Origin of the sequence: Pontimicrobium aquaticum (genome assembly GCF_005047595.1) — a bacterium.
GTDB classification, from domain to species: Bacteria; Bacteroidota; Bacteroidia; order Flavobacteriales; family Flavobacteriaceae; genus Pontimicrobium; species Pontimicrobium aquaticum.
In genome coordinates this window covers 1-115,343 of sequence record NZ_SUPL01000007.1, presented here as the reverse complement: position 1 = coordinate 115,343, position 115,343 = coordinate 1, and the positions used below count along the sequence as shown (strand labels likewise).

Sequence of the window (115,343 nt, the reverse complement as noted above, 5' to 3'; positions counted from 1 at the left end):
AAACTTAACAACTCTAATTACTTCGACAGCATCATCCCCTAACCAAAGATGCATTAGTATTTCTGATGAAAAAAACATAACTAAAGACAATGTAAAACCTATCGTAACAAATACCAATCTTACTTTTGGCAAGTAAGATTTGTTTCTATTTAAAAAAGGAAATAATACATTAGACATGATGGTTATAACTACTTTAAAAGCACCAAGAACTTTGGCACCAATTTCCATAACACTTACAAAGCTAGGAATACCGTAAACTCCCACAAGAAAAATAGATGTATTGTGATAGATAGTCGGTGAAACCATTGTTAAAAAAGCACTCCACGCTTCAATAATCGTTGCTTTAATGTCTTGTACTTTTGAAAACCTAAATTTTATTCCAAACGTTTTTCTAATGATTATTTGAGCAATAATGCCAGCAAATAAAAATCCAACCGAGTGGTATAACGATATATATATGTAATCTGATTCATGTTTTATTAGTAAAAAACAGAGTATGGCAAACGTAGATTTAGAAATCACACTTATTATAGTCATAAATTTCATGCGCTCTACACCTAAAAAAAACCACATTGGAAATAACAACTCTCCAACCAATAGAATAAAAAAGAAGCAGTATATGATATAATGATCGTAAATCCTTGGCACAAATAAAACAAGTGATAATAAAAATATGGTAACTAAAACAAAGAAGACAATTTGTGCTGAAAAAACATCATTATAAACTTTAGATAGTTTTTGTTTGTCGTCTCTTAATAATGCAATAGACCTCACAGCAGAAAGATCAAACCCAAACTGTATGATGTTTTGTAAGTAAAAAATTAATGCGTAGGCAAAGGCATAATACCCATAATTATTTAAACCTACTACATCAATTAAATAGGTAATTACTATTAATGGTATAACTGCATCAATAGCTTTAAATAAAAAATACGATACAAAATTCTCTAAAATAGGTAAATGTTTTTTAAAGTTCAAAATTGTAATTTAGGATGCCTAAATGTAAAGGATTTTTTTTCTAAAATTCTAATTGCAAATTTTTTTCTGTATCAAAAAATCCAAATGCAATTTATAAACGTATTTACCTTTAAATGTTTTTACGAACAATAAACCGATGAAATAACCTATAAAATCTATAAAATTCATTATATTGTAAGAGTAATACTTCAATTTAAATGTGTTTTATCGATTAACTTAGCTGATGTATATTAATCAGTTAATATTTTAATATGTTTATCTCGTATGCCCCAAATTATTAAATGATGAAATACATTAATTCTTCCTTAGGATTGACTTTAGTAATGCTTTGTTTTTGCTGTTTTTCTTTATCAGTAAACGCACAAGATTACGATTTGGACACTTCTTTAAATAATTACACTCCAATTCCACAAGCTAATAAACCTAGTTATTTGCAAACCATTACAGACCCTGTTTTTGGTACAAAAATCACAAGAATTACTGGTGATGTAGGCTCACCAATTCCAAATATTAGTGGAGAATCATGGAAAAATATTGCTAGACATGGTTATTCAAACAGACAACCATGGAATGCCGATGAGTCTATAATTTATCTAGGGAAACACAAATCTTCTAGTGGTGGTTGGGGACCATCATTATTTTTAGATGGGGAAACTTATGAGGTTATTAAAGAAGCAAATACAGCCTCTGCCAATGAACAACGATGGCATCCTACCAATCCGGATCTTATGTTATTACTTAGAGATAGTGGCATTTATACTTGGAGCTATTCAACAGGTAATGTAAATCAATTAATGAGTTTATCAGGATATTCAAACCTATCAACAGGGCATACAGGGAATTATACAAACGATGGTTCAATGATATCAGTGTTTGCAAATAGAAATTCCGACGGTAAACAAGTTGTTTTTGCTATAGATTTTGCGAATAATGTAAAATATCCAGATATCGATTTTTCAGGAATTGATATTGATTGGTTATCAATTTCTCCCTTAGGAAACTACACCATGGTAAATGGTGATTATGGTAATGGTAGTGACCGAACCAAGGTTTACGATTTACAAGGTAATCAGGTAGGGCCTTATTGGAGTGAATATGGAAGACCAAGTCACTTTGATGTAGCAGTTGATGAAAATGGGATAGAATATGCTGTTGGTAACTCTAAATCAAGACCAGATGAGGGTAGAATTATAAAAAGAAGACTTTCTGATGGTGTTGTAACAGTATTATCGCAAGGAGGTTACGGAAGCCATGGGTCTGCTAGATCAATAAATAGATTGGGTTGGGTATTTACATCTCAGTCGTCATCAAGCAATTGGGGACCATATTATGATGAATTAGTTGCAGCAAAATTAGATGGCACACGAGTTGAACGAATTGCAAGCATTAGAAGTAACCTTGAAACCTATGATAATGAGACGCAAGCTTGCCCTTCGCCTTCTGGTAGTCGAGTTATTTATGCTTCCGACTGGGGAAATGGCACATATCCTATTCAAGGCTATATAGTAGATTTTAGAGATAAATTATCAGGAGGTGGGTCAACTAGTGTTAATGCAGGAACAGATAAAAATATATGTATTGGAGATACAGTTACATTAACAGCTTCGGGATCCCAAAGTTATGAGTGGAGTACAGGTGATACCACTGCTAGTATTACAGTTACACCAGATGTAACAACAACTTATACAGTAACAGGAACCGATGCTAATGGAGATACAACAACAGATAATGTTGTTGTAACGGTTAATGCAATTCCAGTAGCCAATGCTGGGGAAGATATTGAAATATGTCAAGGCGAAGAAATTACACTAACGGCTTCAGGTGGCGATACGTATTTATGGAGTAATGGTGAAACCACACCAAGTATCACCATAACACCAGATATTACAACTAATTATTCAGTCATAGTAACACAGAATAACTGTTCCAGTACCGACGAGGTCACTGTAGCAGTAAAGCCCAGGCAAACGATAAACGCTGGTAATGACGTGGACATCTATCTTGGCGAAAGCACTACACTAACAGTTGTAGCTGTTGGCGATATATCGTGGAGCACTGGCGAAACCACTTCTAGTATTACGGTAAGTCCAACCTACACAACCACATATTATGTTGAAGCTACTGAGGCAAATGGTTGTACTGCTTATGACGAGGTTAAAGTAACGGTTATTGGCACCGTAGAACCTAATGCTGGAGCAGATCAATATATTTGCAATGGAGAATCTGCAACATTAACTGCAAGTGGAGGTGAATCATACTTATGGAGCACTGGTGAAACTACGGCAACAATAGTTGTAAACCCAAATGCGACTACTACTTACAATGTTGAAGTAACAAATGCTATTTCCAGTGGAACAGATGAAGTTACTGTATATGTAAACGAGATACCAAATGTAGATGCTGGAAATGACCAAACTATAGATATTGGGCAATATGTAACATTATCGGCTACAGGAGCAGATACTTACCTGTGGAGTAATGGTGCAACACAACCTAATATTGCGGTAAGTCCACAGCAAACAACAGACTATTATGTAACTGGTTTTAAAAATAACTGTTCAGATGTTGCACAGGTTAGAGTAACAGTAAACAATACTAATGCAGTAAATGCTAATGCTGGTAAAGATCAAATAATTTGTAATGGAGATACTATAACATTAACCGCAAGTGGAGGAGATGAATACTTGTGGAGTACTGGTGAAACTACTAGAATAATTAATGTATCTCCATCCGAAGATACTATATATACTGTAATGGTTTCTAATCAATATAGCTCAGATAGTGATGACGTTTTAGTTGAAGTAATAGCATGTGAAAACGACGATATAAATTCTAATCCAAACTATCTTTACGAAATCTACCCAAACCCTACAACTAACGGAAAATTAAAAATACATTTAGGAGGATTGAGTAACAACTCTAACATTTTTATTCATGATGCCATAGGTAAATTAATTTATTATGAAACAATTAGTGATAATAATGGATTAATTTTTCAAAAAGAAATAGATATATCAAGGTTTAATACTGGACTTTATTTTGTAACGCTTGAAGAACTAGAAAAAAGCACTACCAAAAAAATTATCTTTAATTAATAAAAGCATTTTATTAGGTAGAGAAACACTCAACAAAGTATATTTTGTTGGGTGTTTTAATTAACGATGATACTTTTTAAAATTGCTAGACTATCACAATTTTCGACAGTTAATTGTATTTCAGTTTGTTTAAAGTCTTTTTCAATCACATAAATCTTACAAGAGTCTAATTTAGTATTGCTTAAAGAAAAGTTGACATTCCCTTTTTTTAGGGTGCTACTAATTAATGCCGTATCTACTTTTTTATTTTCAATGTATTGAAGTGATGCTTCGGAGTATTGTAATGGCTTAATATTGATGTTTTTTATAACTCTAGCATTTGGACCATAGCTACACGATATTTTTTTACCACTTAAAAAAAATGCTAATAGTATAAGTCCAATCGAAAAACCACCTAAGTAGTATCCAACACGTTGAATAAGTTTCATTTATTTTTGCGCTTAAAAAATTAATAGATTGGCATCACTATAATCTAAGTCAAACCAATCTGCTACAGATTTGTTAGTTAAAATTCCGTGGTAAAAATACAATCCATTTTTTAAACCACGATCAAATCGAAGCGCATTTTCTAAACCTCCATTTTCCGCAATTTCTAAAAGGTAAGGCGTAAACATGTTACTAATTGATACTGATGCAGTTCTAGAATATCTTGCTGGAATATTTGGTACACAATAGTGTATTACATCATGCTTAACAAAAGTTGGTTTATTATGTGTGGTAATTTCGCTAGTTTCAAAACAACCTCCCATATCTATACTTACATCTATAATTACAGACCCTGTTTTCATGTTTTGTACCATATCATCACTAACTAATACTGGTGCTCTATTTTTACCTCTAACAGCACCAATAGCCACATCACAACGTTTAAGTGCTTTAAGTAAATTTTTTGGTTGCATGGTTGAGGTGTACAAAGAGCATCCCAAATTACTTTGAAGCATTCGTAACTTAGAAATAGAGCTATCAAACACCTTAACATTTGCACCTAAACCTAAGGCAGATTTTATAGCAAACTCACCAACAGTTCCTGCACCTATAATAACAATCTGGATAGGAGGGACACCACTTATATTACCAAATAGCAAACCATTACCATTGTTTACATTAGATAGTAGTTCTGAGGCTATTAATACCGAAGCAGTTCCTGCAATCTCACTTAACTGTCTTACAGCTGGATATGCACCATCTTCATCTCTAATAAATTCAAAACCAATAGCAGTTACACGCTTTGCAGCTAATGCTTCAAAATAAGCTTTGTTTTGCGTTTTTAATTGCAACGCAGAAATTAAAATGGTTTGCGGATTAATGAGCTTAATCTCATCAAGCGATGGCGGTTCCACTTTTAATAAAATAGGGCAAGAAAATACTTTAGAAGTATCTTTAGTTATTTCGGCACCAGCTTCGCTATAATCTTTGTCTTTAAAGTTAGCACCAACACCAGCTCCAGATTCCAACAATACACGATGTCCATTATTAATAAGTGCAGATACAGCATCAGGTGTTAAGCATACGCGCTTTTCTTGAAGCGACGTTTCTTTGGGAATACCAATAAATAAGTTGCCTTTATGTTTTAAAACTTCTAGGGTTTCTTCCTGCGGAAGCAATTGCTCTTTAGTAAAAGGAGAGAGAGATTTACTCATAGTTTGGTTATTGAAAAACCAAATTACAAATAAATTTTAAAATTCTAATTTATAGTTTGTTTAATATTAAAAATAATCCGATAACTTTCCCCAAAAGCCTTTACCACCTACTTTAAATTCTTCTTCTAACTCTTCAAGAGATTTATCGGCACTATTTATTTTATTAAACATTTTTGCTTTTATTAAATAAATAGAAGGAATTATAATTGCCATGACTGGTAATAAGTATAAAATTAAATCTTTATCAATAGCCTCTAAGTCACTGTTTATGATTTCAATAATCTGGTATATGTACATAGCTATAGGCACTATTAATGAATGATACCACCAATGTTTATTTGTAAAAAACCATATAATTAAAAGCATTAGAGGTACAAGCTTTCCCATTAAAGTCCAAGCACTTACCGCCGCACTTTCGTACCACCCACTTTCATATGTGAACAAAAAAGTGTCCCAAATTTTAGTATCTGGAACACTTTGATATAAATTAAAAATTAAGGGCGTAGCAGCAATTAATGTAGCTACAATACTACCTCCTAATATGGACTTTTTAAAAACTCGCTTATCCGTTCTTCGGAAGCTTGATGTCCTTTTTGTCGATTTTTGTTGTGAATTGCTCATTTAAGTCTAATAAATTAGTTGCTTGCGCTGTAAACAATACACCACCGAAAATAGCTATTGCTATTAAATACTTTTTTGTTTTCATAATTCAAGGGATTTAATTAATTAATCACTACAAAGATAGATTATAAGACTTCTTAAAAGTGTTAACAAAATGTTAAAACCCTTTATTTATGCGGCTTTCAAGCTACGGAAAAACCGTAATTTGTTGATTTTTGTTTGGGGTGCAAAGCCAGTTTTTTTACAATTTTTTTTTAATTTATTTATTATTTCTTTCCAAAAACACCTAATTCTAATGTTCGGGAACCGTCATTATTCATTTTTATGTAAGAAATATCTGCTTCATTTGGCAAAATTCCTTCTATTTTTTCAGGCCATTCTATAAAATTCCAATGTCCTGAGTAAAAATAATCTTCAATACCTATATCTAATACCTCAGTTTCATCATTAATTCTATAAAAGTCAAAATGATACACAATATCATCATTAACCTTATATTCATTTACTATTGAAAATGTTGGACTAGAAGTTTCGTCAGTACCTCCAAGTGCTTTTACCAAAGCACTAATAAGTGTGGTCTTTCCAACTCCCATGTCTCCATAAAATAAAATGGTTTTATGCTTAGCGTTTGCTAACAACTCTTTAGCCACATTATCAATAGATTGAATGTCAAATATCGTTTTCAACTGCAAAATTTTTGTGCAATTATAGTGCTAATATAATAAAAATACAACATAAAACAGTATTTCATCGATGTTTTTTACTTTTTATGGATTTTTTAACGTGGATTTAATACTGCAAAAGGTATGATTACTTCTTCTAACGATACACCTCCATGTTGATACGTATTACGATAATAACTCACGTAATGGTTGTAATTATTAGGATATGCAAAAAAGAAATCACCTTTTGCAAAAATAAAGGAACTGCTCATTGTTAAGCTAGGTAAGTGAATATCTTTTGGATTAGTGACAGCATAAACTTCTTTGTCTTCATAGGTAAGACTACGACCTGTTTTATATCGTAAGTTTAAACTGGTATCCCTATCGCCAATAACTTTTGATGGGTTTTTAACATTAATAGTGCCATGATCTGTAGTGATTATTAATTTAAAGCCCATTTGTTGTGCTTGCTGAATAATTTCAAGAAGCGGGGAGTTTTTAAACCAGCTAACGGTTAATGACCTATAAGCTTTATCGTTTGATGCTAATTCCTTAACAACTTCCATTTCGGTTTTTGAGTGCGAAAGCATATCAACAAAATTGTAAACCACAACAGTTAAGTCATTATCTTTTTTAGATTTAAAATTTTCAACTAATTTTTTCCCTGCTTTTAAACTTGAAATTTTTGAATATTCACATTTTAGATGAGTTAGCCCTAAACGTTTTAACTGTGCTTGTAAAAACTCATTTTCAAACATGTTTTTGCCACCTTCGTCAGTATCGTTCTTCCAGTAATTAGGATGTAAACGTTCCATGTCGCTTGGCATTAATCCAGAAAAAATAGCATTTCTTGCATATTGCGTGGCTGTTGGTAGAATACTATAATAAGGTTTTTCGTATTCCTTTTTATAATAGTTTTGTATAATAGGCTCAAAAGCTTTCCATTGGTCGAAACGTAAATTATCTATTACAATAAACAATGTAGGCTGTTCTTTGCTTAGCTCTGGAACTACTTTTTCTCTAAAAAGTGTGTGCGACATGGTTGGAGCTCCACTGTTACCAAACCAATTTTGATAGTTTTTATCAATGAATTTTCCAAATTGTGTGTTTGCTTCACTTTTTTGTGACTCTAAAATTTCAAACATGGCTGGATCATCAATGTTCTCTAGTTCCATTTCCCAATAAATAAGCTTTTGATATAGGTTGGTCCATTCTTCAAAAGTATTGACCATAGATAAATCCATAGCAATCTTCCTAAACTCTTGTTGGTAATTTGAAGTCGTTTTTTCTGAAACTAATCGCGTGTGGTCTAAATTCTTTTTTAAGCTTAGTAGTATTTGATTAGGGTTTACAGGTTTAATCAGGTAATCTGCAATTTTACTTCCAATGGCTTCTTCCATAATATATTCCTCTTCACTTTTGGTAATCATTACTACAGGAATGTTAGCACGTTTTTCTTTTATTTCAGATAAGGTTTCTAACCCTGTAAGTCCTGGCATGTTTTCATCCAAAAAAACAATATCAAAATTTTGACTGTCAATTATTTCGATAGCTTCAGTTCCGCTTTGGCAAGTCGTTACATTGTAATTTTTCTTTTCTAAGAATAGTATATGTGGTTTAAGTAAATCTATTTCATCATCAACCCAAAGGATGTTTATGTTGCTCATATAATTATATTTGTATAACTTTTAAAAAAACAAGTTTGAACACAAAGAACAAACTCAAAATATTTAACGACCCAATTTACGGATTTATTACTATTCCTAATTCTTTAATTTTCGATTTAATTGAGCATAAATATTTCCAGCGCTTACGTCGAATTACACAAATGGGGTTATCGTATTTAGTATATCCTGGAGCGCATCACACACGTTTTCATCACGCTTTAGGAAGCATGTACTTAATGCAAAAAGCCATTAGAATACTTCGTTTTAAAGGAGTTACAATTTCTGAAGAAGAAGAAAATGCACTTTTAGTAGCCATTCTTTTGCATGATATTGGTCATGGGCCATTTAGCCATGCTATGGAGCATAGTATTGTAAATGGCATTTCTCATGAAGAAATTTCGGTACTTTTTATGGAAAAACTAAATGAAGAATTTAACGGAAGTTTAACGCTTGCTATTAAAATTTTTAAAGGCGATTATCATAGAAAGTTCTTGTATCAGCTAGTTTCTAGTCAGTTAGATATGGATAGAGCCGATTATTTAAAACGCGATAGCTTTTACACTGGAGTGGCTGAAGGTAATGTAAATAGCGAACGTTTAATAACCATGTTAAATGTAGTTGACGAAGAACTGGTTATTGAAGAAAAAGGCATTTACAGTATCGAAAAGTTTTTAACTGCACGCCGATTAATGTATTGGCAAGTCTATTTACATAAAACGGGATTGGCGGCTGAACAATTACTAATTAGAACCTTAAAAAGAGCTAATGAACTAATTAAATCAGGACATAATTTAACTGCCAGCAAACCTTTAATGTATTTTTTAAATAACGATATTACAAAAGATTTATTTACCGATGAAAGCTTAGAAATATTCTCTAAGCTAGATGATTATGATATTATTTCAGCTTTAAAAGAATGGCAAAATCATGAGGATTTTGTACTTAGTAACTTAAGCGAAATGATTGTAAATAGAGAGTTACTAAGCATTAAAATAAAAAACAAGCCAGTAAAAACCAATAAGCTTAATAAACATATAGAGAGTCTGAAAAACACTTATAATATTAGTACTAATGAAGCAGAATATTTTGTGTTTGGAGGAGAAATTTCTAACCAAGCTTATCAACGCAAATCCCAGCAAATAAATATTCTTTATAAAACAGGAAAAGTGGTTGAAGTTGCTAAGGCATCAGACTATTTAAACCTAAAAGCTTTAGCCAAACCAGTAACTAAGTATTATATATGTTACCCAAAGAGCAAACTTTAGTACATTTTTTATACTTTTGCGACAATTAAAACTAATTTCTTGACCTAATTTAAAAAGTACTTAATTAGTTAAACACAATAAACAAATTCGCGTGAAATTTACCGCATCACAAATAGCAGGGATTTTAGAAGGAGATGTTGTTGGAAATCCTGACATTGAAGTTTCTAAACTTGCAAAAATTGAAGAAGGTTCTGATGGAACTTTAACGTTTTTAGCTAACCCTAAATACACACAATTTATTTACGAGACTAAAGCCTCTATAACTATTGTTAATAAAGATTTTGAGCCAGAAGCCAAAATAACTACCACTTTAATAAAGGTTGATGATGCTTACAAAGCATTTTCAAAGTTATTAGAGTATTACAATCAAGTAAAAATGAATAAATCTGGAATTGAACAACCAACGTTTATTTCAGAAACAGCCAAATATGGTGATAATCTTTATCTAGGTGCTTTTTCTTACCTAGGAGACAATGTGTCAATTGGTAATAACGTAAAGATTTTTCCTGGTTGCTATATTGGTGATAATGTAACCATTGGAGATAATGTAGTTTTATTTTCTGGTGCAAAAATATATTCAGAAACAGTTATTGGTAGCCATTGTATTATAAATTCAGGCGTAATTATTGGTGCTGATGGCTTTGGCTTTGCACCAAATGAAAAAGGCGAATATAACAAAGTACCACAAACAGGTAATGTTATTTTAGAAGACTATGTAGATGTTGGTGCAGCTACCACAATTGATAGAGCAACTTTGGGATCAACAGTGATTAGGCGAGGAGTAAAACTTGATAATCAAATACAAATAGCTCACAATGTTGAGATAGGTAAAAATACCGTTATAGCAGCCCAAACAGGAATTGCAGGATCTACAAAAATAGGCGAAAATTGCCAAATAGGAGGTCAGGTAGGAATTGTTGGCCATATTACTATAGGTAATAATGTTAAGGTTCAAGCTCAATCTGGTATAACAAGAAATGTTAAAGACAATGAAGTGCTTCAAGGTTCACCTGCATTAACATATGGTGATTATAACAAATCTTACGTACACTTTAAAAATCTTCCAAAAATTGTTAAAGGATTAAACGAAATAGAAAAGAAATTAAATGACAGTAATTAGTACAGAAATTAAGCAAAAGACTATCTCTAAAGAAGTTTCGCTTACTGGAGTTGGATTACATACTGGTAAAAATGTTACATTAACCTTTAAACCAGCCGAAGCTAATAATGGCTATACTTTTAAACGAATAGATTTAGAAGGTAGTCCAATAATACAAGCAGATGCCAACTTTGTTACAAATACGCAGCGAGGTACATGTTTAGAAAAGAATGGTGTTACTATTCAAACCTGTGAACATGTTTTAGCTGCATTAGTTGGTTTACAAATTGATAATGTAATTATTGAATTAGATGCTTCTGAACCTCCAATAATGGATGGTTCTTCAAAGTTTTTTGTAGAGGCCTTAGAATCTGCCGAAAAAGTAGAGCAAAATGCTTTTATAGAAGAGTATGTGGTTAAAGAAGTTGTTTCATATATAGATGAAGAATCTGGTAGCGAAATTACAGTAATTCCTGCTGATACTTATCAAGTTACCACAATGGTCGATTTTGGAACTAAAGTTCTTGGCACACAAAATGCAACGCTAACTAATATTTCAAAATTTAAAAATGAAATTTCAGACTCCAGGACATTTAGTTTTTTACATGAATTAGAAATGCTTCTAGAAAATGGATTAATTAAAGGTGGAGATTTAAACAATGCCATTGTATATGTAGATAAAGAGTTATCTCCAGAAACAATGGAACGTCTTAAAAAAGCATTTAAAAAAGATAATATATCAGTAAAACCAAATGGTATTCTTGACAACTTAACGTTGCATCACCCAAATGAAGCAGCAAGGCATAAATTACTAGATGTTATTGGAGATTTAGCTCTCATTGGAACAAAAATTAGAGGTAAAGTTATAGCTAACAAACCAGGACATTTTGTAAACACGCAGTTTGCAAAAAAAATGGCAAAAATAATTAAGATTGAAAAACGAAATAACGTTCCTAATATTGATTTAAACCAAGAGCCGTTAATGGATATTAATCAAATTATGAACATGCTACCGCATAGGCAACCGTTTTTATTGCTAGATAAGGTCTTTGAATTATCAAAATCACACGTTATTGGCACAAAAAATGTCACAATGAACGAAGGTTTCTTTGCTGGTCATTTTCCAGGAGCACCAGTAATGCCAGGAGTTTTAATTGTTGAAGCTATGGCACAAACAGGTGGTATTTTAGTATTGAGTACAGTGCCAGATCCAGAAAACTATTTAACGTTCTTTATGAAAATGGATAATGTTAAGTTTAAACAAAAAGTAGTACCTGGAGACACCCTTATTTTTAAATGCTCTTTAATATCACCAATTAGAAGAGGTATTTGTCATATGCAAGGTTACGCATATGCAAATGGAAAACTATGTGCAGAAGCTGAATTAATGGCTCAAATAACCAAAGTTAAATAATTATGAATCAACCACTTGCTTACGTTCACCCAGGAGCAAAAATTGCTAAAAATGTTGTTATTGAGCCATTTACAACCATCCACAATAATGTCGTTATTGGAGAGGGAACTTGGATTGGTTCAAATGTTACCATAATGGAAGGTGCTCGAATTGGAAAAAATTGCAGTATTTTTCCTGGTGCTGTTATTTCTGCTGTTCCTCAAGACTTAAAATATGACGATGAAGATACTACGGTTGAAATTGGAGATAACGTGACTATTAGAGAATGTGTTACTATAAATCGTGGTACAACCGATAAAATGAAAACAGTTATTGGTAATAATTGCCTTATTATGGCATATTGCCATATTGCTCACGATTGTGTTGTTGGAAATAATTGTATTTTTTCAAATAATAGCACTTTAGCTGGTCATATAACCGTTGGAGATTATGTTGTTTTAGCTGGCATGACAGCTGTTCACCAGTTTTGCTCTATTGGTAATCATGCCTTTGTAACAGGAGGTTCTTTGGTTAGAAAAGACGTACCACCATTTGTAAAAGCCGCACGTGAGCCATTATCTTATGTTGGCATAAACTCTGTAGGGTTGCGTCGTAGAGGCTTCTCTTCTGAAAAAATTAGAGAAATACAAAACATATATCGTTTGCTATATCAGCAAAACTACAACAATACTCAAGCTTCAGAAATTATTGAAGCAGAAATGGAGGCTACTCCAGAACGTGATGAAATCCTTCAATTTATTAAGAATTCGCATCGTGGAATAATGAAAGGATATTTTAAATCAAATTAAAATTATTTAGAGTAAGCAAATCAACAATTAAACGAATTAACAACTAAACATTAATATGGCAAGTACTTCAGATATTAGAAACGGATTATGCATTAGATATAATCACGACATATATAAAATTATAGAATTTTTACACGTAAAACCTGGAAAAGGACCTGCCTTTGTGCGTACCAAATTAAAAAGTGTTACAACAGGAAAAGTAATTGATAATACCTTTTCAGCAGGACATAAAATTGACGATGTAAGAGTTGAAACTCATAAATTTCAATTCCTATATCATGATGGCGAATTTTATCATTTCATGAATGAGGCAGATTATACGCAAATTCGTTTATTGGAAGCAGCTTTAGATAGACCAGATTTAATGAAAGAAGGTGAAGTGGTAACAATTTTAATAAATACTGAAGACAACATGCCTTTATCTGTAGAAATGCCTGCAAGTGTTGTTTTAGAAGTTACTCATACGGAACCAGGTGTTAAAGGAAATACAGCTACCAACGCTACTAAACCAGCAACAGTTGAAACTGGTGCAGAAGTAAATGTACCGCTCTTTATTAATGAAGGTGATAAAATTAAAATTGAAACAGCAAAAGGAACTTATAAAGAACGTGTTAAAGAATAAAACTCAGCTAGTCAGTCACGGTCTGAGTAGACAGACTGTAAACTGTTACTGAAAACTGCAAACTGTGCAATGAAATTTCCTAAAGCATATACTCTAAAAGAAATAGCATCAATTATTGATAGTAAATATGTTGGCGATGAAGATTTTCCAGTTTTTGGCATGAATGAAATTCACGTGGTCACTCCAGGTGATATTGTTTTTGTTGATCATCCTAAATACTACGATAAAGCATTACAATCAGCAGCTACCATAGTCTTAATTAATAAAGATGTAGCTTGTCCAGAAGGAAAAGCCCTTTTAGTTTCTGAAGATCCTTTTAGAGATTTTAATAAATTAACGCAGTATTTTAAGCCTTTTCAATCTTCTAATAGTGCTATTTCAAATACAGCTGTAATAGGCAAAAATACTACTATTCAACCTAATTGTTTTATTGGTAATAATGTAGTCATTGGCGATAATTGCACTATTCATCCTAATGTCAGTATTTACGATGATACAATTATTGGAAACAATGTTACAATCCATTCTGCAACAGTTTTAGGAGCCAATGCCTTTTATTATAAAAAACGACCTGATGGCTACGATAGATTGTTGTCTGGTGGTAGAGTAGTTATTGAAGACTTTGTCGATATAGGTGCAGCTTGCACTATAGACAGAGGCGTGACAGCCGATACAAGAATTGGTAAAGGATCTAAACTTGATAATCAAATACAAATAGGGCATGATACAATTATTGGCGAAAATTGCTTGATAGCATCCCAAACTGGTATTGCTGGTTGCGTTGTCGTAGAAGACAATGTAATAATTTGGGGGCAAGTTGGAGTAAAAAGTGGTATAACAATAGCAAAAGGTACTGAGCTTTATGCACAATCTGGACTAGGACATTCCACAGATGAAAACAAGGCGTATTTTGGTTCTCCTGCATCAGAAGCTAGAGAAAAATTTAAGGAAATGGCTTATGTTAGAAAAATTCCTGAGATTCTAGAAAAACTTAAAAACAAAAAAGTTTAGACAGATTTTTATTTTCACGAAAATTAAAGACCAAAACACTTTAAAAATTAGTTTCAAAAAATTACTTTTGCCACGTCTTAGTTAAATTAAAAAACAAAACACAAATGAGCGTTTTAGTAAATAAAGATTCAAAAATTATTGTTCAAGGATTTACAGGAAGTGAAGGTACATTTCATGCTTCACAAATGATTGAATATGGAACCAATGTTGTTGGAGGAGTAACTCCAGGAAAAGGTGGTCAAACTCATCTTGACAAACCTGTTTTTAACACTGTTGAAGAAGCTGTAAAACAAGTTGGAGCCGATACAACTATAATTTTTGTACCACCTGCGTTTGCAGCCGATGCAATTATGGAAGCTGCCGATGCTGGAATAAAAGTAATTATTACAATAACTGAAGGTATTCCTGTAGCTGATATGATTAAAGCTGCAGATTATATAAAAGATAGAAATTGTCGTTTGGTTGGTCCTAATTGCCCTGGTGTAATTACACCAGAAGAAGCTAAAGTAGGAATCATGCCTGGGTTTGTATTTAAAAAAGGAAATGTTGGTATTGTTTCTAAATCAGGAACATTAACTTATGAAGCGGCTGACCAAGTTGTTAAACAAGGTCTTGGAATTACGACAGCTATTGGTATTGGAGGAGATCCAATTATTGGAACGACTACTAAAGAAGCTGTTGAAATGCTAATTAATGACCCAGAGACAAAAGCAGTAGTAATGATAGGCGAAATAGGCGGACAACTTGAAGCTGATGCTGCCAATTGGTATAAAGCTAGTGGAAGTAAAAAACCAGTTGTTGGTTTTATAGCTGGTGAAACTGCGCCTGCAGGTCGTACTATGGGGCACGCTGGTGCAATTGTTGGTGGAAGTGATGATACTGCTCAAGCAAAAAAGAAAATTATGAGAGCATGTGGAATTCACGTAGTGGATTCGCCTGCCGAAATTGGAAAAAAAGTTGCCGAAGTAATGGCTTAATAAAACTATTTAAGATAAAAAAAGCGAAGTCCATAACAGACTTCGCTTTTTTTATTGAAGATTATTAAATAATCTAATCGTCAGACAATTCAATATAATCTTTAATCTTATTTTTTAATTGTTCTGCTAGTGCATTATTTCCATCGTTATCGCTAGGACTAATTTCTATAATACCATTAGCATTTCCATCTGCAGCCTGAGATAGATCCACTCCAGTAATACTATTAAATACATTTGTTAAATCAAAATTAATAGTTAAATCCGTTCCGTTGTTATTAATAGTAAGATCGTATTCTGGGTTATCAAAATCTATTTCCACCTCGTCTTCAAAATCATGCCAGTACTCAAAAGGCGTTGCATCAATGGTTCCCTTAATTAAAATAGACTTGTTAAACAAATCACTATTAGCATCCGTACTTTTATCAAACTTAAATTCAATTTCTTCATACACACCATTAGGTAGATTAACAGAAACTATTGAAAACTGATTTGACATAAGATCTAATTCAAAAGGTCCAGTTAGCTCAATTTCATCTTCATAATCAAAATACCCATCATCATCCCAAAGTTCATCGTCATTATCATCATCATGATCACTTTCAATATCCAATTCCAACTCAAACTCTTTAATATTTAATAGAAAATCGGTAATAACAATATCAGAATTACCACCAGTAGTCCTAGATGCACTACCAGAAGATCCTGGAATATTTGCTGTACTTGAGCTAACATTTAATGTTAATTGACCATGACCATTCATATCATCCTCATCTTTTGTACAGCTAAGAGTAAGAAGGATAACAAACAGTAATAAAATACTAAAGTTTTTGTAAGTAAGTTTTAAATTTTTCATAGAATTTGTAGATTTAAATTTATTTATAATACATATGATTTATTATATAACAAGAAACTATAAAATACTCCTACCTTTTTATTCATCTTTTTTCTACTTTATTTTTATTCAAAAGGTTAATTTTTGATAATTATTACTCAAATACCTTATATTTGATTTTAATCTAACACTACTTTCAAAAAGATTTAAAAACATGAAATTATTACAAGGAAAAACTGCCATTATAACTGGAGCCAGTAGAGGAATAGGAAAAGGAATTGCTCAAGTGTTTGCAGCACAAGGAGCTAATGTAGCTTTTACATACAGCTCTTCTGTTGAAGCTGCTCAAGAATTAGAAAAAGAATTAAACACTTTAGGTATTAAAGCAAAAGGATATAAAAGTAATGCTGCTAGTTTTTCTGAAGCTCAAGAGCTAGCTGATGAGGTACTTAAAGAGTTTGGAAGTATTGATGTGTTGGTTAACAACGCTGGAATTACAAAAGATAATTTATTAATGAGAATGGGAGAGGAAGATTTTGATAAAGTTATTGAAGTAAACCTTAAATCTGTATTTAATATGACCAAAGCTGTACAGCGTACTATGCTAAAACAGCGCAAAGGGTCAATTATTAACATGAGTTCTGTAGTTGGTGTTAAAGGAAATGCAGGACAAACTAATTATGCTGCATCTAAAGCAGGAATTATTGGGTTTTCAAAGTCTGTAGCTTTAGAACTAGGATCTAGAAATATTAGAAGTAACGTTATTGCACCTGGGTTTATTGAAACAGAAATGACAGCTAAATTAGATGAAGACACCGTTAAAGGGTGGCGAGCTGCTATTCCTCTAAAGCGAGGAGGAACACCTGAAGACATTGCTAATGCATGCGTGTTTTTAGCAAGTGATTTATCGGCTTATGTAACTGGACAAACACTAAATGTTGATGGTGGAATGCTCACTTAAGCTAATACCCAAAAATATGAAAAGCCTATTCTTTATTATTGCTCTATTTTTTGTATCTATAGAGGTTACTTCTCAAAGTAGCTGGCTAGACTTTAAATCGGTTGAATTTGCTTTTAGAGCTGAATTCCCTAAGGAGCCTACAAAATCAGTTCAAAACGTACCAACTGCTGTAGGAGATATTGATATGCATATGTTTATGCTTCAATCTACAAGCAATGATGATAACAATGTTATTTATTCAGTTATTAGATCAGATTATCCAGAGGAACAATTTGAGGATGCTGATGATGAATATAATAACACGGTTTTAGATGGTGCTGTTAATGGAGCAGTTACAAATGTTAAAGGCGAACTAGTTTTTGATAATAAAATTACGTTTAATGGATATCCTGGGAGGAGTATTAAAATAAATATCGATCAAGCTTATATTTACATGAATGCTTATTTAATTGAGAATACCATATATATAACTCAGGTGATATGCATGAAACAAAAAGATAAAAATGAAGATATCAATCGCTTTTTAGATTCATTTGATATTATAAAAGTAAAAGGTGACTAGTGTCAGGAAGCACACTTATATATATAATTTTAGCTGGAATAACAGCGCTTTTATTAGCGCTGTTTCAGTATATATATAAATCTAAAAAGCGAAAATTAAATCCAATATTTTCATTTTTACGATTTATTACAATTTTTAGTGTTCTATTATTACTTATCAATCCAAAATTCGAAAAACTAACACTGTATAATGAAAAACCCAATCTTGTTGTGGTTGTTGATGATTCAAAATCTATAATACATTTAGACCAAGACGAGAAAACTAACGAATTATTACAATCACTATCCAATAATCAAGATTTAAGTAATAAGTTTAATTTAGATTTTTACACTTTTGGGTCAGAGTTTAAAAAACTTGACTCGTTGTCGTTTAATCAAACACAAACAAACTATACTTCCGTATTTAGTAGTTTACAGCAAATCTATAAAGAGTCTAGTTCGCCAATAATTTTGATTACAGATGGAAATCAAACTTTTGGAAGAGATTTTGAGTTTTCAGCAAAGCAGTACAAACAGCCTGTGTTCTCTGTTATTTTGGGTGATACCATAACTTATTCCGATTTAAAAATCCAGCAACTTAACGTTAATAAATATGCTTATTTAAAAAACAAGTTTCCTGTTGAAGTGATTGCGGTTTATAATGGAAACACACCTGTTAGTTCGCAATTAACAATTAAAAGAAATAATGCTACTGTATATTCAACAAATTTGCAGTTTTCAAAAATTAATAATTCACATACACTAAATATTACTTTACCTTCCGATAAAGTTGGCATTAACAGTTATACAGTATCTCTTTCTCCTTTAGCCACCGAAAAAAACACAGTTAATAACTCAAAGCCTTTTGCTCTCGAAGTAATTGATCAAAAAACAAACGTTGCCATAGTAACTAGCATATCACATCCTGATATTGGAACTTTAAAAAAGTCTATTGAAAGTAACGAGCAGCGTAGTGCATACGTAATGTCTCCATTAGAGTATATTAATGACAAAGACAATTACCAAATGGTAGTTTTGTATCAACCAAATAGTGTATTTAAACCTGTTTTTGAATCGTTAGATAGTGATGGTAAAAACCGCTTTATAATTGGAGGTATTAATACCGATTGGAACTTTTTAAATAGTATTCAAGATGTTTTTAAGCAAAGTATAACGAATCAAGAAGAAAGCTTTCAAGCAATCTATAATCAAAATTTTGCAACCTTCTTAAAAGGTGATTTAAATTTTGATAATTTACCACCTTTAGAATCTGAATTTGGTAGTGTTGCCTTTAACATTCCAGCAGAAACATTATTGTTCAAGAGCATAAATAATAATTTAGTTAATGAAGCTTTATTGGCTACTTACGAAAATGTTGGCCAACGAGGAGTCGTACTCTTTGGAGAAGGCATTTGGCGTTGGCGATCTCAAAGTTTTTTAGATACAAATTCGTTTAATCAATTTGACGACTTTATTGGAAAAATTGTGCAGTATGTAGCCTCAAACAAACGCAGAAATAGACTAACAGTTAATTATGAATCATTCTATAATGGAAGTGACAACATTAAAATTACAGCCCAATTTTTTAATAAAAATTACGAATTTGATGCAGCTGCTACTTTAGAAATTGTGGTAAAAAATCTTGAAACTAATAATGTTACTACAATTCCTTTCGTACTACAACAAAATAGTTATCAAGTAAATTTAAATAATTTTCCTCCTAACGATTACAATTTTACAGTACGTGCTAACAATGGAGAAGTTACTCTTTCTGGACACACCAAGATTTTAGATTATAATGTTGAAGAACAGTTTTTAAACGCCAATACAATTAAGCTTCAACGAATTGCACAAAACAGCAGTGGTAAAAGTTATTTTATTGCAAATACTTCAGAAATTGTAAATGATTTAATTACAGATTCCAGATTTGCCACTATCCAAAAAAGCAATAAAAATGTTGTACCTTTGATAGACTTTAAAATCCTCTTAGTGCTTATAATTTTAAGCCTAACGATAGAGTGGTTTTTAAGAAAATATAACGGACTTATTTAATAATATTAACAACAAAATAACATGGAAAAATTACCAAAGATTGGATTACCAATCATTATAGGGCTTATAATAGTAATCATTCTTTTAGCAAAATCTGCAGTAACCATAGAATCCGGTGAGGCTGGAGTACTTTTTAAAACCTTTGGAGAAGGAGTAGTGGTTGATGAACCACCAATGGGAGAAGGGTTTCATATTGTTGCTCCTTGGAATAAAGTTTTTGTTTATGAGGTTAGACAACAAGAAGTTTTAGAAAAAATGAATGTGCTATCGTCTAACGGATTAGATATAAAACTGGAAGCTTCAGTGTGGTTCCAACCAGATATCACAAACTTGGGGAAATTGCATCAAGAAAAAAGTGAAATGTACAAAGAACGTGTATTGCTACCAGCAATTCGTTCGGCAGCCAGAAGTGTTGTAGGGCGATATACACCTGAGCAATTATATTCTAGTAAGCGTGACGCCATTCAACAAGAAATTTTTGAAGAAACAAAAAATATTGTTGAAGACCAATACGTGCAATTAAACGAAGTGTTAGTCCGAGATGTAACCTTGCCACCAACTATAAAAGATGCTATCGAACGTAAATTAAAGCAGGAGCAAGAGAGTTTGGAATATGAATTTAGATTAATTACAGCCGATAAAGAAGCACAAAAACAAATTATTGAGGCACAAGGTAAAGCAGATGCAAACCGTATTTTAAGTGCATCACTTACAGATAAAATTCTTCAAGACAAAGGAATTGAAGCAACTATTAAATTGGCAGAATCACCTAACAGCAAAGTGATTGTGATTGGCTCAGGTGATAGTGGAATGCCAATTATTTTAGGAAATCAATAAGGTTTGTAAAAAAATAATGAAGATAACTTGGAATTCTAATATTTTATTCTGAATCTTTGTTGAGACAAAAAACAAAATGAATTTTATTCAATTACATCATCATCATTTTCATACTTGCACTCAAGCGAGCTGAAAATGTATTGAATAAAACCAAAATATTTTTAAACCGTTTGAGTAAATCAAACGGTTTTTTATTTCAATCACATTGAAATTCTACCAAAAAGATTTACTCAAACACATAAAAAAACAAAAATGAGTAAATTAAAAATTGCTGTTCAAAAATCAGGAAGACTTAACGAAGACTCTATGAGGCTTCTAAAAGACATTGGTATTTCTATTGATAATGGAAAAGACCAACTTAAGGCTTCAGCTAACAATTTCCCTTTAGAAGTCTTTTACTTGCGTAATGGTGATATACCACAATACTTAAGAGATGGTGTGGTAGATGCAGCCATTATAGGTAAAAATGTATTAATTGAAAAAGGAAATGATATACAATTTGTTGAAAAGCTAGGCTTTTCTAAATGTCGCGTTAGTATTGCTCTTCCTAAATCTGATAAATACAATAGCATAGAGGACTTAGAAGACAAGCGCATTGCGACGTCTTACCCAAATACAGTGAACCAATTCCTCAAGAAAAATAATGTAAAAGCAGATTTGCATATTATTAATGGCTCAGTTGAAATTGCTCCAAATATTGGACTTGCTGATGCCATTGTGGATATTGTGTCAAGTGGAAGCACACTCTTTAAAAACAATTTGGTTGAGAAAGAAGTCATCTTAAATTCTGAAGCTGTTTTAGCAGTATCTCCCTTAATTTCTGCTGAAAACCAAGAGATTTTAAATAAAATTCAGTTCAGAATTCAATCGGTTTTAAAAGGTAGAGCATCAAAATATGTATTGTTAAATGCTCCTAATGATAAATTAGATGACATCATTAAAGTGTTGCCAGGAATGAAAAGTCCAACGGTTTTGCCATTAGCCGAAAAAGGATGGAGCTCAGTGCACACAGTCATAAATAAAAATCAATTCTGGGAAATTATTGATGAGCTAAAGTTAAAAGGCGCTCAAGGCATATTAGTTTGTCCAATCGAAAAAATGGTGCTATAACACGATAATTGTCACACTGAGCGTAGTCGAAGTGTCTAAAAACCTAAAAATGAAAACAATAGTAAACCCGAAAAAAGAAGATTGGTCAGCATTACTTCAAAGACCAACTCAATCTATTGAAGATATTGAGAATACAGTCAATCAAATATTTCAAGATGTGCAGCAACATGGAGATTTTGCAGTTGCTAAATACACTTCAATATTTGATGGCGTTGAACTTGATGATTGTATTGTTTCAGAAGAAGAAATAAATAAGGCATCAAATAGTGTTTCAATAGAATTAAAAAATGCTATAAAAAAAGCAAAGCTAAATATAGAAACGTTTCATAAAGCTCAAAAAACAGCTAAAGTAGAAATTGAAACAGCAAGAGGTGTTTTATGCTGGCAAGAAAAGAGACCTATTGAAAAAATTGGTTTGTATATACCTGGAGGTACAGCACCTTTATTTTCAACAGTTTTGATGCTTGCTGTTCCAGCTCAAATTGCTGGATGTAAAGAAATTATTTTATGTTCACCACCAAATAAAGAGGGTGCGATTGCTAAAGAAATTTTATATACAGCACAGTTATGTGGTGTAACAAAAATTGTGAAAGCTGGAGGTATTCAAGCGATTGCTGGATTAACCTTTGGAACAGATGCTATTCCTAAGGTATATAAAATATTCGGGCCAGGAAATCAGTTTGTTACTGTTGCTAAACAGCTGTCAACCAAATATGGTGTAGCCATAGATATGCCTGCTGGACCTAGCGAATTGTTGGTTGTTGCAGATGATTCTGCTAACGCTACTTATGTAGCTTCTGATTTGTTAAGTCAAGCTGAACATGGTACAGATAGTCAAGTTATTTTGGTTTCTGATTCAAAAAATCTCATTAAAAAAGTTGAAGATGAAATTGAAAATCAACTTCAATATCTTCCAAGAAAAGATATTGCACAAAAAGCATTGCAAAATTCAAAGGCATTCTTAATCGAAAATGTCGAGGAAGCTTTAGAGTTAATTAATGATTATGGTCCAGAACATTTAATTATTTCAACAATGAACAATACTTTTTTTGTAGATAACATCATAAATGCTGGTTCAGTATTTATTGGAAATTATACACCTGAAAGTGCTGGCGATTACGCTTCAGGAACCAATCATACCTTACCAACTAATGGGTTTTCAAAAGCATATTCGGGTGTGAATTTGGATAGTTTCACAAAGAGTATAACATTTCAAAAAATTAATAAAGAAGGATTATTAAACATAGGAGAAACTATTGAGTTAATGGCAGAAGCTGAAGGCTTACAAGCACATAAAAATGCCGTTTCAATCAGATTAAAAGATTTAAAGAAATGAATATTCAAGATTTCATAAGAGATAATATTAAAGCATTAAAGCCTTATTCTTCAGCAAGAGATGACTATAAAGATGCAACTACAAATATGGTGTTTCTTGATGCTAATGAAAACCCTTTTAATAATGGTGTTAATCGTTATCCTGATCCACAACAAAGCAGCCTAAAAACCATTTTAGCAAAACAAAAAGGGGTATCAAAAGAAAATATTTTGCTTGGGAATGGAAGTGACGAAGTTTTAGACTTAATTTTCAGAGCATTTTGTGAACCAAATAGAGACAATGTAATCACATTACCACCAACCTATGGCATGTATGAAGTGTTAGCTAATGTTAATGCAATAGACATTATTAAAGTAAATTTATCAGAAATATTTCAACCTAAGGTTGATGAAGTTCTAAGTTCTGCAAATCAGAATTCAAAGATTCTATTTTTATGTTCGCCTAACAATCCAAGTGGTAATAATTTTAATCCAAAAGATGTTGAAACATTACTAAATAAATTCAACGGTATTGTCGTAATTGATGAAGCTTATATAGATTTCTCTGAGCAAAGAAGTTGGTTAAACAGGTTAGAAGAATTTCCAAATCTAATTGTGACTCAAACCTTATCAAAAGCTTATGGAATGGCAGGAATACGATTGGGTATATGCTATGCCTCCAAAGAAATTGTTTCAATTTTAAATAAAATAAAACCTCCATATAACGTTAACGAATTAACTCAACAAAGAGCTTTAAAACGGTTATCCAAACCTAGTGAAGTTGAAACAGAAATAAAGACAATTTTAGAACAACGCAACTTTATTAATTCAGAATTAAAAACCATACCATTTATTGAGCAAATTTATCCATCAGATGCTAATTTTGTATTGGTAAAAGTTGATGATGCCACAAAAAGATATAACGAATTAATAAATAAGGGAATAGTCGTTAGAAACAGAACCAATCAACCAGGTTGCGAAAATTGTCTACGATTTACCATTGGTTCTCAAATAGAAAATAAAAAACTAATTGAAGCTTTAAAGACAATATAATTATGAAACGAGTACTATTTATAGACAGAGACGGAACTTTAATAAAAGAGCCAGCTGATGAACAAATTGATTCTTTTGATAAACTTATTTTCTATCCAAAAGTGTTTCAATACATGAGTAAAATATGCAAGGAATTGGATTTTGAAATCGTGATGATTACTAATCAAGATGGTTTAGGTACAGAAGTTTACCCAGAAAACATCTTTTGGCCAGTTCATAATTTTGTTATAGATACATTTAAAAGCGAAGGTGTGGTTTTTGAAGAACAATTTATTGATAAAACGTTTGCAAAAGACAATGAGCCAACAAGAAAACCAAATACTGGTTTGTTGACCAAATACTTTTCAGAGGATTATGATTTAGAAAATTCTTTTGTGATAGGAGACCGTTTAACAGATATCGAATTGGCAAAAAATCTAAATGCAAAAGGGATTTATATTAATGATAATACAAATCTTGGTACCAATGAAATAACAGTCAAACGTGAAGAGTTGGATAGCTTTATAGCTCTTGAAACCAATGATTGGGAAGACATCTATAAATTCTTAAAAGCTAAAGAACGAACAGGAACTATTACACGAAATACTAATGAAACCAAAATAGAGATCTCGCTAAATCTTGATGGCACTGGAAAAAGCAACATTGATACAGGAATTGCCTTTTTTGATCATATGTTAGATCAAATTGCACGTCATGGGCAAATGGATTTAGATATAAATGTTGATGGCGATTTAGAAATTGACGAACACCACACCATTGAAGACACTGCCATTGCTTTAGGTGAATTGTTTAATCAGGTTTTAGGCGATAAATTAGGTATTGAACGTTACGGATTTTGCTTACCAATGGACGATTGTTTAGCGCAAGTAGCTATTGATTTTGGTGGACGTAACTGGTTGGTTTGGGAAACAGAATTTAAACGTGAAATGATAGGAAAAATGCCAACTGAAATGTTTATGCATTTCTTTAAATCGTTTACAGATGGAGCCAAATGTAATTTAAACATTAAAGCTGAAGGCACCAATGAACACCATAAAATAGAAGCCATTTTTAAAGCGTTTGCAAAAGCAATTAAAATGGCAGTCAAACGTGATTTAGAGAAAATGATTTTGCCATCAACCAAAGGTATGCTATAATGAAAATTGCAATAATAGATTATGGAGCAGGTAATATTAAAAGCATTCAATTTGCTTTTAAGCGTTTGGGTTATGAGGCCTTATTAACGAATAATGCAGACATCATAAAACAAGCTGACAAAGTTATTTTTCCAGGAGTAGGAGAAGCTGGTCATGCTATAAAAATGCTTAAAGCATCTGGATTGGATCAACTAATACCAACGTTAAAGCAACCTGTGCTTGGCATCTGTTTGGGTATGCAACTCATGTGTCAACATACAGAAGAAAGTAATACTAAAGGTTTAGGCATTTTTAATGTTGATGTTAAAAAGTTTACCCATGCTGTTAAAGTGCCTCAAATGGGCTGGAATACCATTTCAAATTTAAAATCCAGTTTGTTTAAAGATATTTTAGAGGGTGAGTATATGTATTTGGTGCATAGTTATTATGCTGAACAATGTGAGGAAGCTATTGCTACAACGCACTATGAAGTTGATTATGCTTCGGCATTGCAAAAAGACAACTTTTATGGTGTTCAATTTCACCCAGAGAAAAGCAGTAGTGCAGGAGAACAATTATTAAAAAATTTTATTAAAATGTAAAAACTTGGTTTGTCATTCCTGCAAAGGCAGGAATCCACATCAATAAATTATTAATTAAAAAAGATTCCTGCCTTCGCAGGAAATAGATATGAGAATAATACCAGCAATAGATATCATAGAAGGAAAGTGTGTAAGGCTTACCAAAGGAGATTATAACACAAAAAAAGTGTATAATGAAAATCCTTTAGAAGTTGCAAAGCTATTTGAAGATTCAGGAATTGAGTTTTTGCACGTAGTTGACTTAGATGGTGCTAAAGCGAGTCATATAGTTAACTATAAAGTTTTAGAGCAAGTAACAACTAAAACAAATTTAAAGGTAGATTTTGGAGGAGGCTTAAAGTCAAATGAAGACTTGAAAATTGCTTTTGAATCTGGTGCAAATCAAATAACTGGAGGTAGTATTGCAGTTAAGAACCCTGAAGTGTTTAATTCTTGGATTGAAACTTATGGTTCTGATAAAATAATTCTTGGTGCAGATTGCAATAATGAAAAAATTGCAATTTCTGGTTGGCAAGAAGAAAGTAGTTTAGAGGTTATTCCATTTATAAAAAACTATCAATCTAAGGGCATCAAATATGTGATTTGTACAGATATTTCTAAAGATGGCATGCTTGAAGGGCCTTCGTTTAGTTTATATAGAAGAATTTTGAATGAATGTAATGTCATTTCGACAGAGCAAAGCGACGAGAAATTTCGTTATAAGGAAAAAGACCTTTCGACTACGCTCAAGGTGACAAACAAAATTAAACTCATAGCTTCTGGAGGCATTTCAACTTATAATGAATTACCAAAGCTCAAAGAATTGGGTTGCGAAGGCGTCATTATAGGGAAAGCAATCTATGAAAACCGAATCAGTTTAAAACAATTAGAACAATTTATATTAAGCAACTAACATGCTAGCAAAACGTATCATACCATGTCTGGATATTAAAAACGGAAGAACTGTTAAAGGTGTCAATTTCGTAAATTTAATTGATGCAGGTGACCCTGTTGAATTAGCTAAACAATATGCCATAGAAGGTGCAGACGAACTTGTGTTTTTAGACATCTCAGCGACACTTGAAGGAAGAGCAACAACTCTAGAAATGGTTTTGCGAGTTGCTGAGCAGGTAAATATTCCTTTTACAGTTGGAGGTGGTATTTCATCTGTTGAAGATGTTGATGCATTATTAAAACATGGTGCAGACAAAATATCGATTAACTCGTCAGCAGTTAAACATCCTGATTTAATTAATGAGTTATCAAATAAATTTGGATCTCAGTGTATTGTTGTAGCTATTGATGCCAAACAAATTGACAATGATTGGTTTGTTCATTTAGCTGGAGGAACTATTCCTACTGAAATTCGATTATTTGATTGGGCTAAGGAAGTGGAGCAACGTGGCGCTGGAGAGATTCTATTTACATCTATGAATCATGATGGTACCAAAAATGGTTTTGCTAATGAGGCTTTATCAAAGTTATCGAACACAGTTAATATTCCTATTATAGCCTCTGGAGGTGCAGGGACGAAGCAACATTTTGTGGATGTCTTTACTGAGGGTAAAACTGATGCTGCCTTGGCAGCAAGTGTGTTTCATTTTGGTGAGATCCCAATTAAAGAACTAAAAGAAGAATTAAGAAATAATAATATAGAAGTAAGACTATGAAAAAACTATTTTTAGATGATATAAGAACTATAGAAATGGTTTATGATAAATCCCAAGAGTCGGAGTTTGATATTGTAAGAACTTATGATGCTTTCATTAATTATATTAAGAAAAATGGTCTGCCAGAATTCATAAGTTTTGATAATGATTTGGGTTTAGATAATAGAGGAGAGATCGCACCTGATGGTTATGCTGCTGCTAAATGGTTGGTATATGAATCAGGATTAGATTTAAGAAACTTACAATTTAAAGTACATTCAGCAAATCCAGTCGCTGCAGAACAAATAAGAGGATTATTAAATAACTATATAAGTTATATAAATAAAAAAGATAATGGAAATAAAATATAATTCAGAAGGACTCATTCCAGCAATCATCCAAGATGCAGAAACCAAAACGGTACTTATGCTTGGTTATATGAATGCTGAAGCATTAGAGCAAACAATAGACTCAAAAAGAGTCACTTTTTTTAGTAGAAGCAAGCAACGATTATGGATGAAAGGTGAAGAAAGTGGTAATTTTTTAGATCTTATATCCATAAAAAACGACTGTGACAATGATACACTTTTAATAAAAGTGAATCCTCAAGGACCAACATGTCATAAAGGAACTGATACCTGTTGGAATGAAGCAAACAAACAAAATTTTGGTTTCATCTCTAAATTAGAAAACACGATTGAAGACCGAATAAAAAATGCTGATTCTAAAAAATCATATGTTGCTTCGTTATTTGAGAAAGGAATTAATAAAGTGGCTCAAAAAGTAGGAGAGGAGGCAGTAGAAGTGGTTATTGAAGCTAAGGATAATAATGATAATCTGTTTTTAAATGAAAGCGCCGATTTACTATTTCACTATTTGATCTTACTGCAAGCAAAAGGTTTTACTTTAAAAGATATAGTGAAAGTTCTTGAAGAAAGACACAAAAGTTAAACATGCTTAAACACGCTATGCGTGCCACCAAACAAAAAATAGTTTTTCTATCTCACCAGAAGGGTGTTTTACCCAAACCATAGGTGAAAATTCACGTGTAAAATAGGTGTTTATTTTATGCCTAAAAGTATTAAAGTTAGCCCAGTTTACATTTGGGTGCGGTACTATCAGCCAATCTTTTTTTGTTGGTATGTAAAATTTACAAGTTGAAAACTGTTCTATTTCGTATTTATAGATATAAAATCCGCTAATACAATTTTGATTTAAAGTTTCCAGTTGCATTTCTTTTTTTACATATGGAATAAATAATTGAGCTTTAAAATATACTTGTTGTTCAATTTCTGATACATTTAAATCCAGGGTTTTTAAATACGATTCGCATTCTTTAGAGTAGAGCAGCGGTAACTGTTTATGCCTCAATTTGCTTAGTTTTTCTACTAAAGCATCTTTTCTATTGGGCCCTATAAAATGCTCTATTTCAGTATTGCCAACTAACACATCGTACAAATAAAACTTATAAACAACCTCTAAATGTATTGGCTTTTTATCTTTAACAAGTAAGCAATCTATTTCGCCTAATGTTACATTATCTCTTTTAATTTGTATGTTTTCTGCAAGCATTTGTGTAGTTTTTTCATGCTGCAATTGAAAAGAAACAAAGCGCTCAATATATTTTCCTAGACGTAATTTTGTATCAATTTGCGAATTTATTGGTAAAGATTTTTGGGTAATACTAAACTGATGTAAATCATAAACAGCACTATTACCCCACAAACTAGGTGTTTGCAAAAATCCATCAAAATGTCGTTGAATTTGTTTTGTAGTTAGTGTCATTTGTTAATTCGAAAATACAAATCTATTTCCTAATTCTTTTGTACATTCAATTTTTAAAGACTCAATTTTTTCAAATGTTTATAAAGAAGTATTTCTATCTCATAAAATTCCAGTATTTAGGCTATCGGTTTCATGGTTGGCAAAAGCAACCTAAGGTAAAAACCATTCATTTAATGATTGATAGAACGTTTAAGTACATTCTTGAAGACAGCTATTTTAAAACATTGGCTGCTGGACGTACCGATGCTATGGTGTCTGCTAATGAAGCTGCTTTTGAATTGTTTCTGCATCATAAAATTGAAGATGAAACTGAGTTTTTAAACTTGTTCAACAAGAACTTGCCTCAAGATATTAGGGCTTTATCAATACAACAAGTCACTGAAGATTTTAATATTATTCAAAGCTCTAAAACAAAGGAGTATATATACCTATTCACTTATGGAGAAAAATGCCATCCGTTTTGTGCCTCAATAATGACAACCATTTTAGACAATTTAGATATTGAACTTATGAAAAAGGGAGCAACATTATTTCAAGGTAAACATAATTTTAAAACCTACTGCTATAAGGCTACAAATGAAGGTATATATAATAGAACTTTAGAAGTTTGTGAACTTACAGAAAACACGTTATATACTGCCAATTTTTTTCCTGATAAAACATATACTTTAAGAGTTGTAGGTAAAGGTTTTGGAAGAAATCAAATACGATTAATGATGGGTGCGCTTATTAAACTTGGTCGAGGCGAAATAACGTTGAACTATATTGAAAAAAGCTTATTATCCGAAAGTAATGAAGTAATGGATTATATTGCTCCAGCTTCAGGATTAATACTCAATAAAATCAAATTTGAAGAGTAGTTTGCTTTTTGTATTTTAAACAAAAAAAATTGAAATGAACGAAACAATTCCAAGAGAAGTCTTCTCTTTTTTTAAACGATTAGATAAGAATAATAATCGTGATTGGTTTAATGATAATAAGCCTGAATTTAAAGAGCTAGAGAAAGAAGTAAAACAATTCTATAATCAATTATATGAGCGTTTAAATACGCATGACGAAGTTGATAAACTAAAAATGTTTCGCATTTATCGAGATGTTCGTTTTTCAAAAGACAAAACACCATACAAAACGCACTTTGGTGGTAGTTTTCACCGTAAAAAGCCTGAGTTAAGAGGTGGTTATTATTTACACATACAGCCCAATAATGAAAGTTTTATTGCTACAGGTTTTTGGCAACCTAATAAAGACGACTTATTTAGAATAAGAAAAGAGTTTGAAATGGATGCTAGAGAAATGAGAGCTATCATGAGTAATAAGAAATTCAAATTAGTCTGGGGAGATTTGGTTGGCGACGAGCTAAAAACGGCTCCAAAAGGTTTTGACAAGGAGCATGAAAACATCGACTTAATAAGAAAGAAAATGTACATTTTCACTAGAAAATTTACCGATAAAGAAGTCACCTCAAAAAATTTTCTAAATACTGTTGATGATTCTTTTAAAACTATAAGACCTTTCTTTGATTATATGAGCGATGTGCTTACCACAAACCTAAATGGCGAATCGCTAATTTAAACTGCAGTAAGCGTTCTAGAATCAGAAATAACTTGAACATTATCAATTAAACGTTCTTTTACAATATTCATCATTCGTTTATTAAGAGCTGATGAGTTTTGAATGTATAACTTGTACTCTTCAACAGTAAACATGCCAATAACCATACCTTTAAGACTGTTTCTAAACTTCATGTCTTTATGAATAGTATTACTAATGTAATCAATACGTTTTTCAATAGATAAATCATAAAACACATTTTTGTGTTTTACAATGTAGTTCTTAAAAACTTCAATAAATAAATCATTTTGAAGCTTGATAATTGGACGCAATACTAGGTTTTGAAAACGCTCTTCGGTTGACATTTCGTCATTGATAGTTGTAGTCATAAAATCAGGACGAATACGTTTTAGGTCAAGATCTCTATCAATCATAAGGCAAAGGTTTTGAATAAAAATAAAAAATCTATAAGTCTATATCATGTCATTCATGTATTCGTTGTTAACCATCTTATTAACATTCATAAATTGAGACGTCGATTTCTTATATTTGAAAAAACTAAGAATATGAAATTTGGAAGTGTAGATAACCCTGAAAATATCGATTTTACATTACCTCCAGACCATCCAGATACTAAGCACGTATTGAATAAATTTAAAGAAAACTCAGAGTTTAGCTTGTACGTTGGATGCGCCAAATGGAATAAAGCAGATTTAAAAGGATTTTATCCAAGAGGCACAAAAGATGAATTAGAATATTACTCAACACAGTTCAACTCCATTGAATTAAATGCAACTTTTTATAGGATTTTTCCAGCAGATACGTTTGCAAAATGGTACAGTAAAACACCCAAGAATTTTAAGTTTTTTCCTAAATTAAATCAAGAAATAAGCCATTGGAAACGATTGAACGACGATGTAAAACCAGTTGTAGAAAACTATTTATACAATGCATCCAACCTTAAAGAAAAGCTTGGAACTATCTTCTTGCAAATGCATAATAATTTTGCTCCTAAAGATTTTGATAGAGTAGTAGATTTCGTTGAGAATTGGCCAAAAGAAATTCCACTAGCTATTGAGTTTAGGCATACTAATTGGTATAATGATAAAGCGGTTGCTGGAGAACTATATCAACTATTAGAAGCAAACAACATTTCAAATGTGATTGTAGATACTGCTGGACGACGCGATTTAATGCACATGCGTTTAACAAACAACAACGCTTTTATACGTTATGTTGGTGCTAATCACCAAAGTGATTATAATAGGTTAGATGATTGGATAGAACGTATTGCAGATTGGAAAGAACAGGGAGTAGGTGAAGTTGACTTTTTTGTGCATCAAAACATTGAAAAAGCATCTCCTTTATTGTCTGCTCATTTTATTAAAAATGCCAATAAAGCTTTAGGAACAAATCTTATTATTCCAAGAATGGGAAAAGATACAGAGACATTATTCTAACTTTATTAACCCATTGTACATTTTGACTCATTAAACATTATTTTATGTCAGTTCGAGTGATTTTCGATAGAAAATTGTATAGAGAACACTTCTTTTGAAACAAAAATTTGATTCTCGATACTAATTTCACTTATTCTCAATCGTGAAATTCACTCGAATTGATAAGTTTTAATCAAAATGTACAATGGGTTTTATTATATTTTTTATCATTAAAATTCAAGTATCTTAATAGAATCTTTATCTTTGAAATTAAATACATACGATTCTAATTACTATGCAAAAACAACTTATTGAATGCGTTCCAAATATTAGCGAAGGACGTGATTTAGATAAAATACATACCATAGCCAATACCGTTGAAACTGTTGAAGGCGTGAAGCTTTTAGACGTTGATCCTGGAGCAGCCACAAACAGAACTGTGATTACGTTTGTTGGAGAACCCGAACAGGTTATTAAAGCTGCCTTTATACTTATTAAAAAAGCATCTGAACTTATTGATATGAGTAAGCATAGTGGTGAGCATCCTCGTTTTGGTGCGACAGATGTATGTCCTTTAGTACCTATTTCTGGGATTACCTTAGAGGAAACCGCTAAGTATGCTCAAAAATTAGGAAAACGCGTAGGAGAGGAGTTAGATATTCCTGTATATTTATACGAAAATGCAGCGCAAGAATCTAAACGTGTAAATTTGGCAAATTGTAGAGCTGGAGAATATGAAGGCTTGCCAAAAAAGTTATCTGACCCAAATTGGAAACCAGATTTTGGGCCAGCAGAATTTAATGATAAAGTAGCTTCAACTGGTGCTACGGCTATTTCTGCTAGAGATTTCTTGGTAGCCTATAATGTCAATTTAAATACAACATCTACACGTCGTGCTAATGCCGTTGCATTTGACATTCGTGAGGCTGGACGTGTAAAACGTGAAGGCAATCCAATTACTGGTAAAAAGGTGCTAGACGAAAACGGTGAACCAGTTCGTGTTCCTGGAAAGCTAAAAGCTGTAAAAGGCATAGGTTGGTTTATAGAAGAATATGGTATTGCGCAAATCTCTTATAACCTTACCAATATTAGTATTACCTCAATGCACAAAGCTTTTGATGAAACTTGCAAAGCAGCCGATGAACGAGGTTTGCGTGTCACAGGTTCAGAGTTAATAGGGTTGATTCCTTTAAAAGCGATGTTGGATGCTGGTGATTATTTTTTAAGAAAGCAAAATCGTTCATTAGGTATTTCTGAGGCTGAAAAGATTAAAATTGCTGTAAAATCTTTAGGATTAGACGACTTAAAACCTTTCAATCCTGAAGAAAAAATCATAGAATATGTGCTTAAAAGCAAAGCAGAGAAGAAGTTAATCGACTTTGATTTATCTTCTTTTGCTGAAGAAACAGCCAGTGAATCGATGGCACCAGGAGGTGGTTCTATTTCTGCCTATGTTGGAACTCTAGGCGTATCATTAGGAACAATGGTGGCAAACTTATCGGCTCATAAGCCTGGTTGGGACGACCGTTGGGAAGAGTTTTCGGTTTGGGCAGAAAAAGGGCAAGCATACAAAAATAAATTATTGGCTTTAGTAGATGAAGACACCAATGCCTTTAACGAAATTATTGACGGTTTTAGGATGCCAAAGGGCACTGATGAAGAAAAGAAAGCTAGAAGAGAAGCGATTGAGTCTGCTACAATTTATGCAACCGAAGTGCCTTTATTAGTTATGGAAACTGCTTGTGATTCTATGGAAGTCATGATGGCTATGGCAAAAAATGGTTTACAAAATTCACTATCTGATGCAGGTGTAGGAGCCTTATGTGCAAGAACCGCAGTTTATGGTGCCTATTTTAATGTTCGTATAAATGCTAAAGATATCAAGAACAGAGATACTGCTGAAAAACTCTTGAACAAGGCAAAATCAATATTTAACAAAACGTTAGCAACAGAGAATGAGATGATTGCTTTAATTGATAAAAAGATATGATGAGATTTCATTCACGTAAATGGGTAAAGCCAGAAGATTTAAATCCAAATGGCACGTTGTTTGGTGGTCGCTTATTAGAGTGGATCGATGAAGAAGCTGCTTTATATACTATTATTCAATTGGAAAACTCAAGAATTGTCACTAAATATATATCCGAAATAAACTTTATGAGTTCAGCAAAAGAAGGTGATATTGTTGAATTAGGAATGGAAGTTACAAAATTTGGAAAGTCATCATTAACCCTTAAATGTGAAGCCAGAAATAAAATGACTCGTGAAACTATTTTAACGGTCGATAATATTATTATGGTCAACCTAAATGAGCATGGGAAGCCAACACCTCATGGCAAAACAGAAGTGGAATTTGTAAAAGATAGGTTGAAGTAATCACTAATCATTTCATTTGAAAAGAATATTTATAGTTTTAATTAGTTTAATTGGAAGTGTAGCTTTTGGGCAAGAAAATAATATTGAACACATTAGCCTAATAGCAAATACAATCAAATCCGACTCAACACTTCTATTATTGAAATTTAATTCAACTAATAAGGTTGAAATTGGCATTAATGATGAAGGAGCCTTGAAAGTGTGGAAAAATAAAGAATCAATTTCCAAAATTGTTGAAGAAATTATTTTATCTCAAGGACGATTAACAAAAACCATTTATTTGCATAAGGGTGTACCAATAAAAATAATTGAAAAAGAAGATAGCTTCGGATTTGAAAATGGCAAATTGAATTATAAAAAATTCAAAGAAGAGTTTAGAGCTACTGTGTATATATTTGATTGGGAAAATGATGTAAGTAAAATCGAAAAAACTGGACAAAGAATATTTAGTGAAGGTTCTTGTTCAACTTTTGACTATGAGCCAATAGTTGAAAAAGCAAAAAAATTAGCAATAAAAGATTAAGTAAAAATTTAGAATTTTCTAATTTGATTCCAAAACACCTGTACTTAGTTCATAAACTTCTAAATCAAAATAAGGTACTGCAGCAATTACGTGGTCGAAAATATCAGCCATGATATATTCATAATTTTGCCAACGTTTGTCACTACTAAAAGCATAAACTTCTATTGGAATGCCTTGTGAGGTTGGTGCCAATTGGCGTACCATAATGGTCATGTCTTTGTTAATGGCAGAGTGGTTTTCGATATAGGTTTCAAGGTACTTTCTAAACACACCAAGGTTAGTTAAGTTTCTACCATTTAACAATAAGACTTTGTCTGCATTATTAGTGGTGTTAAACTTTTCAATATCATTTTGCCGTGTTAACAAATAATTTGAAATTATTTGAATATTTTTTAATTTATCAACTTCATTAACAGTTAAATACTTAATACTACTTAACTTAATACTTAATGCACGTTTTATGCGTCTTCCACCAGAAGAAGTCATGCCTCTCCAGTTTTTAAAAGAGTCTGATATTAAAGCATACGTTGGAATGGTAGTAATAGTTTTGTCAAAGTTTTGAACTTTTACGGTTGATAAATTAATTTCAATCACATCACCATCTGCTCCATATTTTTCAAACGTAATCCAATCTCCAATACGTACCATATCGTTTATAGATACTTGAATACTAGCCACAAACCCTAAAATAGTATCTCTAAAAACAAGAATAACAACTGCTGAAGCTGCTCCAAGTCCAGTAATGAATTGTAAAAATTCGACACCTGTTATTATTGCCAAAGCAGAAAGAAAACCAAGAACCCAAGCAAAAATCATAAATACTTGAATAAAACTATCAATAGGTTTATCTTTAAGTCTTGGTAATGTCTTAAAGTAATCTTTTAACGTATTTAAAAAACTACGAACAATCCTTAAGGTTAAAATAATCCCAAAAACTAATAGCGTTTTTTCTATGATATTCTCCCAATAAGGAAAATCTAAAAATACCATTGGCACATACTCAATAGCTACGATTAATGGAATGATATGCGCAACATTGCGAAACACTTTATTTTTCACCATGATATCATCAAAATTAGACTTTGACTTTTCAGCTAGCTTTGAAAACATGGTAAGCAAGATGCGACGAACTATAAAATCTATAATGAATACAAGTATTAATAGCCCAATGAACAATGCTAGCATATTTAAATAACTAGCTGTAGTACTTGACATACCAAGAGAAATAAAATAATCGTAAAGGAGGTGTTTAAAATAATCCATTAACTTATGGCTTTATTGTATTTGCGCTCTAGTATGAACGTACCAAATGGAATAATTGATGCTAATAATACCATTCTGAAATTTGCCTTAAACCATGCGTTTTCTTGCTTTAACATATAGGCTAGCACTACATATAACATAAATAATATGCCATGTGGCATTCCTAACATTTTCACATATTGAGGATCATCACCAAAATATTTAATAGGTGTAGCAATAAAAAGTAATAAAATATACGACACACCTTCTAAAAAGGCTGTGACTCTAAAAATGTTTATAAGTGAAAACATAAATGCTTAATTTAATTCGTACAAAGATATTATAACCTTGTTGTGTACCCAAGTATTTAACAAACAAAAAGCGCATCCTGTTGAATGCGCTTTTTGTTGTGATTTGAGGCTTGTTTTAAATTAATTTCCAACTGTTGAGTCAGACATTAAAGCAAAGAATTTATTAATATTTGGTAAAATTATAATACGAGTTCTTCTGTTTTTTGCTCTGTTTTCTCTTGAATCGTTTTCAACAAGAGGTTGGTAGCTACTACGTCCAGAAGCTATTAACTTTTCAGGAGCAACACCATATTGGTCTTGAAGCTTTCTAACTACCGATGTTGCACGTAACACACTTAAGTCCCAGTTATCGCTAACCTTTGCATTGCTAATGCTTCTAGAATCTGTATGACCTTCAACCATAACATCAATACTAGGTTCAGAATTAATAACATCAGCTAACTTCTGTAAAATAGCATCAGCTTTATTACTTACTCTATAGCTTGCAGTGTTAAATAACAATTTATCTGAAATAGATATCATTACTACCGTTTCATCAATATTGATAGCGATATCTTCATCTTCATTTAAATTTGATGTGTTAATCGTTTTTGTTAAATTATAAGATACAGCTAAATCCATAGAATCTTTTAAAGTATTCGCATTCGCTACTAACTCAGGATCTACATTTTTTAGCGTTTCACGCATCTTTTGCTTTGTATCGTTTGATATCACAGCAACATTAGAAACTGTTTCTAATTTTGCATCATTTTCAATAGTTAACTCTGTATTTAAATCTGTTAACGAATTTATTTTTTTGTTATACTGGTCAACACGCGTTTGAATAGCACTAAATTTAGTTTCTAAGTCTTCTTTTTCGACTCTTGTTTTGGTTAATTCGCTTTTAATTTGTCCGTTTTCAGTCTCTAAAGCAACGTATTTCTTTTTAGATACACATGATGTTAATATCAATCCGCTTAATAGTAGAATTGAGAGTTTTTTCATAATAGTAGTTTTTATGGATTAAATTGTTTTAGTGTATTTACGATGATAACTTAGTTTTGGATTTTTTAACCTGAAAAATTTTCTTCTTTTTATAAATTAAGACGAAATATCATAAGAATTTTGTATCTTATATGTCCATTTGTCTCTAAATACTCCGTGTTCTTTTTTCATTCAATCAATAGCTAACAAAAATCATGTTTTTCATGAATAAATGTGAGTAATTTTATTGAATCTTAAAACTAAACATATGAAAGTATTCGACGATAAGCACATCAAAAATGTCGTTTTTGTTGGTGCACACAATAGTGGTAAAACCACCCTCTCAGAGACCATGCTTTTTGAAGCTGGTCTTATTAATAGAAGAGGTACTGTAGAAGACAAAAATACCGTATCAGATTATCATGACATAGAGCACCAACGCGGTGCTTCTGTTTTTGCTACACCTATGCATACTGAATGGAGAAACTATAAGATAAACATCATAGACACTCCTGGTTTAGATGATTTTATTGGTGAAATTATTTCTTCCATTCGTGTAGCAGATACTGTAGTTAATGTAATAAACGGAAAGCACGGTGTAGAAGTTGGTACCGAAATTATTTGGAATTATATTGATAAATACCACAGACCAACATTGTTTGTAGTGAATCAAATAGATCATCCAGACACCAATTTTGAAGACAATTTTAAGAGTATTAAAAGTTTGGTAGGCAATAATGCAGTTATGATACAATATCCTATTAAAATTGATGGTGCACAATGTATTATTGATGTTTTAAAAATGCGTTGCTACAAATTTAAACCAGAAGGAGGGAAACCTGAGAAAATTGATATTCCTGCAGATGAAATAGATAAAGCAAATAAGCTACATAACGAATTAGTTGAAAAAGCTGCTGAAAATGATGAGAATTTATTAGAACTGTATTTTGAAAAAGGTACTCTTAATGAAGATGAGATGCGTCAAGGAATAAAAGCAGGTATGCTTAATCATGAAGTATTTCCAGTATTTTGTGTGTCAGCACTAAACGATATGGGAACAGGACGTTTAATGGGCTTTATAGATAATGTTGCACCTGCTGCAGCCGATTTAAAGCCTGTACAAAGTAGAGAAGGAGTCACTGTTGAATCTAAAGCCGATGGCGACACAGTATTATTTGTTTTTAAAACATTATATCAGCCTAACTTAGGTCAAATTACATTCTTTAAAGTAAAATCTGGAGAGGTTAATCTTAACGATAAACTAACAAACTCACATACAGGCGAAACAGAAACGCTTAACCAATTATTCATCATGGATGGAAAAAATAGAGAATCTGTTTCTAAGCTTACAGTTGGTGATATTGGTGCTACTCTTAAATTAAAGCACACAGGAACTAACGATACCTTATACAGTGGCAATAAACTTATAAGTATGAAGTATATTCAATACCCTGAACCAAGAATTACTAAGGCCGTAACTGCTGTTAATAAAAATGATGATGAAAAACTTAGTGAAGCCTTAAAACGCATTCATAGCCAAGACCCAACAGTAGTAATTTCATATTCAAAAGAATCAAAAGAACAGTTACTAGGTTGTCAAGGTGAATTACATTTAGCAACGATAGGTTGGGCTTTAAAAAACATTTATGGTGTTGAAGCAGAATTTAGAAAGCCAAAAATTCAATATCGTGAAACTATTCAACGCTCATCCACAGCAAGTTACAGACATAAAAAACAATCTGGTGGCTCTGGACAATTTGCTCAAGTGCATATGAAAATTGAACCTTGGTTCGAAGGAATGCCTGAACCAGAAGGGTTTAATATTCGAGGGAAAGAAGAAGTTAATCTACCGTGGGGAGGAAAACTTATATTTTACAACTGTATTGTTGGTGGTGTTATAGATCAGCGTTATTTACCATCAGTAATGAAAGGTGTGCTGGAGGTTATGGAATCGGGACCACTAACAGGCTCGTTTATTAGAGATGTACGTGTTATGGTATATGATGGCAAAATGCACTCGGTAGATTCTAACGATATATCCTTTAAAATAGCTGGTGCTCATGCATTTAAAGAAGCCTTTTTAAATGCAAAGCCTAAATTATTAGAACCAACCAATGAGCTTACAGTAAAAGTGCCAGAAGAGATGACTGGAAGCGTTATGACAGATTTACAAGCAAGACGCTCGATAATACAAGGGTTTGAAAACTCAGACAATTATCAAATATTAAAATGTATGATTCCAGCCGCCGAATTATTTGGGTATTCAACCGATTTACGTTCGTTAACACAAGGAAGAGCTACTTTTCACTCAGTGTTTTCATCGTATCAACCAGTACCAACAAACGTACAGAAAGCATTAGTAAAAGAAGAAGTTTAACACATAAAAACAAAACACATGCAAGTAAAAGTATCATATTTAAGCGATTTAAAGTTCAATTTAGACACTTGGAAAAGAGAGTTACGTTTTCATTTTAACGAAATGGATACGTTTCAAGAAAAACTGGAAGAAATAGCCAGCAGAGAGTTTGGAAAACAAGCAACAGTACCATTAGAGCAGTTTCAAAACAAAATAATGATTGAGAAAAATGCTATTTCAAAGTTAATGCACAGAATAAGAAATAAAATGGCAAATATTAATAATGCCGATTTTAATGAAACTATAGATGGACGTTTACAAAATGAACAACATACCTTAAAAGAAGACATGCGTACGTATATTAGAATGCATTATGACTTAAAAGAAGATATGATGGATTATTTCCGTGAATGGTTATAACAGTTTAATTAACCAACCTAAAAAGGTCATGTTTTTTTAAGATGTGGCCTTTTTTAATGATTTACAGTCAATATTTAAGAGAATTTTAAGCACACTATAGGTTTAAATATAATATCTTGTGTTAATGAAGCAAACAACCCAACTATTACTATGCTTTTTGTTACCATTATTAAGTTATGGGCAATATTCACAAAACGATTGGAAAGAAAGAGACACATGGATGCCTATTGATACTATGTTTGAATTAGCCGGTATTAAGGAAGGCAAGCATGTTGCAGATATTGGTTGTCATGAAGGCTATTTAACCATTCATTTAGCAAACAGGGTGAGCCATAAGGGTAAAGTGTATGCGGTTGATGTTAGAAATGATAGGTTAGAGCGATTAAAAGACCATCTCAACACTCGAAATTTAAATAATGCATCGGTTATTTTAGGTGATTATGACAACCCTAAATTACCTAAGGAAACATTAGATGTGGTGTTTATTGTTGATACGTACCATGAAATGAGTGATTATGAGCAAATTTTAAAACATGTTTATAATGCATTAAAACCTGGTGGAAAGCTATTAATTTTAGAAAAGCTAAAATCTAGGGTAAAACATGGTACACGAGCAGAACAAACTTATGCGCATACTTTGGGTTCTAATTATGTAAAAGAAGAATTAATCGATGCTAATTTTAAAATAATAAACCAAATAGACGATTTAGGGAATTGGCAAAACGATGAAGATAAAGTAATGTGGTTATTGGTAGCTGAAAAACCTTTTTAGTCAAAACTCTAATAGAATAGAAGGTTTTAAAATATTTTATTTGACATAATATAAATTATAGTACAGTAACTTTGTTTAAGTATTTGACTTACAAATACTTATGTCCGCACCAAATATTCCTATAAACCAAGCCTTAACGGATTCGTTAAGTTTAAAAATCCCTCTTAAGGATTGTAATGTTATAGACAAACGTTTGACGTCTATGACGTGTATCTATTATGAAAGTTTAGATGCTGTTGACTGTGAATTATATCCGCCAAAACCAATAATAATCCAATCAAAAGGAATTACTTTAAGAATTGGACTTGTTGAAATCCCTATTTACGATTCGGATTTAGAAGAAAAAATACCCACGAAATTTATATCGTTAACACTTTCAAGTAAATTGCTTAAACACCGTTATTTTGAAGGGATTAACAGTAGTAATATTAATACTTTATACAATGAGTTTATAGCCTTAAACGTATTTAGATGCTCTTTAGAAACGTTTGTAAACGGTTACGCATCAGATATAGACGTTTGTATCAATTTATATGTAGAACATAGAAACCATTACTTAGACGCTCTTAAACTGCTTATAGTTGATTCAGGAACTAAATCTAAACACATGCATTTAGTCAATACTCCTGACAATCTTGGTTTAAGTATTAATAAACGACAATACGCAAAACCCTCTTTACCATTTATAAAGCTCTATTATAAGGAAGATGAATTATTGTCTAAATCAGCAGAATTTTACAACACGTTTTTGTTTCCAGCCTACGACCCACTAATTAGGAATTTAACAAGAGTTGAAGCAACTATAAAAAACTACGACCATAAGCGAAGATTAGCGCATTATAAAATTTTGCCACAATTCAAGACCTTAAAAGAATATTTAGAGTTCACTCCTAAACAATTAAATGATTTCGTAGTGTTCTCGCTTAAATCTTATATAACACCTCAATACAGGATAAAAAGTCCTCAACTTTCTCCTACTGACCACATAATTTTTGAACTCATCCAAAATTGTATAATAAAAGGCTACGATGAAGACAGTTTGTTACAACTGGTTAACACGTTTCAGTCCAACGACAAAAAATCCACTTATGTAGCACAATCACGCATGAGATTTAAAATCAAAAAGTTAATGGGTCTTATAGTGTTCAAGGACCAAAAGTTACAATCTAAATTAAATTATAATAACCACGTTTTAAGCTATTTAAAACAATTAAACATTAAATTATGAAAACAAACAAATTAACACTTTTCATTGCTTTTTTAAGCACAATAGTTATTCTACTAAACGCAGTCTATATGATTAGTTTAGAATATTACTTCTTAGGCATTACAGCCGCTTTTATTTCAGTTTTATCACTTAACCAAATTTATAGAACCGCAAAAGATGACAAATAAATATCCCACTTCTAAATTAGAGAAAAGAATATGGCTTACTCAAAAGAGGGATGCTATTGAATTGCGCATGAGCCAAGTAACGAACGATAACATTTACAACTCGTTACAAAGACAATTAAACTATGTCAATTTAAGGCTAAAACACTATTAAACTATGAACTATCAAACTTCAATTTTAGACATAACAGATTTAGAATATATAAAACATTTCTACGTCATAGACCATGAAGTTATAAAACCAAACAATTAAAAAATGATAGCAAAATTTAAAAATATTTTTCTCCAGGTCAAAAGAAATGCTATCAAAATAAAATATCAAAATCATGAAAACACTCACTATTAGAAAACTTTCAAGCAAAGCAGAAAAACAATTAAAATCATTGCAGAAAAACTGTGATGAAATCAATACAAATTCACGTGCTATCGAGTACGTTTTGGAACGTCATTATTTAATAGAAGCTACAAACGAAAAGAACGCACTCTTAAACCGTGAAAACCACGCTTTAAGACTAGAGTTAACCGAGCTTAAAAACGCCTTTAGAACCATTTTAAAATTAACCCAAAACGCCGACCTATGATAGTCGGCGAAAATTAACAAATATGTTAAGAACTAAAAATCAAAATAACGTCAAAACCACTGTATTTACTGTAAAAAAATGCAATCATTGTAAATGGCAAAAATTCGTGGATATTTTCAGTTTAAAAAACGTCTATTGTTCACGTTGGAATGAGGTGTTTGAAAAGACATATTCATGCAATGAATTCAAATCGATAATACCACCAAAAAAATGAAAAAATCACTATTGATAATATCGCTTATTTTACCCTTAATTTGCCAATCACAGCAAAATTACCATAAATCGATTTTGCTATCATTTTACAATGATGCTCGTTTAATGATGTTGGGTGACCAAAAAAACAATAAGCCACTTACCTATAATGCAATTTATAGATTGAAGTTAAAAAACTTTAGGGATTCAGACGGTTACATTTTTATTTTCCCTGAATATGAACATGCTTTTTTGAACTCCTACAAATATGAAAGGTTTTCGGCTGGTATTGGTTATGCCTTTGACAATATCATAAATCGTTTTGAACTAGCTCCCTCTATCACTTATGGTTGGATTAATAGGTTGGTGACCACTAGGTCATTATCCATAAACTTAGAAACTGTTTACAAATTTAAAAACTTCAATATATCACTAATGGCGCAATATACCGAACGTACAGACTTACAATATCTGTATAACGATTACTTATGGCGTTTGAGTGGTTTTATCGGATTGGAAATTAAAATACTTGAATGATGACCCTATTAACTGCCAAAGACATTATGCATCAATTACAATGCTCACGTGCAACTGCCTATCGTTACATTTCAGAAATAAAGGAAACATACGATATCAAAACAAAGCGCATAACACAGGACCATTTAAACCTATATTTTGGTATTGTTGATTAAAAAAAAAGTACTTAAAAGTACTCATTAGTACTCAAAAGTACTCAAAAATACTAAGCGCATGTATTTATTGATGTAATTAGCATTCAATAAATGTTTAATAGCGTTTTCATGATTGCGGGGTGTTCGGTCAAATGTGCTCCGCTTTTATGAAATCTTCAAGCAAATTTTTAGTAAATGGAAATTTATAATGCAACTGCCAAAACTAAATCAGGTGAATTGAGAGTAACCAAAGGTATTGGCGCACTATTAATCACTTCTTCAAGAAAAGTAAGTGAATTGGTAAATGAAAAAATTACTGTTTTTGTTGAACGTCAAGACGGTAATGTAAAGATATTGAATAAGGTTCTTTTAAAGGATTTTATTCTTGCATCAACTTTTGCGGATGGTCTCGTTGCAGGTGATACTGCTAATTCTGTGGGGTTATCAGCATTATGTGAGATAGCCAAGTTTGTGAATATGCAGACTGGTGAGAGTTCAGGTGGTGCAATTCCTCTAGCAGGCGACGAGGTTATTATTGTTGAATTGACAGATTTAGTATCTGCTCAAACATATACCGTAAATGGTATTGAATATCCTCAAATTGCGAATGCTTTTGTTAGTTCAGAAAGAAAAACAATCAATTCAGATGAAACCGTAAGGGAATTGATTGTACAACATCGTAATGTTATGGTGTTGGGTTCTAAATCAGTTTTGGAGTCTATCGATATGCGTTTTAGTAATGGTCGTAATGTTACCTACACTAAAAAAGAAATCGAAGCCATTTCAAATGATGTAGAGGGTATTTTCGGTTTTGACATCGACGGAACTGTTTATAGTGATGCAGGGTCTTCTTTGGTCATTCCTTTGGTAGAAGTAGACAGTATTCAGATTGAAAAAACTGCTGGAACTTCAATGGAGTTAACTTTAATGAGTGTGTAATGTACGATGAAAGTTTGCTACATGATAAATCTGACGGTTTACTAGGTGATGACTCTGGAGGAGGTTATAAATATCCTATACCCACCCCAATATTGCCAAAGTCACCCGATTCAATTATAGAACCAATTAGGGATATTTCCGAATTAGAAAAAGAAGTACCTAGCAAAGAAGATTTTTCAGAGCCACGTACTTACATAAAACCTAAAAAGGTATCAAGCGGTTCATTTACTGCGCCTTTTGGAGCTGTTAAAGGAGTGGCACAAACAACAACGGATGAAAAACGAAATTTTATGAAAGAATTTTGGGACAAATACAAAAAGTACATAATACCGTCTTTAGTTACCCTTTTATTGATTGTGGTGATTTACAAGGTATTCAAAAAGAAGTAAAGTTTAATTTAATATAATTCAAATGGGTTTATTTGGTAATCTATTTAAGAAAAAAAAGGGAGGAACTTTTTTTGGGAATCTCTTAAGAGGAGTTTCAAGTGCCGCAACTGGTGGTATACTTGGTAGTGGTGCAGGTCTTGCAAAGTGGGAAGCAGAGCAAAATCAAAAAGAGTATGATGCCGCTGTAAAGAAACAAGCGCAGGAAATGTTGAAAAACAACCCTGCTTACAATGCAGGTCGGAATCTTGGTGAACCTTACGCAGGGGCTATTAACCAAGCTGTCAATAATTCAGAAGCTGCTAAAGAACTTCAAAATCAGCAAGTAAAAGCATGGTTCAAACGTAATTGGTATTACTTGGTCGGTGCTATTGTTGTCATTGGTGGTATTTGGTGGTATATGAAAAAAGGTGGTAAAAAAGTGTATTAATTATGGCGTATTACAAAAAAAACAGCTACGGCGGAAACAATTATAACCGTTACAATAACCGTAATAATTACGGTGGTAATAACTATAATAATAATCAACAGCCTGCTAAGCGTTCAGGTGCAAAATACTCAAAGATTGCCAAAGGTAAATTTAAGGGTGGCACTATTATAAACGCTTGGAACAAATCACGTTCAAAAGGTATGTTATTGGCAAAAGTTGCTCCTTATAAGGGTACGAAGCAATATAAAAATGCTAAAGGCGAGGAAAAACAAACTATGATGTGTGAGTTGACTTATGTTAATTCAGGACATACACGTTTAATCCCTTGTAGTATCAACCTAGAAACGCAAGTTGTTGCACTTCCTGAAATTGGTATGGTTATTACGCCAAATGGACGTGGTGTAACATCAACAGGAAAGAAAGTGACAGGCTATTTTGGAAAGTTCAACTAATGTTAGTTGAATTTTTCATTGGTGTTTTGTTGGGTGTTATTGCAACATCTACTGCTCTATATATAATTAGTGTAATTAACGATATCAAAAGAAAATAATGAAATCAGTTATTAATTTATTCAAACTAGCCATTAAGTATGGTGCATTAGTAATGGCAATAATCAAAGTGATTGAATTTGCTATTGATGAATTTGAAAAATTGGATTTATCAAAAGACAAGAAAAAAGTTAACGTATAATGTTGTTTAGGCTTAAAATATGGCTTTATATATGGTTGTTAAAGAACCTTTATGGATATACTAAAGTAAGTGTAAAGTTATTGTTTGCTCAATCATGGCACGAAACAGGAAATTTTAAAAGTGAGGTTTTTAAGCAAAATAATAATCTTTTCGGAATGCGTCACCCAAAAGTACGTAAAACCTACAGTAAAGGTTCTAACCTTAGCCATGCGGTTTTTAAGAGTCATTTCGATAGTGTGCGCGACTATTTTGAACGTCAAAAAAACTTTGGAATTTCTAATACAGGTGATACAAACTATTCTTTAGAAACAGTTGCAAGTAATTATGCAACTGACCCAAATTATTTACAGAAGTGGCAAAATGTAAAAAAGACAATAAAAGCACCTACCAATAACATGTTTCTGCTTGGCGGACTTTTTTTTTTGGTACTCCTAACGGTTTTAATTTACAAACGAACAAAGAAATTTTAATATGAACTTCATAAAAAAATACTGGTCTTATATTTTAGGTGCAATACTCCTACTCTATTTAGTCATACGTTATTATAAAATCGTTAGCGGTAAAAATTTTGAAGACTTACCACAATCAGACAAATTAAGTCAAACAGGGTCAACCCTTACAGATGAGCAGTCTAAAGTCATTGCAGACAATTTGTATAAAGCAATGGTTTCTTACTTATGGGGAACGGATGAAAAAATCATTTTCAATGAATTTGCAAAATTAAAATCAGGTGCGGACTTCAATAAGGTTTACAATGCTTTTGGTTTAAGACAATATTCCACAACTTGGGGTAATGTTGGTGACCCTTTTACAAGTGAAAAGCACAATTTAATTACAATTTTAACTAACGAGCTAACCAGTAAAGAGCAAAATAAATTAAGAGCTTCTAACCCTTATTTAAGTATATTTTAGTTATGTATTTAGTATATCTGGATGAAAATTTTGAGATGCACAAAGTAGATGTTTCATTGTCTGCTACAACTTTTACAAGTGACGTCATCAATAGACAGAGTATTTTGATTGGGTTTTATGCTAATGGTCGTAAATACAATGTAAAGACATTTGATGAAATAGAGCAAATGCTGTGTTTGGACGGTTTTAAAGGCATTGCTCCCCTTAATTCAAGTTATTTCAACAATGAAGGTAGGGTTGTTCAATTCTCGTTAAATGATGTTGTACAGGTGTTACCGCATACAGAGCCATTAGATGATGCAAGGGAATCATTGGCGGATTTTACCGCTATAAATGGTTCTCATTTGGTATTAAAAGGAGTGGGCGGAACTATTACCACAAAGGCTTTATTAGCTGCAAAATTCAGTTTTACTGAAGCTCAAATACTAGATTTTGTAATATTAAATGGTAATGTTTACGCAAATATTGACAATTCAGATTATGAAACAAATTCTGCCGCTTTTTCAGGGGATTTAGATATAACTTCTATTATAGAATCAAATGAATCTTTAACGGAAATTAAAACGTCAAGTGGTTTTCAAAATGCTACATCCTTAGAAGAGGTAAACTGTAAAGGATTAGAAGTCATAGGTGATTCCGCTTTTCATGGCTGTACAGCTTTAAAACCTTCAAAAATTAACATGCCAAATGTACAGACTTTAGGTGCTTTTTGTTTTAAATTGTTAGCTAATGAATCTAGTTATAATTGGGTTTTGCCAAAAGTAACCTCAATTAGTAGTTCTTTTGGTGAGTGTGTTTTTGATATTAGTTTGCCTGCTTTAACGGATTTAACAGGTTCTGCAAGTGCTTTTTTCAAATTTAATGGCGTTATAGATTTGCCAAACGTTACCTCAATGGGTGACCCTGCAACCAATACAGGTATTTTTACGAGTATTATAGCAACTAGTACTTTAAAATTAAATAGTGTCCTAGCTACAAATAATGGAGGTGGCGAGGATGCAGATGTCGCTTATGCCCGTGGTAGAGGATGTACTATTATTTACTATTAAATTTTCCCTTACCCCTAGAGTAGGGGAGAAGTTACACCGATAAAAGAGTACTACTCACCTCCTACTTGCATATTTCTTGGTTGTATTACATGATCGTAAAATGATAGCAAAATTTTTATGATCAAACTAGGATCCTGAACAGATCAAACAAAAAATGCTATCAAAATCAACTTAGATTCTTGGATCAGGACAAATAAAATGCTATCAAAATTTATTCCTGAATATTTAAAATATTTTCCTTATTTTTGGATTGTCTAAATTCAATTATCATTAATAAATAACATATAGTTATGAAACATTTATCCGCAAACAAACATTTATTTTTTATTTTTTTTGGTTGGTTCTTGCCGAAAGAACAAATAAACCGAACGTAGCACGTGACTTGTTTTAACTTTTACAATCATTAGCTATTTTAAGGTTTATATCTGTCTCAGCTTGCCTGAGCTTATAAACCAAAATAGCGACATTCGTAAAGGGTTAAATCAAAGTTGTTTAATCATAAAAAAAACGCTACCTATTTGAAGTGTCTAAATTCGAAGATAGCGTTCTATATCATTAATAGTTTTTCAACTATGAAACACATTAAAGTTTTAACTAAAATGCTTAAGCAAATATATAAAAAATTTGTTTTACTTACTATAAATTATAGTACATATATACAGTAATTTCTGTATAGCCATATTTCAGGCTATTTAGCATAATTGTAGATATAGTGCCTTTAGGTCTATATCGTCAAAAATTATGTTAAAAGAAATTACGGCTAATTTACTTGTAGGTTTATTTGATAGCTATAATGTAGTATTATGTAAAATATCCCAGAAGCATTCGTTTTCATAAAAATAATTGGAACTTGGGTCATTAAACTATTAAGCGGTTTGCTTCACAGAGTTTTTAAAACATTATGTATCTATAATTTGCCGTTATGTAAAATAGCCGCTACCAAACGCTCGATTGTTTTATAAAATCAAATTGTTACCACAATTTATTTTACACACAAATACGAAGTATTCATGAGCTCCAAAATTTAAAATAAAAATCTGGCGAATAATTATCCATCGCTTGCCAGCGCCAAAATAAAAGCTAACCTTTTTGCTCTTATTAAAAATCACGTATTCGATAAAATGTCCGTAATAAAAAATTTTAGACGATTCTCGTCAAGTTGCCACAAGAGTATAAAATTTCTCTGCGAGTAAATTTCTATACACTTGTTCTATTTAGAACTTAAATTAAAGTTTTCTTTTTGTGCATTATCTTTTGCCTTGATGCAAAAGAAACAAAAAATCAAGGCTTCATATAATTTTGGAAACAATTAACGACTCGCTCCACTATATTTTAGGAAACATTTGAACTATTTAAGATTGTGTTGAAGTATTATGTAAAATAGAAATGCTTAATAAACTTTATTACTAAACCCCTAAAATATGGTCGTTCCACTCATCTATTGTTTTGACCAAAATTTTATGAGGCCAAGTTTAAACTTCAAATTCCAAATATTCTTGTAATAGTGGCCAATTTATTTCTAACCCTAATCCTATTCTAAATTTCGAAACAAAATCAAATTTTCTCAATATAGATAACTCTGCCTGAAAAGGTTTTCTTTCAACTCCTCCTCTTAAAGTGGCAGTATTCATAACTTTTAGGTTATTAGCCAATTCTTCCTTTATCCAATTTAAATAATCAACATTTTGAAATTCTAATCTGTTATCTCTTGCTGCGTTTCTTGCGGTAAACTCTAATGGTGATGATTTAAGGCGTGTTTCGGATAATTTATATATATAATGCAAAAAAGCTGCTAACCCTCCATTTTTTAACAAGGTAGATCCAAAAATTAACTTTGGTGTTCCAGTAGCACTATCTCCACTCCTTTCACATGCATCAACAAATTTGTATCCTAAATCACTTGGTTTTCCATCATCATCAAGAAAACCTAAATGCTCTAATGAAGAATCAATGTCTTCTCTGTAGCTATGGGCTCGGTCATGAATATTTCTTGCAAAATCCTCCCATGCTTCATCTTCCGTTATTTCATTTGCATTAAGGCTATTGACCAATCTATTTTTTTTAGAATTACTCTTACCACTAAAGAATTTCTTCCAATCTCTACCATTTATATGTTTAAGTTTTGTTGGAACGTCTACCAAAGTATAATCATTATTATTTTTTTCATATAAAGTAGCGACTTCCCTAAATAAGATATAATTAACCCAGAATGTTCTCCAAACAACATCATGAAATATTTCTCCAGAAGTGTATGTTAAATATCTCAATGGGTCAGCTCCAGGTGAAATTCTTTGAACTGCATCTAAAAGTTCTTGAGGAACATTCAAAATTGGTTCTTCTAATAAATTGGCTTTTAAAGTTTTTGCACATTGGAGATATCTAAAAAAAGCATCTGGTTCACTACTTCCTTCTCTTAAATGAGCCCATTGAGTATTAGATTTTTGACCTGACAAAGCAGTATTTGGTTGCAAAAAATTTGCAAAACTTAAATTTATATTCCTATGGCATAATAGTTTTCCATGAAATGGTGAAGTCGCAGAAGTATCTGGAGTATCATAAGAATAAACTCCAATAGGTAAATCTGGATTAACATTATTCAATACCTCTTGAACATAGTTGCCAGGAGTTTCATGAGTAGCATATATCCTTGGTATAACTATTACTGAAGCAGAATAACCCTTGGTAGGATGAATGTATGCTTGACTTTGTCCAATAGCTGTAAGAATTCCATGTAATCCCTCATTTATTCTTTTCAATTCTAAAGCCACCTCATATCTATTATTTCTATAATCAACGCTCAATCTTCCATCTGGTATTGGCCAATTCCTTCCACTTTCACGATTTGCAAAAATTTCAAATTCACCTTCTGGTTCCGTAAGAAAACATTCTGTAGAATTTTCTTTATACTTCTTTGCTAATTCAGAAGTCGCCCAAGATGCATATAAATCATGGCTCATACTTTTTCAAAATTAAGTTCTAATTCAACATTTTCAGGTTTTTCTAATTGTGCATACCAAGCTGATTTAGGAACTTCACCAGGGAACCAATTATTTTTCTCCGCTTTTTTTATACACTCGCCTAAAATTTCTGCTAATAATGGAGGAAAAGCATTTCCTACTTGTATACATTGATTCTGTCTACTTCCCATGAACTCAATTTCATCAGGAAATGTTTGAATACGAGCAGCTTCTCTTACTGTTAATGCTCTATTTAACCATGGATGAATTGGAAAAGCATTATGTCCAGGAACCATAGTTGTTGAAGCTTGGTTTCTGTGTAGTCTTTTGAAAACATGGCTATAATTTTTTACTTTATCAGTACGATACCCTTTTTGTAAATGTTCTGGCAATTTATCAACATTAAGTTTTTTTCCCTCTTCAATGTGTTTGTATCTCTCTACTAATAAAGGTTTATGCTTCATTGGAACATGACAAGTTTGTTTTTCATAAGATGATTCTTTGGCTAAATCTGTTATAACTTCACCAACAGTTCTATATTTATTTTGCCAGTCTTTTGGCGTTTCAAAATACTTTTTCTTTGGCCATGGGATAATATGTCCAGTTCTATTTCCAATTATTACTAATCTTTTTCTTTTTTGAGGAACTCCATAGTCAGCAGCATTCAAAATTTTAAATTCAGTATTATCATAACCAATATTTTTAAATTCTTCAATTAAGGATTTTAAAAACAACCCTTTATCCAAATTTGCAAGACCAGATACGTTTTCCATTAAAAACCATCTCGGTCTAATTTTATTCACTATGTCTAAGAACGAATACACAAGCGCATTTCTTGGATCCGAATGTGGATTATACCCTTTAGTATTTACAAATCTTCTCTTTCCAAACATTGAAAAACCTTGACATGGAGGTCCACCAACTATTAATCCAATATCTTCATTTTCAAACTTATCTAAAATCAATTTTTTTGATTCCTCAAGCGCTAAATCGGAGCTAACAAAAGGGATAAAAGGAAAATTCTCTTTATGAGTTTCGGCTACAGATTTATTAAAGTCTGCACTTAACAGGGGTTTCCATCCAGATTTTGAAAATCCTATGGTAAACCCTCCTGCTCCACAAAACAAGTCAATAAAGCCATCTTTGGCTTTTAACTTCTTTAATTTCTTATATGGTATGATTTTATCATTAAACTTATCTTCTTTTGATTCTTGGATTAAAAGGACTTGTTTATCTGCTTCTTCTAATTTAGTATCTCCATTTAAATGATTAATAACCTCTTTCCCAATTAGTTCAGCCATTAAAGGAGGTACCGCATTTCCAACTAATATGCACTGTCTACGTCTATCACCAACAAACTTATGAGTATCGGGAAAGGTTTGTATTCTTGCAGCTTCTCTTGGTGTAAGACTTCTATTTAAAGTTGGGTGAACTGGAAATGCATTATTTCCAGGGACCATGGTCAACGATGGCTTTTTCCTATCCAGTCTTTTATAGGTGTTTCCAAAATTTTTACGTCGAATTTCCTTTGGTAATTCTTCAGGAGCAGGCAACCTACCTCCTTCTGGTATATATTTATATCTTTCTACAACTTTATCAGAATGATTTAGTGCTAAATGATTTTCACAAAAATTCGTTCCCTTTTTAACTAAATCATTTATAGCTTTACCAACTGTATTATAAGGAGTCAATTTTTTTTCATTTCCATGTGTAATTGTTGGAAACTTAAATGGTTGGTCATTTTTTGTTCCAAAAATAAATACACGTTCTCTAAATTGTGGAACTCCATAATCTGCTGTATTTAAAATCTTTTCATATACTTTATAACCTAAATTCGAAAACTCCTTTATAATATTATCTCTGAATTGCCCTTTATACATGGTCGTCAAAGCTTTTACATTCTCGAAAACAAAAGCCTTTGGATTTAATTCAGATACTAATCTTACATAATGATTGAACAATACATTCCTTGGATCTGCTGACATTTTAGTTCCAAGCGTAGAGAAACCTTGACAAGGTGGTCCGCCAAAAATGACATCTGGCTTTTTATTATTAGCTAATTGCAAAAGTTTTTTAGACTCTACTTTTCTTATATCTTCTAAAAGAAAAGGTAGATTAGGCCAGTTTCTTTTGTGTGTTTTTTCAGCTGTAGGTTCAATATCATTAGCTACAAGTATATCAAAATACTTTTCCATACCCAAGTGAAAACCTCCACCACCAGCAAAAAGCGCATAAGCCGTAGGCTTTTCTTCATGCAAAATTTTATCTAAAAGTTTTTTGTCATGATTGCTGGATAATTTTTTTAATTGTTCAATTTGCTTTTTTCTTGGTTTGGATTTATCGTTTTCCCACCTATTTATAGTTGTGAATGAAACTTCAAACTCTTTAGCAAATAACTCTTGTGAGAGCGCCGAATTAAGGCGTATTTTTTTTATAAATTCTCCTAATGTCATTAACCGTGTATTTTTTTAAACGCTATAGCAATAATAATAATACACAGATTACAATCCTAATCCTTTTTTTATTTTTTATACCAACTTAATTAACCATTCCACACACATTACACTACTCTCCTACTGTCGCTGCGTGTAAAGAGTGTTCCATTTACATCGTAAAGAAACTTTTGGAGTAAAATTTTTTAAAAAAATATAGAAGGACTTTCGCTTTTAACCAAAGCTCAAGTTACATAACGCAGAACATTATAGTACAAATATTCACTATTAGGTCGTGTTTCGTCGAATCTACCACGGTAAAGCAGTTCGAGGTTTCTATTAAATACAAATAAGTCTGCACTCTGCCTATTTGCATAACTAAACGAAATAGACTTTAATTTAAATTACCTATAAATCCTCAAGTAATGCTTGAACACGCTCTAACAACTCTTCTTTTATAGAGTTTTTAAGATTATAATCTGTTAAGTTTTTAGCAGGATTTTGATAACTAATACTAGTAGTACGTTCACCTTTGTAACTAATAACAAACTTTAAAGGAATATCATTAATAGCTAAATAGTCACTGTCCATAATTTGTGAGATATACTTTGGATCAAAAAACAGCAACTGTTTTAATGGAGCTATATCAATGCCATGTTTTGAAACTATTTGTGTAGTATCGATTTCGTGTAACAATAAAAACCCATGGCTAACTATTTGTTCTTTTATGGTATTATAGGCTTCCAAAAAAGACGTATTTAAAACCTTTTCTTGTACTGTAAATTTCATGATTAATTTGGCGTGGGTTATTTAACTACTTGCTCGAGCAAAACCTACTGTTTCCCTATATATTGTTGGGGAAATATCGGCTTTATTTTTAAAGAATCGGCTAAAATAATGTTCGTCATCGTAACCTAACGTATAAGCGATTTCCTTTACAGATTTATTTGTTAAGTATAACTCTCTTTTTGCCTCAATTATAATTCTTTCAGAAATTAAATTGGTTAAGGTTTTGTTGAAATGATTTTTTGTAATCTTAGCTAAAGCTTTTGGGCTTATATTTAATAACTCGGCATATTCACTAGCTGAATGCTTGGTTTTATAATGAGTTTCTATGAGGTTTTTTAACTTTTGAAGCTTAAAGGGTTCATTACTGTCTGGAACTGTAGTTAAAACTTCAGGTTGTTGCTGCACTTTTGCTCTAGAGGCATTGATTAAAAATATTTTTAAATAAGAAACCAATAATTCATATTGAGCTAAATCCGACTTTTGTACCTCTGTTTTCATATGTGAAATGAGCATTTCAAAATCTTTTCGTGTATCATCATGAACACACAACATTGGCGGATTGTAAATGTTGTTAAAAAGCACACCATTACAGGCTACTTGTTCGTGATGTTTATGAATACAAAAAAAATCGGGATGAAAATTTAACACAACACCCTCTAACTGTTCCTTTTCAATAAACATAAAGGGCTGATAAGGTGTTATAGCAAACATAGTATCTTGAGTAAAATTATATTCTGTAAAATCTACCTTGGCTACACCACTTCCCTTTTTTATCCATACTAAAGAATAGTAATTATAACGATTAACATCATCAAATTGACAATTGCCTTCAAAAGAAAAAAGCTTAAACGCTAAGTTATCTGTTTGTTTGTTAATGAGTGTGTATGTGTTATATATTTCCATGCTGTAAAATTATTAATTTATAGTTATAGTTTTCTTTCTGTCGGATTTATTGAAAGATAATTAATACTGGCATAGCGTTTTTTCATTAAGCCATTTTTATCGAATTCCCAATTTTCATTCCCATAAGCTCTAAACCATTGACCTTCATTGTTTTGAAATTCATATTCAAAGCGCACAGCAATTTTATTATCTGTAAAAGCCCATAAATCTTTTTTTAGCTTATAGTTTAGTTCGTGTTGCCACTTATTGGTAAGAAAGGCTACAACATCTTCTCTTCCATTAATAAACTCTGATTTATTTCTCCAAGCAGTGTCTATTGTATAAGCTTTAGATACCTTCTCAGGGTTTTTGCTATTCCAAGCATCTTCAGCCATTTGTACTTTTTCTCTTGCTGTTTTTTCCGTGAATGGTGGTATCGGATATTTTTTTTCTATTGTCATAGTATATGTTTTTAAAAATTTTAAAAAAAAAGGACAAGTGCATCAAAAGATTACACTTGCCCAAACATGAAAATCACTACTACATATTTTTGACTTTTCCCCAATTTTTATGGGCAGCCATATGTAATTCTGTTGTTCGTTTGTTCCAATCTAAAATAGTATTAAATTGTTCTCCGTTAAATGGAGCGTTGAAAAACAAGTATAGTTTTCCATCTATAATATCGTATGATTCTGGATCTATTGGGAATTTAGCTGATTTAGCTCCAACACCCCAAGCACAATACCCTCCAAATTGTGGTAAATAACGTTCTGGAGATTTTTGAAATGCTGCTCTATTAGCCTTAGTATGGAAATAGTAAGTTATTCCTTTATTTTGAGCTGAAAAGCTTTCAAAACCTCTTTTTGCTTCACCAGAGAAGTAAGATACTACATCATAACCTCCAATGGCTACTTTGTTCTTATCAACTGGTGGAATTTGAGCATCAACACTGTTACCTATAGCTAGTATAGTAACCAAACTTAAAATTAATTTTATAGTTTTCATTTTATTTTTTTTAGATTATTTTTCTTTATGCTTAAAATTCTGCTGCTTTAACGGCAGGGAAGTCAATATCAGTATTTGCTGTATTGTTAAAGTAATTTGTTAATATATTTAGAGCTACGTGTGCTACTATTTCACCAACAGCTCCATCAGAATATCCAGCAGCTTTTATAGCTTGTACATCTTCATCACTCACTTTACCAGCCTTGTTTACTAAAGTTTTTGCAAAAGTTAAAGCTGCTTCAACTTTTTCATCATTGTTTTTTCCATGTCTAGCTTCTGCTAAAGAAGTAGTGTCTATGTTAGCTAATTTTTCACCAATAAATGAATGTGCAGATAAGCAATAATTACAAGCATTTGTTTCGGCTACTGTTAAAGCAATTAACTCTCCTGTTTTACTCCCAAGTGAGCTTTTACTTAGAGAATCGCTAAGATTTAAATAACCTTCTAATACAGCAGAAGAGTTACCCATAGTTCTCATCATGTTAGGAACCATTCCTAATTTGTTTTTAATTCCTTCAAATAGTTCTTTAGATCTTCCTGTTGCTTCGTTTGGATCTAATGCATTTAAACGTGTCATAAGTTTTAATTTTAAATATATTGTTTGTCATTATTGACACTACAAAGATGTAACATCGATAGTGTTAATAAAATGGACAAAAAACATTATTTGGTGGACATTTTTCCCTTTTAATACATACTCATTATCAAAGAGTTGCGTTAAAAAAACATTAAAAAAGGCAAGACCTATTTATTTGATCCTGCCCTTTTGCTACTAATCTTAATTTAATCCCTGTAGGTTATAAAAACTTACATTTTTGTTTTGTGCATTTTTAACTCTTTTACAAGTTCTTCAGTAGTATATAATTTACTTGAAATTAATTTGTAATTAGTTTGAGCTGCTTGATTACCATCTAATCCTGGTAATTTTGCAGAAGCAGTTGCATCACCTACAACGGCAACTTCAAAACCATTTTCAATTAATTCACGCATGTGTGATTCTGCACAAAGATTACCAGACATTCCTGCTAATATTACTTTGTCAATTTTTTGTTTTCTTAATTGTAATGCTAAATCATTAGACTCAGAACCAAAAACTTTATGAGGACTTGAAATAACTACACCGTCTTTGTTGATGTATTTTTTGTAACGTGGTAACCAGTCTGCACCAGATCCTTTAAATCCTCTAGTGTTTAATTGATCTCCTCTATCAAACATATTAATGTTGTGCATTAATTTTTCAAGAGTACCTTCAAATTTCCAAACATGGTCATGCTCGTAATAGTAATGTGGAGAAATAAATACGGGAATATTATACTGCTCTCCTAACTTAAAAATAGTTTCTAAATTTTCAATAGTATTATTTTCCATAACACTTTCTCCAACAGCTCCCCAAGCAACGCCATCAGGACTTAAAAAATCGTTTTGTGGATCTGTTATAACGATTGCTGTATGCTCGTCAATAATAAATCCTGGTTCTGGCAATTGTGCAAAAACGCTTGTTACTCCCATAACAAACATTACTAATGTTTTAAATAAATTTTTCATTGTATTAAATGTTCTTTTTGTTAAACTTAATTTTATGGTACAAAGATGAGGACTCTTTAAGGGTTAATAAATGGACGATATTCGCTAATGAATGGACATTTTTGTTGCACCCTATTTTTACAAGGCAAATTGCGTGTTTTTTACTATTATTTTTTGATTGTATGAAAGAGAGCATTCACTTTATCCGATAAATTTTAATCTAACATCTTTTTATCGAGCAAGTAATGTTATTGAACAAATAAAGTTTGAATGTAGATAATGTTGGTATAAATTGAAGATAGATTTACAACCTCATTAACTATTTGATTATGGACGCTAACTTATCATTATTCAACCAAATAAACAGCCTATCGTATTGGTTTTTAATTGAAAGCAATTACAAAAGTTCTGTTGTGTTTGATGCAGAAAAAGATACGTTTTTTATTAAAATAAAAAAGGGAAAGCACAACCTTTACTCCTATCATATTGCTCACTTTAGCAAGAAGAATAAACAGTTTTTACATTTCGAACTTAAAGCTATTGTGAGTAGCTTATTGCATATTAAAGATATTATTATGAGTAAGCGTAATGCGAGTGCTTAAATTTATTTTTTAAACTTTCTAAAGAATGAATCTTCATTCCATGTTGGTTGTTCTTCTGATACATTTATGAGATAACTATTCATAAACTGCAATCTTACATAGGTTTTGGCTGCATCAAAATTAAACATGCCATCTCTTAATTCATCTGATGGTTTATGGTAATGATTTTTAGTAAAATCGTTAATAATAGAATCTAAACCTGTTTCAGAAGTTTCAGTTTTTAACCCATATTTCATACGTAACGCAGGAATACCTTCTAATACAAAATTTAGGTTATCACTTCGTACAAACCTAACTTGTTCTGGCATATGGTCTGGATCTATCCTTAAATCTAGTTGCTTTGTAGCTCTTTCTACCACACTCATAATACTACTTTGCTCTGCTCCTAAAGGCTCTACAGATAACATTGGAGCTATTAAAGTAGGCATATCTGTATTGACGTTTGCAATAATCTTTTCTTGAGCAACAGGCGGATTTACAGCAAGGTATTTAGAACCTAATAATCCCATTTCTTCAGCAGTAACTGCAGCAAATATTACTGAACGTTTTGGTTTTGATGGTAACTTACTATATAATCTAGCGATTTCAATCATAGCACTTATACCTGAAGCATTATCGTGAGCACCATTATAAATAGAATCTCCATTAATTGGTCTGCCTATACCTACGTGATCCAAATGCGCAGTATGCACAATATATTCGTCTTTAAGCTCCTCGCCTTCCAATAAACCAAGAACATTGGCGCTTTCAAATTGTGATAGTGTTGTTACTACTTTTCCGTTTAAGTGAACTATATTAGTTGGCTGCTTTAGAGTGTTACCTTTCTCACTATAATCTTTCCAATCTTCTTCTGTTATTCCTGTAAGTTTAGTTAAAGATGACCAATTAAAATAACCTCCAAAAGCCATGTTTCCAAAATTTGATCTTCCTAAAGCTGTACCATTTGGCAATAGCACACTGTTAATACCTCTTTGAGACATTCTATTATAGCTTCCTTTAAAATTTCCTCTTCCTCCTGGAGCTGTAACAAACAATATACCTTTTGCTCCCAAATTATCTAGTGTTGTTATTTTGGTATTTGTATTACTAAAATAAGCTCTTTCACTTGCTGGTAAAGAACTTGGAGCACCACTAAATATAGCTACAATTTTTCCTTTTACATCTAAATTTTCGAAATCATCAAACCCATATTCTGATGCTTGAACACCAAAACCAGCAATAACCAATTCACCTGAAAATTCAGTTAAAATTTCGTTGGCATTGCCTGTGAAAAAATAATCTTCTCCAACCTGCAAAGTATCTTTCTCATTCAACACCATGTAAGATTGCTCATTCTTAACCACTGATTTTCTCAAAGTTAGTGTTTGATAATAGGTGCTTCCTTCGCTGTCTCCAATTGGAGAAATACCAAATTCTTTATATTTATTGGCTACATACTCCATGGCTTGCTTATATTGAGGAGTTCCAGGAAGTCTTCCTTTTAAGCTATCATCTGCAAGTACAGCAATATGGTGCCTTATGTCTTCTGGTTTTACAGAGTTTGAAAACTCAGCTAATGTTTTATCATTGAAAGTAGCTTCTTCTTTACATCCTGTAAATAGCATAGCACATAGGCAAAGAATGAGAGCGATGTGGTTTCTTAGCATAATCATTGGTTGGTGTTTTAAATATTCTTAAAGTTAAAAATAAAACAATAACCAATGAATGAATTTGGTAAAAAAGATGTAATTACTTAACTAAATTGATGCTTTCTATCTCTAATTGGAATGATTCGTTAAGCTTATTTCCAAGAAGAAATGCAATTTCTTGCATTTGCTTTCCATCATATTTAGGAACATTTACTCTATAACCTCTAAATTGAGGTACAAAATTTTCAAAAGGAATAATTATGGTTTCCCATTCTCTATTAGTTTTAAAGCTTGAAACATACGAATAACGCTGATTAATATTGCTTTTAATTCTAAATTGGTATGTTTTCTCATCTCCTTTTAACCTAATGACCACAGCTTTATAATTAGATACATTCTTTGATTTAAATTGATGTCTTAAAGAAGAAAACCCACCGTTATTAGCCGTTGTTACATCTCCATAATAAATAGCTGTACCTGAATCACTAATTTTAATATTCCCTTTAGATAATCCTCCCATTACCCTATCATCAACAATATACCAATCTTGAACACTTTTACTTTCTTTAAAGTTATAGATTGTATTCAATGGCTGTATCTGTGTGATGTTAGTTAGAAATATCATAAGCAAGAAAATCATAGTGTGTTTAATTTAATATTTAAAATATTAAACAAAACTACAATTTTATTAGTTTCAATTAATAAGTTTAACTAATATTTAGCTTATAAACACTAATTGACTATGGCTTTACTAATTAATAAATCTAATATTTGCTGAGTTTCTTTATTACTTTCCTTTTTTACTTCATAAATAACAGCATTAGGGTTAGTAATATTGATATTTGGTGATTCTTGCTCTAAAGTTTTAAACTTACGTTGTATTACATCTTTAATCAATGGCAATGCTGATGTATAACCTATAAATAAAATTTTATCTAATGATACTGTGTTTAAAAGAAGGTTTACTTCAAACTCGCAACCTTTATTTTTCTCAGAAAATCCACGAAGATCCATAAGGACAACATTTGCAGTAGTAACAAGTTTATTCACGGTTAATTTCCATGTGTTATCATGACAAGACATTGGTTTTTCTTTAAACGTGTTATCTAATTTAACTGGATGCTTTATTAACTTTTCAATGTCTTTATTTAATTCCTCTTTATCGCTTACAAAGTTTAATTTCATTCGACGCCTACTATATATTATAAATACTATAGCAGCAATTACCATTAAAAATATAAATGGGCCAAATGGAGAGCCTGCACCAGAATCGATAGATGAATTTTCAAGTTGCGTATAAATCAAAAAGGTAAAGACAATAATGACCGGAAACTTATGCTTGAAATTACGTTTCCAATATACTTTATAAAACGATGGGTCGGCCACTGTAAAATACGAACCAAAATGCTTCCAGAATTTAGCTAGACGTGAAAAAGTAAACATTGAGGTTTTGCTTATTAAGAATACACGAAGAATTAAAAGCTTTAAATTAGGTCTGTTTTTCGCCTTACTTCTTATTCTGTTAATTGTAACTAAGTGAAAAATTATCGGGATAAGAAAAACTACACCTTCACCATAATCTCCAAAAAGAAACCCTGATAGGGATTTTAGCAATGTACTCAATAATACTATGAGTGCCAGCAGCATATACCATCTTGTTTGAAAAATAACAAATACCATTTTCCATATAGGTGAAATAAATTTAAACAATCCTTCTTGATATGCTTTAAATTGGTGTCTAAAACCAATAAAACGCATTATAGTCCAAATCAAGAATAAAGTCAAGTATAAAAAATATTGCAAAGCATCTAATGGGTAGTCAGCATAAATAACTAACGCTGCAATAGCATACACTAAAACAATTAAAATATCTAACTTAAATTGTTGAATCATGACTTTCTTGGCGTTATTAACCATTTCTTGACGATTGGATGATGTATCACTAAAATCTGAATCTGAATCTAGAACAGTAAACTTAATAGAACTACTATTTTGAATTTCAGCTATTTGCAAACCCAATTCTGAATCCTTTAATTTTTTGGATTTAGACATCATGCCACGATTCATTACTTTCATTAAAATAAACCGTGAAAAAAGTGCTATTAATATGGCAATAATGATAATTACAAAGCGATTGCCTAGACCTATTTCTGGATTTTGAAGTGATACAGTTACTAATAAACTTGGAGCTAACAATAAATTTAATAAAAGAAACATGGTTGGTATTTTAGTGTTGGTGGCAATGAAGATACATTATTTTAGCCTCAATAATTATTTAATTTATGCGTTACAAGGGTTTTTAAAATGTAATTATCAAATTTTTACTAAATTCGCACACCTTAACAATCCAAAATCTAACATCGTCCTTCTTACTGATTATTTTTGCTATTAAATGAAATTAATAATCTGTTCTCTTTTAGTTTTTAGCTTATCTATTAAAGGGTTTTCGCAATCCAGTATAAAGTTTCCTGAAACGAAACCTCTTCCATCTTTTGTGCTAGAAAATGATTCTATAATATCTTTAAAAGATAAATTGCCTAGTAATAATGCAATAGGTGTAAAAAGTGAGCATTGGGATACCAAAAAATTTAATCCTTATAAGGATGAACTTGTCAAGTTCCCTATTCAACTTACATTTAAAGATAGTTTATATCGCACACCTATTTTAGATAGTATGGTTGTAACCTCGCGTTTTGGATGGCGTAATCGTAGGGCACATAAAGGCATTGATATAGATTTAATTACTAGAGATGATGTTGTATCTGTCTTAGATGGTGTTGTTCGTTTTGCAAGGTATCATTCCGGACATGGTAAGGCAGTTATTGTACGCCATTATAATGGTTTGGAAACGGTGTATGCTCATTTATCATCTTTTTCTGTAAAAGCCAATGATTCTGTAAAACGAGGTCAAGTTTTAGGAAAAGGTGGCGCCACAGGAAACGCTCGTGGTAGTCATCTACATTTAGTAGTCAATTATAAAGGTATAGCCATAAACCCAGAATATCTATTTGAATTTAATGGTACTAATAGAATTAGGTCCAAAGAGTTGTGGGTTACACAACGCTGGACAGCTCCATATTTTCATAGTTCTAAAAGAAAATCTAAATTAGAATTGTTTCAAACTGAAGAAGAAGCTATTGCTAGCTTAAAAAAAGAAAAGCAAATTTACATAGTAAAAAGAGGTGACACCTTGTCGCATATTTCTAGACGAAATAATGTATCTATTAGGTCTATTTGTATTGCCAATAATATTAAAAGCACTACTCTTTTAAAAGTTGGTCAAAAACTAGTTCTTGAAATGTAAAATCTTCGTACCTACATCTATCTCCACGTTATTCTAGGCCTAATAATTCGCTTCGTATTAATAAAATAAACGCCTGTTAACAATACGATAGCCGCAATTATGGATTGAGCTGTTATTTGTTCATCTAATATATACCAGCCTAAAAGCAATGCTATTATTGGATTTACATAAGCAGAGGTAGCCACTTTTTCTGCCGATACTTTTTTAAGCAAATAATTAAATGCAGTAAATGCTACAATGCCTCCAAATATTATTAAAAGAAACATAGATAATTGTGTAGAACTATGCCATTTGATTGGCGATAACCATGTCTCACCTAATAATGCACTAAAAATCATTAGCATTACACCACCTGATACCATTTGATAAGCTGTAGAGATTAAATATTTAGCTGGTAATTGTGCTTTAGAAACAAAAATACTTCCATAACTCCAACTAACCACGCATGTAAAAATTGTGAGAATACTAAGCCAACTATTTTCACTAGATGCAACTTCTTTTTGACTTACTAAAAGGTAAATACCTATAACACCTAATACAACACCTATTACAGACATTAATTTGATTTTCTTGCCATCTATTAAGCGCATTAGCACAAGTATAATAAGTGGTTGCGTTGATGCCTCTAAAGCAGCAAAGCCGCTGTCAACATATTTTAGTGCCCAAACAAACACACCATTTCCATAAGTAAGAAATAAGAAACCAGCTATAATTGAATTTATTAACTGTCGCTTATTAATAGCTAAGCTATGACCTAATAGTTTTGCAATTAAAAAAATAAGTAGTCCTGCTACTGTAAACCTAATAGATGCTAAATAGAGTGGTGAAATTTCTGATACAGCAATTTTATTAAGTAAATAGGTTGAACCCCAAATAACGTAAATAGCAAAAAACGCTAATATTATTAAAACCGTATCATGTGATTTTTGCATCTATTTGGTAGCTTCTTGTTTTAGCTTATTGAATTGCATAACTAATTCTTCGTATCTATTTTTTGCTTCTTCTCCTGGTAATTGATCTGCTCGACTAATCATATTTAATAAATAAGACATCTGTGATAGCATCATTTGTTGAGGATAAGCACCTTTAGCATTTTGAAGTTGTTTTAAAGTTTTTTCTATTTGCTCTAAACGTTCTGCTTTAGCTTTAGCCTTTTTCTTTTTTAAAGATTTAGCTTCTTTTTCTAAACTAGTTTCTAGCTTCCTAGCATTAGAAAGTAAATCAATCACCTTATTTTGCATAGCAATTTGCTCTTCAATGTTGGCAACTGTAATACCTTCAGCTTTTACTCTTGGATCCATTAGTATCTCAAAACTTTGTTCGATGGATTGTTCTCCAACCGTTAACTTAGCTGTGTAAGACCCTGGAGCCACCATTGGACCTCCTTTATAGCGACGACTTTCACTTTTATTCCATGCACCTTTTTGTCTTAAATCCCACTCAAAACGATGAAAACCAGGTTTCCCAATTAGTTTTTTATCAACATATCTAAATACTTGACTAAGGTTCATATCTTCTACCTCTTTTACAGTCGATTTTAATTTAGTACTGTCGCTTAAAATAGTACTAACAACATTTTTATTTGCATCCAGAATTTCTAATTGTACACTTCCATTAAAATCTTTTGGAATGTAATAGTCCATAATAACACTTGTACGTGGATACATTGGAAATGAACTACGTGCATTAGGATATCTATAACGAATAGTGTTATCTGGTTTAAACAAATGAGGTGTGTCTTTTAATTTGTTAATTTGATTTTGTCTTAGCGATGTAATGTTATCTAGAATCCAAAAGCCTCTTCCCATGGTGCTTAATACAAGATCACCTCTAAATATTTTTAAGTCAGTAATTGGTGTTACTGGTAAGTTTTGTTGAAATTTCTGCCAAGACTTTCCATCGTTAAACGATACAAACATACCAAATTCTGTTCCTGCAAAAAGTAAACCCTCACGAACAGGATCCTCACGCATAACACGTGCAGTAAAATCAGCAGGAATACCATTTTTGTCGGTACTTAATAGTTGCCAACTATCGCCATAGTTTTCAGTTTTATAAATATATGGTTTATCATCACCAAGTAAATGTCTGTCAACAGCTATATAAGCTTTAGCTGGGTTAAATTGAGAAGGTTCAACCGATTCTACTCTACCACCTTTTGGTAGTTTTTTTGGTGTTACGTTTTTCCAAGTTTTTCCACCATCTCTTGTGACTGATACCACACCATCATTGGATCCTGTCCAGATAAGTCCTTCAAGAAGTTTTGATTCTCTTATAGAATATAAGGTACTGTAATACTCTTCGCCTGTTATGTCTCTTGTAATTGGACTTCCTGAAATGACTTGCTTATCATCTTCAAAAGCTGTTAAGTCTGGTGAAATGGTTTCCCAAATTAATCCATCAGTTACAGTTTTGTGCAAGTATTGTGATCCATGATACACAATGTTTGGATTATGTGGAGACACATGTATTGGCGCTACACGTTGAAATCTATATTTTAAATCTTTTGGATTATGTCCATAAATATTTGAAGCACCTACATAGTAACCTCTTTCAACACCTGTAAGTTTATTAAATACTCCAAAACGCCCTTTACAATTGGCATACACAGTATTATGATTTCCTGGTTTTGGTACTGCTGGTCCAGTTTCACAGCCTCCAGTGTTGATAACCCAACCTATGCCTGCTTTTTGGATAGCACTTGGCGGAAAGCTAGGTACAGCTATAGTTGAAGAATTATCTTGTTGCCCACCATACATCCAATAAGGATATTGGTCATCAACTTCTACTGTATATATTTCAGCTGTTGGCTGATTAAATTGTGTGGACCATGTTTTTCCTCCATTATGAGATACATTGGCGCCTCCATCATTACATTGAATTAATAAATCTGGATTGTTTGGATTTAACCAAATATCATGATTATCGCCATGAGGTACACTCATACGCTTCCAAGTTTTTCCACCATCTATTGATTTTAGTAATGGATTAGCATTAGAGTAAATAATATCAGGATTGGTAGGATCTAACTCAATATTCGTATAATAAAAAGGTCTGTTAACCAAACCTATATTACTCGATACTTGCTTAAAAGATTTTCCTTGATCAACCGATTTATACAAACCTCCCTCCTTTCCAGGAGCTTCAATTACAGCATATAATATTCGTGAATCTACAGGAGATACTGCTAAGTCTATTTTACCAATTAGCTTTTTTGGCAAACCTTTTTCTAATTTAATCCAATCTTTTCCTCCATTAATTGACTTGTAAATTCCTCCTTCGTCTTTCTCTCCACCAGAGATAATCGTCCAAGGTTTTCGCTCAGCTTTCCAAGCAGCTGCATACACTATGTTTGGATTTCCAGGAAGTAATTCTAGATCAGCAAAACCAACGGTGTCAGAAATATATAATACTTTCTCCCAATTTAGCCCACCATCAATGGTTTTATAAATACCTCTTTCTTCATTGGCTTTAAAAGCATTACCAATGGCAGCCACCCAAACCACATTATTATTTGTTGGATCTATTTCAACAGCACCTATTTGTCCTGTTTTCCTAAGTCCAATATGTTCCCATGTTTTACCAGCATCTATCGATTTATACATGCCTTTTCCACTAATAACATTACTACGTAATCCATCTGATCCAGTACCTACATAAACAATGTTTGGGTCATTAACGGCTACTTCAATAGCACCAATAGAAGGTGTTGCAAAAAAGCCATCCGACACATTATTCCATGTAGTTCCGTAATCGTCCGATTTCCATACACCTCCACCGGAAGCTCCCAAATAAAATGTTCCTGGCAGCATTGGCGTTCCTGTAACAGTGGTAACTCGGCCACCTCTTTCAGGACCTACTGTTCTGTATTTTAATGCTTTAAAATCTTGCGCAATTAGTGTACTTGTAATAAAAAATGATAATAGTAATTTAATAGAATATAATCGAGTTCCCATAAAAGAAAAAATTGGTTGGTTAGAAGCCAAAGTTAAGTAAAAAATGAGCTATATTTAATGTTAAAATTCAACAAATATTTATCAGCATTTACAAATGAAATTTAGAAAAGAAATAGACCTATTGGGAGAACTAGAAATAGATAGTAATAGTTACTATGGAATTCATACCCAAAGAGCGATTAATAATTTTAATATTTCTAACTCAAAAATTGGAGATTACCCTCTGTTTATTAAAGGGTTAGCCATCACAAAAAAAGCGTGTGCTTTAGCAAACAAAGATATTGGTGCTATTGCTGAAGATAAGGCTGATATGATTATTGAAGCTTGTGATGAAATACTAAAAAACTTAAATAAATATTCCGTTTGTTTTCCTACAGATGTGTTTCAAGGAGGTGCTGGAACATCAGTTAATATGAATATTAATGAGGTCATTGCCAATATTGCATTAGAACTTCATGGCTATAAAAAAGGAGATTATGCTATTTTAAATCCCAATGACCATGTTAATAAATCACAATCTACAAATGATGCCTATCCAACTGCCTTTAGAGTTGCTATATATTTTTATATTAATAGTTTACTTAAGCATATAGAACAGCTTATTATTCAGATAGATAAAAAGTCTATTGAGTTTTCTAAAGTGCTTAAAATGGGGCGCACACAATTACAAGATGCTGTGCCAATGTCTTTAGGTGATGAATTTATGGCTTGGGGAACAAATCTCACAGAAGAAATTAAGAACCTAAAATTATGTCGTGATTTAGTACTAGAGGTTAATTTAGGAGCAACAGCTATTGGTACAGGATTAAATGCTCCAAAAGGGTATTCAGAAAAATCTATTGCTCATTTAAAAAAACTTACCAATGCTAATTTTGTTAAAGCCAAAAACTTAATAGAAGCTACCTCAGATTGTGGTGCTTATGTCATGATTTCTGGTGCATTAAAACGTACAGCTGTGAAATTATCAAAAATATGTAACGATTTAAGATTGTTATCTTCTGGTCCAAGATGCGGACTGAATGAAATTAATCTTCCTGAAATGCAAGCAGGATCTTCAATTATGCCTGCAAAAGTCAACCCAGTAATTCCAGAAGTTGTAAACCAAGTTTGTTTTAAAGTAATTGGTAATGATGTCACAATTGCTTTTGCTGCTGAAGCTGGGCAACTGCAACTAAATGTTATGGAACCAGTAATAGCGCAATCGCTATTTGAATCCATCGATTTATTGTCAAATGCATGTAATACACTCACAGAAAAATGCATTATTGGTATTACAGCTAATGCTGAACACACCAAAAATATGGTATTAAATTCTATAGGATTAATCACTTTTTTAAATCCTTATATTGGTCATCATATGGGTGATGTTTTAGGTAAAGAAGCTGTAACTACAGGCAAGTCAATTAAAGAACTAGTATTAGAGAAAAAATTATTATCGGAAGAGGAATTGGACGAAATATTAAGCTTCGAAAATTTAATGCGCCCAAAATATAGAGCACAATTATTTAAAAAATAACAATTAATTTTAACATATCATTAACCAAATTCAACTACAAATGAATTTATCAATGTTATTAATTAATTTAACTTTACTAAAATTTAATAAAACCAACCAAATGCATAAAAATCATTTAAGAGTCATTATAAAAATGACTTTCGCAATCGCGCTTATTCTTCCTGTTAATTCCAGTTTTGCTCAAAGCAAACTAAAAAAAATGCCAGGATATGAACAATACCAAAAAGTAGCACCTCATATTCGTAGCTCTGTTGAATATGGAAGTTTATTTGTTACCTGGAGTGAAGATGGCAATTCTTTCACCTATAACCAAGATGGAAAACAATACAAATATGATGTAAAAAAGAAAAAAGCAACAGAAATTGGTGATGCAAAGCCAAGCCCTCGAAGACGCTTTGGTAATAGACCAGCTAGAGGAAGACAATATGCTTCGGCAGAATCTCCAAACAAACAATTTAAAGCCTTTACTAAAGACAGAAACATGTACATCAGTAATCCTGATGGCAGTAATGTTATGCCAATTACAACCGAAGGTAACGACGACAATCAAATAAAATTTGGTATTGCTACTTGGGTATATGGTGAAGAATTAGGGCAAAATACAGCAATGTGGTGGTCACCAGATAGCAAAAAAGTAGCGTTCTATAGATTTGATGAAAAGGAAGCAAAAAAATATTATGTAATATACAATCAAACCAAAATCCAAGATTCAGTTGAAATTGAAGCGTATCCAAAAGTAGGTGCTAAAAATCTACCTGTTGACCTTATGGTTTATGATTTAGATACAAAAAAAACTACAACCTTCGATCTTAGAGATGGAAAACCTTATGAAGATGGCCCAATTGGTACCTATATTTATAATATTGACTGGTCTCCAGATGGCACCGAATTACTTTACCATAGTACCAACAGAAAGCAAGATATTATGGAATATAAGGCTGCCAACCCAGTTACAGGTAAATCAAGAGTAGTTGTTCGCGAAGAATGGCCTGCAAGCTTTACCAGAAATTCACCAGAAATGCGTTTCCTTGAAGATGGTAAGCGTTTTATTTGGGCTTCAGAACGAAGTGGTTTTAACAATTATTATTTATATAACATTGATGGTACTCTAATAAATCCAATTACATCGCATGACTTTGAGGTGTCAAGAATTATTGATATAGATGAAGACAAAGGCTATCTATATTATTATGCAAGAAGTGGTGATAACCATATGAAAATACAACTACATCGAGTAAAACTAGATGGAAGTCAAAACACAAGGTTAACAGACCCTTCGTACAACCATAGTGTTACTATGTCTCCAAACGGTAAATATTTTGTTGATGTAGCCCAAACACATAACACTCCTCCTTTTACCAATTTAGTTAACTCAAAAGGAAAAGTAATTGATAAGCTTGCAAAAAGCGACATGACCAAGTTTAACGAACTTGGATTGAAGAAAGTCGAAGCGTTTACTTTTACTTCTGCTGATGGTGAAACCGAGTTGCATGGTATGTTGCATTTTCCATCTAATTTCGATCCTAATAAAAAATACCCTTCAATTTTAGCAATTTATGGAGGTCCTTCTACAAATGGTTTTAGAGAAAATTTCACATTACCAAATGCCATGACTGAATACGGATTTTTAGTCGTAAACCTAGATGGTAGAAATGTTGGTGGTAGAGGTAAAAAAATGTTAGACAAATTATATGGAAATTTAGGAATAGTTGAAATGGACGATTTTGCTGAAGGTATCAAATCGTTACACAATAGACCTTACTTTAACAAAGATAAAGTAGGTGTAGTTGGGACCTCTTATGGTGGTACAACAGCAGCCACTAGCCTATTGCGTTTTCCAGAGGTGTATCATGCTGCTGTAGCAAATTCAGCAGTTACCGATTGGAGAAACTACGATAATGTTTACACAGAGCGTTATATGAATTTATTAGAAAACAATTTAGAAGGCTATGAAGCCTCTAGCCTTATGAATTATGCTGAAAACTTAGAAGGTGAATTAATGATTTTCTATGGAACAAATGATAATAATGTCCATCCAGCAAATTCATTACAGTTAATTCAAGCGTTGCAAAAAGCAGGAAAAAGTTTTGAAGTACAAGTAGGACCTGACCAAGGACATACACGCATGAATATAGAACGCATGATGGAATTTTTTATTGAACATCTAGTAATTAGAGATTCTTGGACTAGCGACATAAAGCAAAGTGAAGCAGATAAGTTTAAAAACTAAAGATTATTAACTAAAAATATTTAAGGGAAGCGTATTTGCTTCCCTTTTTTTATACAGTATAGTGTATTTTATTATCTTAGAATTTTACTTTAAAAATCAACTAAATGTCAATACTTAAAAAATTAAACTTAGTAGTATTAGGAATTATGCTATTTGCTTGTCAAGAAGACAATCCATTAGATATTCTTAAAACAGATATAACGCAGCAAATTAATACTATTGAAGGAAATGTTGCCGTAGCCTTTCTAGATTTATCTAACGAAGAAAACTCAATTCTTATTAATGTTGATGAAGAATTTCATGCAGCTAGCACTATGAAAGTCCCTGTAATGATAGAATTATACAAACAACAAAACCAAGGTCTAATCAACTTAAAAGATTCTATTGTATTAATCAATAAATTTAAAAGTATTGTGGATGGAAGTCCTTATAAAATGGATATTGGAGATGATAGTGATGATGTCATTTATAGTAAAATTGGCACAAAACAAACCTTATACGACCTCATGGTGCCCATGATTACCGTAAGTAGCAATTTAGCAACAAACGTATTAATAGAGATTGTTGATGCTAAAAAAACAACGCAAACCATGCGCGATTTGGGAGCTGAAAAAATAGACGTTTTACGTGGCGTTGAAGATATAAAAGCCTACGAACAAGGTCTAAGCAACTCAACCACAGCAAGAGATTTAATGGTTATTATGAAAGCTATTGCCAATGGTACAGCTGGCACAAAGGCAGATTGCGAAGCAATGTTATCAATACTTAAAGACCAACAATGGAATGACATGATTCCAAAGTACATACCAGACAATGTTGAAGTAGCTCATAAAACTGGCTCCATAACAGGTGTGCATCATGATGCCGCTATTGTATATCCACCAAATGGCAAGACGTATGTGTTGGTGTTATTATCAAAAAACCTTAAAGATTTTGATGAAGGTACAGATAAATTGGCTAGAATATCTGAGCGAATTTATAATTATGTTGAAGCTTATTAAGACTTTTGGATAAGAATTTATAATACAAAATACAACTCACTACATAAAAATTGTAATTCACTACATTCTATTTTTTAGAAGTACTATTGTCATATACATTTGCCTCATAAATCAAAAAACGAACAATTATGACAAAATCACTCATTAATCAAAAGCACTTTTTTAGTTTGCTATTTTTCGCATTGCTTTTAGCAATGCCAATCAATTCATACGCTCAAACCAACACAAATATTTCTAACAACAATGGTAAGAGTAGAATTAGTATCTCCAATAATGGTAAGGACTTTAAAATAGAATATGAAGGAGATATTACTTTATCTAATGATGACACAGATATTGTTGCCATTTCTAGTGGTGGCTTTATAGAAATTGAACGCTCTTCATTTGGAAATAGAAGACGTATAGTTATTGAATCTGATAGAAATGGTAACCTTATTAAAAAATATTTTGAGGGACGCACAGAAAAAAACTTTACTCCAGAGGGCCAAAAATGGTTAGCAGAAGTTCTCCAAGAAATAGTTAGAACAACTACAATTGGTGCAGAAAGTCGTGTTAATCGTTTTTATAATAATGGTGGTGCTAATGCTGTACTAGCTGAAATTAAAAGAATAGAAAGCGACTACGTAAAGGCAGCTTATTTTAAGTTATTATTAAATAAAAGTTTAAATAACAGCGACTTAGTTGAAGTTATTAATACAGCAGGTAATGAAATAGAGTCCGATCATTATTTGGCAAGTATTCTTACTAGTAATCAAAAAGCTTTTTTATCAAGTAATCAAACTATAACAGCCTACATTAATGCTGCTAAAGGCTTAGAGTCTGATCATTATATGACCAATGTTCTTAAAAAAGTAATAAATGATAAATCTATAAGTGATAGCCAAATGGATAGCTTGCTTGAAATTGCTACAAATATTAACTCCGATCATTATATTACTCAAGTTTTAACTGAAGTAATGGATAGCAGAACGTTAAACTCTCAAAATATTTCGAATATTATTTCTTTATCTAAAGACATTCAATCTGACCATTATAAAGCTCAAGTACTAAAAAAGGTAATTAATGATAAAGACCTTCCAAGTAATGCGTATAAAGCTTTTTTAGGAACATTAAGCGATATACAATCAGATCATTATATTACTGAAGTAATTAATACGCTATTGAGTAAAAAACTAGATAACAGTACCAGTTCATTAAATAATTTACTAGAAGTCGTAAAGAATAGTGTTGGGTCAGATCATTATGCAGCTACTATTTACATGAAAATAGCTAATCAAAACCTGTCAGATGATCAGTTAGTTTCGGCACTTAATTCTTTAACTCATATTCAGTCGGATCATTCTATGTCACAAGCTTTAATGGCTTTTGCTAATAAAGTTAAGAATTCACCAGAACGCGTAAAATCGGCTTATAGAGCAGCTGCAAAATCTATAGGATCAGACCATTATTATGGTCGTGCAGTAAAAGCTATAGACTAACCAAACAAATACCAAGGTAATTAGTTATACTAAGTTTTAATTTTAGTGTAGATTGATTACCTTGGTTATATGATTTTAACTAACCAGCTCAATAATCCAAAAGTGAAAAAGCACCTGCTCATCACAGTATTAGGCATTCTATTTGGGATATTACTTTATAACTATTTTGATGCTAGTATTCATTTAATTGAACAAACTAATAATTCACTAGAATTAATATTAAGTGCTTTTTGTGGCATATTATTAGCCTATCTTATTTATACTATTTCAAAAAGGTTAGATAAGTTAATTCCTTGGAGATCTCAATTAACCAATAGGTTTGTAATTGGCATTGTTGCTTTATTTACTTGCGCTTATATTGTAGTGTTTTTAGTTGTGCTTTTATACAACAAGCTTACCAATCAAGTAGTATTAGAAAAAGAGTTATACCAAAGCAACCTTATTAAGCTAAGTATTATCCTGTTTATATTAATACTTATATATAACATTTTTTATTTTGCACTTTACTCCTATTACACCTATTCCAAACTTCAAATTGAAGCTGTAAAATATGAACGAAAACAATACGAATTTCAGTTAAAAGCTTTAAAGTCTCAATTAAGTCCTCATTTCTTATTTAATAATTTAAATACTATTTCATCATTAGCTTTTAAAGATGAAGTACAGGCTGAAAATTATATTAGAGAACTTGCAAAAATATACAAATATACACTCAATAGTTATCATACTAAATTGGTAAATATTGACAAAGAATTAGAAATAATTAAAGCCTATCTATCTTTATTAAAAACAAGGTTTGGTAGTGCACTTAACTATTCTATTAATGTGTCTGAAAATAATTTTGCAAATAAAATCCCGCCATTAAGCATACAAATGCTTATTGAAAATGCGGTTAAGCATAATCAAGCTACCGAATTAAATAATTTAAACATAGAAATATTTCAAGAAAAAGACCAGTTAGTTGTTAAAAATAATATTTCTGCAAAACCAAAAAATGTAGAGTCTTTTAATATTGGACTGAGCAATATAAATTCTAGGTTTCAGCTTTTATTTAACAAGCAAATATCAATCATTAAAGACGATTGTTTTACAGTAAAACTTCCAATAATAGTAGATAATGAATAAGTTGTTTATACATAATCCGTTATTTAGGTTATTCAGTCCTGTTTTTAGTGGTATTGTTGTGTATTTACTTATTCTTTTAATTAATAATAATGTAGAGCAACTTCAGGAACAATTTTTAGGCAAAGAGCTATATTTCTGTATTGGCTTATCTTTTATCATACATGAATTTTCTAGGCTTTTACTTTGGGTTTTTAACAAATTGCCATCAAGACTATCTTCTTTCTTTAAATTACTCATACAAGTAATTGGCTCTATGCTACTTTGTGCCATTTTAGTAACGATTGCCATTGTTGTTTACTATAAGGTTATACTTGGGTTTTCACCTAGCACAAACGAATTATGGCTTTTTAATAGTATTTTTTGTAGCATTACATTTATATACGTAATGTTACATTTAAGTCATCAATATCTATATAAGGAAAATACTAAAATTCTTAATAATGAGTATATAAAAAAGCAACTTATAGAAGATGATTTTATACAATTTGAAAAAGGAATAAATCCTAATTTGCTTTTTGAGTGCTTTGAAGCTATTATTGTACTTGCTAGAAAAAAGTCTGATAATGTTGACGACTTAATTGACCATATTGCGATAGTATATCGTTATATACTTTCAACGAAGAATAAACAGCTTGTAACTTTAGGTGAAGAACTTAATGCAGCAAAAGAATTAGTACAATTATTTAATTATTTGCCTTATAGAGTTATAACGTTAACTACTCAAACTTATTCTAACTTTTTAATTGTACCAGGAAGCCTATTAACAATCCTAGAGGATGTTATTAAAAACACCATAAATAGTAGCGACTCTTTAGACATTGAAATTAATGAAACACATGATAGCTTAGCGCTAAGCTATGTAAAGAATGATAAAATTAACTCAAAATTTAACCCCAATTTTTTGAGTGATATTAAAAACCGTTATACTATTTATAGCAAACAAGAATTAACTATTAAAAGCATTCAAGACAAGCGCATTATTAGTATTCCAAAATTAATAACAAAACCCAACCTATGAATGTAGTAATTGTTGAAGATGAAATTCCAGCATTAGAAAAGTTAGAACGCTATATTCTAAAATATGATAATACTATTAATATTTTAGCAAAACTTACTAGTATTCAAGATACTGTTACCTGGTTGCAAAGCCATAAGGATTCAGTCGATATGCTTTTTTTGGATATACAATTAAGCGAAGGACTAAGTTTTGAAATATTCAATCAAATTCAGCTGGAAAAACCTATTATTTTCACGACAGCATTCGACGAATTTGCTATTGATGCATTTAAGCTTAACAGTATTGATTACATATTAAAACCAATTACATTTACAGATGTTTCCAAGGCACTAACAAAATTTAAAGATTTTAAATCGATACTATCAAGTAGCACTTTAAAAAATGTGTCAAATGCAATTGTAAATAAATCATTTAAGGATAGATTTTTAGTGCGTCTTGGAAATCATATCCATTCCATCAAAACAAATAAAATTGCTTTATTTTATGCCGAAGGACGTACAGTGTTTTTGGTAACCACCGATGCTAAAAAGTTTGTTTTAGATTATAAGCTAGAAGATTTAAATCAAATAGTGAATCCTCAAAACTTTATGAGAGTAAACAGGACCTTTATTATAAACCTTGATGCTATAAAAGATGTAATCGTTTATTCAAATAGCCGATTGAAACTTATTTTAAACGTCGCTACAGATAATGATATCATTGTGAGTAGGGATCGTGTTTCAAGGTTTAAAGCTTGGTTTGGTGGAAATTAAAATCCTTTCATAAAACCATTACTTACAATAAACTACAACTCACTGCATCTCCTTTTTTTGCTTAATTCATTATTTAGACTTTCGCGTTATCAAAAAACAAACAGTCATTAATAAATTAAACTTAAGCATGAAAAAAAATCTTTACTTAGTAATAGCTATTGCTATTTGTACATTAACATCTTATTCGCAAAGTATTGTAACCAATCATTTAAAATATGGCGAATTTTCAGTTGGTTATAAAGTCTTCCATGAATACGACTATAGTCGTTCTTTTCATTCTAAATATGATTATTACGGAAACCCTGCAAATAATACTATTGGACGACCTATGCAAATCTCTATGTGGTATCCTGCTGAAGCTAATAATACTTTAAAAAAAATGCAGTTGAAAGATTACATTGGATATTCAGCTTCCGAAATAGATTTCTCCAAAAACACTCTAAAAGACAGATTAGTAGCAATAAATAATTTTATAAAAACTGTTGATGCATCAAAACAGGATTTGATAACTAATCTTTTAAATAAAAAAACTTATTCAGTATTAAATGCCGAAGAAATGGCTAATGATTTTCCTATAATTATTTATGCACCACCAATGAATACATCTGCAACAGATAATTACATTATTTGCGAGTATTTAGCAAGTAAAGGCTACATCGTGGTGTCTGCTTTGGCTAAAGGGCAATATACTGCATTACAAGATAGAACAGTTGCTACTGTCCACACACAAGCCGAAGATTTGGCATTTTTGCTCGGTTTTGCTAAAAAAACATACACTAACAACAATATTGGTGTGTTTGGGTTTAGTTTAGGTGGCTTAGCAAATATTGTTTTCGCCACAAAAAACAAAGCCATTGATGCTACCATTTCCTTAGATGGCTCAGTTATGTCACAAGGTTGGTTAAACACTATAAAGGATAGCAAGCTTTATAATCCTGAAGAATTTACATCTAATCTACTTTTAATTGGAAAAAACTTAAGTGCTCCTGAGCAAAATCCATCTATTTTCTATGATAGAGTAAAGTATGCAGATAAAGCACTGATAAGATACAATCATAATCAGCACAGTTACTTTTCAGGATTAAACTTACTATACGAAATGATTTTAGATGATACGTTAACATTCAAAGAAAAAGAAACTAATTATGCTTTTTATGCAGAAATGACCAAGTACGTTGGCGATTTTTTTGATCAATATTTAAAAAATAAAAATACATTTAAAGAGTTTGATAAGAAACTTTATAAGCACAATTTTGTTTTCAAAAAAGGACTACGCAAACCTTTAGATCCAAAGTCTATTGGTAAAACCATAATTGATAAAGGGTTTGATTACACCAATAAAGTGATTAACGATATCCTAAAACATGAAACACAATATTTAAAAAAATTAGACTGGAGAGAATTATTACAAGCTAGTATTTCACTAAAAAACAATGAAAGGTTAGATGAAGCTATTGAAACGTTATTGTTGTCCAACAAAGTTTTCCCTAACTGGTTTGTAACCAACCATCAATTAGGTAAGTTATATTTAGAAAAAGAAAACGAAACTTTAGCTGAAGCATGTTTTAGAACAGCTTTAAAAGACAACCCTAGACATTTTGAAAGTTTACAGGCTTTAAATGATATAAATAAAGAAGTAACAGATTACCATAAAACTAAAATAGACAATACCGTTCCTTACCTAGGAAAATATGTAGTTGATAAAGAAAGGTACAGAAACATCTATATTGAAAATGACAAACTATATCTCTCATCAAATTATTGGGACGAACCTGTTGAATTGTGGCCATATACAACCAATACATTTTTAGTTGAAAGCGACAATCCAAGAAATAATATGCAAGTTTTATTTCAATTTGACGATGACAATAACGTTAAATCACTTAGTATTAGAGGCTTAAATTCAGGAAGAATTAATGAACCCAATTTAAAAAAAGATTAATTAAAATTCGTAGGCATATTTATAACTAAATAATTTTAATTGAGTCGTCCTAAAATAGGTTGACAGTTTATAAATAAAAATTAGATAGGACCAGTGAAGTTGACTTCACTGGTTTTTTTACAGGCATTACTGTTTTATTTCCTTAATCATTTCTTGTGCATTCTTTCCAGTGTCTCCTTCTGGATCCGTCTTCAAAGCCTTGTTATAATACTCTAATGCCTTTGTTTTATCTCCAGCTTTTAAATACGCTTCAGCTAAACTATTCCAGGCGTTAGCTGAATTTGGAAATAACTCAGTCACCATTTGAAACACAAAGATAGCCTCTTGCATTTGACCACTTCCTAATACATTATACCCAGCTTTATTGAATTCGCCTTCAAAGTCAAAGAATTTATATCTTGTATCCATTACCATTCTTGCTGCTTCACTTTTAAGCTTATCCACTTCTCCTTTCATAAAAAAACTAGTCAGATATTGCATAGGGTTTAGCACAAAGTTGTTATCCGTGAAATCCAAAGCAGCTTGCAATACAGGATCTTTATTGGTCTTATACTCTTCAAAACTCATGTCTACAGCAATATGCGGAGCTAACCATTCTGCATTTTCCCATTGTGGTTTATCTTGCCACCAAGCAAACGATAAGAATACAGGAATTTTACTATTTGGTAATTCAACTGTACGATTGTCACCATAAAAATTTATGTTCTCTCCTGTTGGTTCTCCTACAAAAATAGCATTGGTATAATTACTCATTTCGTTTACTAAATTTTGACATGCTGAGAATGTTCTACGTCCTGTAATTACAAAAAGATTACCAACTCTGTTGATTTTTTTAGATTTAATAATGTTTGTAATAATAGGCTTGTTTTTATAATTATTTCCGCCACCATTTAGTCTCACATCAATAATTAACTTCTCAACATCATTAGTGTCAATAAAATTAAAAACGCGTTCATAAAATTCAGGAATTGCTTCGGTTGAATCATCCTGTATTTGACTATGCCTAACATAAACCGCTTTTTGCTCAGGAAGATATTCGTAATAATAAATTTTATCTAAATGTTTTAAATAATTTGGAGTTTTGTCTTGATTTCTAGCATCTAACCAAACATCATCTTGTTTTGTTAAACTATAGCTTACAGGAATCCTTTGATTATCTGGTAACACAGAAAATACATGCGTAAATGTTTTACCATTTTTTTCTAAAGTGAATTCTACCGAAGTTTTTAAACTCGAGGTAATACCTTGTGCATGCAAGACCTCAGGAATTCTTAAATAGTTTAGCCCATAAGCTTTGAAGAACTGGCTATTTTCAGATGGGACAGTCGGGTGAATAAGTTCTAAAGCTGTTTTAATAGGTTTACCTTCTATAGCAAGCACTTTAGCTCCAAGGGTATTTTCATGTGTTTTATGTGTTCCTTGAATAAACACACCATCATTAAAATGATATAAATTTATAGGTAATTGAGAAAAAGCAAAAGGATCTTTACTAAAGCTAATATCTGTATGACCATATTTGAACAAAGACACGATACGTGCAAACCCAACAATTATTTCATGTTGTTGTAAGTTTGGAATATCCTTGTGGAGTTTAACAACTTCTGAATCAAATATTTCTGCAGTAGTTTTTTTAAATAAAAAAGGATAGTCCTTATGTACAGTTTCCTGAAGAAATTTAAGGTCTTCTTGCCATTGTGCTTTAGTGAGATTGTTTTGGGCATACGAAATCATCACCATGTTAAAGGCGATGAAAAATAATACTTTTTTCATGTGATAATTTTAATTGTTTTCTCAAAAGTCACATGTAACATCTATTTTATAATTCCACTAAACATAGAAATTTTGGAATAGATGTTTCATATTAATTGATTTTGATTGACTAGTTATATTAATAAGAAGATTTTCTTGATAAAATGTTACAGTTTTAATAAAAATCATCTAATATGGCTTCCAGCATTCACATCGATCGTGGCACCTGTAGCATGATCCAAATCTCCACTACACATTAAAGCTACCAGTGGTGCAATGTCACTTGGTTTTGTCAATTCATTTAAAGCAATTTCATTAAGCACACGCTCTTCTCCATAAGTTTCTATAAATGATTCTGCCATTTGAGTTCTAGTAAACCCAGGTGCTATCACAAACGATTTGATGTTCTCTTTTCCAAACGATCTAGCCACACTTCTTGCTAAAGAGGTTAAACCACCTTTTGAGGCTGCATAGGCTAAATATTCTTCTGTTTCTCCTCTAAACACTGCGCGACTTCCAATGTAAATAAAACGTCCTTCTTTATTTTTCCTGAAGTGGTCAATCCCTAATTTTGTCATTATCCCAACCGAATTAAGATTAATGTCAATAGTTGATTTCCAAATATTTAACCAATTTTCAAAACTATCTCTAGTTGAATGTTGTAAAAATACACCAGCATTTAAAATAATCGTATCAATATTTCCAAATTCTGCAATCACATCTTCCATTAGATTTACAACGTCTTGCATTTTACTTAAATCTGCATGAAAGATTTTAGAATTAGTTTCAGGGTATTTTAAAACCAAAGCTTCAGCTGATGTCTTACCTGAATTATAATGAACAGCTACCTTTGCTCCCATTTTCATGGCATAATCTGCAATACCTTCACCAATGCCTTTTGATGCTCCAGTAATTAATATATTCTTATTAGTTAAATCTATATGTGTCATTTACAAAATATGTTTTATCCAACCACCATCCACTGCTAACGAAGTTCCAGTAATATAACTTGCGCGTTCACTAGCTAAAAAAGTAACTGCTGCAGCAAATTCTTCAGGATTACCAAAGCGTTTTAATGGAATTTCATCAATTGCAGATTTAAAAGATGGATTGCTTTCAATTAGAGACAATAACCTGTTTGTTTTAGTATAACCAGGCATTACATTGTTTACTGTGATACTGTGTTCACCGAGTTCACTTGCCAAGGTTTTAATTAAACCAGCTACAGAAGCGCGAACAGAATTCGATAAAATTAAATTATCAACAGGTTGCTTCACTGCTTGAGAGGTTATGGCAATGATTCTTCCCCATTGTTGCTGTTTCATTCCTGGAAGAATGGCTTTAATTAATGCTACTGTACTTGCAAGCAATAGTTTATAGGTGTTGTCCCAATCCTCCATCGATAAATCTTCAAACTTCCCAGAAGGCGGTCCTCCAGTGTTGGTGATTAAAATATCAACTTTATCATGGTGATTGAAAATTGTTTTTAAAATAATTTCTCGTTCATCTTCCTTAGCTAAATCACCAGAAACAGCAAGAACTTTCGTGTTGTACGTTTGTTCTATGTCATTTCTAGTGTTTTCTAGCTTTGCTTTATTTCTACCATTAATGATGATAGTAGCACCTTCTTTAGCCAACTCTATAGCCACAGCTTTACCTAAGCCGTCACTAGACGCGGCTATAAAGGCGACTTTATTCTTTAGGCCTAAATCCATTAACTATTTTCTTAAATAATCGTCAGTACCATCTAACCAATCTTCACGAATTGGTGACCAAGTATCAATCTCTTCTACATCGCCAATCATCAATGCTTCATGAGGAACATGTGCTGGAATTACCACAGAATCCCCAGGCCCTAAATCCATGGTTTGTTCTTTATTGGCTCCAAACCAAAATCGAATCGTTCCAGAAATAACTTGCGTTACTTGTTCATTATGATGCTCATGAAGTGGTACTAGAAATCCATCTTTAAATTTCATTTTAGCAATCATCACTTTGTCACCATAAATCATTCTGCGTTGCATTTTATCAGTCACCTGCTCTACAGGCACATCATCCCAATTAATTTTTTTTACCATGATTTAATTTTTTATTAATTCTAAACCTTGATTAATTCCTTTTTCTATTGCAGGCACACCACGTTCCATCCAAACTGGTTTTGGAGCTCCTTTTAAATAATGATCAAAAAACTGTTGCATCCTGATATTAAAATCTTTTCTGTTTTGCATTTTCAATGGCCAATGTGGTTCATCATTATAGTTTAAGAACCATGAAGGTTTACCTAAACGGCGTAAACTTACAAAGAACTCAATACCCTGATACCATGGTACATGTCCATCGGCATCATTGTGCATTATTAAAAGAGGTGTGTTAATTTTATCAATATTAAATATTGGTGAATTTTCAACATAACGTTGTGGATATTCCCAAGGCGTTCCTCCTATTCTACTTTGTGTATGCTCATATTGGAACTGTCTGCTTAAACCTGTCCACCATCTAATTCCTCCATAAGCACTAATCATGTTTGGTACAGGCGCACCAGATTCAGCAGCTTTAAAAATATCTGTTTTAGTCACTAAATAGGCTATTTGATAACCTCCCCAACTATGACCTTGAGTTCCAATATTATCTTTATCTACAAAACCTTTTTCAACTAACGACGTAATACCAGGAATTACGCAATTAAAAGCACTTTCACCAGGATAACCCTCACGATAATAGACATCAGGATTAAAAATTAAATATCCTCTACTTGCATAAAAACTGTAATTAATTGTAGATCTTCCTGCTGATGGTGCTTTGTGCCTAAACAACCCATTAGAGCTTTTTTCATAAAAGTTTACAATCATTGGGTATTTTTTATTTGGGTCGAAATCCTCAGGCTTAATAAGCATGCCTTGTAGTTTCAAACCATCTAAAGATGTCCATTCTACTAACTCAGCAGTTCCCCAATTGTATTCACTTTGTTGAGGATTGGCATTACTGATTATTTTATCTTTTTTGAAGCTTAAATTAGATATCCTAATATCTGGAAATTCTTCAAAGGATTGTCTAGTAAAAATTACATTATTGCTTAATCTAGCTTTACGAGGTCTAGAATATGAATAAGGGCCAGTTAATAGCTGCTTTCCTTTTCCATTTTTAGCATTGTACTCATAATAGCCTGAGTGCTTATTTTTCTCATCAAAGGTCGTTAATAGCCACTTACCTGAATCATCTATATAATCTTCATCTGGATTTAATCGTACATAACGATAGGTTACTTTTTGCTCTCTCCCTTTTGTTAATCGCGTGTTAGAACCATCATTAGGGTTGAATTTCCAAATATCATAACGGTCGTAAATTAATACCGCAGAATCATTTTTTGTCCAACCAGCCACACCATAAGATCCTGGGTAATTAGGCGAATCATTTAGCTCATTATAAAATACTCGTCCTTTGGTTAAATCTAATCGCTTATTAGTTGCAATATTATAGGCAACCCAAGTAGTATCTTGTGCATGGTATCCAAATACATAATTTCCTTTCGGACTCAAACTCATTGAAGACGATACATTAGTTAACACTTTATTACTAGTGCCTGTTGCTACATCTATAATTGCATAATCACTGTTTCTTCGTCCTGTCCACTGGCTTTCTAATAAATATGGCTCTTGATTGCTTACCAATGCTACTGGAGCATTTCCTTTGTCTGTTAATCGTGCATTAGGATATTCAGTAGTTGCTAATTGCACTAATTTTTTATTGTTTAAATGAACAACCGTTTGATACGATTTTTTTTGGTCGTTTTTTACTTGAAGTTCTTGCACAGTATATAAGCGAGGTTCATCATATGTCCAAACTTCTACGTTAACAATTTCTTCTTTTAATAGAGTTGTATCTTGAACAATTGGAGGTGTTGCCAATCCGAAATACATTTTAGAATCGTCTTGAGAAAAACTTATGGTTCCATCTGAAGACACACGATAGCCTTTTGGTGCTGAATCTGCATCAACAATTAATAAAGCATTAGTTTGTCCTTCTGTCCAATGATATAATTTGTTTGGTCTTACCAATGCTTTAGTGGTATCGGTGTCAACTACAAACCCTAAATTTTTACCAGAATCGCTTAATTGTAATTTGTAGTATTTTGATTTGTTATTAGCTTCGAATATTTGGGTAGAATTTCCGTTTTCAATATTCAAAACATTAACACTAGAATTTGATTTTTCATCTTCACCTGTAGTTGTATATACCAAACGTTTACCTTCTTTAGCAAAGCTAAAGTCTGTAACATACTTTAAAGTGTCTTCTTTGCCAGATACTAAATCTCTAACCACTAAATGAAAGCCATTTTTACTGCTTACTTTTTTGGTTTTCTTTTTTGTTGATTTTTTCTTAGCTTCAGTTGTGTCTGTAGATTTTTCTTGCTTAATATCAGTTAAATAATAGGCTACCACACCAGACCATTTAGTTGGCGTTTTATATGACTTTACATTTGGAATTTTGGTTAGAGATTTTGTCTTAAAACTATAAATACCCAAAGTGTCTTTTGGCATATCATCCTTTTTTACTTTACGACGTTTCATTTCTGTAACACTATCCTTCCATGCCTTTATGGTGAATAACGCATGGTTAGAATTATAATTGAATCGTCCATTTTCTGAACGTTCATACTCAAAAAGTAAAGAGGCATTAGCATCTTTAATTTTAAGATGATTATCTTTTTCTCCTTTTTCCAAAGAATACATAATATATTTACCATCTACCGAAATAGCTTGGTTTTTAATGGTATTCCAAATATCAAAATCTTTATGATCTAATATTTTCTTTTGAGCAAATGAGTTAACTCCAATAAATAATAAAATAATGTAAAGTGCCTGTTTCATCTGTGTAGTTTTGATTTCATAAAATTTTAAAAGAGCTACTAACATAGCATTAGCAACTCTTTAAGATATACTATTAATCATTTATTTTTTTGCTATTGGAAGACGTATTTGTGATGGATACTTACTAGAATGATGCACCTTGTTATGAGCTACTACACCTACTTTTTCATCATAGTTATTGCCACCAGTATTTAAGTTTCTTGCAAAACGCGGAAAGTTACTGCTAGAAATTTCAACACGAATACGATGTCCTTTTTTAAATAAGTTACTTGTTGCCATTGGAGTTAAATCGACTTCATAAACTTTTCCTTTTTCCATAAACACCTCTTTATCGTACCCTTCACGGTAACGAACACGCTGAATAGTTTCATCTAAATTATAAGCTGTACCATCTGGATACACATCAATTAATTTGATAGTAAAATCGGTATCCTTAACATCGGATGATACAAATAATTTTGACTCAATAAAACCAGTAACTTCTGTATCTTCCATTAAAATATCGGTTGTATAAACCAAAATATCATGTCTTGCTTCCATGTTTTTCTGGTCTCTAGCTCCACCTCTTACAGCATTACCAGTACAGCAAACATTTCCTCCGTGAGAAGGCACAGGAGCCATTGGGTCGTAAATAAAACCATCAGGGTTATCCTTTCCTGCTTTTTTAGTAGATAAACGTCCATCACCAAAACGACTGTTAGCCTTTCCGCCACTGTTTAAATAATACGTTACCATTTCGGTATTTGCAGGTGGCCAAACTTCTGAAGATTGCCACTCATTACTTCCCATAGTATAATATTGTACTCTAGGAGTTGTCTCTTTAAAATCGTTATCCTCGCCTTTTAACCAAAGGTCAAACCATTTAGTAATTTGCTCGTCATAGTTTAATCGCGCATCACCTACACTACGCTCTCCAACAATGGTATTTTCAGTAGCTCTTGTGTAAGCACAATGCAACGTAGGTGCTATTACTAAATATTGATTATCACGTATAAAAGCGTCTTTAGAATTATTTCTAGCGTGGTTAAACAACTTAATATTTGGTGTAATAGACACATCGTACCAAGAAGCAAACCAGAAACTAGGAGTTCCTATGTCTTTGTCATCATGGTATAAACCTCCTTTATACCAATCTGGATGGTTGGGTTTACGACGAATCATTTTATCATAAACTTCGTGCTTCCCATTAATATTTTTTAAAATGTCCTGAATTGGTAAATGACTAAGAGCTTCAGACATATCTACAGGTGGATTTTCAGGAGCTAAATCGTAAAATCTTGAGATTCTAATCAAATCTTCTTGAGTAGCTCCTTTTGGAATTCTTGGTTTAAATACATCGTGTTCTACACCATAAAGCCAAGAAAAGAAGAGCATTTGTTCTGCACCACCACGATACCAGTTTCCTTGCTCGTTAATATCGCCTACTCTACCGACTCCTGCGCCAAAGCCTTGTGGCACCATAGCAGCATGAGATGGATGGTCTAACGCAGAAACAGCCATTTGCCATTCAGCAGTTGAAGAGCACCCAAGTGTTCCTATTTTTCCGTTTGACCACGATTGGTTTTTCATCCACTCAAAGGCATCGTAGCCATCAGTAAGTGGCACACCAAGAATATCCCACTCACCTTCAGAATAATAACGCCCACGCTCATTTTGCACTACATAAGCATATCCTTTTTTAATATACTCATAAGCACGTTGATAATTACGTGTACGCTCTTCGCCATCTCCCCAAGAGTTAAAATTATAAGGTGTTCTTGAGAAAATAACAGGATATTTTCCATCGCCTTTAGGTCTGTAAATATCGGTAGCTAATCTAACGCCATCTCGCATTGGCATCATGACCTTTTGGTCAACAATAGCTATGTCTTTAAGTTTTTCTAGAATATCTCCTTGTGCTTGTAATGCAGGAATGCATAGTAAAGAACAAGCAAGAGCTGAGAATAGAGTAATTACTCGCTTTTTCATTATGTAAAAATTGGTTGGTTAAATAATGTCTTAAAGGTAGCAAAATGAATTTAGAGATTAAAACTAGATCTTTGTTTTAACAAAATTTAATTATTACCATTATTTAACTTAAATATTTAACTGTTCTTTATTAAATATGTTAATAACTTGTTTTATTCTTAAATAATAGTGTTAATATATTACATATATTTGCAGTGTCTTTCTTCCCTTGAAGCGCTTAATAGCGGAAACCTGTTTTAGTTATCAAAAATTTCACTGTAATAAATTTGGATAATTTTAATTAAAAATTATTCGTTGATTATAGCAATTTTGCAGTATGTTACTAACCAACTTTAAAAGGATTTATAAGCGAATCTCTGATTCTATAAACAATCCTACATTAACTATTAAGGATATTGATAGAATAATTACAACTGATTGTTCTATAACATATAACCCTACCTTTATATGCATTATAAATAGAAAAAATCTTGAAGTTGATTTTGTTAGTAAAAATATGCACGCATGCCTAGGCTTTGACAATATAGAATTAACATCGAATGGATTAAAATTTCTATGGAAACATATTCATGAAGATGATTTATCATGCTTGGTGAATTCATTAAGTGATATTGTTGATTTTATTGATTGTGACTTAAATCAAAAAGAAACAGAGCAATACTCTTACACTTGGAATTATAGAATAAAGCGAAAAGATAATAGTTACGTAAATATTTTTCAAAATACCACGCCATTTTTTATCGACTCGAACAAGAAACATAAAGCATTAACATACTTTACAGTAATCAATTCAAACAAAAAAATCCCTATTCAAGCTTCTATTCAATCGCTTAACTCAAATAATAACCTAGAAACCAAGTATTCTACCAATTGTTCTCAAACAGCTTTTTTAAAAAAAATTAGCAGCAGAGAAAAAGACATTATAAGATTGTTAGTAAAAAAGAAGACTAGCAAATCTATTGCTAAGCGACTATTTATTAGTTCAAATACAGTAGATACACATAGAAGAAATATTTTAAGAAAACTTAAGCTATCCTCAACAGGAGAGCTAATAAATATTCTTAAATCTCAACAAAATCTATTTTAAAATCCACACAACACATATCGCACAAAATACTCAAATTGAGTATTGTTTTCATTTCTAGATTGTTATAGCTTTACTCTAAACTATTAAATCAACATATTATGAAAAAATTAATTAAAATTACAAGTGGCGTAGCATTGATGTTTATCCTAGCATTTACATTAAGTTCATTTACTTCAAATGAGGTAATTAAAATAGAAAACAATGGTGTAGATGTTGTTGTTATTAAAGATGGAGGACGTTGGATTTTAGTAGGATGCGATGATGGCAATATCGTTCTTCCTACATCAAGTACTGACCAATATAAAAATGGAGAACTGCATATGAGCACATATATTTGGGATGTACCTGTAGAATGCTCTGAGGCTCCAAAAAAGACTGAAAAAGGAAAAAATTTAGACGGAACTCTTAGATGGCTATTTAACCCAAGTGGTAAATATATTTTAAAAGAAATTTATAACTAATCTATTGAAATAAACAAATCTTAAAGCATACTTAATAGCCAAAACTTATTTGCATCAATATAATAACGATGCTATTAGTTTTGGCTTTTTAAATATCAATAGCATTCAAATCCCTGTAAACACCTCCAAAAATCCTTCTTTATTTTTAAAAATTTATTACTTTGCTACTCTTTTAAAAAAACCTTTTTTAGTGAAAGTATGTATAGCTGAAAAACCAAGTGTTGCTCGTGAAATTGCTACTGTATTAGGAGCCAACACTAAGCATGATGGTTATTACGAAGGTAATGGATACGCTGTTACTTACACTTTTGGACATCTTTGTACTTTATTTGAACCTAACGATTATAAGCCTTATTGGAAACGTTGGGATTTAAACAACCTACCTATGCTTCCTGAAAAATTCAATGTGAAGGTTGTAGATAACGCAGGAATAAAAAAACAATTCAATATTGTAAAAAACTTATTTGATAAAGCCGATGAAATTATAAATTGTGGCGATGCTGGACAAGAAGGTGAACTCATACAGCGTTGGGTAATGTCATTGTCTAATTATAAAGGTAAAGTAAAACGCTTATGGATTTCATCACTTACAACCGAAGCTATTAAAGAAGGCTTCAACAACTTAAAACCTGCAGCAGATTACGATAATCTATACTATGCTGGATTTTCAAGAGCTATTGGCGATTGGTTGTTAGGCATGAATGCTACAAGACTCTACACGCTTAAACATGGTGGCTACAAGCAAGTGCTTTCTATTGGTCGTGTACAAACACCAACATTAGCAATGATTGTAGAGCGATTTAAAAGCATTGAAAATTTTAAACCACAACCCTATTGGGAATTACAAACATTATACAAGAACACCCTTTTTAGTTATGAAGAAGGACGGTTTTTAAACAAAGAAGATGGCGAAACACTTGCCAACAAAGTAAAAGAAAGCGACTTTGAAATCACTTCTATTAAAAAGAAAAAAGGTAAAGAATATGCACCTAAATTATTTGACCTAACAGGGTTGCAGGTATATTGCAATACAAAGTTTGGGTTTTCGGCTGAAGACACTTTGAAAATTGTGCAAAGATTGTATGAACAAAAAGTAGTTACCTACCCAAGAGTTGATACTACTTTTTTACCAAGCGATATGCATCCTAAAGTACCAGGTATATTAAAAAATCTAACTAACTATAGCAAATTAACACAACCTCTTTTAGGAAAAAAAATTAAAAAATCTGCTAAAGTTTTTAACGATAAAAAAGTAACAGATCATCATGCAATTATTCCAACAGGAATTCAAATTAATTTGCAACACAATCAACAGCAAGTGTATGATATTATTGTAAAACGTTTTATTGCTGTGTTTTATGATGACTGCCAAGTATCTAACACTACTGTTTTGGGAACAGCAGAGAACGTTACTTTTAAAACTACCGGAAAAGAAATACTATTAAAAGGTTGGCGTGTTGTATTTGAGAAAAAGGATTCACCAAAAGAAAATCAATCAGGCATACTACCAAATTTTGCTAAAGGTGAAAAAGGACCACATGAACCATCATTTTTAGAAAAACAAACAAAACCACCCAATCAATTTACTGAAGCAGCGTTGCTTCGTGCTATGGAAACTGCAGGCAAGCAAGTTGATGATGATGAAATGCGTGATTTAATGAAAGAAAATGGTATTGGTCGTCCGTCAACACGTGCAAATATTATTGAAACTTTGTTTAAGCGCAATTATATAAAGCGCAATAAAAAACAAATACTTCCTACTTTGACAGGAATTCAGCTTATTGATATTATTCAAAATGATTTATTAAAATCGGCTGAATTAACTGGCCAATGGGAAAAACAACTTAAAGATATAGAGCAAGGAACTTATAGCGCAAGTAAGTTTATAAAGAACATGAAGCAAATGGTTGATGATTTGGTTTATGAAGTTCGAAGCGAAACAAAAAAAGCCAATATTTCTCATGCTCAGGCAATCAAAAAAACATCTGTTAAAGCAAAACAGTCGTCAAGTAGTCTTATAGGAAAAACTTGTCCCAAATGTAAAAAAGGAAAACTTGCTAAAGGATCCCTAGCCTATGGTTGTAGCAACTATAAAAGCGGCTGCAATTTTGTACTTCCATTTAAATTTAAGAGTAAAAAAATATCAGAAAAACAATACATTAGATTAATTGAAAAGGGAGCTACAGTTAACTTAAAAGGGTTTGTAATTGATAAAAAAAAGATTGAAGGAAAAATTGAGTTTGGCGAGACTTTAGATTTAGTGTTTAAGCAAAAAGCTATTAAACATACAATTCCAGACAGTGTAGCCTGCCCAAAATGTCATTCCGGAACAATTGTAAAGGGCAAAACAGCTTATGGTTGTAGTAATTTTAAAAATAGTTGTGATTTCAAAGTACTATTCTCAGACATTAAACAGTTAGCAAAGGGCAAGCCTATTTCAAGAGAATTTGTATTCAATGTTTTAACACAATACAAGTCCTAAAGTTTACCTAAAATGCATTGCAATTCTACTTGGTTGTATTATTTTTGCTTTCCATTAAAATTGCATGAACTCAAATACCAAGACAAAAAAAAGCAGACTTAGGTTATTGCATCAGTATTATTCATATACTGGGTTCTATAAGTTTATTGCACTAAGTCTAAAAAAATCTATTTTGCCAATTATTGGCTTTATTGGGTTAATATTATTAGTGCACTATTTTGTAATTGATATTAATGTTGCTTTAAGTACAGTTACCGAAACGTTTAAAACCACTAGTGTTCTTGCAATATTTTTTATTTCAGAATCGTTTTTAGGCCTTATTCCACCAGAAATATTTATTGCATGGTCCAAAAAATTACCACAACCAATTTTATATTTATCTATACTAGCATTATTATCGTATTTAGGTGGTATTATCTCTTACATAACTGGTCTTAGTATTACAAGAATCCCAAAAGTACGCTATGCAATTGAAAACAAACTATCAAAGCATATTAATAATATTAGAAAATGGGGAGGTTTTTTAATAATAGTTGGCGCCTTATTCCCTATTCCTTTTGCAATGACAAGTATTGCTGCAGGTTTTATTAGATATGAATTTAAAAACTATTTACTTTTTGGTCTTTTACGCTTTGCAAGATTTTATTTGTACGCAATTGCTATTTTCAAAGTCGTGCAGTAGGGTTTAATCTTCTGGTGGATGTCCGTGGATTTCCTCAAAAACCCTGTCAAAATTTTCTCTTAAGTACGAGCGTAATTTTTTTCGATAGTCATCTTTTAACCACTCTACAAAATTAAATGTACTCTTGCTTATACACTTTGTATAGCGACTAATTCTATGATCAATATCGTCGCCTAACAACTTCATTAGTGCTAAGGCATCAAAAACATCTTCGCTATTTTCAATGCAAATTTTTGCATGATGCTGAATTGATTTTTCAAGTACTGTTTTTGTAGATTCGCCTTTTCTAATACTTGACACATAAAGTTCTCGAATATCCAAATAGACTTCTTCTGAGTTTTTAAATTCTTCACGAACATCAGGAGGCATTTCATACCTAAAATTGCTCTCAATTTCTTCGTCATTTAAAATTCCGTCTAGATAATAGTTTGGCGATTTAAAAATACGCTGCCAATCTAAATCACTTCCCCAAGGGCCAAAACGGTGAAAGTTATTACCTAAATCAATTACTTTAAAAGTTTCCTTATTATCAAGAATTCTTGATCCACGACCAATCATTTGATAATAAAGTGTTAGCGATTTTGTTGCTCTATTTAATATAATTGATTCTACTGTAGGCTCATCAAAACCAGTAGTAAGGATACTAACCGAAGTTAAAATAGCATCAGGCGTTTTTTTAAACCACTTTAAAATAAGTTCACGTTCTTTTTTAGAATGTGTATTGTCTAGATGCGCTATTGGGTATCCTGCAGTTCTAAAGGTGTCATAAACATGCAAGGAGGTGTTTATACCATTATTGAAAATTAATGTTTTCTTTCCTTTAGACGTCTCTTCATAAGCATGCAATAATTTACCAAGCATGTCATGATTGGTGTATAAGTCTTCTGAAGATTTTACAGTATAATCGCCATTAGCTCCAACAACCAATGATGTTAATCCTACATTATACGAGTATGTTTCAGCACGCGCCAAAAACTTATTTTCTATTAACGATTCAATGGTTTCCCCAACAATTAATTCGTCATAATTATCGGTCATTGGAAGATTTATATTTGAACTTAAAGGCGTAGCTGTTACACCAAGTAAAAATGACTTATGGAAAAATTTAAACAGCTTTGTAAAGGAATTATAGTGTGCTTCGTCAATAATAACAAGTCCAATGTCTGAGATATCTAATTTATCATCATTCAATCGGTTATTTAATGTTTCAACCATAGCCACAAAACAAGAGTAATCGTTTTGGTCGTCTAGCTTAGCTTTACTGTCAATGACCTTATTATGAACATTAAACTCCGAAAGCATTTTTGAGGTTTGCTTACATAACTCAATACGATGTGTCATGACCAACACCTTTTTGTTATGATGCTTTAAATATTGCCTTACAATTTCAGAGAAAATAACTGTTTTCCCTCCTCCTGTTGGTAGTTGATACAATAAGTGGTAGTCATCTGGAGCATCATCAAAAGCCTTAAAAATCTTATCAATAGCACCTTTTTGATAACTATATAACTCTTTACCTTCTTTAGTTTCTCCCTTTAATGTTGTTGATGTAAGCATTAATGCAATTATTATTAAGTTGCAAAAATACTGTCTTTCTTGAGTTTTTTCCATGTTTTATAAAAAATGTTTCCGAAAGTTTTCAAGGATTATTAACAACTTTAACCTAATAAACCAGCTTGTAAGCCATTAATCTTTTGCTATTTATTTGGTTTATAAGGGCTTTCTACCTAAATTGTTATTACATAACTCTATGTAAAACACTATTTTACTAACTAAAAACTATTTATTATGTCTAATTCAAACAAACCTGGAATAGCCTTTTGGGTGATTGGTGTTATTGCTCTCCTTTGGAATGGAATGGGTGTTAACTCATACTTGCAAATGGCTTTTAAAACGGAGGCTTCAACTGCTGGAATGAATGCCGAACAAATTGCACTTTTGAATAATGCTCCTACATGGGCAACCGCTTTATTTGCAATTGCTGTGTTTTCCGGAATTATTGCTGCAATCCTATTTTTAATGCGTAAAAAGATAGCTGTAACACTATTTGTAGTATCGTTTTTAGCAGCTACAATACAACAACTATATTGGCTGTTTGGCACCAACGCTCCTGAGGTTTTTGCTGATATGCAACCATACTTAATGCCTACTCTTATAATAGTTTTTGGTGCTTTTTGGGTGTGGTTCTCTAAAAACCAAAAAGCTAAAGGTATATTAGCATGATATACAAATTACTAATAATTAAAAGCCAGAATTAATGTTCTGGTTTTTTTATGGTATCATTTTTGAATTTTAAGTTTTTATTAACATTTTAAAACTTTAATTATGAAAAAAAAAAAAGAGCACCAAGCGTTAATGCTGGGTCAATGGCAGACATTGCTTTCTTGCTACTCATCTTCTTTTTAGTAACAACAACAATTGCTAGCGAACAAGGCATTCAAAGAAAGTTGCCCAAAATTTGTGAAAATGATTGTATAATTGATGTAAACGAACGCAATATTTTACGTATATCGATAAATGGTAAACAAGAAATTATGGTGCAGAACGAAATTACATCTGTTGATAAACTAAAAGGTATTGCCAAAACATTTATTGATAATAATGGAGTAAAGTTAGAAACATCTTCTGATAATCCCACAAAAGCCGTTATTTCTTTACAAAGTCATCCACAATCATCTTATGAATTATTTATAAAAGTACAGGATGAGTTAAGCAAAGCGTATTATGAGCTTAGAACAGATTATGCTAGAAACGTTCTAGGCAAGTCATTAGAGGAGTTAAATAAAAGTGATAAGATTTTGTTAAAAAACGCCTATCCATTTATAATCTCTGAAGCACAAACAAAGTAACTTGCTATTTATTATTATATTTGGTTAGAATAAATACTAATAACCAATCTATTTAATAATGAAAAACAACAAAACAGCTCAAGCTTTTAAGTCTATTTCGATTTTTAAGCTTGTTTTTTTATGCATCGTTCTCCTAAGCGTTTCCTGTAAGGAACAAGAAGCAAAACCAATGAGCGAAGAAGATCTTATTGCAAAAGCAAAAGATATTCACGAACGTGTCATTACACTTGATACGCATTGCGATATCAATGTAAATAACTTTACCGACTCTATCAACTACACACAAGAGTTAGACAATCAGGTAAACCTTCCAAAAATGAAAAAAGGAGGACTTGATGTGGCTTGGTTTATAGTTTACACAGGTCAAGACACGCTGACAGACGAAGGTTATGCAAAAGCATACGAAAATGCCATGTCTAAATTCAATGCCATTCATAAACTTACTAAAGAAATAGCTCCAGACCAAATAGGATTAGCTGTAACCTCTGATGATGTTAGACGTATTGATGCTGAAGGTAAAAAAGTAGCTATGATAGGGATAGAAAATGGCTATCCTATTGGAACAGACATTGGTAGAGTAAAAGAATTTTATGATTTAGGCGCTAGATATATGTCTTTAGCGCATAATGGTCATAGTCAACTAAGTGACTCTAACACAGGTGAACGTGATGACGTTTGGTTACATAACGGATTGAGTGATTTAGGTAAGCAAGTGATTGCTGAAATGAATAAGTATGGTATTATGATTGATATTTCTCATCCATCTAAAGAAGCCATTAAACAAATGATAGAATTATCTAAAGCTCCAGTTATAGCATCACATTCTTCTGCTAGAGCTTTATGTGATCATAGCAGAAACCTTGATGATGAACAATTAGGATGGGTAAAAGAAAATGGTGGTGTTGTACAAACAGTTGCTTTTACTAGTTACGTAAATAAAGAAAAGAATGACGCGCGTAATGAAAAATCTAGAGAGATTCAAATGCAAGTTGCAGATTCTATGGGAATAAAATGGATTACAAGTAGAGCTGATTTCGGAAAATTAACCGAAGAAGAACAAAAAGTATTCATGGAAAACCGAAGTAAAGTCATGGAAATTGTTGATGCTAAAGTTGAAAAGATGCCTGACTTCCCTGGAAAAGTTGATGTGGCAGATTTTGTAGATCACATTGACTATTTAGTAGAAAAAATGGGATTAGAGCATGTAGGTATTAGTAGTGATTTTGATGGTGGTGGTGGTGTTGAAGGTTGGAACGATGCTTCTGAAACTTTCAATGTAACACTAGAGCTAGTTAAAAGAGGTTATACTGAAGAGCAAATAGAAAAACTTTGGAGTGGTAACTTATTAAGAGTACTAGACGAATGTGAAAAAGTTGCTCAAGAAATTCAAGCAGGTGCTTAAAATAAATATAATCACTTAAAAAACTAAAGCCAGCTGTTCAGTTGGCTTTTTTTTTATGTTATTAAAAGTTAACGAAGCAATCTCACTAATAGAACTTCCCTCGTAATGACACAAATTTTAGATTAATCCTCTTTTTTAAAACCGTAGAAAAGCTGTTTAAAAAAACTATTAGGCATTTTTGAGTCGCCCTCATACCCCAACTCTATGGTTCCATTATCTTCCGGAATATAATTTGTTTTAAAAATGTAATCCCATAGACTTAAACTAATACCAAAATTCACACCGTAAAATCTATCTTTAGGTAAAGCATAAGCATGGTGATATAAATGCATTACAGGATTGTTAAATACATATTTTAAAGGCCCATAACTAAGCTTAATATTAGCATGATTTAAGTGTCCAATAGTAATTGCAGCAAAATGCACAACATATGCTTGTTCTGGCTCAAAACCACCTAAAAGCATTACTCCAAGTACTTTTAAAGGTTTATATAGAATATTTTCCATCCAGTGATAACGTAAATGCGCTGCAAATCCCATTTCTTTTACTGAATGATGCACCTTGTGAAAACGCCATAAAGCATTAAACCTATGTAATAAAACATGTGTAAACCACTGTACAAAATCTAGAATAATGAAAAATATAAGTAATTGGCTCCACATTGGAAACTTTTTCATATCTATAAGCGCTAAAGATTTAGCATCCATTCCAAAAATATCTAGAAAGAATAACTCTAAAACCTTATAAAAACCACTTATAACAATAGCAAAAATGAAAAAATTGAAGAACATATAGAATATATCCAACCAAAAGTCTTTTCTAAAAACTGACTGATTTTTACGCCAAGGAAACACAATTTCTAATATCCAAACTATTAGTGAAATGAGAATTAATCCCCAAAAGTAATTGTTATACCAAACGACATCAAAAGTTATGGAACGCCATGTCCAATCTAAAGTTCCTACTATAGTATTGATAAAAGCTTCTAAATATTTCATTATTTAAAATTAGTAAGCTAGAAGGCTTTTAAGCTCAGATTCAAACCTGTTTTTAGGTAAGTACTGCTCTTCTAGTTGATTAATAAACGGAATAGGTGTTTCAATACTTGCAACTCTTTTAACTGGCGCATCTAAGTACTCGAAACATTCTTCCATAATTAACGAAGCAATATCTGAGGCTATACCGCCAAAAAGAGAATCCTCTTGCAAAATAATAGCTCGTCCAGTTTTTTTAACTGAATTTAATATTGCTTCAGTATCTAACGGTTGTAAAGTTCTTAAATCAATGACATCTGCACTGATATCTTTATTGTTATCTAGTGTTTCTAATGCCCAATGTACAGCAGCTCCATAGCTAATAATCGTCACTTTTTCACCTTCACGAAGCAAAGATGCTTTACCAAAAGGCAGCGTGTAATAATCCATAGGTACCTCCTGACGAATACTTCTATACAAAGCTTTATGTTCAAAAAATAATACAGGATTAGGGTCATTAATCGCAGTCATTAACAAGCCTTTGGCATCGTAAGGAAATGCTGGATAGACAACTTTTAATCCTGGTGTTTTTGTAAACCAAGCCTCATTTGTTTGAGAGTGAAAAGGACCAGCTGCAACACCTGCACCACAAGGCATTCTTAAAACGACATCAGCATTTTGATTCCATCTGTAATGCGATTTAGCTAAATAATTGACCACAGGGTTAAAACCTGAGGTTACAAAATCTGCAAATTGCATTTCTACAACACTTTTAATTCCGGCTATAGATAATCCCATGCTAGCTTCCACGATAGCCGATTCGCAAATAGGTGTGTTTCTAACGCGATCTTCTCCAAAAGCTCTTAAAAAACCATCCGTAATTTTAAAAACACCACCATAATCAGCAATGTCTTGACCCATTATAACTAGGTCCTTATGCTTTTGCATCGATTGTTTTAGACCTTCGGAAATCGCGTCAACAAATCGAATTTCTTTAGCTTTTCCTTTAGAATTAACTTCCTGATATTTAAATGGTTTATATACATCATTTAATTCAGTAGTTAAATTTGGAGTAATTGGTTCCTCCGCATAAGCTGCTTCTAAACCATCATGAATTTCTTTCATAATGGTTTCTTTTATTTTTACTTCATCCTTTTCGGTAAGAATACCTTCTTCTTTTAAGTACGATTGGTAATTAACTATAGGATCTTTTAAAGCCCATTCGTCCATTAAATCTTTTGGCACATACTTTGTACCACTCGCTTCTTCATGACCTCGCATTCTAAACGTCTTAAATTCTATAAGGATAGGTCTAGGTCGTTTTCTTACACTTTCTGCAAGTTTTGAAAGTTTAGAATAAACATCTAAAATATTATTACCATCAATTATAAATGATTCCATTCCGTAGCCTTTACCTCTATCGGCTATATGTTTGCATTTATATTGCTGTGAGGTAGGTGTCGATAATCCGTAACCATTATTTTCAATACAAAAAATCACAGGAAGTTTCCATACCGAAGCTATATTTAATGCCTCATGAAAATCGCCTTCGCTAGTACCTCCTTCTCCTGAAAATACTGCTGTAACTTTATTATTCTTTTTTAATAGATTAGCGAGTGCTATACCATCAGCCACACCCAATTGTGGCCCAAGGTGCGATATCATTCCAACAATATTATATTCTTGTGTACCAAAATGAAACGATCTATCTCTACCTTTTGTAAAACCGCTAGTTTTACCTTGCCATTGTGCAAATAAGCGATGCAAAGGAATGTTTCTTGTAGTAAAAACACCTAAATTTCTGTGCATTGGCAAAATGTATTCGTCTTTATTTAGCACCATGGTTACCCCAACTGAAATTGCTTCTTGACCAATTCCTGAAAACCATTTAGATATTTTTCCTTGACGCAGTAAAATGAGCATTTTCTCCTCTATCATTCTAGGTTTCAACATGTTCTTATATAATGAAAGAAGTGTATTTTTACCTAAATTCTTTTTGTCATAAATAATATGTTTGCTCTTAGCTGTTGTCTTAGTCATCTCAATAAATTGTTAGTCAAAAGTAGCAAAAATAAGGTAACACTATGAAGAATTTTTTTATTGAACAAATTTCATCGATTATCTAAATTTTAATCCCTACAGAAAACATATATTCTATATTTGACTTCAAATTAAGTATTCAATTTCGCTATCTTTGTATTTCAAATTTATTTAATATTAGTACCATGAATAAGATACCTAGTGTAAATCTTAAAGAGTTTCTCTCAGAAGACCCTCAAAAAAAGCAACAGTTTATAAACGCTATTGGTAAAGCTTATGAAGATATTGGCTTTGTAGCACTCCGTGGGCATTTTCTAGATAACGAGCTAGTTGATAATTTGTATAAAGAGGTAAAAAACTTTTTTGATCTCCCTGTAGAAAAAAAGCAAAATTATGAGATACCAGGTATTGGAGGTCAACGTGGTTATGTGTCGTTTGGAAAAGAAAGTGCAAAAGGAAAAAAAGAAGGCGATTTAAAAGAGTTTTGGCATTTTGGACAGTATGTTGAGAATAATCCTGAGTTAGAAGCTGAATATCCAAAAAATGTCGTAGTTGAAGAACTTCCTGATTTCAATGACATTGGAAAGCAAGCTTATAAAATGCTTGAAAAAACGGCAAAGTATGTACTTCGTGCATTAGCTCTTCATCTAGATTTAGAAGAAACTTATTTTGATGAATACATTTACAATGGTAATAGCATACTAAGGCCAATTCACTACCCTCCAATTAAAAAAGAACCAAAAAATGCAGTTAGAGCTGCAGCGCATGGAGATATTAATTTAATTACGCTATTAATGGGAGCCCAAGGTCGTGGATTGCAAGTGCAAAATCATAAAGGCGAATGGATTGATGCCATTGCACAACCAGACGAACTTATGATCAATGTTGGTGACATGCTCTCTAGACATACTAATAACAAATTAAAATCTACCATACATCGCGTAGTAAATCCACCAAGAGAACTTTGGGGAACATCACGTTACTCTATTCCATTTTTTATGCATCCTGTGAGTAGTATGAAGCTAGATGTTTTAGATAGTTGTATTGATGAAAATCATCCAAAACAATTTGAAGATATTACAGCTGGAGAATTTTTAAATGAGCGACTTATAGAATTAGGGTTGATAAAGAAGTAATGGACTTAAAAGATCAATTAAAAAACTTATTTCCAGATCATAAAGAGTCTGAGTCAACCAATGAAACTAAAAATAAAAGTGATATTTGGTTACAAGACGACCCTATAATTTGTAAATACGAAAAGCGTAAAGGTAAACCTATAACCATTCTTGAAGGCTATAATGGTGCAACCGATGATTTTAAGAAGCTAGCAAAAGAGTTAAAAACTAAATTAAGTGTTGGAGGGAGCTTTAAAGATGATAAAATTATTATTCAAGGAGATTATCGTGATAAAATAATGCAGATTCTAAAAAATAAAGGGTTTAATGTTAAGCGTGTAGGAGGTTAACAATGACAAGTAAAACCCTTCATATTACTAATGGTTCTAGTCTTACCAATTACTTGAAAGACCTGAACTTTTCAGGCGATTTTTTAACATGGCATGAAATGCTATGTGAAGGCCCTACTTTTGAACAAATAGATTCGCAGGAATTTGTAGAAACACGTCGTAGTTTTTTAAACAAATTCTATAATATAGATATTCACGAATACCAGTTTCACAAAGAACTTAAAGTATTTGACAATGTTAACACCTATTCAAAAATAATTCTTTGGTTTGAATACGATTTATTTTGTCATATTAACTTAATGGCAGCCATTAGTCTATTAAAGCAAAAACAAGTGTATTTACCACTCTTTCTAGTGTGTAGTGGTAGGATTAAAGGGGAAAAAGACTTTAAAGGCATATCTGAGCTAACTGAAAATCAACTATTAGATCATTACGAAGCTAAAATAGAACTCAAAGATTCAGATATTAAATTAGCGCAAAAAATTTGGAGAATTTACTGTAATGAGAACCACAACTTATTAAAACCATTTATAACACAAAGCTCGTCTTTTAAATATTTAAATAGCTGCTTAAAGGCTCACTTGAAACGATTTCCAGATACCAAAAGTGGATTATGCCGACTTGAAAAGCATATTTTAGAAGTTGTAAGAGATAGCCATGTGACATCAACACATCATCTTACAGGTTATATACTTAACTATCAAGGGTATTATGGCTATGGCGACATACAAATTATGCGTATGATTCATAATTTAAGTATCTTTTTTGAGGAAATTGATGGTGAGCTGTACCTTAACCGTAAAGGTCATGAAGCACTATTGGGTCAGCATAATTTTGTAAGTGAAATTAAAAATGACATAGATTTTGGTGGTGCAAAAAGATTAGAATATCAATTTAACAAAAATCAAAATCAGTTAATAAAAACCGTATATAATGTCAATTAAAGAATCTGAACTTATATTAAATCCAGATGGTAGTGTATATCATCTAAATTTAAAGCCTGAGCATATTGCAAACACAATACTTTTTGTTGGTGACCAAGATCGTGTTCAAAAAATATCTAAGCATTTTGATATTATAGAATTTGAAACGCAAAAGCGTGAATTTAAAACGCATACTGGAACTTATAAAGGCAAGCGTCTTACAGTTATGTCTACAGGTATTGGGCCAGATAATATTGATATTGTCATGAACGAGTTAGACGCTTTGGTTAACATTAATTTAGAAACTAGAAAGCCAAAAGAAGCTCTTACATCACTTAATATAGTTCGTGTTGGTACGTCAGGTTCACTTCAAAGCAATGTTCCTGTCGATTCTTTTGTGTTGAGTACTCATGGTTTAGATTTAAACGGAATGTTGCACTTCTATCAAATAAAAAATATTTGCAACCCAAACCTTGAAGATGCATTTATTAAGCATACTAATTGGCATAAAGACAAAGCAAGACCAATCATTATTAGCAACAGCCAAAAACTAGAAAATTTACTTGAAAGCTCAAAAATTTTTAAAGGTGTTACTGCCACTACCGGAGGATTTTACGGACCACAAGGGCGAGTACTTAGGTTGCCTTTGTTTGATAGCGATATGAATGCAAAAATTGATTCATTTAATCATAATGGTATAAAAATCACCAATTTTGAAATGGAAACTTCTGTTATTTATGGGTTATCAAAATTGTTAGGGCACCATGCGTGTTCACTAAATGCTATTATTGCTAACCGACCAAATGGCACTTTCAGTAAAGACCCAAAGCAAGCGGTAGAAAACCTTATTAATTACACCTTAACTAAACTAGTGTCTTAAATGAGTAACGATTTAAAAACTGTTAGAATTGGTGGTGTTCCTGAACATTTCAATTTAGCTTGGTATTTGACTCTTAAAAATAAAGAGTACAAAAACAAAGGCATTAATTTACGTTGGAAAGATTATTTTGGCGGCACAGGCCAAATGTGTAAAGCCCTTCGCGACAACGAAATTGATTTGGCTGTGATTTTAACCGAAGGTATTATAAAAGATATTATTGCTGGAAATAAATGTAAAATAGTTCAAGTATATGTTAAATCGCCATTAATTTGGGGTATTCATGTAGGGCAAAATTCTTCTTTTAAAAATCTAGAAGACATCAAAGGACGCAAAGCAGCTATTAGCAGGTTTGGTTCTGGCTCTCACCTAATGGCATATATCAATGCTCAAAACAACAACTGGAACTTAGAAGAAGATTTGCATTTTGAGGTAGTAAAAGACTTAGATGGTGCTGTTGAGGCTCTTACCAATGGAACAGCAGATTATTTTATGTGGGAAAAATTTACTACCAAACCGTTAGTTGACAATAATACCTTTAGACATATTGAAGATTGCCCTTCACCATGGCCTTGCTTTGTTATTGCAGTTAGAGAAGATTTTATAATCGACGAAAGGGATTGTTTAAAAGCAATTTTATCGACAATAAACAACACTACCAAAGAGTTTAAAGACATTCCCTCAATTGATGTTATCATTGCTAATAGATACAACCAAAAGCTAGAAGATGTACAACAATGGCTTGAATTAACCGAGTGGTCTCAAGAGAATTTAGACGCCGAAACAGTTAATGATGTTCAAGACAAACTTTTGGCTTTAAGCATTATCCCAAAAAAACTACCCTTTAACGAGCTGGTAATCAATATTTAACGTTTTTAATCTAAAAAGTAGGAGTTTTCATCGAAAATCTGTCATATACGTAGTTCTACGTATTGTTTGGTATATTTTTTTTCCTTACCTTTATTAACATATGTTAACATAGTTTTTGTATTTTATCGATATTTATTGTATTTTGCCGAAACAATGTTACCCAAATCCCTTGTGTATGATGTATAAAATTACTTTAATACTTTCAGTTTTAGTAGCAATTAATTTTATTTTGTTAATATTTAGCACTAATAAAGTTAAGAAGATTTCAAAGCCTAAAAAAGTAAAAGTTAACAAACCTATAGTCCTTAAAAAAGTACCTAAAACTATTACCACGCAACAGGCTCCAAGCCGTTTGTCTCCAACAGGGAGTTAGTTTTACTAAAGTGCTTATTTCCGAACCAATACCCTCTATTTGCACTTAATGGAGAAGGATGTCCTGACGTTAACACGTAATGTTTATTGGTATCTATAAGTTTTATTTTCTTCTTTGCAAAACCTCCCCAAAGCAAAAAAACGATTCCCGTTTTTTGTTCTGAGATAGTAGTAATTACAGCATCTGTAAACTGTTCCCATCCTTTTTTTTGATGACTGCCAGCTTGATGCGACCTGACTGTTAATGTTGCATTTAATAGTAACACACCTTGATCTGCCCAACGTTCTAAATTACCGCTTTTAGGATAAGGAGTATTTAAATCTGTTTCAATTTCTTTAAAAATATTAATTAACGAAGGTGGATGTTGTACACCATCATGTACAGAAAAACACAATCCATTGGCCTGCCCTACACCATGGTAAGGATCTTGGCCAATAATAACCACTTTCAGCTTATCAAACGTGCAATGGTCAAACGCAGCAAAAATTTCCTTTCCAGGGGGAAAACATTGGTGTGTGTTATACTCTTGTTTTACAAAACCAATCAACTCATTAAAATAAGATTTACTAAACTCGTCCTGTAAGTGAGCTTTCCAACTTGGATGTATGGTAATATTCATGCTAATTAACTTATTGATGTAAAAATAAAATTATCTATCTACTTCACTAAACAAAACACTTGTTAGTTACTAACAGTTTGTGTATTACTATTTATTATATGAGCTTTTTTACTTGATCATATGTATGATAGAAAATATAAATTCGACTAACATTTTAACCGAAAAGCCCATACCTATTTATATACTACGAGCCATATGCTAAACCAATAAGCGTCGCTCCAAAATTCCACATCTCAATTCTAATACGTAACTTTGTTAGTTCATAAAAAAGATTAAGTAAACTATTAATAAGTTTCCCACTTTAGTGGGAATTGTTATGATTAACATTCACGAAAAAACGCTTAAAGACTTAGAGTTTGAAACAGTGCTTACACAAGTGGCTCAGTATTGCATTACTGACCTTGGTAAGCAAAATATATTACGCATTAAACCTTTTTCAAAGGAAACGGAGTTAATTGTTGCACTTAATTATGTTAACGAGTTTATTGCATCGTTTGAAAATGAGAATAGAATACCCAACCATGGTTTTAGCGATATTACCAACGAACTAAAGTTATTGGGTATAGAAAACACATTTTTAGAGATCAATAGTTTTAGAAAGATCGCTGCTATTTCTGAAACCTCTAATGCATTGATTCAGTTTTTTAAAAAGTTTGAAGACTACTATCCTTCTCTAAATACGCTTTCAGAAAATATAGAATATACCACAGCAATTATTAACAAGGTCAATTCTATAATAGATAGGTTTGGAGAAGTTCGTAATGATGCAAGCGATGAGTTAAAGAGCTTACGAAGATCTATTGCGTCATTACAAGGTAAAATAAACTCTAGTTTTGTTAGTGCTTTATCTAGTTTAAATGCCTCTGGATATTTAGACGATATAAGAGAATCTGTTATTGACAACAGACGTGTTTTGGCTGTAAAAGCCATGTACAGAAAAAAAATTAAAGGAACTATTCTAGGCTCTAGTAAAACAGGAAGTATTGTCTATATAGAACCAGAGGCAACTCTGCAATTTCATAGAGAACTAAATAATTTAGAATACGAAGAAAAAGAAGAAGTTACCAGAATTTTAAAAGAGCTGACCAATTTTGTTAGAGATTTTTTATCGCTTTTAAAGTCGTATCAAGAGTATTTAACACAAATTGATGTTGTTTTTGCTAAGGCTTCCTATAGTAAATCCATAAATGGTATTTTACCTAAAATAACAAAAGACAGATATTTATTCTTAAAAAATGCTTATCATCCAATTTTATATCTAACAAACAAATCAGAAGGCAAAAATACATATCCACAAACTATTGAGTTGTCCAAGGATTCTCGAATTATTGTCATTTCTGGTCCAAATGCTGGAGGTAAAAGTATTACACTTAAAACAGTTGGCTTACTACAAGTAATGTTACAAAGTGGTATTTTAATTCCTGTTCATGAACGTAGTGAAGTTTGTTTGTTTAACAGAATTATTAGTGACATTGGTGACAATCAATCTATTGAAAATCATTTAAGCACTTATAGTTATAGGCTTAAACAAATGAATTATTTTTTAAAAAAGTGTAATAACAAAACACTCTTTTTAATTGATGAGTTTGGCACAGGAAGTGATCCTGAACTTGGAGGTGCATTAGCCGAAACGTTTTTGGAAGTGTTTTATGAACGTGAAGCATTTGGACTAATTACAACGCATTACAGTAATTTAAAGTTGCTTGCTAACGAACTTCCATACATGAAAAATGCAAACATGATGTTTGATAATCGTAGTTTAGAACCATTATTTAAGTTAGTTTTGGGAGAAGCTGGTAGCTCATTTACTTTTGAAGTAGCCCAAAAAAATGGCATTCCTTACAGTTTAATTAATAGAGCAAAAAAGAAGATAGAACGAGGTAAGGTGCGTTTTGATAAAACCATTGCAAAACTTCAAATGGAACGCTCTAAACTTGAAAAAACAGGGAAATCATTAAAAATTAATGAACAAAAAAAACAAGCCGAAGCTGATAAGTTAGAAGAAATAAATGCTCGTATTCAAAAGAAATTAGAGAGCTATCAAGAGTTATACGATAGCAACCAACGACTTATATATTTAGGACAAAAAGTAAACGACTTATCAGAAAAGTATTTTAACAACAAGCAAAAGCGTGTGTTAATGGCGGAGCTTTTTAAATTGGTTCAAATTGAAAATTCAAAACGTAAAAAGGTTTCTGTAAAAGAGAAAAAAATTATTAAACAAAAAGAGCAACAGGTTAAAAAAGAGGTTGAAAAAAAGGTTAATGTTATTAGGAAAAAAAAGAAAGCGGCAAAGAAAAAAGAAGTAAACACACCAAAACCAAAACCAACATTAAAGGTTGGCGATAGAGTAAGATTAGAAGATGGACGCGCTGTTGGAAGTGTTGACAAAATTGAAAAAAATAAGGCCACAGTAAACTATGGCTTATTTACAACAAATGTTAGTGTGGAGCAGTTAGAATTGGTAGAAACAAAAAAATAGGATGATTCAATTACCAAAGCATAAACAATTAATACTTTTTGATGGTGTTTGCAACCTTTGCAATTCAAGTATTAATTATGTTATTAAACATGACCATAACAATGTATTTATGTTTGCACCATTACAAGGAAACACAGGAACAAAAATTATAAAGCACTTTGGATTAGATACCTCTAAAACAGATTCTGTTTTACTGTATTCAGAAAAAAATGGTTTAAAAATAAAATCGTCGGCAGCTCTAGCAATTGCTTTAAAATTGGGGTTTCCAAGAAATTTATTGGTTATTTTTTATATCGTACCTCCCTTTATTAGAAATTGGGTGTACGATTATATTGCAAAGAACAGGTATAAATGGTATGGTAAAAAAGAAGCTTGTATGATTCCTACACCTGAGTTAAAAGTAAAATTTTTAAAATAAAAAACCCTAAGATATCACTTAGGGTTTTATACACTTAACAATTAACACAATTAAATGTAAATCTTAGCACACTTATTTTGGTGATTATAAATATAGATAAGCATTTTAATTTTTAGTAAATTTTTCGTTTAAAACCTGTTTTCTTTGATAAAAGAATTTTACTTTATTTTAAATTATCTAAAATGAAATCAATCGTTTTATTTTTGTTGTTATTTTCTGCAAAAGAATCTGTAATATACTTCGGTTTTACTGCTAATCCTTTTTCTTGCAAATATTCAATATCACTTTTGTATTCAATAGACACTTTTCCTGTTAATAATACATCTAGGCTTGTACCTTTCTTATAAAGGCTGTAAATTTTACTTAATCCAGTTAAGTACAGATAGTCTTTTGTAAAACCTCCTCCTCTATGTACTCTTGTAGTAATATAAAACGCATCATTTTTATTTAAATCATAAGTACTATGCAGCATTCTAAATGTTTTAGAAAAAGAGTTTCCTTTAGCTAAACAATTTACTGCAAGCACGCGATACGCTAGCTCTTTAAGACGCTTTATTGTTAAGTTTCCTGACATATATTCGCTAAAAACAGACAAGCCTTCTTGCGTTTCAACATTGTTAGGGAATCCGTGAGAAAATATTTTTAATGGATGTAATAATGCATTCATAGTAGTTACCATGTGTACACCTATTTCATGATTGGTGAGTACACCAATTTCATTATCACTAAACATATGGTTACTATTAAGCACTAGTGTTTGTTGATTGTTTAACACCATAGCTATAGCACCCATCCTGTCAGAATGCGTAATATGATACTTAAAATCGTAACGCTTTGAATAGTCTTTAAAAAAAGTTTCTGTTTGTAATACAGAATGTTTTGGCTTAAAGTGTTCAGCTTCTAAGTTTTCATCAAAATGCAAAATAAACTTTGCATTTTCCACATCTTTTTCAGTTGGTGTACCAAACGAATGCAAACTGTTATAATAAAATTTCTTTCCTGTTCCAATGGTTTCAATAGATTGAATTAAACCAGAGTAGAAATATATAATATCTTGATATAAGCTTTTAATTCTATCGTCTTCAATTTTTTCAATTGGTAATGAAAAAAGCTCTTTATGCAATTTAAATTTATCAAAATCTATATTTGGATATATAAAATCTGGTTCGGATAAATATTTAGAAGCAAAAAACCTTTCTTTTTCACTTTCAATGTTAATTGGATTTACATAGGTTAAAAGTTCAATCTTTTTGACAAGTTTATGCAAATGCGTGTCAATATTTAATAATATTTTATTAACTGTATTAATCTCTTGCTTCATTAGGTAATTATTTACTGTGCTTTTCTATAAATGACATAGCATGTTTCGGAATTCGAGCCTTGAGTTGTGCTGCAACACTGCTTACAATTTCAGGAAAAATAACTTGTTTGTGCTCATCACAATACACTTTAGCTATTTCGGTTGCTAAAACTAATGTGTTTTTAAAGTTATTAGTAATGTATTTTAAAAAATAGCCATTACCAAAAAAGGTGTTATTAATTAATGCTGTTGATTTAATATTACTAGGTAAAATAATTTCGGAAAGACTTTGCCTCCATGTTTCAATATCTTCATCAAAACGTTCATTATCGACATTACTTGTACCCAAATTCCAAGTAGGGACTTCCCTATCCCAACGTTTCCAATTATAGCTATGCATATCATAAACAATAGCCATCCCGTATTTGGATTCAATAGTATCGATTAATGCATGAACTACTTTATAAAAGGCTTTATGTTTTGCAAGTGATTTTTGTTTTTGAACTTCAGGCAAAGTGTTTTTCCAAAGTTGTTTTCCCCAAGCCGTTTCAAAAACTGCTTCTTCAGGAGGTCTATTTATATCGTATTCAAATCGAGAATCACAACCAGCTATTACAATAGGATGAGATGCAATCATGTTTTTGGTTTCTGGGTCTTCTTCGTACCATCTGTCGTATGCGGTATGCAAACAATTATCCCAAAGTTCCTTTCTAAATTGATGTCCATCATGTATGGCTGCACATACATAAGGCACATAATTATCAATTTTTAGAGTAAATGAGTAATCCTCAGCAACGGCATGAAACGTTTGCTGCTGCTTTATTTTATTAATAATTGCATCAACAGACAGTTTTTTCATATCAACTCAATATCTTTTTAAGGTACAGAAACATATTACGCTCTAGAATATCGTATTCGCCATCACTTAAAAATAATGTTTTGATATCGGTAAATAAAGATTTTAATTCGTCGGCATCATAATCATGGTCTTTCACTCCTTGAATAATTTTTTGCAAACTTTGGTAGTCATTGTCTTTATCGAATTCATCATGAATTCTTTGAAAGGTTTGCATATCTACTTTTGAGATAATGACATTTTTTTCGGTATTGGCTTCATCAAAGTTTGAATGTGCCGTGTAAAGCAATATATATGCGACTAGTTCTTCTTTAGTCCAATGAGGTTGTTTCATAATTATTCTGTTGTTAATGAGCCATATTCAGTCCAAGAACCATCATAGACTGAATAATCTGTTTTATTAATTAATTCAGCTCCTAAAGCCAATATACAAGCTGTAATTCCAGAGCCGCATGAAAAAACTAAATGCTGCTCTTTTGCATTGATGGCGTTAAACTCTTTTTCAATGGCTTTTTTGCTTTTAAAACAATGACCGTTTACCAATAATTCGGAGTAAGGAATATTGACTGAATTGGGTATATTACCACTTCTCAAACCTTTTCTTGGTTCTGGGGATATTCCTTTAAAACGATTAGCTGAGCGTGCATCAATAATAAGATGCTCTGCGTTGCTTGATGATGCTTTAATATCATTAAAAAACTTGAATGCTTTAGGGTTATATTTGGCAATGAAATTACCTTTAGGTCTAGCATTAATTTGCTTTGCCTCTAAAGGGTAATTTGCTGTTTTCCACTGAGGCAACCCTCCATCTAACACTGCAACATTATTAAAACCAAAAGCCTTAAACAAATACCAAACTCTTGCACTAGAATAAATACCTTTATCATCATAAACCACAATCATGCTATTTGAGTTTACACCTAAATTTTGAACTTCTTTAGTAAATTGTTCTTCAGAAGGTACCGTGTTTGGAAAAGGAGCACTTACATCACTAAATACCTGTTTGATATCAAAAAATTGTGCACTAGGAATTTGGAATACTACTGATGCACTACTATTAGATGTTACTTTTGGCATGCTTGCATCAAAAACAAGCAGATTATTATTATCTAAATGGTTATGCAACCATTCCACCGAGACTATAGGTTCTAAAGTAACAGTTCTTGCCATAATTATCTAATTTCGGAATATTGACTAATAACAAAATTAAGCTTCATCTACTGTTTTTCTTAAACGTGAACGTCTATCAAAAGCTTGAAGCTTATCTAATACTTTGCTTTCAAGGAAATCTATAACTTTTTCTTCAACTTTCACTTTAGGTTTATATACTTTATTAATGTATGTAATACCTCCAGGAGACATGACGTTAACTTCTACTAACTTTCCTCCTATCACATCAATACCAACAAAATACAAGCCATCTTTGACCAATTTTGGACCAATTTGTTTACACAAAGCTTTTTCTGCCTTTGATAGAATATGCTTTTGCACACTTCCTCCAGCTGATACATTAGAACGATGGTCGTCTGTTCCTGGAACACGTTTCATAGCTCCTACTGGTTCGCCATTTAGCAATAAAATTCTAACATCTCCTTGGTCGGCACCTTCAATGTAATCTTGCAAAATAACATAATTTGAAGCTCCATCAGCACCTGTAATATAAAAATCTAACAATGAATTAATATTACTCATCGCAGATTTTTCAATAAGAATGACACCTGAACCTCCAAAACCATTTAAGGGTTTTAGTATCATTCTATCAGACTTAGATTCTTTTATTTGTTTTACTAAATAATTTTTGTTTTTAGACACGTGAGTAGCAGGGATAATGTTACTGTGCGCATCTCCAAAAGCAGCTGTATAAAGCTTATTATTGGCTTCTCTCATACCTTGAAGAGAATTGATAATAAACACATCATCTTTTACTGAATCCAAGAAGTTTAACATGATTGGGTCAAGTGGTGGATTTGCTCTAAAAAATATAGCATCAAAACCTGCAAGAGGCAGCATTTCTTCTCGTAGTTGCGCTTTTTTATAGAATGCTTTAAGTGTACTTGGTACTTTCTCCATTCGCCCAATAACAGTGCAAAAAGCGTTAGTGACACTGTTTCTAATGGTTAAGTTGGCAGGTGTGCACATGGCAACACCATGACCTCGCTTTGAGCACTCTTTAATAAGTGCTAAACTTGTATCGTTTTCTGGGTCAATGTCTTCCCAAGGGTACATTATAAAACAAATATTCATCTTATTTATGCTTAAATTAAACACTTTTTAAACTCAGTAATTAGGGGTTTATAACTTATTTTACCTCTTCATAATGGTCATCCCAATTTTTTATTTTTGGTTCACCTAGTTTTCCAACAGATTTTGCAACAATCATAGAGACCATTGCATCACCTGTAACATTCACAATTGTTCGACACATATCTAACGGTCTATCTACTGCAAAAATGAGTGCCAAACCAATTGGTAATAATTCTGGTGGAAGACCAACAGACTCCAATACAATAACCAGCATTACCATTCCTGCACCTGGAACAGCAGCACTTCCTATAGATGCTAATAACGCTGTTAGAACAATTGTTATCTGATCGCCAAAAGTTAAATCTAAACCTAAAGCTTGAAAAATAAATACAGCTGCAACTGCTTGATACAAACTTGTTCCATCCATATTAATAGTTGCTCCAACAGGCAATACAAAACTCGAAACTTCTTTATCCACTCCAATGTGTTCTTCAACACGCTCCATGGTTACAGGAAGTGTTGCAGCACTACTACTCGTTGAAAAAGCTAATAATTGTGCTGGACTAATTTCTTTTAAGAACCAGAATGGGTTTTTCTTGGTATAACTTGACACTATAATTGTATAGAAAACAATCATTAAAGCTAAGCCTAAAAGAACAACACCTGCATATTGTGCCAAGGCTACTAAAATATCAGGATCATCAGAAGACACAACCACACTCGCGAGAAGAGCAAATACAGCATAAGGTGCAGTTAACATGATTAAATCTACCATTTTCAAAACAACATCATTAAGAGAATCGAATAGGTTTTTTAATGGTTCTGCTCTTTTTTCACCTATTAAAAGCATAGAAATTGCTAGAAATATTGAGAAAAATATTACTTGCAACATTAATCCGTTTTCACTCATTGCCTTAAAGGCGTTATCAGGCACCATATCTTCAATAAACTGTAATGGTCCACTTTCTACTTGCTTTGTAGCTTCGGCTATTTTACCTTGAACGCCACTGTTTTGAGAATATGTATTTGTAAGTTTTGAAATAGTCTCTTCTGAAACACCTTCACCAGGTTGTAATATATTAACAACCATAAGACCTATAGAAATGGCTACAACAGTAGTAATGACATATGTAACAATCGTACGAACACCAATTCTTTTAAATTTTGAGATATCCTTTAAATCTGAAATACCCTTTATTAAAGATGCAAGTATCAACGGAATTGCTATTAATTTTAATAGTTTAACAAAAATGCTACCTAGTGGTTTTATCCAATCATCGGTAAATGCCTTACCTCCATCAATTTGTAGCATGATAAAGCCAAAAATTAAACCTAAGAGCATTCCTATTAAAATTTGCCAATGTAATGCGAGTTTTTTCATGTGTATATTTTATTTGTTTTTAATCTGTCACATGTAACATTCATTTAGTATTGTATTTTGATAGCAAAATACATTGTTATAAATGTTTCATATCTAGTTTATAGTTTAGTAATCTTATTTAGTAAATAATAGTCTGCAAGCACCAAGGCTGCCATGGCCTCCACAATGGGTACTGCTCTAGGAACTACACAAGGATCATGGCGTCCTTTACCTTGCATTTGCAATGTATTCCCATCAACATCGATTGTTTCTTGTTTTTGCATAATAGTAGCAACTGGTTTAAATGCTACTCTAAAATAAATATCTTCTCCATTACTAATACCTCCTTGAATTCCTCCAGACAGGTTAGTTTTTGTACTTCCATCAGCATTAAAAATATCGTTATGCTCACTACCTTTCATTTCCACACCACAAAATCCGCTACCATATTCAAACCCTTTAACAGCATTAATAGAAAGCATTGCTTTTCCCAATTCTGCATGAAGTCTATCAAATACAGGTTCACCTAAACCAACAGGAACGTTTTGTAATACACAAGTTACAGTTCCTCCTATGGTATCTCCTTCTTTTCTAATTTCTTTGATACGAGCTATCATTTTATTAGCTATAGCTTCATCTGGACAGCGTACTGCATTAGCATCAATTTTTGAGAAATCTAAGTCTTGATATGGTTTGTTTATATTTATTTTTCCTACGGACGATGTAAATGCATTAATCTTTACACTTTTAAGTAGTTGTTTAGCTATTGCGCCAGCAACTACACGACATGCTGTTTCTCGTGCAGAACTACGACCTCCACCTCTATAATCTCTTACTCCATATTTTTGGTCGTAAGTATAATCGGCATGACTTGGTCTGTAAACATCCTTGATGTGCGAATAGTCTTTGGATTTCTGATTGGCATTTTTAATGATGAAACCAATTGAAGTTCCTGTGGTTTGACCTTCAAATATTCCTGACAAAAATTCAACGGTGTCAGGTTCTTTACGTTGTGTTACAATGTCTGACTGACCAGGTTTACGTCTATCCATTTCGTGTTGAATAGCATCAAAATCTAATGTTAGTCCAGCAGGACAACCATCTATAACACCACCAATAGCCACGCCATGTGATTCGCCAAAGGTTGTAAGTTTAAAAATAGTTCCGAAGGAATTTCCAGCCATTAATTATGTATAAGTATTAGTTAGTTTTGCTAATGTAATTGTATTATTAGAGAAACAAAAATGGATTTTAAATAATAGTTCTAATTTATTTATTATTTTTTGTCAAAATTCAATATTGGCATAATATTAGCGTTATGGAGATATATTTTTATCAAAATAATTACATTTACAAAAACTTAAAACTTATGAAAAAATTATTTTTATTATCAATTGCATTAATTGGATTTGCTCTTACTACGCAAGCACAGGATGTGTCTGACCATGCCTTAGGATTGCGCTTAGGTGATAGTGATGGTTTTGGCGCTGAAATTTCTTATCAACTTGGTTTGAGTGACGCTAATAGATTAGAATTTGGATTAGGATGGAGAGATGGAAAAAACTATAATGCTGTACGAGCTGTTGGTTTGTATCAATGGGTTATGCCTTTAGATGGTAATTTTAACTGGTACGCTGGTGCTGGTGGTGGTTTTGCTTCTTATAGCTTAGACAACGTTGCTCCAGGAGTTGATGATAGTAGCACATCGCTGTTAATAGCTGGAAATATTGGCATTGAATACGATTTTGATATTCCGTTATTGCTCTCTTTAGATTTTAGACCTGAACTAGGTTTTGGAGATATTAATGATGATTTAGACTTCGATATTGCCTTAGGTATTCGTTATCAATTCTAATAATATTCATAATGAGTCGTCCTAAAATAGGTTGACAGTTTATAAATAAAAATTAGATAGGACCAGTGAAGTTAACTTCACTGGTTTTTTTGTTGTGTACAAAGTTAGGTGTTTTGTAATTAAGGCTCAAATGTG

At 32.0% G+C, this 115,343-nt stretch carries 110 protein-coding genes and 1 pseudogene (1 of these 111 running past the window's edge); 68 read left to right on the top strand and 43 right to left on the bottom strand.

The annotated features are described in order from the left end of the window. Nucleotides 1–978 carry the 5' portion of an oligosaccharide flippase family protein gene (locus E5167_RS13095; RefSeq protein ID WP_169301430.1) on the bottom strand. It extends 255 nt beyond the left edge of the window, so the window shows 978 of its 1,233 coding nt (coding positions 1–978); the start codon lies at nucleotides 976–978; the stop codon falls past the left edge of the window. Nucleotides 979–1,262: 284 nt separating this feature from the next. On the opposite strand from E5167_RS13095, the gene E5167_RS13090 reads away from it, so the two are divergent. Continuing rightward, the gene (locus E5167_RS13090) at nucleotides 1,263–4,073 is read left to right on the top strand and encodes a T9SS type A sorting domain-containing protein (RefSeq protein ID WP_169301429.1); all 2,811 of its coding nucleotides are present in this window, start codon (nucleotides 1,263–1,265) and stop codon (nucleotides 4,071–4,073) included. 56 nt (nucleotides 4,074–4,129) lie between these two features. Here the strand turns inward: E5167_RS13090 and E5167_RS13085 are convergent, their stop codons facing one another. The 6 genes from E5167_RS13085 to porX form a co-directional block, all read right to left on the bottom strand. Beyond that, nucleotides 4,130–4,501 (bottom strand): hypothetical protein, encoded by a 372-nt coding sequence (locus tag E5167_RS13085; protein ID WP_136844608.1) that lies wholly within the window; start codon nucleotides 4,499–4,501, stop codon nucleotides 4,130–4,132. A 12-nt stretch (nucleotides 4,502–4,513) separates the two neighbouring features. Further along, nucleotides 4,514–5,713, bottom strand: coding sequence for an alanine dehydrogenase (locus E5167_RS13080; RefSeq protein WP_136844607.1), 1,200 nt, complete (start codon nucleotides 5,711–5,713; stop codon nucleotides 4,514–4,516). Nucleotides 5,714–5,779: 66 nt separating this feature from the next. Beyond that, the gene (locus E5167_RS13075; RefSeq protein WP_136844606.1) at nucleotides 5,780–6,334 is read right to left on the bottom strand and encodes a hypothetical protein; all 555 of its coding nucleotides are present in this window, start codon (nucleotides 6,332–6,334) and stop codon (nucleotides 5,780–5,782) included. Next, a complete protein-coding gene (locus E5167_RS15450; RefSeq protein WP_169301428.1) occupies nucleotides 6,276–6,419 on the bottom strand; it encodes a hypothetical protein in 144 nt (47 codons plus the stop codon). Before E5167_RS15450 ends, E5167_RS13075 begins: the two co-directional genes overlap by 59 nt. 181 nt (nucleotides 6,420–6,600) lie before the next feature. Then, nucleotides 6,601–7,020, bottom strand: a complete 420-nt coding sequence (tsaE, locus tag E5167_RS13070; RefSeq protein ID WP_136844605.1) for a tRNA (adenosine(37)-N6)-threonylcarbamoyltransferase complex ATPase subunit type 1 TsaE — start codon at nucleotides 7,018–7,020, stop codon at nucleotides 6,601–6,603. A 92-nt stretch (nucleotides 7,021–7,112) separates the two neighbouring features. After that, nucleotides 7,113–8,663: a T9SS response regulator signal transducer PorX gene (gene porX / locus E5167_RS13065; RefSeq protein WP_136844604.1), complete on the bottom strand. Its 1,551-nt coding sequence runs from the start codon at nucleotides 8,661–8,663 to the stop codon at nucleotides 7,113–7,115. Between the two features lie 35 nt (nucleotides 8,664–8,698). On the opposite strand from porX, the gene E5167_RS13060 reads away from it, so the two are divergent. From E5167_RS13060 to sucD, 7 genes are all read left to right on the top strand, one after another. After that, complete coding sequence (locus E5167_RS13060) at nucleotides 8,699–9,928, top strand: HD domain-containing protein (protein ID WP_136844603.1); 1,230 nt, start codon at nucleotides 8,699–8,701, stop codon at nucleotides 9,926–9,928. Nucleotides 9,929–10,019: 91 nt separating this feature from the next. Then, nucleotides 10,020–11,048: a UDP-3-O-(3-hydroxymyristoyl)glucosamine N-acyltransferase gene (gene lpxD / locus E5167_RS13055; protein ID WP_136844602.1), complete on the top strand. Its 1,029-nt coding sequence runs from the start codon at nucleotides 10,020–10,022 to the stop codon at nucleotides 11,046–11,048. Continuing rightward, on the top strand, nucleotides 11,035–12,441 hold the full coding sequence (locus E5167_RS13050; protein ID WP_136844601.1) for a bifunctional UDP-3-O-[3-hydroxymyristoyl] N-acetylglucosamine deacetylase/3-hydroxyacyl-ACP dehydratase: 1,407 nt from the start codon (nucleotides 11,035–11,037) through the stop codon (nucleotides 12,439–12,441). The genes lpxD and E5167_RS13050 overlap by 14 nt, the downstream gene beginning before the upstream one ends. A 2-nt stretch (nucleotides 12,442–12,443) precedes the next feature. Continuing rightward, complete coding sequence (lpxA, locus tag E5167_RS13045) at nucleotides 12,444–13,229, top strand: acyl-ACP--UDP-N-acetylglucosamine O-acyltransferase (protein ID WP_136844600.1); 786 nt, start codon at nucleotides 12,444–12,446, stop codon at nucleotides 13,227–13,229. Between the two features lie 55 nt (nucleotides 13,230–13,284). Next, nucleotides 13,285–13,851, top strand: coding sequence for an elongation factor P (gene efp, locus E5167_RS13040; RefSeq protein WP_136844599.1), 567 nt, complete (start codon nucleotides 13,285–13,287; stop codon nucleotides 13,849–13,851). Nucleotides 13,852–13,920: 69 nt separating this feature from the next. Beyond that, a complete protein-coding gene (locus E5167_RS13035) occupies nucleotides 13,921–14,862 on the top strand; it encodes a UDP-3-O-(3-hydroxymyristoyl)glucosamine N-acyltransferase (protein WP_136844598.1) in 942 nt (313 codons plus the stop codon). Between the two features lie 104 nt (nucleotides 14,863–14,966). After that, complete coding sequence (sucD, locus tag E5167_RS13030) at nucleotides 14,967–15,839, top strand: succinate--CoA ligase subunit alpha (RefSeq protein WP_136844597.1); 873 nt, start codon at nucleotides 14,967–14,969, stop codon at nucleotides 15,837–15,839. A gap of 73 nt (nucleotides 15,840–15,912) precedes the next feature. Here sucD and E5167_RS13025 read toward each other — a convergent pair whose 3' ends face one another. Continuing rightward, nucleotides 15,913–16,692, bottom strand: a complete 780-nt coding sequence (locus E5167_RS13025; RefSeq protein WP_136844596.1) for a hypothetical protein — start codon at nucleotides 16,690–16,692, stop codon at nucleotides 15,913–15,915. 193 nt (nucleotides 16,693–16,885) lie between these two features. Here E5167_RS13025 and fabG point away from each other — a divergent pair, with 193 nt between their 5' ends. The 13 genes from fabG to hisIE all read left to right on the top strand — a co-directional run bounded on the left by fabG (nucleotide 16,886) and on the right by hisIE (nucleotide 28,834). Further along, entirely contained in the window at nucleotides 16,886–17,632 is a 747-nt protein-coding gene (gene fabG, locus E5167_RS13020) for a 3-oxoacyl-[acyl-carrier-protein] reductase (protein WP_136844595.1), read from the top strand. Nucleotides 17,633–17,648: 16 nt separating this feature from the next. Next, nucleotides 17,649–18,194 (top strand): hypothetical protein, encoded by a 546-nt coding sequence (locus E5167_RS13015; protein ID WP_136844594.1) that lies wholly within the window; start codon nucleotides 17,649–17,651, stop codon nucleotides 18,192–18,194. Then, entirely contained in the window at nucleotides 18,194–20,224 is a 2,031-nt protein-coding gene (locus E5167_RS13010) for a vWA domain-containing protein (protein ID WP_136844593.1), read from the top strand. The genes E5167_RS13015 and E5167_RS13010 overlap by 1 nt, the downstream gene beginning before the upstream one ends. 21 nt (nucleotides 20,225–20,245) lie before the next feature. Beyond that, on the top strand, nucleotides 20,246–21,061 hold the full coding sequence (locus E5167_RS13005) for a prohibitin family protein (RefSeq protein ID WP_136844592.1): 816 nt from the start codon (nucleotides 20,246–20,248) through the stop codon (nucleotides 21,059–21,061). Between the two features lie 252 nt (nucleotides 21,062–21,313). Beyond that, the gene (gene hisG, locus E5167_RS13000) at nucleotides 21,314–22,171 is read left to right on the top strand and encodes an ATP phosphoribosyltransferase (protein ID WP_136844591.1); all 858 of its coding nucleotides are present in this window, start codon (nucleotides 21,314–21,316) and stop codon (nucleotides 22,169–22,171) included. A 49-nt stretch (nucleotides 22,172–22,220) separates the two neighbouring features. After that, complete coding sequence (hisD, locus tag E5167_RS12995; RefSeq protein ID WP_136844590.1) at nucleotides 22,221–23,507, top strand: histidinol dehydrogenase; 1,287 nt, start codon at nucleotides 22,221–22,223, stop codon at nucleotides 23,505–23,507. Beyond that, a complete protein-coding gene (hisC, locus tag E5167_RS12990) occupies nucleotides 23,504–24,538 on the top strand; it encodes a histidinol-phosphate transaminase (RefSeq protein WP_136844589.1) in 1,035 nt (344 codons plus the stop codon). The genes hisD and hisC overlap by 4 nt, the downstream gene beginning before the upstream one ends. Nucleotides 24,539–24,540: 2 nt before the next feature. Beyond that, on the top strand, nucleotides 24,541–25,674 hold the full coding sequence (hisB, locus tag E5167_RS12985; protein ID WP_136844588.1) for a bifunctional histidinol-phosphatase/imidazoleglycerol-phosphate dehydratase HisB: 1,134 nt from the start codon (nucleotides 24,541–24,543) through the stop codon (nucleotides 25,672–25,674). After that, nucleotides 25,674–26,255, top strand: coding sequence for an imidazole glycerol phosphate synthase subunit HisH (hisH, locus tag E5167_RS12980; RefSeq protein WP_136844587.1), 582 nt, complete (start codon nucleotides 25,674–25,676; stop codon nucleotides 26,253–26,255). The genes hisB and hisH overlap by 1 nt, the downstream gene beginning before the upstream one ends. Before the next feature lie 88 nt (nucleotides 26,256–26,343). Further along, nucleotides 26,344–27,147, top strand: a complete 804-nt coding sequence (locus E5167_RS12975) for a 1-(5-phosphoribosyl)-5-[(5-phosphoribosylamino)methylideneamino]imidazole-4-carboxamide isomerase (RefSeq protein WP_136844586.1) — start codon at nucleotides 26,344–26,346, stop codon at nucleotides 27,145–27,147. Between the two features lies 1 nt (nucleotide 27,148). Continuing rightward, entirely contained in the window at nucleotides 27,149–27,904 is a 756-nt protein-coding gene (hisF, locus tag E5167_RS12970) for an imidazole glycerol phosphate synthase subunit HisF (protein WP_136844585.1), read from the top strand. Next, complete coding sequence (locus E5167_RS12965) at nucleotides 27,901–28,254, top strand: cyclic-phosphate processing receiver domain-containing protein (RefSeq protein WP_136844584.1); 354 nt, start codon at nucleotides 27,901–27,903, stop codon at nucleotides 28,252–28,254. The genes hisF and E5167_RS12965 overlap by 4 nt, the downstream gene beginning before the upstream one ends. Next, the gene (gene hisIE / locus E5167_RS12960) at nucleotides 28,238–28,834 is read left to right on the top strand and encodes a bifunctional phosphoribosyl-AMP cyclohydrolase/phosphoribosyl-ATP diphosphatase HisIE (protein WP_136844583.1); all 597 of its coding nucleotides are present in this window, start codon (nucleotides 28,238–28,240) and stop codon (nucleotides 28,832–28,834) included. Before E5167_RS12965 ends, hisIE begins: the two co-directional genes overlap by 17 nt. A gap of 15 nt (nucleotides 28,835–28,849) precedes the next feature. On the opposite strand, the gene E5167_RS12955 is transcribed toward hisIE, so the two are convergent. Then, nucleotides 28,850–29,668 carry a DUF1853 family protein gene (locus E5167_RS12955; RefSeq protein WP_136844582.1) on the bottom strand — a complete coding sequence of 273 codons (819 nt, stop codon included), beginning with the start codon at nucleotides 29,666–29,668 and terminating at the stop codon, nucleotides 28,850–28,852. Nucleotides 29,669–29,742: 74 nt separating this feature from the next. Here E5167_RS12955 and E5167_RS12950 point away from each other — a divergent pair, with 74 nt between their 5' ends. Together E5167_RS12950 and E5167_RS12945 are read left to right on the top strand one after the other, a co-directional pair. Beyond that, nucleotides 29,743–30,528 carry a tRNA pseudouridine synthase A gene (locus tag E5167_RS12950; RefSeq protein WP_136844581.1) on the top strand — a complete coding sequence of 262 codons (786 nt, stop codon included), beginning with the start codon at nucleotides 29,743–29,745 and terminating at the stop codon, nucleotides 30,526–30,528. A gap of 34 nt (nucleotides 30,529–30,562) precedes the next feature. After that, nucleotides 30,563–31,240 (top strand): DUF2461 domain-containing protein, encoded by a 678-nt coding sequence (locus E5167_RS12945; protein WP_136844580.1) that lies wholly within the window; start codon nucleotides 30,563–30,565, stop codon nucleotides 31,238–31,240. On the opposite strand, the gene E5167_RS12940 is transcribed toward E5167_RS12945, so the two are convergent. Then, the gene (locus E5167_RS12940; protein WP_136844579.1) at nucleotides 31,237–31,653 is read right to left on the bottom strand and encodes a glyoxalase; all 417 of its coding nucleotides are present in this window, start codon (nucleotides 31,651–31,653) and stop codon (nucleotides 31,237–31,239) included. The two genes, E5167_RS12945 and E5167_RS12940, sit on opposite strands and share 4 nt — an antisense overlap. Nucleotides 31,654–31,785: 132 nt before the next feature. Between E5167_RS12940 and E5167_RS12935 the strand changes: the two genes are divergently transcribed. The 4 genes from E5167_RS12935 to E5167_RS12920 all read left to right on the top strand — a co-directional run bounded on the left by E5167_RS12935 (nucleotide 31,786) and on the right by E5167_RS12920 (nucleotide 35,557). Continuing rightward, on the top strand, nucleotides 31,786–32,679 hold the full coding sequence (locus E5167_RS12935; RefSeq protein WP_136844578.1) for a DUF72 domain-containing protein: 894 nt from the start codon (nucleotides 31,786–31,788) through the stop codon (nucleotides 32,677–32,679). A 274-nt stretch (nucleotides 32,680–32,953) separates the two neighbouring features. After that, on the top strand, nucleotides 32,954–34,648 hold the full coding sequence (ftcD, locus tag E5167_RS12930; RefSeq protein ID WP_136844577.1) for a glutamate formimidoyltransferase: 1,695 nt from the start codon (nucleotides 32,954–32,956) through the stop codon (nucleotides 34,646–34,648). After that, nucleotides 34,648–35,034 carry an acyl-CoA thioesterase gene (locus E5167_RS12925; RefSeq protein WP_136844576.1) on the top strand — a complete coding sequence of 129 codons (387 nt, stop codon included), beginning with the start codon at nucleotides 34,648–34,650 and terminating at the stop codon, nucleotides 35,032–35,034. The genes ftcD and E5167_RS12925 overlap by 1 nt, the downstream gene beginning before the upstream one ends. A gap of 16 nt (nucleotides 35,035–35,050) precedes the next feature. Next, nucleotides 35,051–35,557, top strand: a complete 507-nt coding sequence (locus tag E5167_RS12920; protein WP_136844575.1) for a hypothetical protein — start codon at nucleotides 35,051–35,053, stop codon at nucleotides 35,555–35,557. An 18-nt stretch (nucleotides 35,558–35,575) separates the two neighbouring features. Here E5167_RS12920 and E5167_RS12915 read toward each other — a convergent pair whose 3' ends face one another. From E5167_RS12915 to E5167_RS12905, 3 genes are all read right to left on the bottom strand, one after another. Beyond that, a complete protein-coding gene (locus tag E5167_RS12915) occupies nucleotides 35,576–36,820 on the bottom strand; it encodes a mechanosensitive ion channel family protein (RefSeq protein ID WP_136844574.1) in 1,245 nt (414 codons plus the stop codon). Continuing rightward, the gene (locus E5167_RS12910; RefSeq protein ID WP_136844573.1) at nucleotides 36,820–37,110 is read right to left on the bottom strand and encodes a DUF3817 domain-containing protein; all 291 of its coding nucleotides are present in this window, start codon (nucleotides 37,108–37,110) and stop codon (nucleotides 36,820–36,822) included. The genes E5167_RS12915 and E5167_RS12910 overlap by 1 nt, the downstream gene beginning before the upstream one ends. A 120-nt stretch (nucleotides 37,111–37,230) precedes the next feature. Continuing rightward, nucleotides 37,231–38,094, bottom strand: coding sequence for an OmpA/MotB family protein (locus E5167_RS12905; RefSeq protein ID WP_136844572.1), 864 nt, complete (start codon nucleotides 38,092–38,094; stop codon nucleotides 37,231–37,233). Between the two features lie 247 nt (nucleotides 38,095–38,341). On the opposite strand from E5167_RS12905, the gene E5167_RS12900 reads away from it, so the two are divergent. The 16 genes from E5167_RS12900 to E5167_RS12835 all read left to right on the top strand — a co-directional run bounded on the left by E5167_RS12900 (nucleotide 38,342) and on the right by E5167_RS12835 (nucleotide 48,863). Further along, nucleotides 38,342–40,450, top strand: coding sequence for an elongation factor G (locus E5167_RS12900; RefSeq protein ID WP_136844571.1), 2,109 nt, complete (start codon nucleotides 38,342–38,344; stop codon nucleotides 40,448–40,450). 18 nt (nucleotides 40,451–40,468) lie between these two features. Continuing rightward, nucleotides 40,469–40,849 (top strand): hypothetical protein, encoded by a 381-nt coding sequence (locus tag E5167_RS12895; protein WP_136844570.1) that lies wholly within the window; start codon nucleotides 40,469–40,471, stop codon nucleotides 40,847–40,849. Nucleotides 40,850–40,973: 124 nt separating this feature from the next. Then, on the top strand, nucleotides 40,974–41,621 hold the full coding sequence (locus E5167_RS12890) for a class I SAM-dependent methyltransferase (RefSeq protein WP_136844569.1): 648 nt from the start codon (nucleotides 40,974–40,976) through the stop codon (nucleotides 41,619–41,621). A gap of 100 nt (nucleotides 41,622–41,721) precedes the next feature. Continuing rightward, nucleotides 41,722–42,849: a hypothetical protein gene (locus E5167_RS12885; RefSeq protein ID WP_136844568.1), complete on the top strand. Its 1,128-nt coding sequence runs from the start codon at nucleotides 41,722–41,724 to the stop codon at nucleotides 42,847–42,849. Beyond that, nucleotides 42,846–43,016, top strand: a complete 171-nt coding sequence (locus E5167_RS15445; protein ID WP_169301427.1) for a hypothetical protein — start codon at nucleotides 42,846–42,848, stop codon at nucleotides 43,014–43,016. The genes E5167_RS12885 and E5167_RS15445 overlap by 4 nt, the downstream gene beginning before the upstream one ends. 323 nt (nucleotides 43,017–43,339) lie before the next feature. After that, nucleotides 43,340–43,594, top strand: a complete 255-nt coding sequence (locus tag E5167_RS12880) for a hypothetical protein (RefSeq protein WP_136844567.1) — start codon at nucleotides 43,340–43,342, stop codon at nucleotides 43,592–43,594. A 210-nt stretch (nucleotides 43,595–43,804) separates the two neighbouring features. Then, nucleotides 43,805–44,323, top strand: a complete 519-nt coding sequence (locus E5167_RS12875) for a hypothetical protein (RefSeq protein ID WP_136844566.1) — start codon at nucleotides 43,805–43,807, stop codon at nucleotides 44,321–44,323. After that, complete coding sequence (locus E5167_RS12870; RefSeq protein ID WP_136844565.1) at nucleotides 44,320–44,478, top strand: HTH domain-containing protein; 159 nt, start codon at nucleotides 44,320–44,322, stop codon at nucleotides 44,476–44,478. The genes E5167_RS12875 and E5167_RS12870 overlap by 4 nt, the downstream gene beginning before the upstream one ends. A 174-nt stretch (nucleotides 44,479–44,652) precedes the next feature. Then, complete coding sequence (locus tag E5167_RS12865) at nucleotides 44,653–45,396, top strand: hypothetical protein (RefSeq protein WP_136844564.1); 744 nt, start codon at nucleotides 44,653–44,655, stop codon at nucleotides 45,394–45,396. Continuing rightward, nucleotides 45,396–45,785, top strand: coding sequence for a hypothetical protein (locus tag E5167_RS12860; protein WP_136844563.1), 390 nt, complete (start codon nucleotides 45,396–45,398; stop codon nucleotides 45,783–45,785). The genes E5167_RS12865 and E5167_RS12860 overlap by 1 nt, the downstream gene beginning before the upstream one ends. 22 nt (nucleotides 45,786–45,807) lie before the next feature. After that, nucleotides 45,808–46,212: a hypothetical protein gene (locus E5167_RS12855; protein WP_136844562.1), complete on the top strand. Its 405-nt coding sequence runs from the start codon at nucleotides 45,808–45,810 to the stop codon at nucleotides 46,210–46,212. 2 nt (nucleotides 46,213–46,214) lie between these two features. Then, complete coding sequence (locus E5167_RS12850; RefSeq protein WP_136844561.1) at nucleotides 46,215–46,664, top strand: hypothetical protein; 450 nt, start codon at nucleotides 46,215–46,217, stop codon at nucleotides 46,662–46,664. A gap of 97 nt (nucleotides 46,665–46,761) precedes the next feature. Further along, nucleotides 46,762–46,902 (top strand): hypothetical protein, encoded by a 141-nt coding sequence (locus E5167_RS15440; protein WP_169301426.1) that lies wholly within the window; start codon nucleotides 46,762–46,764, stop codon nucleotides 46,900–46,902. After that, nucleotides 46,902–47,372: a glucosaminidase domain-containing protein gene (locus E5167_RS12845; protein ID WP_136844560.1), complete on the top strand. Its 471-nt coding sequence runs from the start codon at nucleotides 46,902–46,904 to the stop codon at nucleotides 47,370–47,372. Before E5167_RS15440 ends, E5167_RS12845 begins: the two co-directional genes overlap by 1 nt. Nucleotide 47,373: 1 nt before the next feature. Continuing rightward, nucleotides 47,374–47,814, top strand: coding sequence for a hypothetical protein (locus tag E5167_RS12840; RefSeq protein ID WP_136844559.1), 441 nt, complete (start codon nucleotides 47,374–47,376; stop codon nucleotides 47,812–47,814). A gap of 2 nt (nucleotides 47,815–47,816) precedes the next feature. Next, on the top strand, nucleotides 47,817–48,863 hold the full coding sequence (locus E5167_RS12835) for a leucine-rich repeat protein (protein WP_136844558.1): 1,047 nt from the start codon (nucleotides 47,817–47,819) through the stop codon (nucleotides 48,861–48,863). A 1,472-nt stretch (nucleotides 48,864–50,335) separates the two neighbouring features. Here the strand turns inward: E5167_RS12835 and E5167_RS12830 are convergent. The 8 genes from E5167_RS12830 to E5167_RS12795 all read right to left on the bottom strand — a co-directional run bounded on the left by E5167_RS12830 (nucleotide 50,336) and on the right by E5167_RS12795 (nucleotide 58,473). Then, a complete protein-coding gene (locus E5167_RS12830; RefSeq protein ID WP_136844557.1) occupies nucleotides 50,336–51,820 on the bottom strand; it encodes a hypothetical protein in 1,485 nt (494 codons plus the stop codon). Continuing rightward, nucleotides 51,817–54,273 carry a DNA (cytosine-5-)-methyltransferase gene (gene dcm, locus E5167_RS12825; RefSeq protein ID WP_136844556.1) on the bottom strand — a complete coding sequence of 819 codons (2,457 nt, stop codon included), beginning with the start codon at nucleotides 54,271–54,273 and terminating at the stop codon, nucleotides 51,817–51,819. The genes E5167_RS12830 and dcm overlap by 4 nt, the downstream gene beginning before the upstream one ends. Nucleotides 54,274–54,660: 387 nt before the next feature. Then, a complete protein-coding gene (locus E5167_RS12820) occupies nucleotides 54,661–55,041 on the bottom strand; it encodes a DUF302 domain-containing protein (protein ID WP_136844555.1) in 381 nt (126 codons plus the stop codon). Nucleotides 55,042–55,062: 21 nt separating this feature from the next. Continuing rightward, the gene (locus E5167_RS12815) at nucleotides 55,063–55,944 is read right to left on the bottom strand and encodes a helix-turn-helix domain-containing protein (RefSeq protein ID WP_136844554.1); all 882 of its coding nucleotides are present in this window, start codon (nucleotides 55,942–55,944) and stop codon (nucleotides 55,063–55,065) included. 23 nt (nucleotides 55,945–55,967) lie between these two features. Then, nucleotides 55,968–56,384 (bottom strand): nuclear transport factor 2 family protein, encoded by a 417-nt coding sequence (locus E5167_RS12810; RefSeq protein ID WP_211242156.1) that lies wholly within the window; start codon nucleotides 56,382–56,384, stop codon nucleotides 55,968–55,970. Between the two features lie 79 nt (nucleotides 56,385–56,463). Next, nucleotides 56,464–56,928, bottom strand: a complete 465-nt coding sequence (locus E5167_RS12805) for a YHS domain-containing (seleno)protein (RefSeq protein WP_211242155.1) — start codon at nucleotides 56,926–56,928, stop codon at nucleotides 56,464–56,466. A gap of 31 nt (nucleotides 56,929–56,959) precedes the next feature. Further along, on the bottom strand, nucleotides 56,960–57,505 hold the full coding sequence (locus tag E5167_RS12800) for a carboxymuconolactone decarboxylase family protein (protein WP_136844553.1): 546 nt from the start codon (nucleotides 57,503–57,505) through the stop codon (nucleotides 56,960–56,962). A gap of 230 nt (nucleotides 57,506–57,735) precedes the next feature. Further along, nucleotides 57,736–58,473, bottom strand: coding sequence for an isochorismatase family protein (locus E5167_RS12795; protein WP_136844552.1), 738 nt, complete (start codon nucleotides 58,471–58,473; stop codon nucleotides 57,736–57,738). 308 nt (nucleotides 58,474–58,781) lie between these two features. Between E5167_RS12795 and E5167_RS12790 the strand changes: the two genes are divergently transcribed. Beyond that, complete coding sequence (locus E5167_RS12790; RefSeq protein WP_136844551.1) at nucleotides 58,782–59,054, top strand: hypothetical protein; 273 nt, start codon at nucleotides 58,782–58,784, stop codon at nucleotides 59,052–59,054. Between the two features lie 2 nt (nucleotides 59,055–59,056). Here the strand turns inward: E5167_RS12790 and E5167_RS12785 are convergent, their stop codons facing one another. The 3 genes from E5167_RS12785 to E5167_RS12775 form a co-directional block, all read right to left on the bottom strand. After that, entirely contained in the window at nucleotides 59,057–60,706 is a 1,650-nt protein-coding gene (locus E5167_RS12785; RefSeq protein ID WP_136844550.1) for a M28 family peptidase, read from the bottom strand. Between the two features lie 76 nt (nucleotides 60,707–60,782). Beyond that, on the bottom strand, nucleotides 60,783–61,271 hold the full coding sequence (locus E5167_RS12780; RefSeq protein ID WP_239022001.1) for a CIA30 family protein: 489 nt from the start codon (nucleotides 61,269–61,271) through the stop codon (nucleotides 60,783–60,785). A 143-nt stretch (nucleotides 61,272–61,414) separates the two neighbouring features. After that, nucleotides 61,415–62,899: a hypothetical protein gene (locus E5167_RS12775; RefSeq protein ID WP_136844548.1), complete on the bottom strand. Its 1,485-nt coding sequence runs from the start codon at nucleotides 62,897–62,899 to the stop codon at nucleotides 61,415–61,417. Nucleotides 62,900–63,074: 175 nt separating this feature from the next. On the opposite strand from E5167_RS12775, the gene E5167_RS12770 reads away from it, so the two are divergent. Beyond that, the gene (locus E5167_RS12770; protein WP_136844547.1) at nucleotides 63,075–63,986 is read left to right on the top strand and encodes a peptidoglycan DD-metalloendopeptidase family protein; all 912 of its coding nucleotides are present in this window, start codon (nucleotides 63,075–63,077) and stop codon (nucleotides 63,984–63,986) included. Nucleotides 63,987–64,003: 17 nt separating this feature from the next. Here the strand turns inward: E5167_RS12770 and E5167_RS12765 are convergent, their stop codons facing one another. Further along, nucleotides 64,004–64,918, bottom strand: coding sequence for an EamA family transporter (locus tag E5167_RS12765; protein WP_136844546.1), 915 nt, complete (start codon nucleotides 64,916–64,918; stop codon nucleotides 64,004–64,006). After that, entirely contained in the window at nucleotides 64,919–67,942 is a 3,024-nt protein-coding gene (locus E5167_RS12760) for a hypothetical protein (protein WP_136844545.1), read from the bottom strand. It lies immediately after the preceding gene. Between the two features lie 94 nt (nucleotides 67,943–68,036). Here E5167_RS12760 and aspA point away from each other — a divergent pair, with 94 nt between their 5' ends. From aspA to E5167_RS12720, 8 genes are all read left to right on the top strand, one after another. Next, nucleotides 68,037–69,458, top strand: coding sequence for an aspartate ammonia-lyase (aspA, locus tag E5167_RS12755; protein WP_136844544.1), 1,422 nt, complete (start codon nucleotides 68,037–68,039; stop codon nucleotides 69,456–69,458). Nucleotides 69,459–69,558: 100 nt separating this feature from the next. Continuing rightward, complete coding sequence (locus E5167_RS12750) at nucleotides 69,559–71,688, top strand: S9 family peptidase (RefSeq protein WP_239022000.1); 2,130 nt, start codon at nucleotides 69,559–69,561, stop codon at nucleotides 71,686–71,688. Nucleotides 71,689–71,792: 104 nt separating this feature from the next. Next, on the top strand, nucleotides 71,793–72,689 hold the full coding sequence (locus E5167_RS12745; protein ID WP_136844543.1) for a serine hydrolase: 897 nt from the start codon (nucleotides 71,793–71,795) through the stop codon (nucleotides 72,687–72,689). Between the two features lie 128 nt (nucleotides 72,690–72,817). Beyond that, nucleotides 72,818–74,167: a hypothetical protein gene (locus E5167_RS12740; protein WP_136844542.1), complete on the top strand. Its 1,350-nt coding sequence runs from the start codon at nucleotides 72,818–72,820 to the stop codon at nucleotides 74,165–74,167. 102 nt (nucleotides 74,168–74,269) lie between these two features. Further along, nucleotides 74,270–75,292 (top strand): sensor histidine kinase, encoded by a 1,023-nt coding sequence (locus E5167_RS12735; RefSeq protein ID WP_211242154.1) that lies wholly within the window; start codon nucleotides 74,270–74,272, stop codon nucleotides 75,290–75,292. Then, entirely contained in the window at nucleotides 75,285–76,310 is a 1,026-nt protein-coding gene (locus E5167_RS12730; protein WP_136844540.1) for a histidine kinase, read from the top strand. The genes E5167_RS12735 and E5167_RS12730 overlap by 8 nt, the downstream gene beginning before the upstream one ends. Then, nucleotides 76,307–77,062: a LytR/AlgR family response regulator transcription factor gene (locus E5167_RS12725; RefSeq protein ID WP_136844539.1), complete on the top strand. Its 756-nt coding sequence runs from the start codon at nucleotides 76,307–76,309 to the stop codon at nucleotides 77,060–77,062. Before E5167_RS12730 ends, E5167_RS12725 begins: the two co-directional genes overlap by 4 nt. 127 nt (nucleotides 77,063–77,189) lie before the next feature. Then, complete coding sequence (locus E5167_RS12720) at nucleotides 77,190–79,004, top strand: dienelactone hydrolase family protein (protein ID WP_136844538.1); 1,815 nt, start codon at nucleotides 77,190–77,192, stop codon at nucleotides 79,002–79,004. 126 nt (nucleotides 79,005–79,130) lie between these two features. On the opposite strand, the gene E5167_RS12715 is transcribed toward E5167_RS12720, so the two are convergent. The 6 genes from E5167_RS12715 to E5167_RS12690 form a co-directional block, all read right to left on the bottom strand. Then, complete coding sequence (locus E5167_RS12715) at nucleotides 79,131–80,774, bottom strand: tetratricopeptide repeat protein (RefSeq protein ID WP_136844537.1); 1,644 nt, start codon at nucleotides 80,772–80,774, stop codon at nucleotides 79,131–79,133. Nucleotides 80,775–80,938: 164 nt separating this feature from the next. After that, nucleotides 80,939–81,703, bottom strand: coding sequence for an SDR family oxidoreductase (locus E5167_RS12710; RefSeq protein WP_239021999.1), 765 nt, complete (start codon nucleotides 81,701–81,703; stop codon nucleotides 80,939–80,941). Continuing rightward, on the bottom strand, nucleotides 81,704–82,468 hold the full coding sequence (locus tag E5167_RS12705; RefSeq protein WP_136844536.1) for an SDR family oxidoreductase: 765 nt from the start codon (nucleotides 82,466–82,468) through the stop codon (nucleotides 81,704–81,706). It lies immediately after the preceding gene. 3 nt (nucleotides 82,469–82,471) lie between these two features. After that, nucleotides 82,472–82,831, bottom strand: a complete 360-nt coding sequence (locus tag E5167_RS12700) for a cupin domain-containing protein (RefSeq protein WP_136844535.1) — start codon at nucleotides 82,829–82,831, stop codon at nucleotides 82,472–82,474. A 3-nt stretch (nucleotides 82,832–82,834) separates the two neighbouring features. Beyond that, nucleotides 82,835–85,621: an alpha/beta hydrolase family protein gene (locus E5167_RS12695; protein WP_169301425.1), complete on the bottom strand. Its 2,787-nt coding sequence runs from the start codon at nucleotides 85,619–85,621 to the stop codon at nucleotides 82,835–82,837. An 81-nt stretch (nucleotides 85,622–85,702) separates the two neighbouring features. Then, nucleotides 85,703–87,589 (bottom strand): CocE/NonD family hydrolase, encoded by a 1,887-nt coding sequence (locus E5167_RS12690; protein WP_136844533.1) that lies wholly within the window; start codon nucleotides 87,587–87,589, stop codon nucleotides 85,703–85,705. Between the two features lie 316 nt (nucleotides 87,590–87,905). On the opposite strand from E5167_RS12690, the gene E5167_RS12685 reads away from it, so the two are divergent. From E5167_RS12685 to E5167_RS12670, 4 genes are all read left to right on the top strand, one after another. Continuing rightward, on the top strand, nucleotides 87,906–88,676 hold the full coding sequence (locus E5167_RS12685; protein WP_136844532.1) for a LuxR C-terminal-related transcriptional regulator: 771 nt from the start codon (nucleotides 87,906–87,908) through the stop codon (nucleotides 88,674–88,676). A gap of 98 nt (nucleotides 88,677–88,774) precedes the next feature. Next, entirely contained in the window at nucleotides 88,775–89,137 is a 363-nt protein-coding gene (locus E5167_RS12680) for a hypothetical protein (RefSeq protein ID WP_136844531.1), read from the top strand. Nucleotides 89,138–89,327: 190 nt separating this feature from the next. After that, nucleotides 89,328–91,619: a DNA topoisomerase 3 gene (locus E5167_RS12675; RefSeq protein WP_136844530.1), complete on the top strand. Its 2,292-nt coding sequence runs from the start codon at nucleotides 89,328–89,330 to the stop codon at nucleotides 91,617–91,619. Nucleotides 91,620–91,683: 64 nt separating this feature from the next. After that, on the top strand, nucleotides 91,684–92,301 hold the full coding sequence (locus tag E5167_RS12670; RefSeq protein ID WP_136844529.1) for a YqaA family protein: 618 nt from the start codon (nucleotides 91,684–91,686) through the stop codon (nucleotides 92,299–92,301). Nucleotides 92,302–92,304: 3 nt separating this feature from the next. On the opposite strand, the gene E5167_RS12665 is transcribed toward E5167_RS12670, so the two are convergent. Further along, nucleotides 92,305–93,858 (bottom strand): DEAD/DEAH box helicase, encoded by a 1,554-nt coding sequence (locus E5167_RS12665; protein WP_136844665.1) that lies wholly within the window; start codon nucleotides 93,856–93,858, stop codon nucleotides 92,305–92,307. Between the two features lie 231 nt (nucleotides 93,859–94,089). Between E5167_RS12665 and E5167_RS12660 the strand changes: the two genes are divergently transcribed. From E5167_RS12660 to E5167_RS12650, 3 genes and pseudogenes are all read left to right on the top strand, one after another. Then, the gene (locus E5167_RS12660) at nucleotides 94,090–94,524 is read left to right on the top strand and encodes a hypothetical protein (RefSeq protein ID WP_136844528.1); all 435 of its coding nucleotides are present in this window, start codon (nucleotides 94,090–94,092) and stop codon (nucleotides 94,522–94,524) included. A 119-nt stretch (nucleotides 94,525–94,643) separates the two neighbouring features. Further along, nucleotides 94,644–95,150: pseudogene (locus E5167_RS12655) on the top strand (ExbD/TolR family protein); the annotation flags it as partial. 58 nt (nucleotides 95,151–95,208) lie between these two features. Continuing rightward, nucleotides 95,209–96,552 (top strand): dipeptidase, encoded by a 1,344-nt coding sequence (locus E5167_RS12650; RefSeq protein ID WP_136844526.1) that lies wholly within the window; start codon nucleotides 95,209–95,211, stop codon nucleotides 96,550–96,552. Between the two features lie 122 nt (nucleotides 96,553–96,674). Here the strand turns inward: E5167_RS12650 and E5167_RS12645 are convergent, their stop codons facing one another. Further along, a complete protein-coding gene (locus E5167_RS12645; RefSeq protein ID WP_394347695.1) occupies nucleotides 96,675–97,550 on the bottom strand; it encodes a sterol desaturase family protein in 876 nt (291 codons plus the stop codon). Nucleotides 97,551–97,559: 9 nt separating this feature from the next. Beyond that, complete coding sequence (locus E5167_RS12640; RefSeq protein ID WP_136844524.1) at nucleotides 97,560–99,566, bottom strand: alpha-ketoacid dehydrogenase subunit alpha/beta; 2,007 nt, start codon at nucleotides 99,564–99,566, stop codon at nucleotides 97,560–97,562. A gap of 185 nt (nucleotides 99,567–99,751) precedes the next feature. On the opposite strand from E5167_RS12640, the gene E5167_RS12635 reads away from it, so the two are divergent. From E5167_RS12635 to E5167_RS12615, 5 genes are read left to right on the top strand one after another with little or no spacing between them, the layout of a single operon-like run. Continuing rightward, the gene (locus E5167_RS12635) at nucleotides 99,752–100,702 is read left to right on the top strand and encodes an isopenicillin N synthase family dioxygenase (protein ID WP_136844523.1); all 951 of its coding nucleotides are present in this window, start codon (nucleotides 99,752–99,754) and stop codon (nucleotides 100,700–100,702) included. Then, nucleotides 100,702–101,031 carry a translation initiation factor gene (locus E5167_RS12630; RefSeq protein ID WP_136844522.1) on the top strand — a complete coding sequence of 110 codons (330 nt, stop codon included), beginning with the start codon at nucleotides 100,702–100,704 and terminating at the stop codon, nucleotides 101,029–101,031. Before E5167_RS12635 ends, E5167_RS12630 begins: the two co-directional genes overlap by 1 nt. A 2-nt stretch (nucleotides 101,032–101,033) precedes the next feature. Then, nucleotides 101,034–101,975, top strand: a complete 942-nt coding sequence (locus E5167_RS12625) for a DUF1835 domain-containing protein (RefSeq protein WP_136844521.1) — start codon at nucleotides 101,034–101,036, stop codon at nucleotides 101,973–101,975. Further along, nucleotides 101,965–102,834 carry a nucleoside phosphorylase gene (locus tag E5167_RS12620; protein WP_136844520.1) on the top strand — a complete coding sequence of 290 codons (870 nt, stop codon included), beginning with the start codon at nucleotides 101,965–101,967 and terminating at the stop codon, nucleotides 102,832–102,834. Before E5167_RS12625 ends, E5167_RS12620 begins: the two co-directional genes overlap by 11 nt. Beyond that, nucleotides 102,835–103,701 carry a substrate-binding domain-containing protein gene (locus tag E5167_RS12615; RefSeq protein WP_136844519.1) on the top strand — a complete coding sequence of 289 codons (867 nt, stop codon included), beginning with the start codon at nucleotides 102,835–102,837 and terminating at the stop codon, nucleotides 103,699–103,701. A gap of 326 nt (nucleotides 103,702–104,027) precedes the next feature. On the opposite strand, the gene E5167_RS12610 is transcribed toward E5167_RS12615, so the two are convergent. Continuing rightward, a complete protein-coding gene (locus E5167_RS12610) occupies nucleotides 104,028–104,693 on the bottom strand; it encodes a uracil-DNA glycosylase (protein WP_136844518.1) in 666 nt (221 codons plus the stop codon). Nucleotides 104,694–105,009: 316 nt separating this feature from the next. On the opposite strand from E5167_RS12610, the gene E5167_RS12605 reads away from it, so the two are divergent. Together E5167_RS12605 and E5167_RS12600 are read left to right on the top strand one after the other, a co-directional pair. Then, the gene (locus tag E5167_RS12605) at nucleotides 105,010–107,175 is read left to right on the top strand and encodes an endonuclease MutS2 (protein WP_136844517.1); all 2,166 of its coding nucleotides are present in this window, start codon (nucleotides 105,010–105,012) and stop codon (nucleotides 107,173–107,175) included. A 1-nt stretch (nucleotide 107,176) separates the two neighbouring features. After that, nucleotides 107,177–107,593, top strand: a complete 417-nt coding sequence (locus tag E5167_RS12600; protein ID WP_136844516.1) for a thiol-disulfide oxidoreductase DCC family protein — start codon at nucleotides 107,177–107,179, stop codon at nucleotides 107,591–107,593. Nucleotides 107,594–107,756: 163 nt separating this feature from the next. Here E5167_RS12600 and E5167_RS12595 read toward each other — a convergent pair whose 3' ends face one another. The 7 genes from E5167_RS12595 to aroC form a co-directional block, all read right to left on the bottom strand. Beyond that, nucleotides 107,757–108,914, bottom strand: coding sequence for a flavohemoglobin expression-modulating QEGLA motif protein (locus E5167_RS12595; protein WP_136844515.1), 1,158 nt, complete (start codon nucleotides 108,912–108,914; stop codon nucleotides 107,757–107,759). 7 nt (nucleotides 108,915–108,921) lie between these two features. Then, complete coding sequence (locus tag E5167_RS12590) at nucleotides 108,922–109,752, bottom strand: N-formylglutamate amidohydrolase (protein ID WP_136844514.1); 831 nt, start codon at nucleotides 109,750–109,752, stop codon at nucleotides 108,922–108,924. A gap of 1 nt (nucleotide 109,753) precedes the next feature. Continuing rightward, nucleotides 109,754–110,083 (bottom strand): hypothetical protein, encoded by a 330-nt coding sequence (locus E5167_RS12585; protein ID WP_136844513.1) that lies wholly within the window; start codon nucleotides 110,081–110,083, stop codon nucleotides 109,754–109,756. A gap of 2 nt (nucleotides 110,084–110,085) precedes the next feature. After that, a complete protein-coding gene (locus tag E5167_RS12580; protein WP_136844512.1) occupies nucleotides 110,086–110,919 on the bottom strand; it encodes a sulfurtransferase in 834 nt (277 codons plus the stop codon). 36 nt (nucleotides 110,920–110,955) lie between these two features. Then, nucleotides 110,956–111,993: a glutathione synthase gene (gene gshB, locus E5167_RS12575; RefSeq protein WP_136844511.1), complete on the bottom strand. Its 1,038-nt coding sequence runs from the start codon at nucleotides 111,991–111,993 to the stop codon at nucleotides 110,956–110,958. A gap of 55 nt (nucleotides 111,994–112,048) precedes the next feature. Continuing rightward, entirely contained in the window at nucleotides 112,049–113,374 is a 1,326-nt protein-coding gene (locus E5167_RS12570) for a dicarboxylate/amino acid:cation symporter (RefSeq protein ID WP_136844510.1), read from the bottom strand. Nucleotides 113,375–113,472: 98 nt separating this feature from the next. Further along, the gene (aroC, locus tag E5167_RS12565) at nucleotides 113,473–114,537 is read right to left on the bottom strand and encodes a chorismate synthase (RefSeq protein WP_136844509.1); all 1,065 of its coding nucleotides are present in this window, start codon (nucleotides 114,535–114,537) and stop codon (nucleotides 113,473–113,475) included. Between the two features lie 185 nt (nucleotides 114,538–114,722). Between aroC and E5167_RS12560 the strand changes: the two genes are divergently transcribed. Continuing rightward, a complete protein-coding gene (locus E5167_RS12560) occupies nucleotides 114,723–115,208 on the top strand; it encodes an outer membrane protein (protein WP_136844508.1) in 486 nt (161 codons plus the stop codon). Nucleotides 115,209–115,343 lie beyond the last annotated feature (135 nt).

Coding starts and splice junctions, on each gene's coding strand:
- E5167_RS13090 (WP_169301429.1), top strand. CDS start 1,263: ATGAAATACATTAATTCTTCCTTAGGATTGACTTTAGTAATGCTTTGT.
- E5167_RS13085 (WP_136844608.1), bottom strand. CDS start 4,501: ATGAAACTTATTCAACGTGTTGGATACTACTTAGGTGGTTTTTCGATT.
- E5167_RS13080 (WP_136844607.1), bottom strand. CDS start 5,713: ATGAGTAAATCTCTCTCTCCTTTTACTAAAGAGCAATTGCTTCCGCAG.
- E5167_RS13075 (WP_136844606.1), bottom strand. CDS start 6,334: ATGAGCAATTCACAACAAAAATCGACAAAAAGGACATCAAGCTTCCGA.
- E5167_RS15450 (WP_169301428.1), bottom strand. CDS start 6,419: ATGAAAACAAAAAAGTATTTAATAGCAATAGCTATTTTCGGTGGTGTA.
- porX (WP_136844604.1), bottom strand. CDS start 8,663: ATGAGCAACATAAACATCCTTTGGGTTGATGATGAAATAGATTTACTT.
- E5167_RS13050 (WP_136844601.1), top strand. CDS start 11,035: ATGACAGTAATTAGTACAGAAATTAAGCAAAAGACTATCTCTAAAGAA.
- lpxA (WP_136844600.1), top strand. CDS start 12,444: ATGAATCAACCACTTGCTTACGTTCACCCAGGAGCAAAAATTGCTAAA.
- efp (WP_136844599.1), top strand. CDS start 13,285: ATGGCAAGTACTTCAGATATTAGAAACGGATTATGCATTAGATATAAT.
- E5167_RS13035 (WP_136844598.1), top strand. CDS start 13,921: ATGAAATTTCCTAAAGCATATACTCTAAAAGAAATAGCATCAATTATT.
- sucD (WP_136844597.1), top strand. CDS start 14,967: ATGAGCGTTTTAGTAAATAAAGATTCAAAAATTATTGTTCAAGGATTT.
- E5167_RS13025 (WP_136844596.1), bottom strand. CDS start 16,692: ATGAAAAATTTAAAACTTACTTACAAAAACTTTAGTATTTTATTACTG.
- fabG (WP_136844595.1), top strand. CDS start 16,886: ATGAAATTATTACAAGGAAAAACTGCCATTATAACTGGAGCCAGTAGA.
- E5167_RS13015 (WP_136844594.1), top strand. CDS start 17,649: ATGAAAAGCCTATTCTTTATTATTGCTCTATTTTTTGTATCTATAGAG.
- E5167_RS13005 (WP_136844592.1), top strand. CDS start 20,246: ATGGAAAAATTACCAAAGATTGGATTACCAATCATTATAGGGCTTATA.
- hisG (WP_136844591.1), top strand. CDS start 21,314: ATGAGTAAATTAAAAATTGCTGTTCAAAAATCAGGAAGACTTAACGAA.
- hisD (WP_136844590.1), top strand. CDS start 22,221: ATGAAAACAATAGTAAACCCGAAAAAAGAAGATTGGTCAGCATTACTT.
- hisC (WP_136844589.1), top strand. CDS start 23,504: ATGAATATTCAAGATTTCATAAGAGATAATATTAAAGCATTAAAGCCT.
- hisB (WP_136844588.1), top strand. CDS start 24,541: ATGAAACGAGTACTATTTATAGACAGAGACGGAACTTTAATAAAAGAG.
- hisH (WP_136844587.1), top strand. CDS start 25,674: ATGAAAATTGCAATAATAGATTATGGAGCAGGTAATATTAAAAGCATT.
- E5167_RS12975 (WP_136844586.1), top strand. CDS start 26,344: ATGAGAATAATACCAGCAATAGATATCATAGAAGGAAAGTGTGTAAGG.
- hisF (WP_136844585.1), top strand. CDS start 27,149: ATGCTAGCAAAACGTATCATACCATGTCTGGATATTAAAAACGGAAGA.
- E5167_RS12965 (WP_136844584.1), top strand. CDS start 27,901: ATGAAAAAACTATTTTTAGATGATATAAGAACTATAGAAATGGTTTAT.
- hisIE (WP_136844583.1), top strand. CDS start 28,238: ATGGAAATAAAATATAATTCAGAAGGACTCATTCCAGCAATCATCCAA.
- E5167_RS12955 (WP_136844582.1), bottom strand. CDS start 29,668: ATGACACTAACTACAAAACAAATTCAACGACATTTTGATGGATTTTTG.
- E5167_RS12950 (WP_136844581.1), top strand. CDS start 29,743: ATGTTTATAAAGAAGTATTTCTATCTCATAAAATTCCAGTATTTAGGC.
- E5167_RS12945 (WP_136844580.1), top strand. CDS start 30,563: ATGAACGAAACAATTCCAAGAGAAGTCTTCTCTTTTTTTAAACGATTA.
- E5167_RS12940 (WP_136844579.1), bottom strand. CDS start 31,653: ATGATTGATAGAGATCTTGACCTAAAACGTATTCGTCCTGATTTTATG.
- E5167_RS12935 (WP_136844578.1), top strand. CDS start 31,786: ATGAAATTTGGAAGTGTAGATAACCCTGAAAATATCGATTTTACATTA.
- ftcD (WP_136844577.1), top strand. CDS start 32,954: ATGCAAAAACAACTTATTGAATGCGTTCCAAATATTAGCGAAGGACGT.
- E5167_RS12925 (WP_136844576.1), top strand. CDS start 34,648: ATGAGATTTCATTCACGTAAATGGGTAAAGCCAGAAGATTTAAATCCA.
- E5167_RS12915 (WP_136844574.1), bottom strand. CDS start 36,820: ATGGATTATTTTAAACACCTCCTTTACGATTATTTTATTTCTCTTGGT.
- E5167_RS12910 (WP_136844573.1), bottom strand. CDS start 37,110: ATGTTTTCACTTATAAACATTTTTAGAGTCACAGCCTTTTTAGAAGGT.
- E5167_RS12905 (WP_136844572.1), bottom strand. CDS start 38,094: ATGAAAAAACTCTCAATTCTACTATTAAGCGGATTGATATTAACATCA.
- E5167_RS12900 (WP_136844571.1), top strand. CDS start 38,342: ATGAAAGTATTCGACGATAAGCACATCAAAAATGTCGTTTTTGTTGGT.
- E5167_RS12895 (WP_136844570.1), top strand. CDS start 40,469: ATGCAAGTAAAAGTATCATATTTAAGCGATTTAAAGTTCAATTTAGAC.
- E5167_RS12890 (WP_136844569.1), top strand. CDS start 40,974: ATGAAGCAAACAACCCAACTATTACTATGCTTTTTGTTACCATTATTA.
- E5167_RS12885 (WP_136844568.1), top strand. CDS start 41,722: ATGTCCGCACCAAATATTCCTATAAACCAAGCCTTAACGGATTCGTTA.
- E5167_RS15445 (WP_169301427.1), top strand. CDS start 42,846: ATGAAAACAAACAAATTAACACTTTTCATTGCTTTTTTAAGCACAATA.
- E5167_RS12880 (WP_136844567.1), top strand. CDS start 43,340: ATGAAAACACTCACTATTAGAAAACTTTCAAGCAAAGCAGAAAAACAA.
- E5167_RS12875 (WP_136844566.1), top strand. CDS start 43,805: ATGAAAAAATCACTATTGATAATATCGCTTATTTTACCCTTAATTTGC.
- E5167_RS12870 (WP_136844565.1), top strand. CDS start 44,320: ATGATGACCCTATTAACTGCCAAAGACATTATGCATCAATTACAATGC.
- E5167_RS12865 (WP_136844564.1), top strand. CDS start 44,653: ATGGAAATTTATAATGCAACTGCCAAAACTAAATCAGGTGAATTGAGA.
- E5167_RS12860 (WP_136844563.1), top strand. CDS start 45,396: ATGTACGATGAAAGTTTGCTACATGATAAATCTGACGGTTTACTAGGT.
- E5167_RS12855 (WP_136844562.1), top strand. CDS start 45,808: ATGGGTTTATTTGGTAATCTATTTAAGAAAAAAAAGGGAGGAACTTTT.
- E5167_RS12850 (WP_136844561.1), top strand. CDS start 46,215: ATGGCGTATTACAAAAAAAACAGCTACGGCGGAAACAATTATAACCGT.
- E5167_RS15440 (WP_169301426.1), top strand. CDS start 46,762: ATGAAATCAGTTATTAATTTATTCAAACTAGCCATTAAGTATGGTGCA.
- E5167_RS12845 (WP_136844560.1), top strand. CDS start 46,902: ATGTTGTTTAGGCTTAAAATATGGCTTTATATATGGTTGTTAAAGAAC.
- E5167_RS12840 (WP_136844559.1), top strand. CDS start 47,374: ATGAACTTCATAAAAAAATACTGGTCTTATATTTTAGGTGCAATACTC.
- E5167_RS12835 (WP_136844558.1), top strand. CDS start 47,817: ATGTATTTAGTATATCTGGATGAAAATTTTGAGATGCACAAAGTAGAT.
- E5167_RS12830 (WP_136844557.1), bottom strand. CDS start 51,820: ATGAGCCATGATTTATATGCATCTTGGGCGACTTCTGAATTAGCAAAG.
- dcm (WP_136844556.1), bottom strand. CDS start 54,273: ATGACATTAGGAGAATTTATAAAAAAAATACGCCTTAATTCGGCGCTC.
- E5167_RS12820 (WP_136844555.1), bottom strand. CDS start 55,041: ATGAAATTTACAGTACAAGAAAAGGTTTTAAATACGTCTTTTTTGGAA.
- E5167_RS12815 (WP_136844554.1), bottom strand. CDS start 55,944: ATGGAAATATATAACACATACACACTCATTAACAAACAAACAGATAAC.
- E5167_RS12810 (WP_211242156.1), bottom strand. CDS start 56,384: ATGACAATAGAAAAAAAATATCCGATACCACCATTCACGGAAAAAACA.
- E5167_RS12805 (WP_211242155.1), bottom strand. CDS start 56,928: ATGAAAACTATAAAATTAATTTTAAGTTTGGTTACTATACTAGCTATA.
- E5167_RS12800 (WP_136844553.1), bottom strand. CDS start 57,505: ATGACACGTTTAAATGCATTAGATCCAAACGAAGCAACAGGAAGATCT.
- E5167_RS12795 (WP_136844552.1), bottom strand. CDS start 58,473: ATGAAAAATTTATTTAAAACATTAGTAATGTTTGTTATGGGAGTAACA.
- E5167_RS12790 (WP_136844551.1), top strand. CDS start 58,782: ATGGACGCTAACTTATCATTATTCAACCAAATAAACAGCCTATCGTAT.
- E5167_RS12785 (WP_136844550.1), bottom strand. CDS start 60,706: ATGATTATGCTAAGAAACCACATCGCTCTCATTCTTTGCCTATGTGCT.
- E5167_RS12775 (WP_136844548.1), bottom strand. CDS start 62,899: ATGTTTCTTTTATTAAATTTATTGTTAGCTCCAAGTTTATTAGTAACT.
- E5167_RS12770 (WP_136844547.1), top strand. CDS start 63,075: ATGAAATTAATAATCTGTTCTCTTTTAGTTTTTAGCTTATCTATTAAA.
- E5167_RS12765 (WP_136844546.1), bottom strand. CDS start 64,918: ATGCAAAAATCACATGATACGGTTTTAATAATATTAGCGTTTTTTGCT.
- E5167_RS12760 (WP_136844545.1), bottom strand. CDS start 67,942: ATGGGAACTCGATTATATTCTATTAAATTACTATTATCATTTTTTATT.
- aspA (WP_136844544.1), top strand. CDS start 68,037: ATGAAATTTAGAAAAGAAATAGACCTATTGGGAGAACTAGAAATAGAT.
- E5167_RS12750 (WP_239022000.1), top strand. CDS start 69,559: ATGCATAAAAATCATTTAAGAGTCATTATAAAAATGACTTTCGCAATC.
- E5167_RS12745 (WP_136844543.1), top strand. CDS start 71,793: ATGTCAATACTTAAAAAATTAAACTTAGTAGTATTAGGAATTATGCTA.
- E5167_RS12740 (WP_136844542.1), top strand. CDS start 72,818: ATGACAAAATCACTCATTAATCAAAAGCACTTTTTTAGTTTGCTATTT.
- E5167_RS12730 (WP_136844540.1), top strand. CDS start 75,285: ATGAATAAGTTGTTTATACATAATCCGTTATTTAGGTTATTCAGTCCT.
- E5167_RS12725 (WP_136844539.1), top strand. CDS start 76,307: ATGAATGTAGTAATTGTTGAAGATGAAATTCCAGCATTAGAAAAGTTA.
- E5167_RS12720 (WP_136844538.1), top strand. CDS start 77,190: ATGAAAAAAAATCTTTACTTAGTAATAGCTATTGCTATTTGTACATTA.
- E5167_RS12715 (WP_136844537.1), bottom strand. CDS start 80,774: ATGAAAAAAGTATTATTTTTCATCGCCTTTAACATGGTGATGATTTCG.
- E5167_RS12710 (WP_239021999.1), bottom strand. CDS start 81,703: ATGACACATATAGATTTAACTAATAAGAATATATTAATTACTGGAGCA.
- E5167_RS12705 (WP_136844536.1), bottom strand. CDS start 82,468: ATGGATTTAGGCCTAAAGAATAAAGTCGCCTTTATAGCCGCGTCTAGT.
- E5167_RS12700 (WP_136844535.1), bottom strand. CDS start 82,831: ATGGTAAAAAAAATTAATTGGGATGATGTGCCTGTAGAGCAGGTGACT.
- E5167_RS12695 (WP_169301425.1), bottom strand. CDS start 85,621: ATGAAACAGGCACTTTACATTATTTTATTATTTATTGGAGTTAACTCA.
- E5167_RS12690 (WP_136844533.1), bottom strand. CDS start 87,589: ATGAAAAAGCGAGTAATTACTCTATTCTCAGCTCTTGCTTGTTCTTTA.
- E5167_RS12685 (WP_136844532.1), top strand. CDS start 87,906: ATGTTACTAACCAACTTTAAAAGGATTTATAAGCGAATCTCTGATTCT.
- E5167_RS12680 (WP_136844531.1), top strand. CDS start 88,775: ATGAAAAAATTAATTAAAATTACAAGTGGCGTAGCATTGATGTTTATC.
- E5167_RS12670 (WP_136844529.1), top strand. CDS start 91,684: ATGAACTCAAATACCAAGACAAAAAAAAGCAGACTTAGGTTATTGCAT.
- E5167_RS12665 (WP_136844665.1), bottom strand. CDS start 93,858: ATGCTTACATCAACAACATTAAAGGGAGAAACTAAAGAAGGTAAAGAG.
- E5167_RS12660 (WP_136844528.1), top strand. CDS start 94,090: ATGTCTAATTCAAACAAACCTGGAATAGCCTTTTGGGTGATTGGTGTT.
- E5167_RS12650 (WP_136844526.1), top strand. CDS start 95,209: ATGAAAAACAACAAAACAGCTCAAGCTTTTAAGTCTATTTCGATTTTT.
- E5167_RS12645 (WP_394347695.1), bottom strand. CDS start 97,550: ATGAAATATTTAGAAGCTTTTATCAATACTATAGTAGGAACTTTAGAT.
- E5167_RS12640 (WP_136844524.1), bottom strand. CDS start 99,566: ATGACTAAGACAACAGCTAAGAGCAAACATATTATTTATGACAAAAAG.
- E5167_RS12635 (WP_136844523.1), top strand. CDS start 99,752: ATGAATAAGATACCTAGTGTAAATCTTAAAGAGTTTCTCTCAGAAGAC.
- E5167_RS12630 (WP_136844522.1), top strand. CDS start 100,702: ATGGACTTAAAAGATCAATTAAAAAACTTATTTCCAGATCATAAAGAG.
- E5167_RS12625 (WP_136844521.1), top strand. CDS start 101,034: ATGACAAGTAAAACCCTTCATATTACTAATGGTTCTAGTCTTACCAAT.
- E5167_RS12620 (WP_136844520.1), top strand. CDS start 101,965: ATGTCAATTAAAGAATCTGAACTTATATTAAATCCAGATGGTAGTGTA.
- E5167_RS12615 (WP_136844519.1), top strand. CDS start 102,835: ATGAGTAACGATTTAAAAACTGTTAGAATTGGTGGTGTTCCTGAACAT.
- E5167_RS12610 (WP_136844518.1), bottom strand. CDS start 104,693: ATGAATATTACCATACATCCAAGTTGGAAAGCTCACTTACAGGACGAG.
- E5167_RS12605 (WP_136844517.1), top strand. CDS start 105,010: ATGATTAACATTCACGAAAAAACGCTTAAAGACTTAGAGTTTGAAACA.
- E5167_RS12600 (WP_136844516.1), top strand. CDS start 107,177: ATGATTCAATTACCAAAGCATAAACAATTAATACTTTTTGATGGTGTT.
- E5167_RS12595 (WP_136844515.1), bottom strand. CDS start 108,914: ATGAAGCAAGAGATTAATACAGTTAATAAAATATTATTAAATATTGAC.
- E5167_RS12590 (WP_136844514.1), bottom strand. CDS start 109,752: ATGAAAAAACTGTCTGTTGATGCAATTATTAATAAAATAAAGCAGCAG.
- E5167_RS12585 (WP_136844513.1), bottom strand. CDS start 110,083: ATGAAACAACCTCATTGGACTAAAGAAGAACTAGTCGCATATATATTG.
- E5167_RS12580 (WP_136844512.1), bottom strand. CDS start 110,919: ATGGCAAGAACTGTTACTTTAGAACCTATAGTCTCGGTGGAATGGTTG.
- gshB (WP_136844511.1), bottom strand. CDS start 111,993: ATGAATATTTGTTTTATAATGTACCCTTGGGAAGACATTGACCCAGAA.
- E5167_RS12570 (WP_136844510.1), bottom strand. CDS start 113,374: ATGAAAAAACTCGCATTACATTGGCAAATTTTAATAGGAATGCTCTTA.
- aroC (WP_136844509.1), bottom strand. CDS start 114,537: ATGGCTGGAAATTCCTTCGGAACTATTTTTAAACTTACAACCTTTGGC.
- E5167_RS12560 (WP_136844508.1), top strand. CDS start 114,723: ATGAAAAAATTATTTTTATTATCAATTGCATTAATTGGATTTGCTCTT.